Annotated in this window: 102 protein-coding genes, 5 tRNA genes and 1 pseudogene (2 of these 108 only partly in view); 32 read left to right on the forward strand and 76 right to left on the reverse strand. The window is 70.3% G+C overall.

Annotated features, from left to right (window positions below; all coding sequences use genetic code 11):
• Together cofC and OG623_RS08905 are read left to right on the forward strand one after the other, a co-directional pair.
• A protein-coding gene (gene cofC, locus OG623_RS08900) for a 2-phospho-L-lactate guanylyltransferase (RefSeq protein WP_406145713.1) crosses the window boundary here: on the forward strand, positions 1-421 show its 3' portion. 263 nt of this gene lie to the left of the window's left edge; only the last 421 of its 684 coding nucleotides appear in the window; its start codon lies off the left edge, out of view; the stop codon is at positions 419-421.
• Between the two features lie 10 nt (positions 422-431).
• Entirely contained in the window at positions 432-635 is a 204-nt protein-coding gene (locus tag OG623_RS08905) for a hypothetical protein (protein ID WP_147959669.1), read from the forward strand.
• A gap of 81 nt (positions 636-716) precedes the next feature.
• Here the strand turns inward: OG623_RS08905 and OG623_RS08910 are convergent, their stop codons facing one another.
• From OG623_RS08910 to leuC, 4 genes are all read right to left on the reverse strand, one after another.
• Positions 717-1364 (reverse strand): HU family DNA-binding protein, encoded by a 648-nt coding sequence (locus OG623_RS08910; protein ID WP_362891258.1) that lies wholly within the window; start codon positions 1362-1364, stop codon positions 717-719.
• 142 nt (positions 1365-1506) lie between these two features.
• Entirely contained in the window at positions 1507-1734 is a 228-nt protein-coding gene (locus OG623_RS08915) for a hypothetical protein (protein ID WP_362891256.1), read from the reverse strand.
• Between the two features lie 104 nt (positions 1735-1838).
• Positions 1839-2432, reverse strand: a complete 594-nt coding sequence (gene leuD / locus OG623_RS08920; protein ID WP_406145714.1) for a 3-isopropylmalate dehydratase small subunit — start codon at positions 2430-2432, stop codon at positions 1839-1841.
• Between the two features lie 5 nt (positions 2433-2437).
• Entirely contained in the window at positions 2438-3862 is a 1425-nt protein-coding gene (gene leuC, locus OG623_RS08925; RefSeq protein WP_406145715.1) for a 3-isopropylmalate dehydratase large subunit, read from the reverse strand.
• Positions 3863-4035: 173 nt separating this feature from the next.
• On the opposite strand from leuC, the gene ndgR reads away from it, so the two are divergent.
• The gene (gene ndgR, locus OG623_RS08930) at positions 4036-4752 is read left to right on the forward strand and encodes an IclR family transcriptional regulator NdgR (protein ID WP_024490257.1); all 717 of its coding nucleotides are present in this window, start codon (positions 4036-4038) and stop codon (positions 4750-4752) included.
• Positions 4753-4911: 159 nt separating this feature from the next.
• Here the strand turns inward: ndgR and OG623_RS08935 are convergent.
• Positions 4912-5406: pseudogene (locus OG623_RS08935) on the reverse strand (DUF4188 domain-containing protein); the annotation flags it as partial.
• Positions 5407-5516: 110 nt separating this feature from the next.
• On the opposite strand from OG623_RS08935, the gene OG623_RS08940 reads away from it, so the two are divergent.
• Complete coding sequence (locus OG623_RS08940) at positions 5517-6161, forward strand: MerR family transcriptional regulator (RefSeq protein WP_406145716.1); 645 nt, start codon at positions 5517-5519, stop codon at positions 6159-6161.
• A gap of 67 nt (positions 6162-6228) precedes the next feature.
• Here OG623_RS08940 and OG623_RS08945 read toward each other — a convergent pair.
• The 9 genes from OG623_RS08945 to OG623_RS08985 form a co-directional block, all read right to left on the reverse strand.
• A tRNA-Glu gene (locus OG623_RS08945) sits at positions 6229-6301 on the reverse strand.
• A 19-nt stretch (positions 6302-6320) separates the two neighbouring features.
• Positions 6321-6392 (reverse strand) — tRNA-Gln (locus OG623_RS08950).
• 12 nt (positions 6393-6404) lie between these two features.
• Positions 6405-6477 (reverse strand) — tRNA-Glu (locus tag OG623_RS08955).
• A gap of 81 nt (positions 6478-6558) precedes the next feature.
• A tRNA-Glu gene (locus OG623_RS08960) sits at positions 6559-6631 on the reverse strand.
• Between the two features lie 19 nt (positions 6632-6650).
• Positions 6651-6722: transfer RNA gene (locus tag OG623_RS08965), tRNA-Gln, on the reverse strand.
• 85 nt (positions 6723-6807) lie between these two features.
• Positions 6808-7527 (reverse strand): HAD family hydrolase, encoded by a 720-nt coding sequence (locus OG623_RS08970; RefSeq protein ID WP_406145717.1) that lies wholly within the window; start codon positions 7525-7527, stop codon positions 6808-6810.
• 86 nt (positions 7528-7613) lie between these two features.
• A complete protein-coding gene (gene gltX, locus OG623_RS08975) occupies positions 7614-9086 on the reverse strand; it encodes a glutamate--tRNA ligase (protein WP_406145718.1) in 1473 nt (490 codons plus the stop codon).
• A complete protein-coding gene (locus OG623_RS08980) occupies positions 9079-9855 on the reverse strand; it encodes a fumarylacetoacetate hydrolase family protein (RefSeq protein WP_406145719.1) in 777 nt (258 codons plus the stop codon). The genes gltX and OG623_RS08980 overlap by 8 nt, the downstream gene beginning before the upstream one ends.
• Positions 9856-9958: 103 nt before the next feature.
• A complete protein-coding gene (locus OG623_RS08985; protein ID WP_406145720.1) occupies positions 9959-10141 on the reverse strand; it encodes a hypothetical protein in 183 nt (60 codons plus the stop codon).
• 608 nt (positions 10142-10749) lie between these two features.
• Between OG623_RS08985 and OG623_RS08990 the strand changes: the two genes are divergently transcribed.
• The 8 genes from OG623_RS08990 (at position 10750) to OG623_RS09025 (ending at position 21441) form a co-directional block, all read left to right on the forward strand.
• Positions 10750-14568 carry a nitrate- and nitrite sensing domain-containing protein gene (locus tag OG623_RS08990; RefSeq protein ID WP_406145721.1) on the forward strand — a complete coding sequence of 1273 codons (3819 nt, stop codon included), beginning with the start codon at positions 10750-10752 and terminating at the stop codon, positions 14566-14568.
• A gap of 9 nt (positions 14569-14577) precedes the next feature.
• Positions 14578-14991 (forward strand): roadblock/LC7 domain-containing protein, encoded by a 414-nt coding sequence (locus tag OG623_RS08995; protein WP_006127850.1) that lies wholly within the window; start codon positions 14578-14580, stop codon positions 14989-14991.
• A gap of 134 nt (positions 14992-15125) precedes the next feature.
• Entirely contained in the window at positions 15126-15533 is a 408-nt protein-coding gene (locus tag OG623_RS09000; protein ID WP_003966010.1) for a DUF742 domain-containing protein, read from the forward strand.
• Positions 15514-16095 carry an ATP/GTP-binding protein gene (locus tag OG623_RS09005; RefSeq protein WP_015611636.1) on the forward strand — a complete coding sequence of 194 codons (582 nt, stop codon included), beginning with the start codon at positions 15514-15516 and terminating at the stop codon, positions 16093-16095. The genes OG623_RS09000 and OG623_RS09005 overlap by 20 nt, the downstream gene beginning before the upstream one ends.
• A gap of 349 nt (positions 16096-16444) precedes the next feature.
• Positions 16445-19705 carry a nitrate- and nitrite sensing domain-containing protein gene (locus tag OG623_RS09010; protein ID WP_406145722.1) on the forward strand — a complete coding sequence of 1087 codons (3261 nt, stop codon included), beginning with the start codon at positions 16445-16447 and terminating at the stop codon, positions 19703-19705.
• A gap of 10 nt (positions 19706-19715) precedes the next feature.
• Positions 19716-20129, forward strand: coding sequence for a roadblock/LC7 domain-containing protein (locus OG623_RS09015; RefSeq protein WP_006127847.1), 414 nt, complete (start codon positions 19716-19718; stop codon positions 20127-20129).
• Positions 20130-20216: 87 nt separating this feature from the next.
• Positions 20217-20879: a DUF742 domain-containing protein gene (locus tag OG623_RS09020; protein WP_406145723.1), complete on the forward strand. Its 663-nt coding sequence runs from the start codon at positions 20217-20219 to the stop codon at positions 20877-20879.
• Positions 20860-21441 (forward strand): ATP/GTP-binding protein, encoded by a 582-nt coding sequence (locus OG623_RS09025; RefSeq protein WP_362891230.1) that lies wholly within the window; start codon positions 20860-20862, stop codon positions 21439-21441. The genes OG623_RS09020 and OG623_RS09025 overlap by 20 nt, the downstream gene beginning before the upstream one ends.
• A 114-nt stretch (positions 21442-21555) precedes the next feature.
• Here the strand turns inward: OG623_RS09025 and OG623_RS09030 are convergent, their stop codons facing one another.
• Together OG623_RS09030 and OG623_RS09035 are read right to left on the reverse strand one after the other, a co-directional pair.
• The gene (locus OG623_RS09030; protein WP_406145724.1) at positions 21556-21759 is read right to left on the reverse strand and encodes an acyl-CoA carboxylase subunit epsilon; all 204 of its coding nucleotides are present in this window, start codon (positions 21757-21759) and stop codon (positions 21556-21558) included.
• A gap of 66 nt (positions 21760-21825) precedes the next feature.
• Positions 21826-23409 carry an acyl-CoA carboxylase subunit beta gene (locus tag OG623_RS09035; protein ID WP_406145725.1) on the reverse strand — a complete coding sequence of 528 codons (1584 nt, stop codon included), beginning with the start codon at positions 23407-23409 and terminating at the stop codon, positions 21826-21828.
• 557 nt (positions 23410-23966) lie between these two features.
• Between OG623_RS09035 and OG623_RS09040 the strand changes: the two genes are divergently transcribed.
• Together OG623_RS09040 and OG623_RS09045 are read left to right on the forward strand one after the other, a co-directional pair.
• Positions 23967-25178, forward strand: a complete 1212-nt coding sequence (locus OG623_RS09040; protein WP_406151747.1) for a glycoside hydrolase family 64 protein — start codon at positions 23967-23969, stop codon at positions 25176-25178.
• 180 nt (positions 25179-25358) lie between these two features.
• Entirely contained in the window at positions 25359-26690 is a 1332-nt protein-coding gene (locus OG623_RS09045; protein ID WP_406145726.1) for an amidohydrolase family protein, read from the forward strand.
• Positions 26691-26694: 4 nt separating this feature from the next.
• On the opposite strand, the gene OG623_RS09050 is transcribed toward OG623_RS09045, so the two are convergent.
• Positions 26695-27219, reverse strand: coding sequence for a hypothetical protein (locus tag OG623_RS09050; RefSeq protein WP_406145727.1), 525 nt, complete (start codon positions 27217-27219; stop codon positions 26695-26697).
• Positions 27220-27411: 192 nt separating this feature from the next.
• On the opposite strand from OG623_RS09050, the gene OG623_RS09055 reads away from it, so the two are divergent.
• Complete coding sequence (locus OG623_RS09055; protein ID WP_406145728.1) at positions 27412-28029, forward strand: YceI family protein; 618 nt, start codon at positions 27412-27414, stop codon at positions 28027-28029.
• A gap of 81 nt (positions 28030-28110) precedes the next feature.
• Here the strand turns inward: OG623_RS09055 and OG623_RS09060 are convergent, their stop codons facing one another.
• The 4 genes from OG623_RS09060 to OG623_RS09075 form a co-directional block, all read right to left on the reverse strand.
• Positions 28111-29595 (reverse strand): ATP-binding protein, encoded by a 1485-nt coding sequence (locus OG623_RS09060; protein ID WP_406145729.1) that lies wholly within the window; start codon positions 29593-29595, stop codon positions 28111-28113.
• 86 nt (positions 29596-29681) lie between these two features.
• Entirely contained in the window at positions 29682-30317 is a 636-nt protein-coding gene (locus tag OG623_RS09065; protein WP_406145730.1) for an SAM-dependent methyltransferase, read from the reverse strand.
• On the reverse strand, positions 30314-31351 hold the full coding sequence (locus OG623_RS09070; protein WP_406145731.1) for an NAD(P)/FAD-dependent oxidoreductase: 1038 nt from the start codon (positions 31349-31351) through the stop codon (positions 30314-30316). Before OG623_RS09070 ends, OG623_RS09065 begins: the two co-directional genes overlap by 4 nt.
• A 15-nt stretch (positions 31352-31366) precedes the next feature.
• Entirely contained in the window at positions 31367-31822 is a 456-nt protein-coding gene (locus OG623_RS09075; RefSeq protein ID WP_406145732.1) for an ATP-binding protein, read from the reverse strand.
• Between the two features lie 112 nt (positions 31823-31934).
• Here OG623_RS09075 and OG623_RS09080 point away from each other — a divergent pair, with 112 nt between their 5' ends.
• Both OG623_RS09080 and OG623_RS09085 read left to right on the forward strand, forming a co-directional pair.
• Positions 31935-32756 carry a helix-turn-helix domain-containing protein gene (locus tag OG623_RS09080; RefSeq protein WP_406145733.1) on the forward strand — a complete coding sequence of 274 codons (822 nt, stop codon included), beginning with the start codon at positions 31935-31937 and terminating at the stop codon, positions 32754-32756.
• Positions 32753-33004 (forward strand): DUF397 domain-containing protein, encoded by a 252-nt coding sequence (locus OG623_RS09085; protein WP_406145734.1) that lies wholly within the window; start codon positions 32753-32755, stop codon positions 33002-33004. Before OG623_RS09080 ends, OG623_RS09085 begins: the two co-directional genes overlap by 4 nt.
• Before the next feature lie 51 nt (positions 33005-33055).
• On the opposite strand, the gene OG623_RS09090 is transcribed toward OG623_RS09085, so the two are convergent.
• Entirely contained in the window at positions 33056-34354 is a 1299-nt protein-coding gene (locus tag OG623_RS09090; protein ID WP_406145735.1) for a cation:proton antiporter, read from the reverse strand.
• A gap of 451 nt (positions 34355-34805) precedes the next feature.
• Here OG623_RS09090 and OG623_RS09095 point away from each other — a divergent pair, with 451 nt between their 5' ends.
• Complete coding sequence (locus OG623_RS09095) at positions 34806-35840, forward strand: glycoside hydrolase family 5 protein (RefSeq protein ID WP_406145736.1); 1035 nt, start codon at positions 34806-34808, stop codon at positions 35838-35840.
• Between the two features lie 67 nt (positions 35841-35907).
• The gene (locus tag OG623_RS09100) at positions 35908-36753 is read left to right on the forward strand and encodes a hypothetical protein (protein ID WP_406145737.1); all 846 of its coding nucleotides are present in this window, start codon (positions 35908-35910) and stop codon (positions 36751-36753) included.
• A gap of 168 nt (positions 36754-36921) precedes the next feature.
• Here OG623_RS09100 and OG623_RS09105 read toward each other — a convergent pair whose 3' ends face one another.
• A complete protein-coding gene (locus tag OG623_RS09105) occupies positions 36922-37518 on the reverse strand; it encodes a TetR/AcrR family transcriptional regulator (RefSeq protein ID WP_406145738.1) in 597 nt (198 codons plus the stop codon).
• Between the two features lie 125 nt (positions 37519-37643).
• Here OG623_RS09105 and OG623_RS09110 point away from each other — a divergent pair, with 125 nt between their 5' ends.
• Positions 37644-38498: an NAD(P)H-binding protein gene (locus tag OG623_RS09110; RefSeq protein ID WP_406145739.1), complete on the forward strand. Its 855-nt coding sequence runs from the start codon at positions 37644-37646 to the stop codon at positions 38496-38498.
• Between the two features lie 34 nt (positions 38499-38532).
• Here OG623_RS09110 and OG623_RS09115 read toward each other — a convergent pair whose 3' ends face one another.
• Genes OG623_RS09115 through OG623_RS09130 form a run of 4 tightly spaced genes read right to left on the reverse strand, consistent with a single transcriptional unit; the run spans position 38533 to position 42635 of the window.
• Complete coding sequence (locus OG623_RS09115) at positions 38533-39567, reverse strand: iron-siderophore ABC transporter substrate-binding protein (RefSeq protein ID WP_406145740.1); 1035 nt, start codon at positions 39565-39567, stop codon at positions 38533-38535.
• Between the two features lie 31 nt (positions 39568-39598).
• The gene (locus OG623_RS09120; protein ID WP_406145741.1) at positions 39599-40420 is read right to left on the reverse strand and encodes an ABC transporter ATP-binding protein; all 822 of its coding nucleotides are present in this window, start codon (positions 40418-40420) and stop codon (positions 39599-39601) included.
• A gap of 56 nt (positions 40421-40476) precedes the next feature.
• Positions 40477-41571, reverse strand: coding sequence for a FecCD family ABC transporter permease (locus tag OG623_RS09125; RefSeq protein ID WP_406145742.1), 1095 nt, complete (start codon positions 41569-41571; stop codon positions 40477-40479).
• Entirely contained in the window at positions 41568-42635 is a 1068-nt protein-coding gene (locus OG623_RS09130) for a FecCD family ABC transporter permease (protein WP_406145743.1), read from the reverse strand. The genes OG623_RS09125 and OG623_RS09130 overlap by 4 nt, the downstream gene beginning before the upstream one ends.
• 160 nt (positions 42636-42795) lie before the next feature.
• Here OG623_RS09130 and OG623_RS09135 point away from each other — a divergent pair, with 160 nt between their 5' ends.
• Positions 42796-43401, forward strand: coding sequence for an MSMEG_1061 family FMN-dependent PPOX-type flavoprotein (locus tag OG623_RS09135; RefSeq protein ID WP_406145744.1), 606 nt, complete (start codon positions 42796-42798; stop codon positions 43399-43401).
• 52 nt (positions 43402-43453) lie between these two features.
• Here OG623_RS09135 and OG623_RS09140 read toward each other — a convergent pair whose 3' ends face one another.
• The 13 genes from OG623_RS09140 to OG623_RS09200 form a co-directional block, all read right to left on the reverse strand.
• Positions 43454-44866 carry a hypothetical protein gene (locus OG623_RS09140; RefSeq protein WP_406145745.1) on the reverse strand — a complete coding sequence of 471 codons (1413 nt, stop codon included), beginning with the start codon at positions 44864-44866 and terminating at the stop codon, positions 43454-43456.
• A 62-nt stretch (positions 44867-44928) separates the two neighbouring features.
• On the reverse strand, positions 44929-46353 hold the full coding sequence (locus OG623_RS09145) for a GH1 family beta-glucosidase (protein WP_406145746.1): 1425 nt from the start codon (positions 46351-46353) through the stop codon (positions 44929-44931).
• Between the two features lie 51 nt (positions 46354-46404).
• The gene (locus OG623_RS09150) at positions 46405-47394 is read right to left on the reverse strand and encodes an ABC transporter ATP-binding protein (RefSeq protein ID WP_406145747.1); all 990 of its coding nucleotides are present in this window, start codon (positions 47392-47394) and stop codon (positions 46405-46407) included.
• Positions 47391-48506 (reverse strand): ABC transporter permease, encoded by a 1116-nt coding sequence (locus OG623_RS09155; protein WP_406145748.1) that lies wholly within the window; start codon positions 48504-48506, stop codon positions 47391-47393. The genes OG623_RS09150 and OG623_RS09155 overlap by 4 nt, the downstream gene beginning before the upstream one ends.
• Before the next feature lie 5 nt (positions 48507-48511).
• Positions 48512-49492, reverse strand: coding sequence for an ABC transporter permease (locus OG623_RS09160; RefSeq protein ID WP_406145749.1), 981 nt, complete (start codon positions 49490-49492; stop codon positions 48512-48514).
• Positions 49489-50544, reverse strand: a complete 1056-nt coding sequence (locus OG623_RS09165) for an ABC transporter ATP-binding protein (RefSeq protein ID WP_406145750.1) — start codon at positions 50542-50544, stop codon at positions 49489-49491. Before OG623_RS09165 ends, OG623_RS09160 begins: the two co-directional genes overlap by 4 nt.
• 19 nt (positions 50545-50563) lie before the next feature.
• A complete protein-coding gene (locus OG623_RS09170) occupies positions 50564-52243 on the reverse strand; it encodes an ABC transporter substrate-binding protein (RefSeq protein WP_406145751.1) in 1680 nt (559 codons plus the stop codon).
• Between the two features lie 94 nt (positions 52244-52337).
• Positions 52338-53312: a LacI family DNA-binding transcriptional regulator gene (locus OG623_RS09175; RefSeq protein ID WP_406145752.1), complete on the reverse strand. Its 975-nt coding sequence runs from the start codon at positions 53310-53312 to the stop codon at positions 52338-52340.
• Positions 53313-53641: 329 nt separating this feature from the next.
• A complete protein-coding gene (gene cimA, locus OG623_RS09180) occupies positions 53642-55249 on the reverse strand; it encodes a citramalate synthase (RefSeq protein ID WP_406145753.1) in 1608 nt (535 codons plus the stop codon).
• Positions 55250-55612: 363 nt separating this feature from the next.
• Positions 55613-56716: a branched-chain amino acid aminotransferase gene (locus OG623_RS09185; protein ID WP_406145754.1), complete on the reverse strand. Its 1104-nt coding sequence runs from the start codon at positions 56714-56716 to the stop codon at positions 55613-55615.
• A gap of 293 nt (positions 56717-57009) precedes the next feature.
• The gene (locus OG623_RS09190) at positions 57010-58053 is read right to left on the reverse strand and encodes a 3-isopropylmalate dehydrogenase (protein ID WP_406145755.1); all 1044 of its coding nucleotides are present in this window, start codon (positions 58051-58053) and stop codon (positions 57010-57012) included.
• A 104-nt stretch (positions 58054-58157) separates the two neighbouring features.
• A complete protein-coding gene (locus OG623_RS09195) occupies positions 58158-58289 on the reverse strand; it encodes a hypothetical protein (protein ID WP_362893618.1) in 132 nt (43 codons plus the stop codon).
• Positions 58290-58528: 239 nt separating this feature from the next.
• On the reverse strand, positions 58529-59128 hold the full coding sequence (locus OG623_RS09200; RefSeq protein WP_406145756.1) for a TetR/AcrR family transcriptional regulator: 600 nt from the start codon (positions 59126-59128) through the stop codon (positions 58529-58531).
• A 134-nt stretch (positions 59129-59262) separates the two neighbouring features.
• On the opposite strand from OG623_RS09200, the gene OG623_RS09205 reads away from it, so the two are divergent.
• A complete protein-coding gene (locus OG623_RS09205; protein WP_406145757.1) occupies positions 59263-61584 on the forward strand; it encodes a glycoside hydrolase family 3 N-terminal domain-containing protein in 2322 nt (773 codons plus the stop codon).
• A 117-nt stretch (positions 61585-61701) separates the two neighbouring features.
• Here OG623_RS09205 and pruA read toward each other — a convergent pair whose 3' ends face one another.
• A complete protein-coding gene (pruA, locus tag OG623_RS09210; RefSeq protein WP_406145758.1) occupies positions 61702-63333 on the reverse strand; it encodes an L-glutamate gamma-semialdehyde dehydrogenase in 1632 nt (543 codons plus the stop codon).
• Between the two features lie 64 nt (positions 63334-63397).
• Positions 63398-64324: a proline dehydrogenase family protein gene (locus OG623_RS09215; RefSeq protein WP_406145759.1), complete on the reverse strand. Its 927-nt coding sequence runs from the start codon at positions 64322-64324 to the stop codon at positions 63398-63400.
• A 177-nt stretch (positions 64325-64501) separates the two neighbouring features.
• Between OG623_RS09215 and OG623_RS09220 the strand changes: the two genes are divergently transcribed.
• Positions 64502-65641 (forward strand): PucR family transcriptional regulator, encoded by a 1140-nt coding sequence (locus OG623_RS09220; RefSeq protein ID WP_406145760.1) that lies wholly within the window; start codon positions 64502-64504, stop codon positions 65639-65641.
• Between the two features lie 49 nt (positions 65642-65690).
• Here the strand turns inward: OG623_RS09220 and OG623_RS09225 are convergent, their stop codons facing one another.
• Positions 65691-66749 (reverse strand): aldo/keto reductase, encoded by a 1059-nt coding sequence (locus OG623_RS09225; protein ID WP_406145761.1) that lies wholly within the window; start codon positions 66747-66749, stop codon positions 65691-65693.
• 117 nt (positions 66750-66866) lie between these two features.
• Between OG623_RS09225 and OG623_RS09230 the strand changes: the two genes are divergently transcribed.
• Positions 66867-67700, forward strand: coding sequence for a helix-turn-helix transcriptional regulator (locus OG623_RS09230; RefSeq protein ID WP_406145762.1), 834 nt, complete (start codon positions 66867-66869; stop codon positions 67698-67700).
• Between the two features lie 89 nt (positions 67701-67789).
• On the opposite strand, the gene serA is transcribed toward OG623_RS09230, so the two are convergent.
• The 6 genes from serA to OG623_RS09260 form a co-directional block, all read right to left on the reverse strand.
• Positions 67790-69382: a phosphoglycerate dehydrogenase gene (serA, locus tag OG623_RS09235; RefSeq protein ID WP_406145763.1), complete on the reverse strand. Its 1593-nt coding sequence runs from the start codon at positions 69380-69382 to the stop codon at positions 67790-67792.
• Positions 69383-69682: 300 nt separating this feature from the next.
• The gene (gene ilvC / locus OG623_RS09240; RefSeq protein ID WP_406145764.1) at positions 69683-70684 is read right to left on the reverse strand and encodes a ketol-acid reductoisomerase; all 1002 of its coding nucleotides are present in this window, start codon (positions 70682-70684) and stop codon (positions 69683-69685) included.
• Between the two features lie 106 nt (positions 70685-70790).
• Complete coding sequence (ilvN, locus tag OG623_RS09245; RefSeq protein WP_325746796.1) at positions 70791-71318, reverse strand: acetolactate synthase small subunit; 528 nt, start codon at positions 71316-71318, stop codon at positions 70791-70793.
• Between the two features lie 22 nt (positions 71319-71340).
• Complete coding sequence (locus tag OG623_RS09250; protein ID WP_406145765.1) at positions 71341-73197, reverse strand: acetolactate synthase large subunit; 1857 nt, start codon at positions 73195-73197, stop codon at positions 71341-71343.
• A gap of 217 nt (positions 73198-73414) precedes the next feature.
• Positions 73415-76270 (reverse strand): putative bifunctional diguanylate cyclase/phosphodiesterase, encoded by a 2856-nt coding sequence (locus OG623_RS09255; protein ID WP_406145766.1) that lies wholly within the window; start codon positions 76268-76270, stop codon positions 73415-73417.
• A 270-nt stretch (positions 76271-76540) separates the two neighbouring features.
• Positions 76541-77491: a 2-hydroxyacid dehydrogenase gene (locus OG623_RS09260; RefSeq protein WP_406145767.1), complete on the reverse strand. Its 951-nt coding sequence runs from the start codon at positions 77489-77491 to the stop codon at positions 76541-76543.
• 130 nt (positions 77492-77621) lie between these two features.
• On the opposite strand from OG623_RS09260, the gene OG623_RS09265 reads away from it, so the two are divergent.
• From OG623_RS09265 to OG623_RS09275, 3 genes are all read left to right on the forward strand, one after another.
• The gene (locus OG623_RS09265; RefSeq protein WP_406151749.1) at positions 77622-78578 is read left to right on the forward strand and encodes an aldo/keto reductase; all 957 of its coding nucleotides are present in this window, start codon (positions 77622-77624) and stop codon (positions 78576-78578) included.
• Between the two features lie 102 nt (positions 78579-78680).
• Positions 78681-79862 carry a PQQ-dependent sugar dehydrogenase gene (locus OG623_RS09270; protein ID WP_406145768.1) on the forward strand — a complete coding sequence of 394 codons (1182 nt, stop codon included), beginning with the start codon at positions 78681-78683 and terminating at the stop codon, positions 79860-79862.
• Positions 79863-79889: 27 nt separating this feature from the next.
• Positions 79890-80150, forward strand: a complete 261-nt coding sequence (locus tag OG623_RS09275; RefSeq protein WP_406145769.1) for a DUF6191 domain-containing protein — start codon at positions 79890-79892, stop codon at positions 80148-80150.
• A gap of 34 nt (positions 80151-80184) precedes the next feature.
• On the opposite strand, the gene OG623_RS09280 is transcribed toward OG623_RS09275, so the two are convergent.
• The 14 genes from OG623_RS09280 to OG623_RS09345 all read right to left on the reverse strand — a co-directional run bounded on the left by OG623_RS09280 (position 80185) and on the right by OG623_RS09345 (position 98048).
• Complete coding sequence (locus OG623_RS09280) at positions 80185-83277, reverse strand: AAA family ATPase (protein WP_406145770.1); 3093 nt, start codon at positions 83275-83277, stop codon at positions 80185-80187.
• 2 nt (positions 83278-83279) lie between these two features.
• Entirely contained in the window at positions 83280-83453 is a 174-nt protein-coding gene (locus OG623_RS09285) for a hypothetical protein (RefSeq protein ID WP_406145771.1), read from the reverse strand.
• Between the two features lie 183 nt (positions 83454-83636).
• Positions 83637-84278, reverse strand: coding sequence for a hypothetical protein (locus OG623_RS09290; RefSeq protein WP_406145772.1), 642 nt, complete (start codon positions 84276-84278; stop codon positions 83637-83639).
• 50 nt (positions 84279-84328) lie between these two features.
• Complete coding sequence (locus tag OG623_RS09295) at positions 84329-84883, reverse strand: GNAT family N-acetyltransferase (RefSeq protein ID WP_406145773.1); 555 nt, start codon at positions 84881-84883, stop codon at positions 84329-84331.
• A 121-nt stretch (positions 84884-85004) separates the two neighbouring features.
• Positions 85005-87116 carry a phosphocholine-specific phospholipase C gene (locus OG623_RS09300; RefSeq protein WP_406145774.1) on the reverse strand — a complete coding sequence of 704 codons (2112 nt, stop codon included), beginning with the start codon at positions 87114-87116 and terminating at the stop codon, positions 85005-85007.
• A 184-nt stretch (positions 87117-87300) separates the two neighbouring features.
• Positions 87301-88809 carry an Asp-tRNA(Asn)/Glu-tRNA(Gln) amidotransferase subunit GatB gene (gene gatB / locus OG623_RS09305; RefSeq protein WP_406145775.1) on the reverse strand — a complete coding sequence of 503 codons (1509 nt, stop codon included), beginning with the start codon at positions 88807-88809 and terminating at the stop codon, positions 87301-87303.
• A 15-nt stretch (positions 88810-88824) separates the two neighbouring features.
• Positions 88825-89067, reverse strand: a complete 243-nt coding sequence (locus tag OG623_RS09310) for a hypothetical protein (protein ID WP_147959628.1) — start codon at positions 89065-89067, stop codon at positions 88825-88827.
• The gene (gene gatA / locus OG623_RS09315) at positions 89064-90566 is read right to left on the reverse strand and encodes an Asp-tRNA(Asn)/Glu-tRNA(Gln) amidotransferase subunit GatA (protein WP_406145776.1); all 1503 of its coding nucleotides are present in this window, start codon (positions 90564-90566) and stop codon (positions 89064-89066) included. Before gatA ends, OG623_RS09310 begins: the two co-directional genes overlap by 4 nt.
• A 5-nt stretch (positions 90567-90571) precedes the next feature.
• Complete coding sequence (gene gatC / locus OG623_RS09320) at positions 90572-90868, reverse strand: Asp-tRNA(Asn)/Glu-tRNA(Gln) amidotransferase subunit GatC (RefSeq protein WP_014153935.1); 297 nt, start codon at positions 90866-90868, stop codon at positions 90572-90574.
• Positions 90869-90969: 101 nt separating this feature from the next.
• The gene (locus OG623_RS09325; RefSeq protein ID WP_406145777.1) at positions 90970-93114 is read right to left on the reverse strand and encodes a putative bifunctional diguanylate cyclase/phosphodiesterase; all 2145 of its coding nucleotides are present in this window, start codon (positions 93112-93114) and stop codon (positions 90970-90972) included.
• A 338-nt stretch (positions 93115-93452) separates the two neighbouring features.
• Complete coding sequence (ligA, locus tag OG623_RS09330; RefSeq protein ID WP_406145778.1) at positions 93453-95648, reverse strand: NAD-dependent DNA ligase LigA; 2196 nt, start codon at positions 95646-95648, stop codon at positions 93453-93455.
• A 48-nt stretch (positions 95649-95696) separates the two neighbouring features.
• Entirely contained in the window at positions 95697-96722 is a 1026-nt protein-coding gene (locus tag OG623_RS09335) for a methionine synthase (RefSeq protein ID WP_406145779.1), read from the reverse strand.
• Positions 96723-96759: 37 nt separating this feature from the next.
• Positions 96760-97449: an SDR family oxidoreductase gene (locus tag OG623_RS09340; RefSeq protein WP_406145780.1), complete on the reverse strand. Its 690-nt coding sequence runs from the start codon at positions 97447-97449 to the stop codon at positions 96760-96762.
• 59 nt (positions 97450-97508) lie between these two features.
• Positions 97509-98048, reverse strand: a complete 540-nt coding sequence (locus OG623_RS09345) for a TIGR00730 family Rossman fold protein (RefSeq protein ID WP_406145781.1) — start codon at positions 98046-98048, stop codon at positions 97509-97511.
• Between the two features lie 65 nt (positions 98049-98113).
• On the opposite strand from OG623_RS09345, the gene OG623_RS09350 reads away from it, so the two are divergent.
• Both OG623_RS09350 and OG623_RS09355 read left to right on the forward strand, forming a co-directional pair.
• A complete protein-coding gene (locus tag OG623_RS09350) occupies positions 98114-98449 on the forward strand; it encodes a DUF427 domain-containing protein (RefSeq protein ID WP_406145782.1) in 336 nt (111 codons plus the stop codon).
• Positions 98450-98537: 88 nt separating this feature from the next.
• Positions 98538-99341, forward strand: a complete 804-nt coding sequence (locus OG623_RS09355) for an alpha/beta fold hydrolase (protein WP_406145783.1) — start codon at positions 98538-98540, stop codon at positions 99339-99341.
• 75 nt (positions 99342-99416) lie between these two features.
• Here OG623_RS09355 and mnmA read toward each other — a convergent pair whose 3' ends face one another.
• Positions 99417-100550: a tRNA 2-thiouridine(34) synthase MnmA gene (mnmA, locus tag OG623_RS09360; RefSeq protein ID WP_406145784.1), complete on the reverse strand. Its 1134-nt coding sequence runs from the start codon at positions 100548-100550 to the stop codon at positions 99417-99419.
• A gap of 61 nt (positions 100551-100611) precedes the next feature.
• On the opposite strand from mnmA, the gene OG623_RS09365 reads away from it, so the two are divergent.
• The gene (locus OG623_RS09365) at positions 100612-101298 is read left to right on the forward strand and encodes an N-acetylmuramoyl-L-alanine amidase (RefSeq protein WP_406145785.1); all 687 of its coding nucleotides are present in this window, start codon (positions 100612-100614) and stop codon (positions 101296-101298) included.
• A 19-nt stretch (positions 101299-101317) separates the two neighbouring features.
• Here the strand turns inward: OG623_RS09365 and OG623_RS09370 are convergent, their stop codons facing one another.
• From OG623_RS09370 to OG623_RS09385, 4 genes are all read right to left on the reverse strand, one after another.
• Positions 101318-102487 (reverse strand): cysteine desulfurase family protein, encoded by a 1170-nt coding sequence (locus OG623_RS09370; RefSeq protein WP_406145786.1) that lies wholly within the window; start codon positions 102485-102487, stop codon positions 101318-101320.
• Positions 102488-102585: 98 nt separating this feature from the next.
• Positions 102586-104409 (reverse strand): protein kinase domain-containing protein, encoded by a 1824-nt coding sequence (locus OG623_RS09375; protein ID WP_406145787.1) that lies wholly within the window; start codon positions 104407-104409, stop codon positions 102586-102588.
• Between the two features lie 100 nt (positions 104410-104509).
• On the reverse strand, positions 104510-104821 hold the full coding sequence (locus OG623_RS09380; RefSeq protein WP_406145788.1) for a DUF4190 domain-containing protein: 312 nt from the start codon (positions 104819-104821) through the stop codon (positions 104510-104512).
• A gap of 15 nt (positions 104822-104836) precedes the next feature.
• On the reverse strand, positions 104837-104992 hold the full coding sequence (locus OG623_RS09385) for a hypothetical protein (RefSeq protein ID WP_362893657.1): 156 nt from the start codon (positions 104990-104992) through the stop codon (positions 104837-104839).
• Positions 104993-105096: 104 nt separating this feature from the next.
• Between OG623_RS09385 and OG623_RS09390 the strand changes: the two genes are divergently transcribed.
• Together OG623_RS09390 and OG623_RS09395 are read left to right on the forward strand one after the other, a co-directional pair.
• On the forward strand, positions 105097-105726 hold the full coding sequence (locus OG623_RS09390) for a TetR family transcriptional regulator (RefSeq protein WP_406145789.1): 630 nt from the start codon (positions 105097-105099) through the stop codon (positions 105724-105726).
• 10 nt (positions 105727-105736) lie between these two features.
• Positions 105737-106570, forward strand: a complete 834-nt coding sequence (locus tag OG623_RS09395) for an alpha/beta fold hydrolase (protein WP_406145790.1) — start codon at positions 105737-105739, stop codon at positions 106568-106570.
• Here OG623_RS09395 and OG623_RS09400 read toward each other — a convergent pair.
• From OG623_RS09400 to OG623_RS09435, 8 genes are all read right to left on the reverse strand, one after another.
• Positions 106542-107513, reverse strand: coding sequence for a helix-turn-helix transcriptional regulator (locus OG623_RS09400; protein WP_406145791.1), 972 nt, complete (start codon positions 107511-107513; stop codon positions 106542-106544). The two genes, OG623_RS09395 and OG623_RS09400, sit on opposite strands and share 29 nt — an antisense overlap.
• 71 nt (positions 107514-107584) lie before the next feature.
• Positions 107585-108451 carry a thioesterase family protein gene (locus OG623_RS09405; RefSeq protein WP_406145792.1) on the reverse strand — a complete coding sequence of 289 codons (867 nt, stop codon included), beginning with the start codon at positions 108449-108451 and terminating at the stop codon, positions 107585-107587.
• 52 nt (positions 108452-108503) lie between these two features.
• On the reverse strand, positions 108504-109175 hold the full coding sequence (locus tag OG623_RS09410) for a trimeric intracellular cation channel family protein (protein ID WP_406145793.1): 672 nt from the start codon (positions 109173-109175) through the stop codon (positions 108504-108506).
• Positions 109176-109193: 18 nt separating this feature from the next.
• Complete coding sequence (locus OG623_RS09415) at positions 109194-110504, reverse strand: ABC transporter ATP-binding protein (RefSeq protein WP_406145794.1); 1311 nt, start codon at positions 110502-110504, stop codon at positions 109194-109196.
• Between the two features lie 11 nt (positions 110505-110515).
• A complete protein-coding gene (locus OG623_RS09420; RefSeq protein ID WP_406145795.1) occupies positions 110516-111634 on the reverse strand; it encodes an ABC transporter ATP-binding protein in 1119 nt (372 codons plus the stop codon).
• Positions 111631-112620, reverse strand: a complete 990-nt coding sequence (locus OG623_RS09425) for an ABC transporter permease (RefSeq protein ID WP_406145796.1) — start codon at positions 112618-112620, stop codon at positions 111631-111633. The genes OG623_RS09420 and OG623_RS09425 overlap by 4 nt, the downstream gene beginning before the upstream one ends.
• Positions 112621-112709: 89 nt before the next feature.
• Positions 112710-114470, reverse strand: a complete 1761-nt coding sequence (locus tag OG623_RS09430; RefSeq protein ID WP_406145797.1) for an ABC transporter substrate-binding protein — start codon at positions 114468-114470, stop codon at positions 112710-112712.
• A gap of 44 nt (positions 114471-114514) precedes the next feature.
• Positions 114515-115343 carry the 3' portion of an ABC transporter permease gene (locus OG623_RS09435; protein ID WP_406145798.1) on the reverse strand. 164 nt of this gene lie beyond the right edge of the window, so 829 of the gene's 993 nt are visible here — the last part of the coding sequence; its start codon lies beyond the right edge, outside the window; its stop codon occupies positions 114515-114517.

The following is a 115343-nucleotide window of genomic DNA, read 5'->3' on the forward strand; positions in this document are numbered from 1 at the left end:
CGACACCCCGGCGGCCGGGCTCGACGCCGCGATGGAGCACGGCGCGCGTGCCGTGCGGGCACGGCGCGGGGGTGCTGCGGTGGCCGTGCTCAACGCGGATCTGCCCGCGCTGCGTCCGGACGAATTGGCTCGGGTGCTCGAATTCTCTGCCGCTTTTCCCCGCGCTTTTGTCCCCGACGCACAGGGAATCGGCACCACATTTCTTTCCGCGACACCGGGGGCCGAATTGCGTCCGGCCTTCGGCGGGGCGTCGCGGGCGCGGCATCTGGCGTCCGGCGCCGTGGAGGTCTCGCTGCCCGACATCGCTTCGGTCCGCGGGGACGTGGACACGGGCGTCGATCTGAGGGCCGCGCTGGTGCTGGGGGTGGGGCGGTTCACCGCCGCGCTGACGGCCCCGGTGGCCCCTGTCGTGGACCGATAGGCTGCCGCTCATGCAGGCGACCTCGTTCACGTACGACTCCGAGACCCGCACCGGCAGTGTGCTCCTCGACGACGGCACCCCGGTGGACTTCGACGCGCCCGCGTTCGACGCGGGTGGGCTGAGGCTGCTGCGTCCGGGGCAGCGGGTGCGGATCGAGACCGAGGGCGAGGGTGCCTCGCTGCGGATCACGCTGGTGACGCTGCAGACGCTCTGAGCAGCCCCGAACAGCCCGCGGGCCGGGCTCCCCGAGGGGAGCCCGGCCCGGCGCGTGTATGAGAGCGAGCGGTGCCCGGTCTCACTTCTTGCGTGCGGTGACCTTCTTGGCGGTGGTCTTGCGTGCCGTGGTCTTCTTCGCGGGCGCCTTCTTCGCCGTGGTCTTCTTGGCGGGCGCCGTCTTGGCGGCGACGGTCTTCTTGGTGGCCGTCTTCTTCGCCGGGGCCGACTTCTTCGCCGCCGCCGTGGTCTTCTTGGCCGTGGCGGTGGTCTTCTTGGCCGTGGTCTTCTTCGCGGGGGTCGCCTTCTTCGCGGCCGCCGTGGTCTTGCGCGCCGTGGCCTTCTTCGCGGTGGCCTTCTTCGCTGCCGCCTTCGCCGTCGTACGGGTGGAAGAACCGCCCGAGAGGCTGCCCTTGGGGGCCTTCTTCACGGCCACGTCGTTCTTGGGGAGCTTCTTGGAGCCGCTCACCAGGTCCTTGAAGCCCTGTCCCGCGCGGAAACGCGGCACGGAGGTCTTCTTGACCCGCACCCGCTCGCCCGTCTGCGGGTTGCGGGCGTAACGGGCGGGGCGGTCGACCTTCTCGAACGAGCCGAAGCCCGTGACCGAGACACGGTCTCCCGCGACGACCGCACGGACGATCGCGTCGAGTACCACGTCGACAGCGTCTGCGGCCTGCTGACGGCCGCCGACCTTGTCGGCAATCGCTTCTACGAGCTGCGCCTTGTTCACGTCTTCCCCTTCGGAGACATTGCCGGAACGAAACTGTTCAGGCTTTTTCGCACGTTAGGCAGATATATACCGCAAATCAAACACGAAACGGGCTAATCACCCTAGTGCCGCAACGAAGTCGACCGCTGCGCCGTCCACAGAGTCAGTCACCTTCGGGGAATCGGCCCTCGTCGAGGTCCTTCATCAACCGGTCCAGACGCCTTGCCGCGCCCGGGAGATCGTGCTTAGCCGCGGCCGTGACGACCAGCAGCTTCCGGGAGAGCGCCATCCGTACGCTCTCCGGGACTTGCAGCGCGCGCACCTTTGCGTGTGCTTCTTTCAATCGGTCGGCGACTTGGCCATAGAGCTCGAGTTGGCTGTCGCGTTCCATGCACCGATTGTGCCATCTGGGGCGAGTTGTCGCCCGAGGGGGTCTCAACAAGCGACTGCGCCCCCTGCCGGATGGCAGGGGGCGCAGTTCGGGAAAAGCGCTGCTCAGGCGTCAATTGTACGGGGCTTGTGAGACGGCCTGGCCGCCTCATAAGTCACAATGTCCGCTTCGTTCTGAAGAGTGAGACTGATGTCGTCCAGCCCGTTCAGCAGTCGCCAGCGGGCGTTCTCGTCGAGCTCGAAGTCGGCCGTGATTCCCTCCGCGAGAACCTGGCGCTTCTCCAGATCGACGGTCACCTCGGCCGTGGGGTCGGCCTCGGTGAGCTCCCAGAGCCGGTCGACGACCTCCTGGTCGAGCACCACGGTCAACAGACCGTTCTTCAGGGAGTTGCCGCGGAAGATGTCGGCGAAACGGGGCGAGATGACGGCCTTGAAGCCGAAGTTCTGGAGGGCCCAGACCGCGTGCTCACGCGAGGAGCCGGTGCCGAAGTCGGGTCCGGCGACCAGCACCGAGGCGCCCTTGCGCTCGGGGCGGTTGAGGACGAAGTTCTCGTCCTTGCGCCAGGCCTCGAAGAGCCCGTCCTCGAAGCCGTCGCGGGTGACCTTCTTCAGCCAGTGCGCGGGGATGATCTGGTCGGTGTCGACGTTGCTGCGGCGCAGCGGGACGGCCCGGCCGGTGTGTGCGGTGAATGCTTCCATGACTCTCAGACTCCGGCGGGCGTACGGACGTCGGACAGATCGGCGGGCGAGGCCAGATGGCCCAGCACCGCGGTGGCGGCGGCGACCTGCGGGGAGACCAGGTGGGTGCGGCCACCCTTGCCCTGCCTGCCCTCGAAGTTCCGGTTCGAGGTGGAGGCGGAGCGCTCGCCGGGGGCCAGCTGGTCGGGGTTCATGCCGAGGCACATCGAGCAGCCCGCGTGCCGCCATTCGGCACCCGCCGCGGTGAAGACCTTGTCCAGGCCCTCCTCGACAGCCTGCAGGGCGACCCGTACGGAGCCGGGGACGACCAGCATCCGTACGCCGTCGGCGACTTTGCGGCCGCCGATGATCGTGGCGGCGTTGCGCAGATCCTCGATGCGGCCGTTGGTGCAGGAACCTACGAACACGGTGTCCACGCTGATCTCGCGCAGCGGCTGTCCCGCGGTCAACCCCATGTACTCCAGGGCCTTTTCGGCGGCGTGGCGCTCCGAGGCGTCCTCGTACGAAGCGGGGTCGGGGACATCGGCCGACAGGGGCGCGCCCTGGCCGGGGTTGGTGCCCCAGGTGACGAACGGCGCGAGTGCGGCGCCGTCGATGACCACCTCGGCGTCGAAGACGGCGTCGTCGTCGGTGCGCAGCGTCTTCCAGTACTCCACCGCCGCGTCCCAGTCCTCGCCACGGGGGGCGTGGTCACGGCCCCGCAGATAAGCGAAGGTGGTCTCGTCGGGGGCGATCATGCCCGCGCGGGCGCCGGCCTCGATCGACATGTTGCAGATGGTCATCCGGGCCTCCATCGAGAGCTTCTCGATGGCGGAGCCGCGGTACTCGATGATGTAGCCCTGGCCGCCGCCGGTGCCGATCCGGGCGATGATGGCCAGGATGAGGTCCTTGGCGGTCACGCTGTCGGGGAGTTCACCCTCGACCGTGATCGCCATCGTCCTGGGGCGGGCCATCGGCAGGGTCTGGGTGGCCAGGACGTGCTCGACCTGGCTGGTGCCGATGCCGAAGGCCAGCGCACCGAAGGCGCCGTGGGTGGAGGTGTGGGAGTCACCGCAGACCACCGTGGCGCCGGGCTGGGTCAGGCCGAGCTGCGGGCCGACCACGTGCACGACGCCCTGCTCGACATCTCCCAGCGGGTGCAGCCGGACGCCGAACTCCGCGCAGTTCTTGCGCAGGGTCTCCAGCTGGGCGCGGGAGACCGGGTCGGCGATCGGCTTGTCGATGTCGAGGGTCGGGGTGTTGTGGTCCTCGGTGGCGATGGTGAGGTCGAGTCGCCGCACCGGCCGGCCGGCCTGGCGCAGACCGTCGAACGCCTGCGGGCTGGTCACCTCGTGCAGCAGGTGCAGATCGATGAAGAGAAGGTCGGGCTCGCCATCGGCGCGCCGGACGACATGGTCGTCCCAGACCTTCTCCGCGAGTGTCCTACCCATCGCTTTCCCTCCGGCCGGCATCCTCGCCGGCCCAACTAGAGATTCGGGTGCCGCCGTCCGGACCCCCGAGCGGGGCGGTGGCTGCGGGCCGTTGCGGGGCCGCACGTACAGGTTCGCAACTTCCGTGGAAAATTGAACTTGCGTTTCACAGAGTGAGACGCGAGTATCGTCGTATGGACAACTCTAGCGGCGTCGGCGTTCTCGACAAGGCAGCTCTGGTATTGAGCGCCCTGGAGTCCGGTCCGGCCACCCTCGCCGGGCTGGTCGCAGCGACAGGGCTCGCACGGCCCACGGCACATCGACTGGCCGTGGCACTCGAACACCACCGCATGGTGGCAAGGGATATGCAGGGCCGGTTCATTCTCGGTCCCCGGCTCTCGGAGCTCGCCGCCGCGGCCGGCGAGGACCGGCTCCTGGCGACGGCCGGACCCGTACTCACGCATCTGCGCGACATCACCGGCGAGAGCGCGCAGCTCTACCGCCGGCAGGGCGACATGCGGATCTGCGTGGCGGCGGCGGAGCGGCTGTCCGGACTGCGGGACACCGTACCGGTCGGCTCGACGCTCACGATGAAGGCCGGCTCCTCCGCGCAGATCCTGATGGCCTGGGAGGAACCGGAGCGCCTGCACCGGGGCCTGCAAGGGGCCCGCTTCACCGCCACGGCACTCTCCGGCGTACGCCGACGGGGCTGGGCCCAGTCGATCGGCGAGCGCGAGCCCGGCGTGGCCTCCGTCTCGGCCCCGGTCCGCGGGCCGTCGAACCGGGTGGTCGCCGCGGTGTCCGTGTCCGGGCCGATCGAGCGCCTCACCCGCCACCCCGGCAGGATGCACGCCCAGGCCATCATCGACTCGGCAGCGCGGCTGAGCGAGGCCCTGCGCCGCACGGGCTGAACCCCGCACCGCACGGGTTCACCCCCGTACCGCACGGAACGGCGCCCGCAGCCGCCCGAAGTCGGCTCACCGCCCCGCTGCTCCCTCCCCCGAGGCCGCCCCAACGCCGTGGCGGCCCCCTTCTTCCGGTGCCGACTCCCCGGAACCCTCAGGTGTCCCCTTCCCGGACGAGCGGTGCGCGAAGCGGTCCGCCGCCCCGCGTCCCCTCTTCTCGATCGGCAGCACACCCGTCGCCGCCGCAAGGCCGTAGGCCGGCATATCGGCGTAGATCGATTCGTACGAACCCTCGGGCACGACGTAGCTCTCGTGCCACAGCCCCACATGCTGCCGGGACTTCTTCTCCTTGCGGTTCATCATCGCCCAGGCCCTGCGGTGGAACATGTCGGGAGCGGCGGCGTAGGCGTACAGCTTCTCCTTCGACTCCCAGTACTGGACCACGTAGTACGTCCGGGGTGAGCCGGACAGCAGGGTGTACCCGAGCAGTCCACGGTCCGGGTCCTTGCCCAACTCCCGCAGCATCCGCGGCATCGCCGCGAAGACGGGCAGCCAGTGGTGCACACCCCAGAAGTGGTTGATGCGCATCCCGATCAGCAGGACGACGGCATCACCCTCCGCCGCCGCGGTCGTCCTGCCTGGATTGATCTTCGCGAACATGGAGTACCGCCCTCGTCGCAGGTCGGAGCACTCAGGATTGGATAGCTCAACTATCCAATGGTGGGATAGTGGCACCGCCCAACGGGGCGGCGCAAGGGAAGGCACAGAGGATGCGGCTGTCGGAACTCAGCGAGCAGAGCGGTGTCTCCACCGCGACGATCAAGTACTACCTGCGCGAGAGGCTGCTTCCCGCCGGCGCCCGGGTCACCGCGACACAGGCCGACTACGACGAGGGCCATCTGCGCCGACTGCGTCTGGTGCGGGCGCTCCTCCAGGTCGGGCGTCTGCCGGTGGCGACGGCCCGCGAGGTGCTGACACATGTCGACGACGCGTCGCTGGGCCGCACGATCAGACTGGGCGCCTCCCTCTGGGCGCTGCCGCACGGCCCCGAGCCCGACGAGGACGCCCCGGAGACCGCCACCGCGCGCGCCGAAGTCGCCCGGCTCTTCACGGAACTGGGCTGGACGACGGCCCTGGAGCTCGGCGAACTCTCGCCCGCACACCGCTCCTTGGTCGCCTCGCTGGCCACGCTCGTCCGTCTCGGCTACCCCTGCGACACGAGGTATCTCGCCCAACAGGCCCGCCTCATGCGCAAGGTGGCCGTGCAGGATCTGGACGCGCTGGAGGAGTTCCCCACGGAGGACGAGCAGGTGGAGGCCGCTGTGGCATCGGCCGTGCTGTACGAGCCGCTACTGGCGTCGCTGCGCAGACTCGCCCAGGCGGAGGAATCCGTACAGCGGTACGGGATCGAATGAGAGCCCACGAGGACCCATGCGAAAGGCCCTCCACCGAGGTGAAGGGCCTTTCGCTACTACTGTGTTGTACCCCCGACCGGATTCGAACCGGCGCTACTGCCGTGAGAGGGCAGCGTGCTAGGCCGCTACACAACGGGGGCTTGTTACTTCGGTCTTGCGCTGGGCTACCAGGACTCGAACCTAGAATGACGGTACCAGAAACCGTAGTGTTGCCGATTACACCATAGCCCATGGTGTGACAAGTACCCCCGACCGGATTCGAACCGGCGCTACTGCCGTGAGAGGGCAGCGTGCTAGGCCGCTACACAACGGGGGCCCTGGCGATCCCACCCGGCGATAACCGGGTGTTGTCACCGCGAGAAAGTGGGTGCGACCCCGTTCTCGCGGGATGGATCTGTACCCCCGACCGGATTCGAACCGGCGCTACTGCCGTGAGAGGGCAGCGTGCTAGGCCGCTACACAACGGGGGCTTGTTACTTCGGTCTTGCGCTGGGCTACCAGGACTCGAACCTAGAATGACGGTACCAGAAACCGTAGTGTTGCCAATTACACCATAGCCCACTGAAACACAACCCCTGGGGGCTCTATTTCTGTCTGCGCTTCCCGGCCGGATCTTTCGGCCCGCTCGGGCGGCGCAGGAAGAACATTACCTGAAGGTGTCCGGCGCTCCAAAACGGGTATCGCCCGCCAGCAGGCCGGGAAGCTCGTCAAGACCCATGATCCGCACGAGCTCGGGACGCCCGCCCTGCCCGGTACGGTCCAGCCAGATCCCAGTAAGTCCGGCGGCCACCGCACCCGCGGCGTCGATGTCGGGCTCGTTGCCGACGTACGCCACCTCGTGCGGAGCGATGGCCAGGGCCTCGCAGGCGGCGTGGAAGGCCGCCGCAGCGGGCTTGGCGACCCCTATCTCCACGGCGCACACCACGGCCTCGAAGTGGTCCCGCACACCCAGTGTCCGCAGCTTGCGGTCCTGGTTGTGGATGGTGGAGTTCGACAGGACCGCCTGCCGGAAGCTCCCGGCCAGCAGGTCCAGGACGGGCGCGGCGTCCGGGAAGAGCGCCCACGCGGCCTCGTAGTGCGCGACGTGCCTGCCGAACCACTCGTCGGCCTCGGCGTCGCTCAGCCGCCGCCCCAGGAACGCGCGTACACGCTCGCGTCGCTGCCCCTGGAAGTCGAGCTCCCCGGCTGCGAACCGCGCCCACTGCGCGTCGGTGACCGCTTTCCACACATCGAGGGCGTGGGTGACGGAGTCGTACCCCTCGGGCAGGCCCTCGCCAGCCAGATGCCGGTGCATGCCGACACGGTCGGCTCCGGAGTAGTCGAAGAGCGTGTCGTCGATGTCCCAGAGAACCGCTCGGATCGGCATGCCGGCCAGATTACCGGCACATCCGCCTCATGCCGACGGGGTGACCGCCCCTGCTCGGGCGGCCACCCCGTCGTACGGAACGCTCCCTACGCGGCGAGCTTCGCCAGCGCGGCGTCGATGCGGGCGATCGTCTTCTCGCGGCCCAGGATCTCCAGGGACTCGAAGAGCGGCAGACCGATCGTCCGGCCGGTGACGGCGACACGGACCGGGGCCTGCGCCTTGCCGAGCTTCAGGCCGTGCTTCTCACCGGCGGTGAGGACGGCCGTCTTGAGCGCCTCGGCGTTCCACTCGGCGGCGGTCAGCTCGGCACGGGCCGTGACCAGGAGGGCGTCGGACCCCGCCTTCATGGCCTTGTTCCAGGACGCCTCGTCCTCGACCGGCTCGTCCAGGAAGAGGAAGTCGACGTTGGCCGTGATGTCCGAGAGAACCGTCACACGGGTCTGGGCGTGCGGGGCGATCTCGGCGAACTGCTCCGCGTCGAAGGCCTCGGGCGCCCAGGGGGCGAAGGGTGCCTTCAGCCAGGGGCCGCACGCCTCGGTGAAGGTCTTCACATCGAGCATGCGCAGGTGCTCGGCGTTGATGTGCTCGGCCTTCTTCAGGTCGAAGCGGGCCGGGTTGGCGTTGACGTCGCCGATGTCGAACGCGGCCACCAGCTCGTCGCGGCCGAAGATGTCGCGGTCCTCGGCGATCGACCAGCCGAGCAGCGAGAGGTAGTTGAGCAGCCCCTCGGGCAGGAAGCCACGCTCGCGGTAGAGGTTGAGCGAGGCCTGCGGGTCGCGCTTGGAGAGCTTCTTGTTGCCCTCCCCCATCACGTACGGGAGGTGGCCGAAGGCCGGGGTGTCCTTGGCGATGCCCAGCTCGGTGAGCGCCCGGTAGAGGGCGATCTGCCGCGGAGTGGAGGAGAGCAGGTCCTCGCCGCGCAGGACGTGGGTGATCTCCATCAGGGCGTCGTCGACCGGGTTGACGAGTGTGTAGAGGGGAGCACCGTTGGCACGGACGATGCCGTAGTCCGGGACGTTCTCCGGCTGGACCGTGATGTCTCCGCGGACCAGGTCGGTGAAGGTGATCGCCTCGTCGGGCATCCGGAAGCGGACGATCGAGGTGCGGCCCTCGGCCTCGTACGCCGCCTTCTGCTCGGCGCTCAGGTCGCGGCAGTGGCCGTCGTAGCCCGAGGGCTTGCCGGCCGCTCGGGCGGCGTCGCGGCGGGCGTCGAGCTCCTCGGTGGTGCAGTAGCAGGGGTAGGCGTGTCCGGCGTCCAGGAGCTTGTGGGCCACGTCCTTGTAGAGGTCCATCCGCTGCGACTGGCGGTACGGGGCGTGCGGCCCGCCGACCTCGGGGCCCTCGTCCCAGTCGAGGCCGAGCCAGCGCATCGAGTCGAGCAGTTGCTCGTAGGACTCCTCGGAGTCACGGGCGGCGTCGGTGTCCTCGATACGGAAGACCAGGGTGCCCTGGTGGTGCCGGGCGAAGGCCCAGTTGAAGAGGGCTGTCCTGACCAGGCCCACGTGGGGGTTGCCGGTCGGGGAGGGACAGAAACGTACACGGACCGAGCCGTTAACCACGCTTGATCACCTTGTTGGTGAGAGTGCCGATGCCTTCGATGGTGACGGCGACCTCGTCGCCGACGTTCAGGGGTCCGACCCCTGCGGGGGTTCCGGTGAGGATCACATCGCCCGGCAGCAGCGTCATGGCTTCCGTGATGTGGACGACCAGGTCCTCGACGGAGCGGATCATGTCGCCCGTCCGGCCGAGCTGGCGTTGTTCGCCGTTGACCGTGGCCTGGATGGCCAGGTTACCGGGGTCGACGTCGGTCTCCACCCAGGGGCCGAGCGGGCAGGAGGTGTCGAAGCCCTTCGCCCGGGCCCACTGGCTCTCGCGCCGCTGGGCGTCACGCGCCGTGACGTCGTTGGCGCAGGTGTAGCCGAAGATGACGTCCTTGACGCGCTCGCGCGGGACCTCCCGGCACATGCGGCCGATCACCACGGCCAGCTCGGCCTCGTGGTGCAGCTCCTCGGAGAAGGAGGGGTACTCGATGGCGTCGCCGGAGCCGATCACCGAGGTGGTGGGCTTGAAGAAGGCGACGGGCACATCCGGGACATCGTTGCCCAACTCGGCGGCGTGTTCCGCGTAGTTGCGGCCGATGGCCACGACCTTGTTGGGAAGCACCGGCGGCAGCAGCCGTACCTTCTTCAGCGGGACCTTGGTCCCGGAGAGCTCGAAGTCGCTGTACGGGATGCCCTTGATGATGTCGAGCACGAGGCTGTCGGGGCTGTCGCCCTCGACCGCGCCGAAGGCGACATTGCCGTCGATGGAGAACCTGGCGATGCGCACGGGATGCTGTCGCCCCTCACTTGCTGGCTGGCTGAAGACTGACGCTCCAGGCTAGCGCCTCGCCGGGCGGGACGCCCGCGCGGCGAGAGGGGCTCGCAGCGCGTCACGCCACGGGGGTGGCCGGGGCTTCCATGAGGATGGTGCGGCGCGGGTTGGCGGTCCGGTTGGGCAGGTCGACGCTGTGCTCCTGCTGCTCCGGCGTCTCCAGTGCTCCCGCGTCGTCGAGGTGCGCGAGCGTGGTGCGCCGGGGGTTGGCGATGTTGCGGAACGTCGTCGTCGTCTTCATCTGCCGTCTGCGTCCTTGCCGCTGGGGCGCTGCCCTGAGGTGCGCCGGTTGTCGGATTCGCTATCCCTGTAAAGCGCCAGGCTAAACATCCGATTCCCCGCCCCGGCCGGAACAAGACCGCGATCATGATGTGAGTTTGCTCACGCAGTTGACGACAAAACGCCCATTGCAGGCAGTTGACCATGGGATACAAAGCAGACAATACGGGGCTGAATCCACCATTCCGCTCCCGATCATGGCGTCTGGGACACCCGGCCCCCGCGCGGAACTCACCCGTAATCGCCCACTTTGACCGTGAACACGCTCCACGCCTTGTTACAGAGCCATCACACCGTGTCATCCAGGTCACAGCCCGGTACGCGGGCCTTGTTGGAGATCCTCCACTGTGCTGGAATTCCACGCACCGCCGCGGGTTTCAGGCCCAACGCGCAGGGGCGCAACGCAGCGCCGAGTGGCGGCGGGAGGGGGAAGTACGCCGGTCACTCACGACCACCATGGGGCGCGTCCAGTGCCCCACGACGCCGACACCGTCCCGTCGCGCCATGCGCGGGGGGACGCCTGGTCCAGAGGTTGCGACGCTAGTGCAGGGACGTTTCAAGAGGGATGGCATGGGGTCGCCCCAGCCCCGCCAGGGCCGAGGGGAAACTCCGGCGGATCAGGAACCGCGCGGCGGAAACGACCGCGGTTCCTCGACCCAGCACGCCCAGAATCCCGGCGCGGCGGGTGACGGCGGCGACCGCGCGCAGCGCCCCGGGACGTCGAGCACCGGCGGCACGACGGCGGGCTCCGGCGGCGAGGACACCACACCGCCCCTCAAGCCGGCCGGCCCCACCACCGCGGGCTCGCGCATCGCACTGCGCAACTGGCGCATCAGTACGCGTCTGGTCTCCCTGCTCGCCCTCCCCGTGGTCGCGGCGACCACACTGGGCGGGCTGCGGATCAACGAGTCCATGAACGACATGGCCCAGCTGGAGCACATGCAGCTGCTCAGCCAGATGACCAAGAAGGCGACCGCGCTCGCCACCGCGCTCCAGGACGAGCGCGACAAGTCGGCGGGCCCGCTGTCCAACGGCGTGAAGGCCACCGACTACAAGGTCACCCAGCCCCGGGAGCGCACCGACCGCGCCAGGGACGCCTTCTTCGAGGCGACCGACCAGATCGGCAACACTCCCGGCGACGCCGCTCTGGACAGCATCCACTCGAGCGTCAGCCAGATCGGCAACCAGCTGGGCGCCATCACCAGCATCCGTAAGGACGCGTACGCGGGCGAGAGCCCGAGTCTCAACACGATCGACCAGTACAGCCAGCTGATCACCTCGCTGCTGAGCCTTTCGCAGGACATGGCGCAGGCCACCAGCAACCCGGAGATGATCAAGCGGACGCGTGCGCTGGCCGCCTTCTCGTCCTCGAAGGAGTACGCCTCCGTCGAGCGCGCCATCATCGCCGCGGCACTGCCGGGCGGCGACAGCAACGAGACGCACCTGAACGACAACGACCAGGCGTACGGGCGCAACGCGCTCAGCAAGGCGAGCTCGACCCTCAAGACCTTCGAGACGACCTACGAGTCCACCGGGAGGAGCTCCACCGAGCTGCTGGCACCGCTGGACAGCGGCAATCCCGAGATCACCGCCGCCGACATGTACGCCAAGAAGGTGCTCGACAGCCCGCTGGGCATGGAGGGCGCCGGCAAGGCCCGCACGTACATGGACTGGTACGACCAGAGCTCGACCAAGATCCAGGCCATGAAGACCATCGAGGAGACGCTCCTCGGTGAGATGGAGAGCAAGGCCCGCGAGCTCAAGGAGGAGTCGCAGCGCGAGGCGATCCTCAACGGTGCGATGATCCTGATCGTCCTCGGGGTGTCGCTGGTCGGCGCCTTCGTCGTGGCCCGGTCCATGATCCGCTCGCTGCGGCGGCTCCAGGAGACCGCGACCCGGGTCGCCCAGGACCGGCTGCCCGAGCTCGTCAAGCAGCTCTCCGAGACGGACCCGCAGGACGTCGACACCTCCGTCGAGTCGGTCGGTGTGCACTCCAGGGACGAGATCGGCCAGGTGGCCGCGGCCTTCGACGACGTGCACCGTGAGGCGGTCCGACTGGCCGCCGAGCAGGCGCTGCTGCGAGGCAACGTCAACGCGATGTTCACCAACCTCTCGCGCCGCAGCCAGGGTCTGATCCAGCGCCAGCTCTCGCTCATCTCCGAACTGGAGTCCCGCGAGGCCGACCCGGACCAGCTGTCCTCGCTCTTCAAGCTCGACCACCTCGCGACCCGTATGCGCCGTAACGGTGAGAACCTCCTCGTCCTCGCGGGTGAGGAGCCCGGCCGCCGGTGGACCCGGCCCGTGCCGCTGGTCGACGTGCTCCGTGCCGCCGCCTCCGAGGTGGAGCAGTACGAGCGCATCGAACTGGCCGCCGTGCCCGCCACCGAGGTCGCGGGACGCGTCGTCAACGACCTCGTGCACCTGCTCGCCGAGCTGCTGGAGAACGCCACGTCGTTCTCCTCGCCGCAGACGAAGGTCCGGGTCACGGGTCACGCGCTGCCCGACGGCCGTGTGCTCGTCGAGATCCACGACACGGGTATCGGTCTCTCCCCCGAGGATCTGGCCGCGATCAACGAGCGGCTCGCGTCGCCGCCCACCGTGGACGTCTCGGTCTCCCGCCGCATGGGTCTGTTCGTGGTCGGCCGGCTGTCCCTGCGTCACGGCATCCGTATCCAGCTGCGGCCCTCCGACTCCGGCGGCACGACCGCGCTGGTCATGCTGCCCATGGAGGTCGCGCACGGCGGCAAGCAGCAGCAGCCCTCGAAGCAGGGCCCGCAGGCCGGTGCTCCCGGTGGGCTCCTCGCCGGTGCGGGTGCTCCCGCAGGCGGCGGTCAGCGTCCCGGACTCGCAGGCCCCGCGCAGGCTCCCGCCAAGGGTCTTGCATCGGGCGCCCCGCGTGGCCAGGTGGGTGCGGGTTCGTCCCCCCGGGCCGCGCTGCCCTCGCGCGATGTCGGACCGCAGCAGGGCCAGGGGCCCGGCCGGCAGAACCCCGGGCTGCCCACCCGTGGCGGCCAGGACGCTCCTCCGCCGCGTCAGGGCGGCGGCCTCGCCGGTGCCTTCGCCGGTGGTGCCCGCCCCGGCGCACGCCCCCCGCAGGACCCCTCGGGCGGTGCGGACTCGGGCCGGCCCAACCTCTTCGGCCACTCCGGACCGCCCTCACGGCAGACTCCGCAGCCCCAGCAGGCACAGCTCGGCCAGGGCGGCCCGCAGCAGCCCGGCGGTTCCGGTGGTCCCGGTGGTCCCGGCGCACCCGGTGGCCCCGGCCGCCAGCTGCCGCCCGTGGGCGGACCCAGGGCCGAGCTGCCCGGCGGCAACCCGCAGCCCCAGCGTCCGCAGAGCACGAGCTGGGGTGTCGAGGAGCAGGGTGCTCCCCGGCGTACGCAGCCGGACTCCCCGCGTGGTCACGAGGAGCACGACACCGGTCGGTTCGCCCGGCCCGGCACCTCGGCGCCGAACCAGCAGTTCAGCCCGCCGAACCAGCGTCCGCCGATGGACGACCGCCAGGGCCCCGGCTCCACCTCGGAGTTCGCCCGTCCCGACTACTCCGCACCGCAGGCACCGCAGGCACAGGACCCGGCGAGCACCGCGCAGTTCGCCCGCCCGGACTTCAACGCCCCGATGTCACAGGGCGACCAGTTCTTCGGTGACCAGCCCCGGCAGGACCAGGGCTTCGGCAACCCGCCGCAGCAGGACCAGGGCTTCCGCGCCCCGGCCCCGCAGGGCGACCAGGGCTTCGGCAACCAGCGCCCGCAGGACGACGCCTTCGGCAACCAGCAGCGCCCGCAGGACGACGGCTTCGGTGGGCAGCGCCCGCCGCAGGACGACGCCTTCGGCAACCAGCAGCGCTCGCAGGCTCCCGAACCGCGCCGCGACGACAACGCCGACTTCGGCGCACCGCTGCCGCCGGCCGGTCCCGGTGACGGACGTACACCGCTGTACGACACGCTGGAGACGAACTGGTTCCACGGACCGCAGCAGGGTGGCCAGCAGCCGCCCGCCGCGGAGCCGCCGGCGCCGGCCGCTCCCCAGCCCGCCGACATACCTCCGCCGCCCATGCCCAGGCGTGGTGCGGCCGACACCGGCGTCACCAGTTCCTGGCGCGCCTCACCCAACGACGACCTCGTACGCCAGGCGGAACGGGCGAAGAAGCCCGCCGCCGGCGGTATCACGACTTCCGGACTGCCCCGCCGTGTCCCACGTGCCAATTTGGTGCCGGGCACTGCTCAGCAGCAGAATCATCAGTCCGGACCTCAGGTTTCGCGTGCGCCGGATGACGTACGCGGCCGTCTGACCAATCTCCGCCGGGGCATCCAGCAGGGACGACAGGCCAACACAGGCTCGTCTACCGGCAGTTTCCAACTCGGCCCCACTCACCAGCAGGAGCGTTAGTTGAGCCCCATGAGTCAGGCCGCGCAGAATCTGAACTGGCTGATCACCAACTTCGTGGACAACACCCCAGGGGTGTCCCACACGGTGGTGGTCTCAGCGGATGGCCTGCTGCTGGCGATGTCCGAAGGTTTCCCGCGCGACCGCGCCGATCAGCTGGCGGCTGTCGCCTCCGGTCTGACGTCGCTCACAGCGGGAGCCTCACGGATCTTCGAAGGCGGCGCCGTGAGCCAGACGGTTGTGGAGATGGAGAGAGGTTTCCTCTTCCTCATGTCCATCTCCGACGGTTCGTCACTCGCCGTCCTTGCCCACCCGGACGCGGACATCGGTCTGGTCGGGTACGAGATGGCACTCCTCGTCGACCGTGCGGGGACCGTCCTCACCCCTGACCTCCGTGCCGAACTACAAGGAAGTCTGCTGCACTAGACGGCCATGCGGCAGACACTTGACGCGATCCCCCCAGGTACTACTCAAAACCCTCACCCGTCCGGCCGACACAGCCCCTTACCGGCCACCTTCAGACGGCAAGCCGACACCCTGCTGTCACGCCCGGAGGATTTATGACCCCGCCACCCGCCTCACCCGATCCGTACGGCGCACTGCATCACGCGTCGTACGACGGTGAAGGCGACCAGCCGTTGGTCCGTCCCTACGCCATGACCGGCGGCAGGACCCGGCCGCGCTATCAGCTCGCGATAGAGGCACTGGTCAGCACCACAGCGGACCCCGCCCACCTCGGGACGCTGCTCCCCGAGCACCAGCGGATCTGCCACCTGTGCCGCGAGGTCAAGTCGGTGGCCGAGGTCTCGGCCCTGCTGTCCATGCCCCTGGGCGTGGCCAGGATCCTCGTGGCGGACCTGGCGGAAGCCGGCATGGTGGCCATCCACCAGCCGGGCAACGGAGAGGCCGGCGGCGCGCCGGATGTGACACTGCTCGAAAGGGTGCTCAGTGGACTTCGCAAGCTCTAGTGGCGGTACGGCCCGCGCCACCACTTCGGCGAAGATCGTGGTGGCAGGAGGCTTCGGCGTCGGTAAGACCACGTTTGTCGGTGCCGTTTCGGAGATCAATCCGCTGCGCACCGAAGCCGTGATGACGTCCGCGTCCGCGGGCATCGACGACCTGACACACACCGGGGACAAGACCACCACCACGGTGGCCATGGACTTCGGACGCATCACCCTGGACCAGGACCTGATCCTCTACCTGTTCGGCACCCCCGGACAGGACCGCTTCTGGTTCATGTGGGACGACCTGGTCCGCGGCGCCATCGGCGCCGTCGTCCTCGTCGACACCCGCCGCCTCGCCGACTGCTTCCCCGCCGTCGACTACTTCGAGAACAGCGGCCTCCCCTTCGTCATCGCCCTCAACGGCTTCGACGGACACCAGCCCTACACACCGGACGAAGTACGCGAAGCACTCCAGATCGGGCCCGACGCCCCGATCATCACGACGGACGCACGGCACCGCGCCGACGCCAAGAGCGGCCTGATCACCCTGGTCGAGCACGCACTCATGGCCCGGCTGAAGTAGCCGTAAGTCGGTAGCGATCTACGGAAGTTGTTGTAGTCACGCGGGGGCGGTCTGTGTCGTCCGACACGATCCGTCCCCGCGTTCATAACGTTTCGAAAGAGAATTGAAGGCGCATCGATACCCGACGCACACGCTCGGTATCGCTGCGCTCATACGAGCCTCGCCTTTTGGCGGGGCTCGCTCTTTATGCCCGTTTTATCTGTCGTGAGTCACAGCCGGAATCACGCATTCCGACTGTTTGGAACGCGACCCGTCCGCGTGCTGCAATGCCTCGAACTACCTAGTAGTACAGCCCCTGAACGATAATCCGGCACAACGTAGGTGCCGACGCCGAGAGGTTGTTGGTCGAGTGAGGCGAAGCAACGAGGGCTCCGCGGCCCAGCCGGAGCGGGGCAACTTCACCCCGCCGCGCGCCGCGCTGCCCCCGCCCGCGGACACGTCGTCCGAGGCGGAACCCGCAGGTGGCAGCACCAGTCGGCTGTCCCCGCGGAACTGGCGGGTGCCCACCCGGCTGAACGCGATCCTCCTGATCCCCGCCCTCGTCGGTCTGGTCATGGGCGGCTTCCAGGTGAAGGGGTCGATCGACACCTGGAACGAGGCCCAGGAGGCCGAGAAGACAGCCCTCGTCGTCCGCGCCGCCGCGGCGTACGGACAGGCACTGCTGAACGAGCGCGACCTCACCGCCGTACCTCTGCTGTCCAACGAACGCACCGCCGCCGAGGTGGAGAAGGTGCGGGCCACCACGGACGCCGCCGCGGCGAAGTTCGACGCCGCCGTGGAGAACATGCCGGACAAGGCGGGCCTCCACCGCCGTCTGAAGCTGTTCAAGGCGGAGGAGCCTCTCCTCCCCGATCTGCGTAAGTCCGCCTACGCCGAGGCCATGGACCCGGTGAAGACGGAAGAGGGCTACACCTCGGTCCAGCACTCGCTGATGGAGTTCTCCAACGAGCTCGGCCTGGGTACCGGCAACATCACCAGCTACGGCCGCACCGTGTACGCCATCGAGCTGGCCAAGGCAGCAGAATCGCTTCAGCGCTCGATCGGCACGCATCTGCTGGTGCGCCCGAGCCAGGAGGAGCGCAACTTCAACGGCCAGGTGACGGCCTTCAGCTCGTACAACTACCTGGAGCAGATCGCCCTCGGTGAGTTCGTCTCCGGTGGTACGGAGGCCGACGCGGCCCGCCTCAAGGAGGTCATGGCCGGCAAGGCCGCCGAGGGTGCCGAGCAGCTCAAGGACGCCAAGGCGCAGGCCAAGGCCTCGGGCAAGCCCTTCGTGACGCCGCCGAGCGTCGACGGTTCCGTCTTCGACGGCATGGCCCAGCAGATCGGCCAGGGCAAGCAGCCCGACGAGCTCAAGGCCAAGGGCATCACCCCCGAGACCTGGATGGCCGCGGCCACCGCGAAGTTCGACGGTTACACGACCGTCGAGAACGAGCTGGTCGACAAGGCCGTGGCCGAGGCCGCCGCGATCTCGACCGACGCCAGGAACGACGCCATCACCAACGCGGCGATCGTGATCGTCTCGCTGCTGGCGGCCTTCGTCATCGCCGGTCTCATGGCCCGCCAGATGAGCCGCTCGATGCGCCGGCTGCGTACGGCCGCCTTCGGCATCGCCGAGCAGCGGCTGCCGATGCTGGTCGACCAGCTGTCGCGGACCGAGCCCGGCCGGGTGGACACCCGGGTGCAGCCGATCCCGATCAACAGCCAGGACGAGATCGGCGAGGTCGCCCGCGCCTTCGACCAGGTGCACCGCGAGGCCGTCCGGCTCGCCGCCGAGCAGGCCATGCTGCGGGGCAACGTCAACGCGATCTTCACCAACCTCTCGCGCCGCAACCAGTCGCTCATCGAGGGCCAGCTGACCCTCATCACCGACCTGGAGAACAACGAGGCCGACCCGGACCAGCTGGAGAGCCTCTTCAAGCTGGACCACCTGGCCACACGTATGCGCCGTAACGGCGAGAACCTCCTCGTCCTCGCGGGCGAGGAGCCCGGCCGCCGCTGGAACCAGCCGGTGCCGCTGGTCGACGTGCTGCGGGCCGCCTCCTCCGAGGTGGAGTCCTACGAGCGCATCGAGCTCACCGGGGTGCCGGAGACCGACATCCACGGCCAGTCCGTGACCGACCTCGTGCACCTGCTGGCCGAGCTGCTGGAGAACGCCACCACGTTCTCCTCGCCGCAGACCAAGGTGCGGGTCACCGCGACCCGGCTGCCCGACGGCCGCGTCATGATCGAGATCCACGACAAGGGCATCGGTCTCACCGCCGAGGACTTCGCGGACATCAACCACAAGCTGGCCAACCCGCCGACCGTGGACGCCGCGGTGTCCCAGCGGATGGGCCTGTTCGTGGTCGGCCGGCTGGCCGACCGGCACGGCATCCGCGTCCAGCTGCGCCCCTCGGGCGAGCAGGCGGGCACGACGTCGCTGGTCATGCTGCCCGACGCGATCACCCACGGTGGCGGTGGCGAGGGGATCGCGCAGGACGACTTCACCGTCTCCTCGATCATGCCCGAACAGCAGCAACAGCCGGCGTTCGACCCGATGCCGCAGCAGCTCCCGATGCGCACGGCGGCGGAGCTCGGCTTCGACGACTCCCGGTACGACACCTCGGTGGCGGACTCCCCGCAGCTGGACCCGGTGAACCGTTCGCTCATGCGTGAGGAGCGGCGGGCCGCGCTGGAGGCACAGGCGGGCGGCGAGCGTCCGGCGTTCCAGGAGGAAGCCGCGGCACAGCGGCAGGACTACGCCCAGGGGCAGTACGCGCCCGAGCAGCAGTACGGCCAGGAGCAGCAGTTCGGCCAGGAGCAGGCGCAGCAGCAGTACGCCCCCGAGCAGTTCGCCCCTGACCAGCAGGAGTTCACGCAGCCCGGTTACGAAGGCGGCTACGACCCGTACGCCGCGGGGAACGGCTACCAGGACCCGCAGCAGAACGGCCGGAACGGTTACACGGAGGCCGCGTACGCCGCACCGGACGGCGGGCAGGAGCAGTACACCGACTCCTTCGCTTCGCAGGACAGCCCCTCCCACCAGGGCGACTGGGCTGGACAGGGCGGCTACCAGGGGGCCTTCGAGCCCGTGGCGCAGCCCGAGGCGGAGGCTGCCGCGAGCTCTCCCGCGCAGACCCGGGAACGCGTAGGCTTCGAGCGCCCCGGGCCCACCCCGAACCCCGGTCACGACCTGACCGACGCGGGTCTCCCGCGGCGCGGTGCGGGCCAGCAGCACTGGCAGCCCACCGGTCGCGGAAACGACCGGCCCGCCGCGCCCGAGCAGCGGGAGCAGCCGCAGGCTCAGCAGGAAGAGCCGCAGCAGCAGGCGGAGCCGGTCGAAGGGGAGAGCCCCGACGACTGGCGCTCGGCGAACGACGAGCGCTGGGAGCGGGCCGAGCAGCTCCGGGATCCGAAGGCGGGCGGGATCACTCCTTCCGGACTCCCCCGGCGCGTGCCCAAGGCCAATCTGGTCGAGGGCACGGCGGAGCAGACCCAGCAGGGCGGCCCACAGGTCTCCCGCGCACCCGAGGACGTACGGGGCAGGTTGAGCAACCTGCGCCGGGGTGTCCTGCGGGGACGCACCGCGGGGTCGGACACAAGTAATACCTACAACCAGGAGCGTTAGTGTGAGCCCGATGAGCCAGGCGGCGCAGAATCTCAACTGGTTGATCACCAACTTCGTGGACAACACCCCCGGGGTGTCGCACACGGTGGTGGTCTCCGCCGACGGACTCCTGCTGGCGATGTCCGAAGGTTTCCCGCGCGACCGCGCCGATCAGCTGGCGGCTGTCGCCTCCGGTCTGACGTCGCTCACCGCGGGAGCTTCACGGATCTTCGAAGGCGGCGCCGTGAATCAGACCGTTGTGGAGATGGAGCGAGGATTCCTCTTCATCATGTCCATCTCTGACGGATCTTCACTCGCTGTTCTTGCCCATCCGGACGCCGACATCGGCCTGGTTGGGTATGAAATGGCACTTCTCGTGGACCGTGCAGGAAGTGTCCTTACCCCGGATCTCCGCGCCGAACTCCAGGGAAGTCTTCTTAACTAATAGACAGACAGTGCGTTTCTCGTCACCGCGCCATAGGGTGCGGTGTCGCGATACCACTGGACGGCGAACGCAGGCGGAGGAGGAAACGTGGCAGCACCCACAGGCGGACACCCGTACCAGGGCGGTCAGCGGGTTCCGGGTGAGCAGGGTGACAACCGTTTCGACAACCCCTCCATGACCGGCAGACAGGGCCCGCAAGAGCCCTACCAGCCGTATCAGCCCTACCAGCAGCCCCAGCAGGGCGGTTGGCAGCAGCAGCCACCGCAGCAGCCGGGCCCGGGGTGGCCGCAGCAGCCTCATCACCAGCAGCCGCCTCAGCAGCACCAGCCGCCGCAGCGGTACGAGGCACCGCCGTCCCGCATCCAGCCCGTGCAGCGGCAGGCCCCTCAGCCCGCCAAGCCCGCGGCGCACAACCCGCTGGTCCGTCCGTACGCCATGACCGGCGGCAGGACCCGGCCGCGGTACCAGCTCGCCATCGAGGCGCTGGTCAGCACCACGGCAGATCCCGCCAGGCTGCAAGGGCAGCTGCCCGAGCACCAGCGGATCTGCCGGCTCTGCATCGAGATCAAGTCGGTGGCCGAGGTGTCGGCCCTGCTCTCGATCCCCCTCGGCGTTGCCCGGATCCTCGTCGCCGACCTGGCCGAGGCCGGACTCGTCGCTATCCATCAGCCCGGCGGCGACGAGACCGCCGGCGGCCAACCAGATGTGACACTGCTCGAAAGGGTGCTCAGTGGACTTCGCAAGCTCTAGCGGCGGAGCGGCCCGCTCCACTACCTCGGCGAAGATCGTGGTGGCAGGGGGCTTCGGCGTGGGTAAGACCACGTTTGTCGGTGCCGTTTCGGAGATCAATCCGCTGCGCACCGAAGCCGTGATGACGTCCGCGTCCGCGGGCATCGACGACCTGACACACACCGGGGACAAGACCACCACCACGGTGGCCATGGACTTCGGACGCATCACCCTGGACCAGGACCTGATCCTCTACCTGTTCGGCACCCCCGGACAGGACCGCTTCTGGTTCATGTGGGACGACCTGGTCCGCGGCGCCATCGGCGCCGTCGTCCTCGTCGACACCCGCCGCCTCGCCGACTGCTTCCCCGCCGTCGACTACTTCGAGAACAGCGGCCTCCCCTTCGTCATCGCCCTCAACGGCTTCGACGGACACCAGCCCTACACACCCGACGAAGTACGCGAAGCACTCCAGATCGGGCCGGACACCCCGATCCTCACCACGGACGCACGGCACCGCGCCGACGCCAAGAGCGGCCTGATCACCCTGGTCGAGCACGCACTCATGGCCCGGCTGCGCTGACTTCCCGGCCGCATCCCGGCCGCACGGCGAAGGCCCCGTATTCCTCGGCGGAGGAGTACGGGGCCTTCGTCGTGCCGGGCCTGGTGGGCCTTGGAGCGGCCTGTGCGGCCGCTGTCAGCCCTGCCAGCTGTGCGGGGCACGGAATCCCGGGGTGCGCTCCAGTCGGCGCCATCCGGCGGTGCTGCGGCCTCGGTGGGCGGGCTCGTCGGTCCTGGCCGCCGCACGGGCGAGCAGCACCGCGGTGATGGCGGCGAGCTCCTCGGGGCCGGCCTGGCCCTTCTCGACACGCAGAACTGAATCGGCGGGGGTGACGCTCATGGATGTCTCCGTCTTCGTGGGCAGATGGGTCGCGGTACGCGGGCGGGGTCGCCGCAGCGGCCGCGACTACTGCGGAGGGTTGCCGTGCTTGCGGGACGGCAGGTCGGCGTGCTTGTTGCGGAGCATGGCGAGCGAGGCGATCAGTACCTCGCGCGTCTCGGCGGGGTCGATGACGTCGTCGACCAGGCCGCGCTCGGCCGCGTAGTAGGGGTGCATCAGCTCGGCCTTGTACTCCTTGACCATGCGGGCCCGCATGGCTTCGGGGTCCTCGGCGTCGGCGATCTGACGGCGGAAGATGACGTTGGCGGCGCCCTCGGCGCCCATCACGGCGATCTCGTTGGTGGGCCACGCGTAGGTGAGGTCGGCGCCGATGGACTGGCTGTCCATGACGATGTACGCGCCTCCGTAGGCCTTGCGCAGGATCAGCGAGATCCTCGGCACGGTGGCGTTGCAGTACGCGTAGAGCAGCTTCGCGCCGTGCCGAATGATCCCACCGTGCTCCTGATCGACGCCGGGGAGGAAGCCGGGTACGTCCAGGAGAGTGACGATGGGGATGTTGAAGGCATCACACATCTGGACGAATCGCGCGGCCTTCTCGGACGCCTCGATGTCCAGCACACCGGCCAGCGCCTGCGGCTGGTTGGCCACGATGCCGACGACCTGGCCGTCGAGCCGGGCCAGGGCACAGACGATGTTGCGGGCCCAGCGCTCGTGGACCTCCAGGAAGTCGCCGTCGTCGACGAGCTCCTCGATGACCTTGTGCATGTCGTACGGGCGGTTGCCGTCGGCCGGGACCAGGTCGAGCAGGACGTCGCCGCGCCGGTCGGCCGGGTCGTCGCTCGGCACGACGGGCGGGTTCTCCCGGTTGTTCGACGGGAGCAGCCCGATCAGATAGCGGACCTCGGCGATGCAGGTCTCCTCGTCGTCGTACGCGAAGTGCGCGACGCCCGAGGTCTCGGCGTGCACATCGGCGCCGCCGAGGCCGTTCTGGGTGATCTCCTCGCCGGTGACCGCCTTGACGACGTCAGGGCCTGTGATGAACATCTGCGAGGTCTCGCGGACCATGAACACGAAGTCGGTGAGGGCGGGGCTGTAGGCCGCGCCGCCCGCGCACGGGCCGAGCATCACGCTGATCTGCGGGATGACACCGGAGGCCCGGGTGTTGCGCTGGAAGATCCCGCCGTATCCGGCGAGCGCGCTGACGCCCTCCTGGATACGGGCGCCGGCGCCGTCGTTCAGCGAGACCAGCGGGGCACCGGCCGAGATGGCCATGTCCATGATCTTGTGGATCTTCGTGGCGTGCGCCTCGCCCAGCGCCCCGCCGAAGATCCGGAAGTCGTGCGCGTAGACGAAGACCGTCCGGCCGTCGACCGTGCCCCAGCCGGTGATGACACCGTCGGTGTACGGCTTCTTGGCCTCCAGGCCGAAACCGGTCGCCCGGTGCCTGCGCAGCTGCTCGACCTCCTTGAACGATCCCTCGTCCAGCAGCAGCTCGATGCGCTCCCGTGCCGTCAGCTTGCCCTTGGCGTGCTGTGCCTCGGTCGCCCGGTCGCTCGGTCCACGCCGGGCCTGCTCGCGCAGCGCCAGCAGTTCGGCCACCCGGCCACGCGTGTCGCTCGGCTCGCCCGGGATTTCGTCCACAACGGTCATACGTCGACCCTACGAACCCGGGCGCGCAAATCTGCCGTCAACACCGGACAGTCTCCTGCCCGGTTTCCTGGTGGCACCTGACAGAAGCCGGGCACCATGCATCCCATCTGCCAGCTCCAGGGGCGTGTGCGTTGTAGGTCTCCAACAAAGCGGAGAGTGTGGCCCCGGCCACACGGCGCTCCGCGCGCCACGCCGCGGATCCACCGGGGCGGGCGACCCGGGGGCGCCGCAAATGGCCCCGGAGGCTCCCCGGCCCGGGAGTCAGGAAGACCGTACCCGCATATGGCCGGACCACCGTTCGCCGTCGCGTTCACTACCTGTTCACTCCACGCTCCCGATGATCGACCAGGCGTGGCCAAACGTCGCCGGGCGGCGTCGAGTTGTGAAGAACAGTGGTTTCTTGAGAGCGCTCTCAGTCCTAACTCTTGACGCCCACCGGAGGCATCGCGAGAGTGGTCGCACCGCAGGCAGCCCCACCGCTCCACCTCCCCGCACCACTCCTGTCCCCTGTCTGCCACCCCCCACACCTCGGGAGTTCCTTCGTGATTTCGCGCAGAATGTTCCTGACGGGCGCCGCCGCCTCCGCGACCGCGCTCACCTACCCCCTCTGGGGCAGCTCCCTGAGCCCGCGTACGTCGGCAGCCGCCGCGACCTGCGAACTGGCCCTGGAGAACCGCTCGTTGCCCGGCACGGTGCACGCGTACGTCACCGGCCACGAGCAGGGCACGGACGCCTGGGTGCTGCTGCGGCCCGACGGCAGCGTCTACCACCCGGAGTCCCCCGCCGAGGCGCAGACCCCGCTGCCCGTGGACTGCGCCATCCCGCTGAACGCCGCGGGCGGCGACCCGGTCGTCCTGACCCTGCCCCAGATGTACGGGGCGAGGGTCTACTTCGTACGCGACGACAAGCTGGACTTCTACGTCAACCCGGGCCCGTCCCTGGTCGAGCCGGCCTTCGCGACGCCCACCGACCCGAACTACGGCAGGACCTGGTCGTTCTGCGAGTTCACCTTCAATCCCGAGCAGCTGTACGCGAACATCAGCTACGTCGACCTGGTGACGGCCCTGCCGATCGGGCTGACCCTGGACGGCGACGAGAGCCATACCGTGGCCCCTCTCCCGGACGGCGCGGTCCAGCGCATCGCCGACGACCTCACGGCCCAGGCCGCCGCCGACGGCCAGCCCTGGGACGAGCTGATCACCCGGGGTGACAACGGGGAGGTCCTGCGGGTCATCTCGCCGCAGAACCTCATGGCGCCGTTCTTCGACCGCCCGGACGAGATGCCGTTCCGCGATCTGTTCACCGCGCAGATCGACGAGGTCTGGGAGAAGTACAGCTCCACCGACCTGAAGATCGACCTCCAGGGCGGCCGCGGCACCCTGACGGGCCGGGTCAGCGGCGACACGCTGACCTTCGACGGCGGCCACACGTTCGTCAAGCCGACGTCGAAGGACATCTTCACCTGCAACCACGGTCCCTTCACGAACGACCCGGCCGACTCGGACGACAAGAAGGCCCTGCTGGCCAGGCTCGCGGCGGGCTTCAACCGCTCGATCATGCTGAGCCACCCCAGCCAGCCGAACGGCACGTCGGTGGACGACTACTACAAGGAAGCGGTGACCAACCACTGGTCGCGCGTCGTCCACGCGAACTCGCCGATCGGCTACGCCTTCCCGTACGACGACGTACGCCCGGACGGCGAGCCCGACGTGTCGGGTGCGGCCCACGACGGAAACCCGCGGCGCTTCACGGTGAGCGTGGGCTCCTGACCCTTCCCCGCCCCCGTTCCTCCCCGTGATGCCTGTGCCCGCCCGCCGACCTTCCCGGCGGGCGGGCACAGCCGCGTCCTCCGGGCCGCGTCACCCAGGGCCGAGTCCTCCACGCCGGGCCTCCACCCGTACGGCCCCGTCAGGCCTGCACCGGCGGCGCACTCGGCGGAACGTGGCAAGATGCCCTCCCCTCACGAAACACCGGCCGGCGACTCCGGCGACTCCGGCCGTCCGGTTCTCCTCCACGGTCTGCGCCTGATCGACGGCACCGGCAGCGCCCCCGTACCGGACGCGGCACTGCTGATCGAGGGGTCCGTCATCCGCTGGGCCGGCCCCGCCGCACAGCTGCCCGTGGACCTCGGCCCGCCGACGCGCCTGGACCTGGGCGGCCGGACGGTGTGCCCCGGCTTCATCGACACCCATGTGCACTTCGCCCTGCCGGGCCCTGCGGGCAATCCCCTGCAAGGCCTCCTCGAACTGCCGAGCTACCGGACCCTGAAGGTCCTGGACCGGTTGCGCGTCACCCTGGAGAACGGGGTGACGACCGCCCGGGACCTGATGGGCCTGGACGCGGGCTTCCGGCAGGCCGTGGCGGAGCGGAGGATCCCCGGACCCCGGCTGCTGGTCTCGGTGACCATGATCAGCCAGCGGGCGGGCCACGCCGACTTCACCCTCGCCGGAGGGATCGACGGACTCGCCGTGGCGGTGACCTTCCCCGAGAGCCCGCGCAGCCTGGTCGGTTCCGTCGACGACATGCGCGCCCGGGTCCGTGACCTGGTCGCCGCGGGCGCCGACTGCGTCAAGCTCGCCAGCAGCGGCGGCGTGACCTCCCCGCACGACCGGCCAGAGTGGCTGGGGCTGCGCCCCGAGATGATCCGGGCGGCGGTCGAGGAGGCCCAGGCCTACGGCGGCCTGCCGGTCGCCGCACACGCCATCGGACGGCCCGGCATCGAGGCCGCCGTCCACGGCGGTGTGACCAGCATCGAGCACGGCTACGCGCTGGACGACGAGCTGCGGGCGGAGATGGTGGCGCGGGGCCAGTACCTGGTGCCCACACTGCTGGAGACGACCCAGGACCTGGACCCGGCGCGCACGTCACCGTCGGCGTACGAGAAGGGGGTGCGCTGGCACCGGATCGCCCAGGAGTCGGTGGCCAGGTCGGCGTCGGCCGGAGTCAGGATGGCGATGGGCACCGACAGCGGCCTGGCGGTCGGACACGGCCGCAACCTCCAGGAGCTGGGGCTGCTCGTGGACATCGCGGGCCTGACCCCCATGGAGGCGATCGTGGCGGCGACGGGGGATGCCGCGCGGCTGTGCGGTGTCGACGAGGTCACCGGCACCCTGGTGGCGGGCAGGGCGGCCGATCTCGTGGTCACGGACGTCGATCCCCTGTCCGACATCGCGTCCCTGGGCGAGTCCGCCCACATCCTGGCCGTGGTGAAGGAGGGCCGGATCGCCGTCGACCGCGCCGGCGTACTCGGCGACGGCGTCCTGCCCGCCCTCTGCCCCTGACCGGTCAGCAGCCGCCGCAGTTGTAGTACGTCACGTCCCAGTGGTTGCCCTCGTCCGCGTAGATGTTGCCGGAGCCGGACTGGTACTGCGCGGCGCCGTCGCCGCGCTGCCCGATGTAGGTGAACACGCCCGTCACGTAGTTCGTCAGGCAGGTGCTCTTGCCGAAGTCCAGCTTGTAGCCGTTCCAGTGCGAGTACGTGCCGTCGGCGTGCCCGGTCTCGGTGCCCCCGGTGATGTTGAGCGCGCAGCCCGTGGCGCTCTTCAGGGTCTGGGCGCCCTGGGCACTGGCCAGGTTCAGCTGGTCGAAGGACGTGCAGGTGGAGACGTTCCGGTCGGAACAGCCACCCGATGACGACCAGGTGACACCGGACGAGGTGAAGCGCGAGGTCGCCTCGGAGTGGGTCAGCTTGGTGGCGGCGTGCGCCTCGGTGGCGCCACCGCCCAGGATGCCGACGCCGGGCGCGAAGAGCGCGCCGAGCACGAGGGCGAGAGCGGCGAGTGCGGAGCGGAGTCGGGGACGGGTCTGCATGGGGGGAGTCCTCCTGCTCATGACAATTGATGGCAGGAAGATAGTGCCCCAGCTCTACGCGCGTCCGCCAGGGGTTCACATACCCCTTTCGGCGGAACCCGGGATGACCATGGACCAGATGTTGAAGTTTGAACAAAAGAGGCCTAGAGTCGAAGTCGTTGAAGGTTAAACCAACATCCCCGAGGAGGAGCCATGGCTCTGTTCAACCGCAAGAACAACGACGCCCCGTCCACCACCGCCACCGCCGCCGTGGACCCGGCGCTCGCCGCCCTGACCGGCACTTACACGATCGACCCGGCGCACAGCAGCATCGGCTTCACCGTGCGCCACGCCATGGTCACCAACGTGCGGGGCTCCTTCGGCGAGCACGAGGGCACCCTCGCGCTGGACGGCACGGACCCCGCCGCCTCCACAGCCTCCATCGACGTCAAGATCGCGAGCGTGGACACCGGCATCGCCGACCGCGACGGCCACCTGGTCAGCGGCGACTTCTTCGACGCCGAGACGTTCCCGCTGATGACGTTCCGCTCCACTTCGGCCGAGCAGCTCGGCGGCGAGAGCTACCGCATCACCGGCGACCTCACGATCAAGGACGTCACCCGCCCGCTCTCCATCGACCTGGACTTCAACGGCACCGCCACCGACCCCTACGGCAACCAGCGCGTCGGCTTCGAGGGCACCGCCGAGATCCTGCGCTCCGACTGGGGCCTGACCTACAACGCGGCGCTGGAGACCGGCGGCGTACTGGTCGGCGACAAGATCAAGCTGAACTTCGACATCTCCGCGATCAAGGCCGCCCCGCAGTCCTGACCCCTGGCACCAGCCCCTGCCCCGAGCGCGCCCGCCGGCCTCTCCTCCCGGAAAGACGGCGGGCGCTCGGCCGGGGCCCTGTCACTCCCCCTCGTACAGCCGTCGCAGGTCGACCAGGACGACTTCTCCGGCAGCCGCCGCAGCGTGCAGGGTCTCGGTGAATCCGGCGCCGCTGTAGCAGGCGAGCCGCACCGCGGTGGTGTCGACACCCCTCCCGGCGAGCAGCGCCTTGATCTGCCGCAGCCGCTCCAGGTGCCCCTCCCCCATGACCTGGTCCCACTTCGCCTCGCCGAGCGACAGAAGCACACCGTTGTCCTGGCCGACCGCGCCCCTTACCACCACATCGACCTCATGGCTCGTACGCGACGTCGGGTCGGCGACCGTGCCGTACGACACCTCGATCGGCATGCCGCCGAACGTCTCCGGCGACGCGAAGTGCGACACCCACTCCCGGCAGATCTGCTCGAAGTGCGGACCGACGACTGCCGAGCGGAACCGGGCCCTCGAACTCTCCCAGACCTGCCCCGACAGCCCTCGGTCCAGCAGGGCCCGCGTCGTCCTCGACACCACATGGTCGAACGCGATCAGCGGCTCACCGATGCGGTAGACGCTGCGGTTCCTGCGGAAGGCGTCCACTTCCCGCCGTACCAGACCACAGTCCCGGAGCACCGTGAGGGGATGGGTGAGATCACCGGCGGGCCGGCCGAGGCAGCCGGCGATCCCGCCGGCCGTGGCATTGCCGGAAGCCAGCGCGGCGAGCACCGAGTGGTAGAGCGCCCGGTCCCGCAGATCGGACTCGTCGGCCAGCAGATACCTCGCTTCCCGGTACAGCGGGGACCGGGGCGACAGAGCCGTCCGGCACACCCAGGCGTCGAAGTCGGCCATCCCGGCAGGGACGTCCTCACGCACGAACTCCCTGCGATAGGCGGGCGTACCGCCCACCACGCTGTGGACGAGCAGCGCGAGGCGCGGATCCTCGATGCCCCAGAAGGCGGCGGCCTGCCGGAAGTCGAGCGGGTGCACGACGAGTTCGAGGCTCGCCCTCCCCCGCAGCGGCGATGTCCCGCTCAGCAGCCCGCCCATGAACCCCAGGGAACTGCCGCACAGGAGCAGGCGCGTACGGGACTCCAGCCGCTCGGGCCGACGCGGACCGTAGGCGACCTGGACGATGGAGGGGAGGGACGGAGTGGAGCGGGCGAGATAGGGAAACTCGTCGAGCACCACCGGCACGGGACCCTCCCGACCCAGCGCGAGCAGCGCGTCGATGCACTCCTCCCAGCGATCGAAGCGCAGCGGAGCAGCAGCCCCGGTGTAGTGCCCCAACTCCTCTCCGAAGCGGCGCAAGGACTCCGCTTCGGTCGCCTCGTACGCGCAGAAGTAGAAGCCACCGGCGGCTCGGGCCAGCGAGTCGAGCAGAAAGGACTTGCCCTGCCTCCGCCGGCCCGACACGACGGCCAGCGTCGCCTCGGGCCCTGGATCGGTGGCGAACGCGGTCAGCTCACTCCACTCCCAGTTCCGGTCGAACATGTCGGCCGGCTTGGCAAAGGCGCGGGGACGGCTGTCCATACGGGTCCACCACCACTCACTACGTACGGTTACGGAAACGTACTTCTCAGAAGTACGTTTCCGTTAACGATCCGAGCGCCCTCCGGTCACCGCACTCCGCGGCGGAGCTTCAGTGCGTTGTCCGTGCGGGTGGTGGGGTTGCCGTCAGGGTCGTTCTGGATGCGTTCGTGCTCCTCGCTGAGCAGCACCTCCCACTCCCCTTCCGGCAGTTCGAGGGATGCCAGCACCTCGTCCGTCGTGGGCAGGTGCATGTCCGCGTGGTCGTGCTCCCAGGACGGGAAGCCCGCGTGCCCGACGATCAGGAGTACGCCGCCGGGCGCGACGGCCTCGGCGGCCCGGCGCAGGATCTGCTCGCGGGGCAGGTCCCCCATCGAGTGCAGGAACTGGGCGGAGACCAGGTCGTACTCCCCCTCGGGGAACGAGGCCCCCAGGTCGTGCCACTGCCAGTCGACCCGGTCCGCGACCCCCGCGTCGGCCGCATGGACCTCCGCCCGCTCCAGGGCGACGCGCGAGATGTCGGTGGCGGTGACCCGCCAGCCGGACCGTGCGAGCCAGACCGCGTCCGCGCCCTCGCCGCACCCGAGGTCGAGGGCGCGTCCCGGCTCGACGCCCTCCACCTCCCTGACCAGGACGACGTTGGGGTTTCCGCTCCAGATCCGGTCGCTCTCGCGGTAGCGGTCGTCCCACATCTCGGCGTCGGTACGGGTGCTGTCGGTGGTCATCGTGTCTCCTGAAGTCCGTGACGGCGGTCCCCGAGCACACGCTCGGTGACCTGGCGCTCGGCCTCGGCCGAGAAGGGCGCGCGGCGGGCCTCCACCGCGCGGTCGGTGTCGTCGGTGACGAGGTCCATGTTGATCACCGAAGCCGCCTTCAGCCCGGCGGCCGACGCGCCGATGACCTGTCCCATGGGATCGGCGACGTTACCGGCCACCCACACCCCGGGCACGGCGGTCGCTCCCGCAGCATCGGACTCGATGTACGAACCGACGACATGCTCACCCACCGTGAGTTCGGTGGGCCGCAGGCCGAGGCCCTCCAGGACCGCCGACCGCGCGGTGAAGCGCGGCTGGACCACGACCGCCTCGCGCGGGATCACCGTGCCCCCGGCCAGCCGCACCCCGGTGAGCCGGTCGTCCGCCACCTCCAGCGCGGCGACCTCGCCGTCCACCACGGCGATACCCCGAGCGGCCAGCCGCTCGTACTCCTCGTCGCTGAAATCGGGCCGGCCATCACGGAACAGCACCACATCGTCGGTCCACTGCCGCCAGAGCAGCGCCTGATGCACGGCCATGGGACTGGCCGCCAGAACACCGACCGGCATGTCCCGCACCTCCCAGCCGTGGCAGTACGGGCAGTGCAGCACCTCGTTGCCCCAGCGCTCGGCCAGGCCCTCCACGGCCGGCAGCTCGTCGACGATCCCGGTGGTCACGAGCAGCCGACGCGCCCGGAGGACGCTCCCGTCCTCCCGTACGACCCGGAACCCGTCGGCCACCTTCTCCGCCGAGACGACCTCGCCCCTGACCACCTCGGCGCCGTAGTCCGCCGCCTCGGCCCGGCCGATGGCCAGCAGCTCGGAGGGCGGGGTGCCCTCCCTGCCCAGGTAGTTGTGGACATGGGACGCCGGCGCGTTGCGCGGGCTGCCCGCGTCGATCACGAGCACGGAACGCCGCGCCCGCGCCAGGGCGAGCGCCCCGCTCAGCCCGGCGGCTCCACCACCGATCACCACGACGTCGTACCGCTGGTTCTTCTCACTCATGCGGAACACCTCCTGTTACCGGAGATGGTGCGCGCGGGAGGCTTTTTCGACAAACCCGCTTGCCGAACCAGCAAACTCGCACCACACGATCTTCCCAGGGTCCCGCTCCCCCACCCCCCACGCATCGGCGAGCGCCCCGACCAGCGCGAGCCCCCGCCCACCCTCCGCGTCGGGAGACAGGGAGCGGGCGGGCGCCCCCTCCGGGACCACGCCGCCGCCACTGTCGTGCACCTCGATCCGGAGCACGCCGCCCCAGGTGAGCTGCACACGAAAGCCCCTCCCGGGCGGGACTCCATGGACCAGCGCGTTGGTCGCGAGTTCGCTCACACAGAGCAGCACGTCATCGACGTCCACCTCGCACATCCAGTCGAGCAGCGCCTCACGGACGAACTGGCGCACGAGGGGCACGGACCTGCGCTCACGGCGGTAGAACGCCTCACGAAAGGCGGGGAGTTGTGTTGATTCGTTCACAGGACGACTGTCACAGGACGTCGCTACTGTGGGTCACCGCGACGGGTCGTACACCGCGTTTGTACGACCCCTGACGGTTCCGGCGGGGTTCGCGTACGGGGAGAGGCACTTCATGCACTCGGCAAAGAGGAACAAGCGGGTCACGTCCTGGCATGTGATCGGCGCCCAGCTCGCCGCGTTCCGCCGCGCGGCCGGCCACACCCAGACCTCACTGGCCGACCGGTTCTGCGTGGGCGAGGACACGATCGCCTCGATCGAACAGGGGCGCAGGCCCCTCCAGGCGGACTTCGCGTCGCAGCTGGACGAACTGCTCGAAACCAAGGGGGTGTTGCGGGTCGCGGTGGCGAAGGTGCCGCAGAGGGAGCGGTTCCCGGCGTTCGCGCAGGACTTCGTTGAGTACGAGCAGGAGGCGGTGACGCTGCTGTCGTACCAGACTCAGGTCGTGCCTGGACTCCTCCAGACCGAGGAGTACGCGCGCTTCGTCTTCTCCTGCCTCTATCCGCCACTCGAAGAGGAGCAGCGGGAGGAGTGGGTCGCGGCCCGGCTCGACCGGCAGAAACTTCTCGACCGCAGACCACGGCCGATGCTCCACTTCATCCTGGAGGAGGGCATTCTGCGGAGCGAAATCGGAGACTCCACCATGGGCCGCGCGCAGATCCAGCACCTGCGGCAGAGCATGGAACTCCCCTTCCTCGGACTGCAGATCATGCCCATGCGACTCCCCAAACACGCTGGTCTCGCGGGCCCGATGGTTCTGCTGGAGACGCCCGATCACGATCACTTGGCCTATGTGGAGGCCCAACTGACCAGCGTGCTGCACGACGATCCGGATACCGTCAGTGTCCTCCAACAGAAATATGGGATGCTGCGTTCGCAGGCGCTTTCCGTCGAGAACAGCGCGCGCCTACTGGACGACCTGCTTGGAGAGTCATGACTCGCGCAGTACACGGCACGGATCTCTCGTGGTTCAAGTCCAGCTACAGCAGCGACCAGGGCGGCGACTGCATCGAGGTCGCCTACGAGTGGCGCAAGTCCAGCTACAGCAGCGACCAGGGCGGCAACTGCGTAGAGGTCGCCGCCCACCCCTCCGCCGTACACATCCGCGACTCCAAGGTCACCGACGGCCCGGTCCTCACCGTCCCCCCGGCCGCTTGGGCCGCGTTCGTCCGCGCCGGCGCCTGAGCTACCGCGCCCACGCCCCCGAGCCACCGGCCCGCCGGGCGTGGCGGCCCGCTAGGCGGCAGGGCCTTGCGCACGGTCGGCTGTGGCCTTGACGGGTTTGAGGAGATAGACGTCCGCGACGTCGTCCGGATCCTCGGCGTCCCGGGCAGCGGGACGCCCCAGGAGCCGGGTCAGCAGCGGCCCCGCCATGGCTGTCGTGACCACGGCCATGACGACCATGAGCGAGTAGAGGTCCTGCCCCAGGAAGCCGAGTTGGAGGCCCACGTTCAGCACAATGAGTTCGGTGAGGCCTCGGGTGTTCATGAGGGTGGCCAGCGCGGCCGACTGCCGTAGGGGCATCCGGTTGAGGCGGGCGGCGGCGTACGCCCCCAGGAACTTCCCGCCGACGGCCACCAGGAGGATCAGCCCGAGATCGCCGAGTCCTCCGATGCCGACTCCGGACAGGTCGACCTTGAGGCCGGCGACCAGGAAGAAGATCGGCAGGAGCAGGGTGCCGCTCATGTCGCCCAGGCGTTCATGCACGTCACGCCGAAGCCGCTCGGTGCCTGCGCGGGGGAGCACGACGCCGAAGAGGAACGCCCCGAAGATGTAGTGCAGGCCCAGCCATTCGGTGGCAGCCGCAGACAGCAGCAGTCCGGCGAGCACGAAGGCGAGGATGGCAGGCGTGATCCCGAGCCCGGCACGGCGTTCCGCTGCCCGGCGCAGGAACGGGCGCACGACGAAGAGCATGGCCAGCAGGTAGGGAACGGCGAGCAGGATGTGCCACTGGTCGGCACCCGCGGAGCCGCTGATGGCGACCACGGCGGCGAGCAGCGACCAGGCCAGGACGTCGTCGATGGAGGCGCAGGCCAGCGCCACCACTCCCAGAGGGGTACGGGCCATGCCTCGGTCGGTCAGGATTCGGGCCAGCACCGGGAATGCGGTGATGGACATGGCGATGCCCATGAAGAGAACGAACGCCAGGTCATTGCCTGTGCCATGACTGTCCAGCAGATAGAGAGCGAGGAGCGCGCCCAGGCCGAAAGGCAGGACGATGGAGCTGAGCGAGACGCTGGGTGCGATGGGCCCGCTGCCCCGGATCATGGCCGCGTCCCACTCCAGCCCGACGATGAACATGAAGACCGCCACCCCCACCGCGGCCAGGGCGCTGAGCAGGGGACGGGTGGAGGCCGGAAAGAGGGCGTCGGAGATCGCCCCGTCCAGGAGCGTCGGACCCAGCGCGATACCCGCAAGGACCTCACCGATCACGGCCGGCTGGCCAAGACGCCGGGCCAGCGCACCGAGCATCCGCGCCAGGATCACCATCACGGCGAGGCCGAAGAGCAGAGAAATGGTCTGTTCTGTGGTCATGCGGTCTCCTACGTTGCGACTCCTCCCGAAGCCCCGGGCGCAGAGTACGACCGGACAGGATCCCCGCTGCGAAGCAGGCTCGGCGTGAGGGGTCGGCAGCGACTTTCGGTCACCATTACAGGGCACACGCATCCATATCCGTCGCGCACCATCTCCCTTACCGGTAACAGGGGTTGACCGCCTGCATCAATTTATCCAGGGACTGATCGAGATGCCCTGGGTAGCCTGCCCACGGGCAGGAGCCAGACACCGGCAGAGATATGGAAGCGAGGCGCACCACTCCCCCCACCACTCCTCACCACTCCTCTCCCGCCGAACCCTGCCGTATCTCTGTACGCGCGTCGGCACGCCGTGTACGGTCTCGACCCGATGGCCCATGGGAGCGCTCCCACCATCCGCACTCCCCTGCCCTCGCACCGATTCCGCTTTCGCACGAGCACGAGGAGGACGCATGAAACACCTACGCGCCTTGCTGGCGACCTGCGCGACGATTCTCTGCCTCACGGCAGCATCGCTCTCCACCCAAGCCTCGGCATCCGCCGCCGACGGCACCCCCGTCGACATCAACGGCCAGCTTCACGTCTGCGGCGTGAACCTGTGCAACGAGCACGACAACCCCATTCAGCTCCGGGGCATGAGCACGCACGGCATCCAGTGGTTCAGCGAGTGCTACAACGACGCGTCCCTGGACGCGTTGGCGAACGACTGGAAGTCGGACCTGCTGCGCGTCGCCATGTACGTACAGGAGGACGGCTACGAGACCGACCCGGAGGGCTTCACCAACCAGGTGAACGACCTCGTCGACGCGGCCGAGGCCCGTGGTCTGTACTCCCTGATCGACTTCCACACCCTCACCCCCGGCGACCCCAACTTCAACATCGACAACGCGAAGACGTTCTTCGCGTCGGTCGCCGCCCGCAACGCCGACAAGAACAACGTGATCTACGAGATCGCCAATGAGCCCAACGGCGTGAGCTGGTCGGCCATCAAGGACTACGCCGAGCAGGTCATCCCGGTGATCCGGGCCGCCGACCCGGACGCGGTCGTCATCGTGGGCACCCGCGGCTGGTCCTCGCTGGGGGTCTCGGACGGCTCCGACGAGAGCGAGGTCGTCAACAATCCTGTCGACGCCACCAACCTCATGTACGCGTTCCACTTCTACGCCGCGAGCCACACGGACGCCTACCGCGAGACCGTGAGCCGCGCCGCCTCGCAGCTTCCGCTGTTCGTCACCGAGTTCGGCACAGTGAAGGCCACCGGCGACGGGGACGTGGACCAGGGGAGCACCAACGCCTGGCTCGACCTGCTCGACCAGCTGAAGATCAGCTACGCGAACTGGACGTACTCCGATGCCCCCGAGGGCAGTGCGGCGTTCCAGCCCGGCACCTGCGCCGGCGGCGACTACAGCAGCGACGGCGTGCTGACCGAGTCCGGCCAGCTGCTCAAGAACCGGATCAGCACCCCGGACAGCTTCTCCACCAGCTGACCCGAGACCAACCGCAAGCCACCCCACACCCCACAAACCCCACACACCCCCACACCCGGAGGCACACGTGCCCATCCCCCTCCCCCCTCTCCCACGCTTACCGCGCCGCCCATGGGCGGCTGCCCTCACGGCCGCGGTACTGCTGACATCCGGCTTCACGGCAACGACCGCGAGCAGCGCGGAGCCGCCGACCCTCCCCGCCGCCACCGGTACCGCCACCGCCGCGGAGTGCGGCAGCGCGCTGATCTGCTCGGACTTCGAGGACCAGGCCGGTCCCGCCCCGTCCGGCGACTGGCAGTTCACCGCGCCCGACTGCGAGGGCACCGGCACAGCCGCTGTCGACAGCGAGGTCGCACACAGCGGCAGCCGTTCACTGCGGATCGACGGCCACGCCGGCTACTGCAACCACGCCTTCGTCGCCGCCTCCGCGGACCTGTCATCGGCCGGTCCTGTGATGTACGTACGCATGTGGGTGCGGCACACCACCGCCCTCCCGCCCGACCACGTCGCCTTCGTCTCCATGCCCGACGCATCCCAGGACGGCCGCAGCCTGCGCGTCGGCGGCCAGAACGGCGCGTTGCAGTGGAACCGGGAGAGCGACGACGCCACACTCCCCGCCCAGAGCCCGGCCGGTGTCGCGCTGAGCACACCCCTGCCGACGGACACCTGGCAGTGCCTGCGCTTCGCGATCGACACCACGGCCCCCGCCCTGGACACCTGGCTCGACGACGAGCTGGTCCCGGGTCTGCACGCCGACGGTGACCCCACGCCCGACATCGATCAGCAGTGGCTCGTCAACACCACCCCGCCCCGGCCCACCGCTCTGCGACTGGGTTGGGAGAGCTACGCGACCGGCGACGACACCCTGTGGTTCGACGACGTGACCGTCGGCTCCGCCCCCGTCGACTGCTGACGGACAACACCGGCAACACCGGCAACCGGCCGGAGCGGCGGGGCGAACACCCCGCCGCTCCGGCCGAGCCGTAAGCGGGGGTTGAGGACGCGGAAAACGGACATTACGCCCGTGGGCGGGTCCGTAACTTCCCTCCCACGCGGGGGACGGCCGGGGGGCGGGGGGCGGCTAGCCGTCGGAGGTGGGTGGGCGTCTTTGGATTCCGTCCAGGAGGTACGTCGTGCGGCGGTCGTAGTCGGCCCGGGGAGGGCGCTCGCCGTGTTTGAGCGCGAGGGCGTTGTCCACGACGAGTGCGTGCAGGTCGTCGGCCGTGAACTCCGGCCGTAGTGCACCAACGGCTTGCGCCGCCGTGACGAGCTCCTCGTTGGCCTCGCTTCCGACCCGGCAGATCTCCATCAGCTGCCGCGACTGCGGGTACGTCTGTAGCAGCACGTCGTTGAAGGCGGGCTGGCGGTACTGGAGGTCGCGGAGTGCGGTGAGGTAGTACGTGATCCGCCCACCCACGTCATCCATGGCCCGAGCGTGGTCGATGACGGCGAAGAGCTCGCGCGTCACGAGCTCTTCGATGACGGCTTCGATGAGGCCGATCCGCCCGCCGAACCGGTTGAAGATCGTGGCCTTGCTCACCCCTGCCGCCTTGGCGACACCCTCCAGCGGCACCGTGAGGCCCTGCCCCTGGAAGGCGCCGATCGCGGCGGAGCGGATCTGTTCGGAATTACGCCGGGCGTCGGCGCGCAACCGGGATCCCGAAGGCACCGCGCTCACTGTCTCTCCCTGCCTGCCGGAACAACTTGACTGTCCAGGTCAGTTTACCTACGGTCGTGTCCAGGAATGAAACTGACCAGGGTGGTCAATTTATGGAACCGATAGGGAACCGAGAGGACAAGAGCATGATCGTTGTCACCGGAGCCACCGGTGGGCTGGGCGGCACCATCGTCGAGCACCTCCTCAAGCGCGTACCCGCCGACCGGATCGGCGTCAGCGTCCGCGACACCGCCAAGGCGCAGCACTTCGCCGACCGCGGCGTGCGTGTGCGGCAGGGTGCCTACGAAGATCCGGCCACGCTGCGTGGCTCGTTCGCCGGTGCCGAGCGGGTCCTTCTGGTATCCGGCAACGATCCGGAGGCCGACATGGTCAGCCTGCACCGCAATGCCGTCGAGGCCGCCGTCGCGGTCGGCGCCCGGCGCGTCCTCTACACCAGCCAACAGGGCGCCGTCCCCGGCAACCCGTACCGGCCGTCGGACATCCACATCGCAACCGAGGCGATCCTCGCCGACTCGGGCGTCGCCTGGACCGCGCTGCGCAACGGCGCCTACGGTCCGCTTGACCAGGTGCTCGGCCCGTGGCAGCGGACCGGTGTGATCGCCCGGCCGCAGGACGGCCCCGTCCCGTACACCGACCGTGCCGACGTGGCCGAGGCCACCGCGGTCGTTCTCGCCGGTGACCGCTCCTTCGACGGCCACGTCGACCTCACCGCGCCGAACGCCGTCACCTTCGGCGCGGTCGCCGAGATCGCCTCCGATCTCATCGGTCGCCCCGTTGAGCGCATCGTCCTGGACGACGAACAGTGGGTCGCCGACCAGGTCGCGGCCGGCGCCCCGGAGCAGATGGCCCGGCTCATGCTCACCTGGTACCAGGCCGCCCGCGCCGGTTACTTCACCGAAGCGAGCCCGCTGCTGGCCGAACTGCTCGGCCGCGAGCCCCGCACCATCGCCGAACGGCTCGCAGCCCGGGCAGCCGCCTGAAGCCGGGCTTCATCCCACGGGGCCGGGGATGCGGTTACTTCATCTTCTCCGCGAAGAGCGGGACGACCTTGTCGATGGCGTAGCCGGTTGACAGGATCGAGTCGGTGGCGAACGCCGAGCTGATGACCTTGTCGTCGAAGACGAGGGAGTGGCCGGCCTTCACCGACGGGACCGCCTTGTACAGCGGGTCGTTGCTGATGTCGGTGGCCGGGATGCCGATGGGGGCCATGACCGTCAGGTCGGCGTCGAGGAGGTCGAGGTTCTCCTTGGAGACGGAGATCGAGAAGCCGTCGCCCGCCTTGGCCTCGACGGCCGGGTTGTTCTTGAAGCCGAGGCGCTCGACGAAGTCGACGCGGCCGGTGCCCGAGACGTAGGCGCCGTAGCCCTCGGAGGTGCGGGAGCCGAGCGTGACCGTGCTGCCCTTGAACTCGGGGTGGGCCTTCGCGGCCTCGGCGAACTTGGTCTCGGTCTGCGCGATCAGCTTCTTCCCCTTCTCGGGGACGCCCATGGCCGCGGCGACCATCTGGGTCTGCTTCTCCCACGAGACCTTGTACTGGTCTCCGCCCTTTGGCACACCCACGGTCGGGGCGATCTTGCTCAGGGTGTCGTAACGCGTCTTGTCCCCGCTGGACTTGGTGTCGAGGATCAGGTCGGGCTGGAGGGAGGCGATCTTCTCGTACTCGGGCTCCAGCGTGCCGATCATCTGCGGGCTCTTGTCGTACATGCCCTTGGCCCACGGTCCGACGCCCTCGCCGCCGAAGGCCAGCCAGTCGCTCGCGCCGACCGGCTGCCCGCCGAGCGCGAGAACCGTCTCGGCGTCGCCCCAGCCGAGCGCGAGGATGCGCTTGGGCGCCTTGTCGACGGTGATCTCACCGAACTTCGTCGCGACCTTCGCGGGGAAGGCACCCTTGGCCGCCCCGCCCGAGGAGGAAGCGGAGTCGGAGCCTGTGTCCTCGTCGGATGAGCCGCAGGCGGCGAGGCCCACCAGGAGGGCCGCGACGGCGCCGGCCATCAGGACCGGGGTGCGGCGGGTACGACGGGAGCGGGAGCGTGGAGCGGAATCGTTCATGACGATTAGGCTAGCCTAACCTTATGGATCATCATGGCGCGGGGCTGGCCGAAGGGCCGCGTACATGGTGGCGGCCCAGCGGTACGACCATCGGAGTGGCCGACGCCGGATCCTCCATCACCGAGCAGCGCATCCCGAACACCTCGCTGACCAGGGACTCCGTCACGATGTCGGAGGGCCGGCCCTCCGCGACGATCCGGCCGTCCCTCATGGCGATCATGTGGTCGGCGTAGCGGCAGGCCAGATTCAGGTCGTGCAGCACCGCCACCATGGTGACGCCGTTCTCGTGGTTGAGGTCGGTCAGCAGGTCCAGGACGTCCAGCTGGTGGCTGGCGTCGAGGAAGGTCGTCGGCTCGTCCAGCAGCAGGATGTCGGTGCGCTGCGAAAGTGCCATCGCGATCCACACCCGCTGGCGCTGCCCGCCCGAGAGTTCGTCCACCGGGCGGTCGGCGAGCTCCAGGGTGCTGGTCGAGAGCAGTGCCCGGGCGACCGCCTCGTCGTCCTCGGGGCCCCAGCGCCGGAACCAGCCCTGGTGCGGGTAGCGGCCGCGCCCGACGAGGTCGGAGACCGTGATCCCCTCCGGTGCGGACGGGCTCTGCGGGAGGATGCCCAGCACGGCGGCGACCTCCTTCGTCGGCATCTCCTGGATGCTCCGGCCGTCCAGCAGGACGGCGCCGTCCGAGGGGGCGAGCAGCCGCGCCATCGCCCGCAGCAGGGTCGACTTGCCGCAGGCGTTGGGGCCGACGATGACCGTGATGCGGCCGGGCGGTACGCCGACCGTGAGGCCGGAGACGATCTCCCGGTCGCCGTAGCCGAGGCGGACGTCCTGGGCTCGAAGAGTGTGCTCAGCCACGACGCGACCACGCCTTTCCTTGGTGTCGTACGTGTGCGGTGTCGTACGTGTGCGGGTCAGCCACCGCTGCCTCCTCGGTTGGCGCGGGCCAGGAGCAGCAGCAGGTACGGGGCGCCGATGATGCTGGTCACCGCGCCCACCGGCAGCTGGACCGAGGGCAGCGCGTGCTGGGCGGCGAAGTCGGCGACCAGGACGATCAGGGCGCCGGTCAGCGCCGCGTGCGGCAGGGCGGCGCCCCGGCCGGGGACCAGGCGGCGGGCGATCGGCGCGGAGACGAAGGCCACGAAGCCGACCGGGCCCGCCGCCGCGGTCGCGACTCCGGCGAGTGCGGTCGCGCAGCCGAGCAGGGCGAGCCGGCCGGGCTCGACACGGGCGCCGAGGCCGGCCGCCGCGTCGTCGCCGAGCTGGAGGGGGCCCAGGGTGCGGGAGGCGAGGACGGTGAGCGGCACGAGCACGGCGAGGGCGCTCAGCAGGGGCCACGCCTGGTTCCAGGAGCGGCCGTTGAGGGTGCCGGCCAGCCAGAGGTAGGCCTCCTGCGCGTCGGCGGTGTCCGAGCGGGCCATCACGTACCAGACGACGCTGCTCAGCCCGGTGCCGAAGCCCACGCCGACCAGCACGAGGCGCTGGCCGACGACGCCCTGGCGCCAGGCGAGCAGATAGATGGCAGCACCGGCCGCCAGCGACCCGGCCAGGGCGCTCCCGGACAGAGCGAGGCCGCTGACCTGGAAGAGCAGCGAAGCGGTCACGGCGACGGCGCTCGCGCCCGCGCTGATGCCGATGATGTCGGGAGCGGCCAGCGGGTTGCGCAGGACGGACTGGAAGACGGCCCCCGAGAGCCCGAAGCCGATGCCGACGAGGAGCGCGAGCAGGGCGCGGGGCAGGCGGAGTTCCAGGACGACGAACTGCGAACCGCCGTCGCCCCCGCCGAGCAGGGTGTCCACGACCTTGCCGAGCGGCATCACCATGTCGCCGACGCAGAGCGAGAGTGCGAACACCGCCACCACGGCGACCAGCAGACCGGCCGCCACCAGCACGGAGCGCCGGAGTCCACGGCTGCGGACGCGTCGCACCGTGCGTACGGCGTCGGCGACGCGGGCGGTTTCGGTGTCCGGGGTGCTGCCGGGCTTGTACTGGAGGCGGGTCGCGGTCACAGTTCCACCTGCTTCCTGCGCCGGACGAGCCAGATGAAGGGGACGCAGCCGATCGCGGCGGTGACCACGCCCACCTGGACCTCTCCGGGCGGGGCGATGACCCGGCCGACGATGTCGGCGACGAGCAGCATGACCGGGGCGAGCACCATGCTGTACGGCAGCACCCAGCGGTAGTCGGGTCCTGTGATGAGCCGGGCGGCGTGCGGCACGGCGAGGCCGACGAAGCCGATCGGGCCGGCCACGACGGTGGCCGCGCCGCACAGCAGCACCACGGCGAGGGCCGAGACCAGCCGTGCGACACCGACCCGCTGGCCGAGGCCGCGGGCCAGGTCGTCGCCGAGGGAGAGGGCGTTGAGCTGCGGGCCGAGCAGCAGCGCGAGGACGGCTCCGGCCGCGATGAACGGGGACGCCTGCCACAGCACGTCCGTGTCCCGGGCGGTGAGCGCGCCGAGCTGCCAGAAGCGGTAGCGGTCGTAGCCGTCGCGGTCCTGGAGGAGGACCACGCTGGTCAGGGAGGTGAGCACGGCGCTGGTCGCCGCGCCCGCCAGGGCGAGCTTCACCGGGGTGGCGCCCTCACGGCCGAGCGAGCCGACGCCGTACACGAGGAGGGCGGCGAGGAGCGCGCCGAGGAAGCCGAACCAGATGTACTGCGTGACCAGGGTGAATCCGAAAAAGGTGATCGAGCACACCACGGCCACGGAGGCGCCCGCGTTGATGCCGAGGAGCTGGGGATCGGCGAGCGGGTTACGGGCGACACCCTGCATCACCGTGCCCGCGAGGCCGAGGGCCGCACCGGCCAGCAGCCCGGCCACGGTGCGGGGTATGCGGACCTCCTGGACGATGAGCTGGCCCTTGACCCCGAGGTCCGGGTCGAAGACACCGTTCAGTACGTCGCCGAGGGCCACGTCCCCTGAGCCGATCGCGAGGCTCGCCAGGACCGTCAGCAGAAGAACGGCCAGGGCGGCGAGCAGCCCGGCGGCCAGCACGGGGCGGCTGCGGGTGCTGCGCCGCTCGGGGGCCCTGGCCTTCTGTTCCCGCGCTCCCTGGAGGACCGAGCCGCTCACAGCCGGTGCACCCGGGGCGGCGACATGCGGTTGCGCACTGTTCCTCACCCTTGCTTGTCGCCCCCGGGACGGGGCGCACCCGCGAGCATAAGTAAGGTTAGCCTAACAGTGTGCCAGGTCAGCGGTAGGCTGTGAGTCCCCACAAGGTACGGAGAACCCCTTGTCGAACGCCGCGCCCGTGGCCGTCACCGTCGACGCGCTCCCCTCCGGCGGCGGCTCGCCGGCCGGGGCGGATCCGCTGGCCGGAGCGGTGGAGCTGCGGTCGGCGGACGAGCTGCGGGAGATCCTCGGGACGCCGTGGCCGCTCGTCATCGACAAGGTCCACGACGAGCTCACCGAGGCGGACCTGGATCTCCTGGCCCGTGCGCCGTTCTGCGCCGTCTCGACCTCCGACGCCGACGGCAACTGCGACACCTCTCCGCGCGGCGGGGCGCCGGGCTTCACCCGCGTCCTGGACACCCGGACGCTGGCGCTGCCCGATCTGCCGGGCAACCGGCGTGGCGACAGCTTCCACAACATCCTGTCCAACCCGCACGTCGGCCTGCTCTATCTGCTCCCGGGTGTGATGACCGTCCTGCGGATCAACGGCCGCGCCCGCATCCTGACGGACGCGCCGTTCTTCGACGCGATGGCGGTGAAGGGCAGGCGCCCCGACCTGGCCCTGGTCGTGGAGATCGACGAGATCTATCTGCACTGCCCGGCGTCGCTGAAGCGCTCGGGCCTGTGGGCTCCGGACAGCTGGGAGAACGCGGCCGGGAAGGCCTGACCGCGGGCGGCGAGCCCTCGGAAACCTCCGCTGTCGAAGCCTCGGCGCCTCCTCAGAAGCCTCCGCCGTCGAAGCCGCCGCCTCCTCCGAAACCACCGCCGTCGCCGAAGCCGCCGCCGTCGCCGAAGCCGCCGCCTCCGAAGCCGGAGGAGTCGAAGTCGGACCCTGAGACATCGCCGCCGCCCCAGCCGCCGCCCGCGCCGAAGTCACCGCCGCCGTACTCCGCCGCGTACGCCGGGGTGGAGAGCATCGAGCCGAGCATGGTGCCGACCAGCAGACCGGGGAGCAGACCGCCGCCGAAGTATCCGCCGGCCCAGGGGCCGTAGGCGGGGCCCGCCTCCCAGTAGGGGCGGCGCCGGCCGTCGCCGACGTCGACGGTGCGGCTCATCGGATCGTGTCCCTCGCGCAGCCTGACCTCGTCGGCACCGCAGACCGGGACCTCACGGGCCGAGCCGCCGGACGGTGTCCACAGGACGTCCGCGACGGCCGGTCCATGGCGTGGGTCGAAGAAGCAGGGCGGGCGGCGGGCCGGGAGCTTCTGGCCCTTCCGGCGGGCATCGAGGACGGCGAGGGAGAAGCGGCCGTCCTCCAGGGCCTGGGTGACCCCGCGTACGTCGGAGGGGTGGCGGGCGTTGCCCATGCGGGACTTGGCGTCCTCGTAGGAGTCGAGCGCGCGCTCGTAGTCGATGCGCATCGCGTCGTCGGCGCCCTTCTCGCCCGGGTGGAAGTCCAGCCGGTCCAGGGTCTCGCCGTACGCGGTGATGTCCTCGTCGACCACGACCCTGAGCTTCTCCAGGGACGCCTGCTCTTCCTCCTCCTTGCGCTTCCTGCTGCGCCGGGCGACCGCCAGGGCGGTGCCTCCGCCGAGCAGGACCACGCCGCCGAGGACGACCAGACCGGCCACCGGCGCGCCGTCGCTCGAACCGTCGCCCGCCCCGCCGCCGGACCAGGAGGCCGGGGCGCTGCCCTTGGCCTGTGCGACGGCGCGGTCGACGAAGGCGTTGAGCTGGGTCGCCGCGTCGTCGCCCGTGCCGGGCGCCTTCACCGCGGTGGCGAGGTTCTGGACGGCCCGGGTCGGCATCACCTGCGGGTCGGCGCCGGCGTCGAAGCCGTCGCCGAGGCGGACCGCGTAGACGCCGGTGACTCCGGTGTCGGTGCGCAGATTCTGCAGGAGGTTGTCGGGCGGGTACGCGGACGTCGCGGGCAGCACGGCCACGAAGACCGGCTTGTCGGCGTCCTTGATCTTCTTCTCCAGGGCGGCCTCCTGGGAGGCCGAGAGCTGACCCGACGCCGCCGGGTCCACGTACACGGGGCCCTGGCGCAGGGCGCGGGCCACGTCGTCCACGGAGGACGGGGCGGAGGGAGCGGACGGGGCGGCCTGGGCAGCGGGGCCCGTCGCCAGCACGGCCGCCGAGAGGATCAGCAGCAGACAGGCCCACAGGGGAGCGAACAGCCTCTTCCTCATACTCCGAAAGTAACCCGGCCGGGCGACGAGCGCGTCGCCCGGCCGGGGTCACTCGCATGCTGTTACACGGAGCCGCCGTCCTGGGGGGCGTCCCGGGTGAGGCGGATCGTGTCGCGGTACCACTTCGCGCTGTCCTTGAGCGTCCGCTCCTGCGTGTCGTAGTCGACGCGCACGATGCCGAACCGCTTGTCGTAGCCGTAGGCCCATTCGAAGTTGTCCAACAGCGACCAGGCGAAGTAGCCGCGGACGTCGGCGCCCTGTGCGCGGGCCTCGGACACGGCCGCGATGTGGTCGGCGAGGTAGGCGGTGCGGTCGGTGTCGGGCACGGACCCGTCGGCGGCGACGGTGTCGTCGAAGGCGGCCCCGTTCTCCGTGATGACGGTCGGCAGCGCGTAGTCGCGCTGGAGCCGCACCAGCAGCTCGGTGAGCTCGGCCGGGGTGATCTCCCAGTCCATGGCGGTCCTGGGCAGGTCACGCTCCACGCCGCGTACGACGGGCAGGCCGTCGGTGTCGGTCGGCGAACCGTCCTCGGTGACTCCGGAGAACAGGGCGCCCCGGTAGAAGTTGACGCCGAGGACGTCCAGGGGGGTGGCGATGGCTGCCAGGTCGCCGTCCCGCACCGGCAGTGCGATGCCCTGGGCTTCGAGGTCGTCGACGACGTCCTGCGGGTATCTGCCGTGGACGATCGGGTCGAGGTAGAGCCGGGTGCCCATGCCGTCGGCCCGGCGGCAGGCCTCGCGGTCGGCCTCGCTGTCGGTCTCCGGGGTTGCGGTACCGAGATTGAGGGTGATGCCGAGCTCCAGCGGGTTGCCGCCCGCCGCCTCGCGCATCTGCCGGGCGGCGATTCCGTGGCCGAGCAGCAGGTGGTGGACGGCGCCCATGGCGTCGCCCAGGTCGGTGCGGCCGGGCGCGTGTGCCCCGTAGGCGTAACCGAGCATCGCCGAGCACCACGGCTCGTTCAGGGTCGTCCAGTGCTCGACCCGGTCGCCGAGCGCCTCGTAGGCGAGCATGGCGTAGTCCGCGAAGCGGTGTGCGGTGTCCCGGGCCGGCCAGCCGCCCGCGTCCTCCAGCTCCTGGGGCAGGTCCCAGTGGTACAGGGTGATCCAGGGGGTGACGCCCTTGGCCTGGAGCTCGTCGACCAGCCGCTTGTAGAAGTCCAGGCCCTTGGCGTTGCCCGGACCCCGGCCGCCCGGCTGGATGCGTGGCCAGGCGAGCGAGAAGCGGTAGGTGTCGACCCCGAGGCCCGCGATCAGCTCCACGTCCTGGGGCATCCGGTGGTAGTGGTCGCAGGCGACATCGCCGTGCTCCCCGTTGTGGACGGCGCCCGGGACCCGGCAGAAGGTGTCCCAGATGGACGGGGTGCGGCCGTCCTCCAGGACGGCGCCCTCGATCTGGTACGAGGAAGTGGCCACGCCCCAGCGGAAGTCGGCAGGGAGTCCCTGGACGGCGGCGGGCTGCAGGCTGCTGCGGGGCGTGACGAGGTTCATGGGTCTCCGTAACTCCGGGTTTCCTGTGGGGCGTGGCAGAGGCTTGGTCGGTCAGTCGTGGTGCAGCCAGCAGGCGACCTCACGGTCCTGGCCGGCTTCCGGCGCGGCGAGGACCGGCACCCGCTCGGCGCACGGCTCGAAGGCCTTGCCGCAGCGGGGGTGGAAGGCGCAGCCGGTGGGCATGGCCGAGAGGTGCGGGGGCGAGCCCGGGATGCCGGTGAGCTCGCGCCTGGGGCCGTGCAGCGCGGGGAAGGAGTGCAGCAGACCGTCGCTGTAGGGGTGGCGGGCGTCGCGGTAGATCTCGGCGGCACCCGCCTGCTCCACGATCCGGCCGCCGTACATGATGGCGATGCGGTCGGAGAATTCGATCAGCAGGGAGATGTCGTGCGTGATGAACACGACGGAGAAGGAGAGTTGCTCCCTGAGCTCGACGAGCCTGCGCAGAATCTGACGCTGCATCACCACATCGAGTGCGGTGGTGGGTTCGTCCATGATGACGATCTCGGGTTCCAGCGCGAGCGCCATCGCGATCATCACGCGCTGGCGCATGCCGCCGGACAGCTGGTGCGGGAAGGCCGCGAGGCGGTCGGCGGATATGCCGACCAGGCTGAGCAGCTCCTCCGCGCGGGCGGTGCGTTCGGCCTGGCGCATGTCGGGGCGGTGCGCCTTGAGTACGTCGGTGAGCTGGCTGTGGACGGTGTGCACCGGGTTCAGCGAGTTCATCGCCCCCTGGAACACGATCGACAGCTCCTGCCAGCGGAAGGCGCGCAGCTCGTCCGGGGTGAGGGAGAGGATGTCGACGGGCTCGGCACCCGGCCGGTGGTAGTGGACGTCGCCGCCGGTGATCACCCCGGGCGGGGAGAGCAGCCGGGTGACCGCGTACGCCAGCGTGGACTTGCCCGACCCCGACTCCCCCGCGAGGCCGAGGACTTCGCCGCGGTTCAGGGTGAGGTCGATGTCCCGGAGGGCGTGGACGCCGGTCGCACCGGTGCCGTAGTCGACGTTCAGGCCGCTGATGGTGAGGATCGGCTCGGCGGTCATGCGCTGTGCTCCTTGCTGGGCTTTCCGGACGTCCCGGGGCTGCCGGGCGCATCGGGGCCGTCGGACGGCTTCGGGCTGCCGGGCGACTCGGAGGTGCCGGACGGCTTCGGGCTGCCGGGCGGCGAGGAGGTGCCGGACGGCGTGGAGGTGCCGGACGGCGCGGGGGTTCCCGTACGGGCGACCGGGGTGAAGCCGACCCGCATCTTGACCTTCCGCGAGGCGCCGGTCGCGGTGCGCAGCCGCGGATTGACGAACTCGTCGATGCCGAAGTTGATCAGTGCGAGGGCGGTGCCCAGCAGGGCGATGCACAGGCCGGCCGGGACGAACCACCACCAGGCGCCCTGGGCCAGGGCCTGGTTGGACTGGGCCCAGAAGAGCACGGTGCCCCAGTTCCAGTGGGAGATGTCCGCGACGCCGATGAAGGCGAGCGTGATCTCCGAGAGGACGGCGAAGATGACGGTGCCGACGAAGCCGGACGCGATGACGGCGGTGAGGTTCGGCATGACCTCGAAGAGGATGACCCGCCAGGTGGATTCGCCGGTGGCGCGGGCCGCCTCCACGTAGTCGCGGCGCCTGAGGGACAGCGTCTGGGCGCGCAGGACGCGGGCGCCCCAGGCCCAGGAGGTGAGGGCGATGACCGCGGCGATCAGCAGGTCCCCGGTGTCCTCGACGAAGCTCGCGATGATGATGATCAGCGGCAGTCCCGGGATGACCAGGAAGACGTTGGAGAGCATGGACAGGAGCTCGTCGGCGGCTCCGCCGAGGAACCCCGCGCTGACCCCGATGAGCACGGACAGCGCGGTCGCGAGGATGCCCGCGAGGAATCCGACGAACAGCACACCGCGGGTGCCGACCAGGATCTGCGAGAGGACGTCCTGCCCGGTCTGCGTCGTACCGAACAGGTGGTCGCCGGACGGCGGTTGCAGCAGCTGGTCGCTCATCGCGTCCGGGTCGTACGGCGCGAGCCAGGGGCCCGCGACGGCGAGGACCACGAAGAACGCGAGGATGAGCAGCCCGGTGCGGGTCTTCCCGCCGCGCAGGAAGCGGAACCTGGCCCGGGTCGGGGCGGGCGCGGCGTCGGTGACGACCACGTCGGTGCCGGTGACAGACATATCCGTCAGGCCTCCTTGCGGGTGCGCGGGTCGAGAAGGGCGTAGGCCATGTCGGCCAGCAGGTTCGCGGCGAGGACCGAGAGCGTGATGATCAGGAAGACGCCCTGCATCAGCGGGTAGTCCTTGGCCCCGACGGCCTGGAAGAGCTGGTAGCCGATGCCCGGGTAGGAGAAGACCATCTCGACCAGCAGGGTTCCGCCGACGATGAAGCCCAGCGAGAGGGCGAAGCCGGAGATGTTGGGCAGGACGGCGTTGCGCGCGGCGTAGGAGAACATCACGCGCCGCTCGGACAGGCCCTTGGCCTGCGCGACCATGACGTAGTCCTCGGAGGAGACGGTCACCATCATGTTGCGCATGCCGAGGATCCAGCCGGCGATGGCGCTGAGCACGATCGTCACGCCCGGCAGCACCCCGTGGTAGAGCGCGCTGGAGACGAACGGCCAGTCGAAGGCCGGGACCAGGGAGTTGTCGTACCCTCCGGCGGCCGGGAAGATCTGCCACTTCACCGCGAACAGCGCGATGGCGATGAGGCCGAGCCAGAAGTACGGGATGGCGGAGATGAACGTGGTCACGGGCAGCAGCCCGTCCAGCCAGGAGCCGCGCCGCCAGCCGCTGTAGACGCCGATGCCGGTGCCGAGCAGGAAGCTGATCAGGGTGGTGATGCCGACCAGCGCGAGCGTCCAGGGCAGCGACTGGGCGATCACCTCGCCGACCGGGGTCGGGAAGAAGGTGAAGGACAGCCCGAGGTCACCGTCGAGCAGGTGCGACCAGTAGCCGGTGTACTGCGACCAGATGGACGCGTTCTCGTCGAGCCCGAACAGCGCCTGCAGCGAGGCGATGGCGGAGGTGTCGAGCTGCCCCTGGTAGCGGCTCATCAGAGCCTCGACGGGGTCGCCCGGCATCAGGCGCGGGATCAGGAAGTTGATGGTGATGGCGGCCCACGCGGTGACCGCGTAGAAGGCGATCCGCTGAAGGATGTACTTCACTTCGCTGCTCCCTCGGCGGTCGTGCCGTCGTACAGCCAGCAGGCGGCCCACTGGCCGTCCGCCAGGTCGAAGCGCGGCGGCAGTTCGGTGCGGCAGCGCTCCATGGCCTTCGGGCAGCGGGGGTGGAAGCGGCAGCCGTCCGGCGGGGCGATCAGCGAGGGCGGCTCGCCGCTTCCGGTCTCCTCCTGCTCCTCCTCGTCCGCCACCCGGTCGGGGTCGGGCGCGGAGGCGATCAGCAGCTGGGTGTAGGGGTGTGCGGGGTGCTGGGTGACGGTCTCGCTGTCCCCGCCCTCCACGATCCGGCCCGCGTACATCACCAGGGTCGTGTCCGCGAAGTAGCGGGCGGACGCGATGTCATGGGTGATGTAGAGGATCGCGAGGTGCAGCCGCTCCTTGAGGTCGCGGAGCAGGTTGAGGACGCCGAGCCGGATCGACACGTCGAGCATCGAGACCGGTTCGTCGGCGAGCAGGACCTGCGGGTCGGCGCCGAGCGCACGCGCGATGGCGACGCGCTGGCGCTGCCCGCCCGACAGCTCGTGCGGGAACTTGTCCAGGTACTGATGAGGAGGAGTCAGCTGGACGCGTTCGAGCAGAGCGGCCAGATTCGTCTCCAGTTCCGTCTCCCCGCTCCCCGCCCGGCCGTGGATCTTCAGGGCGCGGGTCAGGTGGTAGCGCACGGTGTGCACCGGGTTGAGGGAGGCGAACGGGTCCTGGAAGATCAGCTGGACCTGCTTGACGTATCTGCGGAAGGACCGGCCACGCCCGGCCTTCACCGCCGTGCCGCCCAGGTCGATCTCGCCCGCGGTGAGCGGGTAGAGCTGGGCGAGCAGCCGTGCGACGGTGGACTTTCCGGAGCCGGACTCCCCCACCAGGGCCGTGACGGTGCCGCGCCTGAGCTTCAGCGAGACGTCGTCGACGGCGTGGACGCTACGGCGCCTGCGGGCGACGAGGTCGCCGACGGTGCGCCGTACGGGGAAGTGCTTGGTGACTCCGCGTGCTTCGAGCACCACATCGGTCTCGGTGCGCACGTCTGCGGACTGTTCGGTGGTCATGGTCGGTTCTTCCCCGTGACTACTTGGCGGGCTTCAGGTTCAGCACTACTTCCAGCGCGTCCGGCTGGGTGTGCTGCGGGGCTGCGTACTGGTCCTTCTCGGTCGGCCAGCCCACCCAGTTCTTCGTGGAGTACTCGGCGCCGATCGGGGCCGCGGCGGTCGGGATGAGGGGCGCCTGCTCGACCATGATCTTCTGGAGTGTGTTCATCGCCTTGGTGCGCGTGGTGTCATCCGCGGCGTTGGCGTACTCCTTCAGCGCGGCGGTCGCCTCGGGGTTCTTGAACCGGCCGAAGTTGCCCGTCTGCGAGGACTTGCCGATGGGCTGGTAGATCGCCTCGTCCATGATGTTCTGGTACATGTCGTACGGCGTGGCACCGCTGTTGGTCCAGTGCAGGGTGGCGTCGAAGTTGCCGGTGGCGACGTCGTTGCCCCAGGCCTCGGCGGTCTGGGTCTTGACCTTGGCCGTGATCCCGAGCTGCTTGATGTTGTCCTTGATGATGGAGAGCCCGGTGATGTAGTCGTTCCAGCCGGCCGGGTCGGTGAAGGTCAGCTCCACCGGCTTGCCGCTCGGGTCCTTCAGGACGCCGCCGCTGAGCTTGAAGCCGGCGTCCTTGAGCACCGCCTTGGCGCCGTCCACGTCGGGCGCCGTGGTGGCGTTCTTGTACTCGGGGGCCAGGAACTCCTTGCCGGCGGGCAGCGGGATTCCGGTCGGGCTGGTGATCTCCGGGTAGAGGGTCGCCTGCGCCTGCACATGGATCGCCTTGCGGTCGATGACCATGGCCATCGCCTTGCGCAGGGCCGGGTTGTCGAACGGCTTGCGGGCGGTGTTGAACCACAGGCCGTGGATGCCGAGCCCGGAGGGGAACCAGAGCTTGTGGTTCTTCGGGTCCTTGGCGACGTACAGCTGCTTGTAGTTCGGCATGAAGACGAACGACCACTCCAGCTTGCCGTTCGCCAGGGCGGTGGTCGCGGCGCTGTTGTCGTTGTACGTGGTGTAGCGCAGCTTTTTGACCTTGGTCTCGCCCTTCCAGTAGGTGGGCGTGGCGGACAGGGTGGTGGTCTGCGGGGTGAACGTCTTCAGCTTGTACGGGCCGGAGCCGACCGGGGTGCGGTTGGGCCAGGTCTCGGGGTTGTCGACCTTCTCCCAGATGTGCTTGGGCACCACGAAGGTCGAGGTGATCTTGTTCTGGTTGACGAACTGGGAGTCCTTGAAGGTCAGGACGACCTTGTCGCCCTCGACCGCGATGCCGTCGAAGGGGATGCCGTCCTTGTTGAGCGCCGGGTGCTTCTTCAGGAGCTCGAAGGTGTAGGCCACGTCCTCGGCGGTCAGCGCCTTGCCGTCGGCCCACTTGGCCCGCTCGTCGAGCGTGAAGGTGACCTTGGTGAAGTTCGCCTCCCAGTCCCAGGCGGTCGCCAGCCATGGGTCGGCCTTGTCCGAGGGCCGGATCTCGTTGGGCATCGCCAGCGGCTCGTAGATCATGACGCGGTAGCCGAGGGTGGCGGCCGCCGAGGTCGCGAGGAACGGGTTGCTGTTGTTCGTCTGCGGCCCGTCGGGCTTGCCGAGGGTCAGCACACCGGAGGCACCGGCTCCGCCGCCCCCCTTGTTACCCGAGTTGGCGGACGAGCAGCCGGCGGCGAGCGCGACCACGGCTGTGGCGACTGAGAGCGCTCTCAGAGTGTGACGGCGACGTACGGACATGGCGACTCCAGGAGGACTGCGGGTCTGGGAAGACTGCGGGGTCTGGGAATGCTCGGGGGTACGGACGCGTACCGGCGGGGCCGGGCCGGGTCCGTTACGGCGCCGAGTGGCGCACGACCAGTTCGGTGGGCAGCACGACCGGTCCGTCCGGTACGGCGGTGCCGCCGAGGTGGGAGAGCAGCAGGCGGGCCGCAGCCTCGCCCATCTGCCGCGTGGGCTGGTGCACGGTGGTCAGCGGAGGTTCGGTGTGCTCGGCCATCGGGATGTCGTCGAAGCCGACCACCGCGATGTCGTCGGGCACACGACGGCCGGCGGCTCGCAGCGCGCGCAGGACCCCGGCAGCGGTGATGTCGTTGTGGGCGAAGACCGAGTCGAACTCCGTTCCCGCCGCGAGGTGTTCCTCCACGGCGAGTCGCCCGCGGCGTTCGGTGAAGTCCCCGTGCACGACCAGCTCGGTGGGCAGGACCGTACGGAAGCCCGCGAGCCGTTCCTGGACGCAGCCGAAGTGGCCGGGGCCGGTGACGACCATGGGTCTGGTGCGGCCGGCGGCCCGCAGATGGCGGGCGGCGGACGCGCCTCCCTCGTGATTGGTGGTCACGACGGAGGGGAATTCCGGATGGTGGCCCCTGTCGTCGATCAGGACGATCGGCAGACCGGACCGGTGCAGCGCGGTGAGCTGTTCGAGCGTGTTCTCGGGTTCGACGACGACGAGCCCGTCGAAGGCGCGCGCCGACACCTGGGTGGTGAAGCGCTCGACGGACTCCGCACCGCGGTTGCAGGTGAAGAGCAGCAGCCCGTAGTCGGCGGCCTCGACCGTGTCGACGACCCCCTGGAGCAGTTCGCCCATCCACGGCCAGGTGAGCGAGGGCACCAGCATGCCGACCGTGCGGCTGCTGCCGCGTGCCAGACCGACAGCGCCCGAGCTGGGGACGTAGCCGAGCTCCGCGATCACTCCACGAACCCGCGCGGCCGTCGAACCGTCCACCTCACCCTTGAAGTTGATGACCCGTGAGACGGTCGTCTTGCTGACGCCGGCCTCGCGGGCGACATCGGCGATGGTGACACGCAACGGGGCCTCCAGGGACAAGGCAGGACAGGGCGGTGTGCCGAGGCTTCGGTACCGGTTCCGCAACCGGTCCCGGAACCGGTACCGGCGTTGCGGCTGGAGTTAACCCCGCCGGAACAGAGGCGTCAATACTTCACGCCAACATTGGTCCGTACCCATTTTCGCGGCAGGTCCGCAAGCCCTTTCGTTCATCTCTTGAACGCACCAGGCTCTTGACGCGGGCACGTAAGGGCAGTTTCACTTACGCCGACGGAGTCCCTCGCGCCGTCTTCCGCGGCGGCCCCCGCGCCGGAGCCGTCGGCCCGAAGGCGCGGCCCCGGCAGGGTCCCGTGTCAGTCCGTCGGCTCGACGCCGGCCCGCAGCAGTCCGTAGGTGTACGCGTCCTCAAGTGCCTGCCAGGACGCGGCGATGACGTTCTCGGCCACGCCGACGGTCGACCAGTCCCCTGATCCGTCACCCGTGGTGACCAGGACCCTGGTGGTGGACTCGGTACCGGTGCGGCCTTCCAGGATGCGGACCTTGTAGTCGATCAGCTCCAGCTTGGCGAGCTGGGGGTAGATCCGCTCCAGGCCGACGCGCAGCGCCCGGTCCAGGGCGTTGACCGGCCCGTTGCCCTCGGCGGTGGCGACGATGCGCTCGCCCTTGGCCCAGAGCTTCACGGTCGCCTCGTTGGCGTGGGTGCCGTCGGGGCGGTCCTCGACGATGGCCCGCCAGGACTCGACGCGGAAGTACCGCCGGGGCCTGCCGTCGACCTCGGCGCGCAGCAGCAGTTCGAAGGAGGCGTCGGCGGCCTCGTAGGTGTAGCCCTTGAGCTCGCGCTCCTTGACCCGCTCCACGACCCGCTGGACGAGTGCGCGGTCGCCCCCCAGGTCGATGCCGAGCTCCTTGCCCTTGAGCTCGATGGAGGCGCGGCCCGCCATGTCGGACACCAGCATCCGCATGGTGTTGCCGACGCGTTCGGGGTCGATGTGCTGGTAGAGGTCCGGGTCGATCTTGATGGCGGAGGCGTGCAGCCCGGCCTTGTGCGCGAAGGCGGAGACCCCGACGTACGGCTGGTGGGTGGAGGGCGTGAGGTTGACGACCTCGGCGATGGCGTGGGAGATACGGGTCATCTCGGCGAGCGCGCCCTCGTGCAGGACGGTCTTGCCGTACTTGAGTTCCAGCGCGGCGACGACGGGGAAGAGGTTGGCGTTGCCGACCCGCTCGCCGTAGCCGTTGGCGGTGCACTGCACATGCGTGGCGCCCGCGTCCACGGCGGCCAGGGTGTTGGCCACGGCGCAGCCCGTGTCGTCCTGGGCGTGGATGCCGAGCCGCGCGCCGGTGTCGGCGATGACGGTGGAGACGACGGCCTGGACCTGGGCGGGGAGCATCCCGCCGTTGGTGTCGCAGAGGATGACGACATCGGCGCCGGCCTCATGGGCGGTGCGTACGACCGCCTTGGCGTACTCGTGGTTGGCGCGGTAGCCGTCGAAGAAGTGCTCGCAGTCGACGAAGACCCGGCGGCCCTGCTCGCGGAGATGGGTGACGGTGTCGCGGACCATCTCCAGGTTCTCGTCCAGGGTGGTGCGCAGAGCCAGTTCCACATGGCGGTCGTGGGACTTGGCGACCAGCGTGATCACCGGGGCGCCCGAGTCCAGGAGCGCCTGGACCTGCGGGTCGTCGGCGGCCCTGCCGCCGGCCCTGCGGGTGGCGCCGAACGCGACGAGCTGGGCGTGCTCGAAGTCGATCTCCTGCTGGGCGCGGGCGAAGAACTCGGTGTCGCGGGGGTTGGCGCCGGGCCAGCCGCCCTCGATGAAGCCCACTCCGAAGTCGTCCAGATGCCGGGCGATGGTCAGCTTGTCCGCGACCGTCAGGTTGATGCCTTCACGCTGCGCGCCGTCGCGCAGGGTGGTGTCGAAGACATGGAAGGTGTCATCGGGGGCCGGGGCCTCTGTGGTCATGCTGATCTGACTCCTGTCGGGTGAGCGGATCCGGACGAATCGGCTCCACTTGCCCCCATCCTCTCGCGTGCCTCGTCCCGGCCGTGGTGTGGGCCGGAAAACGAAAAAACCCCTCGCGGGTGCGAGAGGTCTGCGCGCGGGTCTGGGGCACGGTGCCCGTTCCGTACGTGGTGATACGGGACGGTCACTGCGGACCGGCGCGCCTGCTGCCGATAATCATGGCGAACGAGGACACCCCCGCAGTCTGGCACAGCGGGGCCCCGGGGTCCCGGGGTGTCTCAGGATGCGGGCGTGATGTCCGTCGCACGGGATCCACGGTCCACCGGTCGTACCGGGAGGTACGACCGGTGGACCCGGCACCGACTAGCCGAGCTCGTGCATCCAGCCGTGGGTGTCCTTCGCGACGCCGCGCTGGATGTCCAGCAGACGCTCGCGCAGCTTGAGGGTGACCTCGCCCGGGGTGCCGTCGCCCTGGGTCCACTCGCCGTCCGCGGACTTCACGGTGCCGACAGGCGTGATGACGGCGGCGGTGCCGCAGGCGAAGACCTCGGTGAGGGTGCCGTTCTCGGTGTCCCCGCGCCACTGGTCGATGGAGACCCGGCCCTCCTCGGAGGCGTAGCCGAGGTCACGGGCCACGGTGAGCAGGGAGTCACGGGTGACACCGGCGAGCAGCGAGCCGCTGAGGGACGGGGTGACGATCCGCTTGCCGCCGTCCTCCTGCCCGTACACGAAGTAGAGGTTCATGCCGCCGAGTTCCTCGACCCACTTGTGCTCGACGGCGTCGAGGTAGGCGACCTGGTCGCAGCCCTGCTCGGCCGCCTCCGCCTGGGCGAGGAGGGAGGCCGCGTAGTTGCCGCCGGTCTTGGCGTCGCCGACACCGCCGGGGACGGCGCGCACCCGGTCCTGGGACAGCCAGATCGAGACCGGCTTCACCCCGCCGGGGAAGTAGGCGCCGGCGGGCGAGGCGATGACGATGAAGAGGTACTCGTTGGCCGGCCGGACACCGAGGCCCACCTCTGCGGCGATCATGAACGGGCGCAGGTAGAGGGACTCCTCGCCACCGTGCGGCGGGACCCAGGCCTGGTCCTGCTGGACCAGCACGTCACAGGCCTCGATGAAGGTCTCGACGGGCAGCTCGGGCATCGCGAGCCGGGCGGCGGACCGCTGGAAGCGGGCCGCGTTGGCCTCGGGGCGGAAGGTGGCCACCGTGCCGTCGGGCTGCCGGTAGGCCTTGAGCCCCTCGAAGATCTCCTGCGCGTAGTGCAGCGTCATGTTGGCCGGGTCGAGCGACAGCGGACCGTACGGCACGAGCTGCGCGTCGTGCCATCCGCGGCCCTCGGTCCAGCTGATCGTCACCATGTGATCGGTGAAGTGCCGGCCGAATCCGGGGTTGGCCAGGGCGGCCTCGCGCTCCGCGTCGGACAGCGGGTGCGAGGAGGGCTTGAGCTCGATCGTGGGCGTCGTCATGAGTGCGTGTCCTTCACGGTCTTGTCGTCTGATGGACCGCGCTCACGCCCGCTCCGCACGGCGGTCGCCGTGCGGGTAGTAGGACGTCCGAGCTCTACCGCGAGCCGCGGCCCCGCGTTCGATTATCTCCCGGGGGCGGCTCTGCACGAAATGATGCGATTGCGGTGATGTTCACGGTGACGCTGTGCGCGACGCGAGAACGCGGTCCGTGGTCGATGGTGGCACCCGGAGACCGCAAGGTGAAGCCGCCGGGTGCGGTTGCGACCCGGCGGCTTCGAAGTGGAGACGTCGGGTCAGCTCGCTACGCGTACCGCGAGCGCGTCGCCGATCTCGTCGGTGGTACGTGCGTGCTTTCCGTCACGCTCCGCGAGGTCGGCGGAGACGGCATCCTCGATGCGCACGGCCTCGGCCTCGTAGCCGAGGTGGCGCAGCAGGAGGGCGACGGAGAGGATCGTGGCCGTCGGGTCGGCCTTGCCCTGGCCCGCGATGTCGGGCGCGGTGCCGTGCACCGGCTCGAACATGGACGGGAAGGCGCCCGTCGGGTTGATGTTGCCGGACGCGGCCAGGCCGATGCCGCCGGTCACGGCTGCGGCCAGGTCGGTGAGGATGTCACCGAAGAGGTTGTCGGTGACGATGACGTCGAAGCGCTCCGGCTGGGTGACGAAGAAGATCGTCGCGGCGTCGACGTGCAGGTAGTCGGTGCTGACCTCGGGGTACTCGGCCGCGACCTTGTCGAAGGTGTTCTTCCACAGGTGGCCGGCGTGCACGAGGACGTTGTTCTTGTGGACCAGCGTCAGCTTCTTGCGCGGGCGGGCCGCGGCACGCGCGAAGGCGTCGCGCACGACGCGCTCGACGCCGTACGCGGTGTTGACGCTGACCTCGGTGGCGACCTCGTGCTCCGTGCCCGTGCGCAGCGAACCGCCGTTGCCCGTGTACGGGCCCTCGGTGCCCTCACGGACGACGACGAAGTCGATCTCGGGGCGGCCGGCGAGCGGGGTCGCGGTGTTCGGGAAGAGCTTCGACGGCCGCAGGTTGATGAAGTGGTCGAAGGCGAAGCGCAGCTTCAGCAGCAGCCCGCGCTCCAGCACACCCGACGGCACGGACGGGTCGCCGATGGCGCCGAGCAGGATGGCGTCGTGGCCCTTGAGGGCTTCGAGCTCCGCGTCGGGAAGGGTCTCACCGGTGCGGTGCCATCGCTGGGCGCCCAGGTCGTACTTCGTGGTCTCCAGCTTCACATCCTGCGGGAGAACAGCGTTGAGAACCTTGAGGCCCTGGGTGACGACCTCCTGGCCGATACCGTCGCCGGGGATCACTGCGAGATCGATGCTGCGAGACATGGAGGCACTCTAGCGCTCCGTCCCACCCCATGACACGCGGCGTCCACGATGCGGACAGTGAAGGACGCGTGAGGGGTGGGCGTCAGAAGGCGGGGTGCGGGACCTCAGTGGCCCGTCGAGCCACCGTTGTCCCGGCGGTCGAGGGCGCGTTGCAGGGCTGCGGCGGCGTTCTTGCGCTCCGACTCGGCGGAGTGCGAGGTGTGTCGGACACGGCGGCGTGCGGTGGTCTCGGCCATGGGGGATCGACTCCTTGAGATCGCGTGGATTTCGAGGCGCCTACGGGGGCGGGGAGCGAATGCCGCAGGGATTACCTGCTCGGGGCACGCTCACACACGCCGGTCGCCGGATCAGCGATTCGTTCGGCTTCTACAAAGTTAGGACAGCTCGGCCCTTCTGTCTCTACAGATACTCGGACTTCCTACTATCTGAGACGGCGGCGCGAGCGGAGTGTGCATCGGGGCCGGTCGCGGCCTCCTCAGAGGCGCACGGTGAGCTGTGCCTCGACATGTGCGCGCAGGACGCCCGCCATGTCCGTGGCGCCGTCGCCGAGCAGCCACTGCACCTGGAGCCCGTCCATCAGGGCGATCAGCTGCCGGCCCGCGTCACCCGGATCGATGCCGGCACGCAGCGCGCCCTCGACGCGCGCCTCTTCGTAGGCGAGCACCGCTCCTGCGACGGAGTTCTCGTAGCGGCGTACGAAGTAGCCGTGGGCGGGGTGGTCGGCGGCCGTGGCCTCGGCGGAGACCACCGAGAACAGTTCGACGATCCCCCGCCGCGCGGCGTTCAGTGCGGCCAGCTCGACAAACCTCCGCAGGAGTTCCACGCCCACGGGGCCGCCGCGCGAGAGCCAGGCGTCGTCCACGTCGTCGCGGTGCTCGAGCACGGCGAGCAGCAGCGCCTCCTTGGTCGGGAAGTGGTGCAGCAGGCCGGTGTGCGAGATGCCGCTGCGGGTGGCGATGACCCGCAGGGACGCACCCCGGTAACCGGCCTCGCCGAACAGGGACATGGCCTGTTCGAGGATCTCGTGCCGCTTCGCACGGCCCTTCGCGTAGCCGCGCCGTACCTCGGCTGTCACTCGCCACTCCCCAGGTCCGCGGGCTTCGGCCGGCCCGGCGCTTCGGTGCGTCCAGTTCCCATGCGTGCCTCCGGAGGAGCCGATCACCGGAGATTCGGCCCAAAGATACCTACCAGGTGGTCGGGATTGACTCTATGGTGAAGGGGAACCGTGTTGCGAAAGGACCCCCCGTGGCCCCCTCCCTGCCCTATCTCGACCCCGCACTCCCCGTCAGCGAGCGCGTCGACGATCTGCTCGGGCGCATGACGCTGCCCGAGAAGGTCGGCCAGATGCTCCAGCTGAACGCCAAGGAAGGCGTGCGGCACTTCGTCGAGGACCTGCACGTGGGGTCGATCCTGCACACCTCGCCCGAGCGGGTCCTGGAGGCCGCTGAGCTGACCGACCGGTCCCGGCTGCGCATTCCTCTGCTGGTCGCGGAGGACTGCATCCACGGGCACTCCTTCTGGGAGGGCGCCACGATCTACCCCACCCAGCTCGGCATGGCCGCCACCTGGGACGCGGAGCTGGTGGAGCGCATCGCGCGGGCCACCGCGGTCGAGGTCGCGGCGACCGGCGTGCACTGGACGTTCTCGCCGGTCCTCTGCATCACCCGGGACCTGCGCTGGGGCCGGGTCAGCGAGACGTTCGGCGAGGACCCCCATCTGATCGGGGAGCTGGCGTCCGCGATGGTGCGCGGTTACCAGGGCGACGGTCTGGCCGACCCGACCGCGGTCCTGGCCTCGGCCAAGCACTTCGCGGGCTACTCCGAGACGCAGGGCGGCCGGGACGCCAGCGAGGCGGACATCTCGCGGCGCAAGCTGCGGTCCTGGTTCCTGCCTCCGTTCGAGCGGGTCGCCAGGGAGGGCTGCCGGACGTTCATGCTCGGCTACCAGTCCATGGACGGGGTGCCGATCACGGTGAACGACTGGCTGCTCAACGAGGTGCTGCGCGAGGAGTGGGGCTACACCGGGACGCTGGTGACCGACTGGGACAACGTCGGCCGCATGGTGTGGGAGCAGAAGGTGTACGCCGACTACGCGCAGGCCGCCGCCGCGGCGGTCCGCGCGGGCAACGACATGGTGATGGCGACCGAGGGGTTCTTCGACGGCGCCCTCGAAGCCGTCGGCAACGGCACGCTGGGCGAGGCCGAGATCGACGCGGCCGTGCGCCGTGTCCTGACGCTCAAGTTCGAGCTCGGCCTGTTCGAGAACCCGCGCCGCCCCGACGCCGGCCGCCAGGCCGAGATCATCGGCGGCGCCGCCCACGCCGCACTGAATCTGGAGGCGGCCCGGCGCTCGCTGGTGCTGCTGACCAACGACGGCACCCTGCCGCTGGCAGGCGGCCTGACCGTGGGCGACGACGGGCGGGCCACCGGGGCCCCCGGCCCCCGTAAGGTCGCGGTCATCGGGCCGAACGCGGACGACGCCCAGACCCAACTGGGCGACTGGGCGGGCTCGTCGGGCCAGGTGGACTGGCTCCCCGACGGCCAGCCACGCTCCATGATCCGTACGGTCCTGGACGGCTTCCGCGACCACGCCCCGGCCGACTGGGACATCAGCTACGCGCGTGGCGCCGAGATCCTCTCCGTGGGTCCTGACCCGGAGGGTGCGTTCTTCCCCGACGGGCAGCCCCGTCCCGACATCGTCGTACCGGCCGAGCCGTCCGAGGCCCTGATCGCCGAGGCCGTCGCCGCCGCCGAGGCCGCGGACCACGTCGTCGCCGTGGTGGGCGACCGCATCGAGCTGGTCGGTGAGGGACGCTCGACCGCGACCCTGGAGCTCTTCGGCGACCAGGTGGCGCTGCTCGACGCGCTGGCCGCGACCGGCAAGCCGCTCGTCGTCGTGGTCATCAGCTCGAAGCCTCTGGTGCTGCCGCCCTCCGCGCTGGGCGCAGCCGCGGTCCTGCACGCCTTCAACCCGGGCATGGAGGGCGGCCGGGCGGTGGCCGAGGTCCTGATGGGCCTCGTCGAGCCGACGGGCCGGCTGCCCCTCTCCTTCGCCCGGCACGCGGGTCAGCAGCCGACGTACTACAACCAGATCCGCGGGCAGCACGGCTCCCGGTACGCCGACCTCACCCAGCGTCCCGCTTTCGTGTTCGGCGAGGGCCTGAGCTACACCACCGTCACCTACTCCGGTCTCGAGGTCCTCACGGAGAGCGTCGGGGAGGGCGACACGCTGCGGGCCCGCGTCACCGTGCACAACACCGGTGAGCGGCCGGCCCTGGAGACCGTGCAGGTGTACATCAGCGACACCGTGACGTCCGTGACCTGGGCCGAGAAGGAGCTCAAGGCCTACCGGCAGGTGGCACTCGCCCCGGGTGAGTCGCGCGAGGTGCCGCTGGAGCTGCCGGTCTCCGAGTGCACCCTCGTGGACGCGGCCGGCCGGCGGGTCGTCGAGCCCGGCGCCTTCGAGCTGCTCGTCGGCCCGTCCTCGTCGGACGACGCCCTCCTGCGGGTCGGCTTCACCGTGAAGGGCTGACACGGACCCCCTGCCGTCGGACATGGAAACCGCCTCCCGGCCGGCGGGGGGGGAGCCGGTCGGGAGGCGGAGTGCGGGGGGGGCGTCTCAGGGGCGTCTCAGCCCCGGAGTGGCCTCTCAGCCCTGGTGCGGGTAGGTGTAGTCGGTCGGCGGGACCAGCGTCTCCTTGATGGCGCGGGTCAGCGTCCAGCGCTGCAGGTTCTGCGGGGCGCCCGCCTTGTCGTTGGTGCCGGAGCCACGGCCGCCGCCGAAGGGCTGCTGGCCGACTACGGCACCGGTCGACTTGTCGTTGATGTAGAAGTTGCCCGCGGCGTAGCGGAGCTTGTCCATCGTGTACGCGGCGGCCGCACGGTCGTTGGAGATGACCGCGCCGGTCAGCGCGTAGTCCGACACCGACTCCATCTGCTCCAGCATGGCGTCGTACTTCTCGTCCTCGTAGACGTGCACGGCGAGGATCGGGCCGAAGTACTCGGTGGTGAAGACCTCGTTGGCCGGGTCGTCGCACACGATGACGGTCGGGCGGACGAAGTAGCCGACGGAGTCGTCGTACGTACCGCCGGCGATGACCGTGCACGTCGGGTCGGCGGCGGCGCGGTCGATCGCTGCCTTGTTCTTCGCGAAGGACCGCTCGTCGATGACGGCGCCCATGAAGTGCGACAGGTCGGTGACGTCGCCCATGGTGATGGAGTCGACCTCGGCCGCGAACTCCTCCTTGAAACCGGAGTTCCAGAGGGAGGCCGGGACGTACGCACGGGAGGAGGCCGAGCACTTCTGGCCCTGGTACTCGAAGGAGCCGCGGGTCAGCGCGGTCTTCAGGACGGCGCGGTCGGCGCTCGGGTGGGCGACGACGAAGTCCTTGCCACCGGTCTCGCCGACGAGCCGCGGGTAGGTGCGGTAGTTGGCGATGTTGTTGCCGACCGTCTTCCACAGGTGCTGGAAGGTGGGGGTCGAGCCGGTGAAGTGGACGCCGGCCAGGTCGCGGTGGTTCAGCGCGACCTCGGAGACGGCGATGCCGTCTCCGGTGACCAGGTTGATGACGCCCTTGGGCAGCCCGGCCTCCTCCAGGAGCTGCATCAGCAGCACGGCGGCGTGGGTCTGCGTCGGGGACGGCTTCCACACCACGACGTTGCCCATGAGGGCGGGCGCGGTGGGCAGGTTGCCGGCGATGGCCGAGAAGTTGAACGGCGTGATCGCGTAGACGAAGCCTTCGAGCGGGCGGTGGTCCATGCGGTTCCACACACCGGGAGAGTTCGCCGGCGGCTGCTCGGCGAGGATCTGGCGCGCGTAGTGCACGTTGAAGCGCCAGAAGTCGATGAGCTCGCAGGGACAGTCGATCTCGGCCTGCTGCGCGGTCTTGCCCTGGCCGAGCATCGTGGAGGCGGCCAGCGTCTCGCGCCAGGGGCCCGACAGCAGCTCGGCCGCGCGCAGGATGATGGCGGCGCGGTCGTCGAAGGACATCGCACGCCAGGCCGGAGCGGCGGCGAGGGCCGCGTCGACGGCGTCCTGGGCGTCCTGCTCGGTGGCACCGGCGAAGGTGCCGATGACGGCCTGGTGGTTGTGCGGCTGCACGACGTCGACACGCTCACCGCCGCCCATACGCTTCTCGCCGCCGATGGTCATCGGCAGGTCGATGGGGTTCTGGCTGAGCTCCTTGAGCTTCGCCTCCAGGCGGGCTCGCTCGGGGGTGCCGGGGGCGTAGGAGTGGACCGGCTCGTTGACCGGCGCGGGGACCTGGGTGACAGCGTCCATGAGTGCCTTGTCTCCTTGATCGAGGTGGGTGGTCGGCCGGGCGGGCCGGAGACTGTCGTGGGCCTCAGCCCTTGGTGGCGACCGAGCGGGCGAAGAAGAGGAGGTTGGCCGGCTTCTCCGCGAGGCGGCGCATGAAGTATCCGTACCAGTCGGTGCCGTACGCCGTGTAGACGCGCATCCGGTGGCCCTCGGCCGCGAGCCGGATGTGCTCCTCGCTGCGGATGCCGTACAGCATCTGGAACTCGTACTCGTCCAGTTTGCGCCCGGCCTGGCGTGCGAGCTCCTGGCCTATGGCGATGAGACGGGGATCGTGGGAGCCGATCATCGGATAGCCCTCGCCCAGCATCAGTGTCCTCAGGATGCGGACGTAGGCCTTGTCGATCTCCGGCTTGCTCTGGTGGGCGACGGAGGCGGGCTCCTTGTAGGCGCCCTTCACCAGGCGGACCCGGCTGCCCGCGGCGGCGAGGCGGCGGGCGTCGGCCTCGGTGCGGAACAGATAGGACTGGATCACACAGCCGGTCTGTGGGAAGTCCTTCCGCAGCTCCTCGTGGATGGCGAACATCGAGTCGAGGGTCGTGTGGTCCTCGGCGTCCAGGGTGACCGTGGTGCCGATCGCGGCGGCGGCCTCGACGACGGTGCGGACGTTGGCCAGGGCCAGCTCGTGGCCGTTGTCCAGCGACTGGCCGAACATCGAGAGCTTGACGGACATCTCGGCCCGGGTCCCGAGCCCGAGCTCCTTCAGCCGGCCGATGAGCTCCAGATAGGCGTCACGGGCGGCGGCGGCCTGCTCGGGGGTGGTGATGTCCTCACCCACGACGTCCAGGGTGACCTCCAGGCCCTTGGCGGCCGCGTCCCGGATGACGGGGACGACCTGGTCGACACCCTCCCCCGCGATGAAGCGGTCGACGACCTGCTTGGTGCCGGGCGCCGCGGAGACGAAGCGACGCATCTTGTCGCTGCGTGACGCGGCGAGAATCACGGGACCCAGCACGGGGCACCTCCACGGAGTACGAACGAGGCCGGACCAGTACGCATATGAACAGACCGGGACGGCACGGAGAACCAAGGTGAAATCTAGGGACCCCCGCACCCCCCTGCCATCGACAGCTGTCACGCATCCGTGTACTGGATCTCAGACATATGTCTGAAGGAGTGCGAGAATGGCCGGGTGAAGGGCGATTACCAGGAGCTGGTCGACGAGATCTCCGCGCTGCTCAGCGCCCCCGCGACCCTGGAGAACCGCGATTTCGGCCTGGTCGCCTTCGGAGCCCACGACAGCGACGACGACACGGCCATGGACCCCGTCCGTACGCGTTCGATCCTCACCCGGCGCTCCACCCCCGCGGTCCGCGCCTGGTTCGAGGGCTTCGGTATCACCCGGGCGACGGGGCCTGTCCGTATCCCGGCCGCCCCGGAGGCCGGGGTGTTCCGGGACCGCATCTGCCTCCCGGTACGCCATGGGGGTGTCGTCCTGGGCTACGTGTGGCTGCTGGACGCGGACCCCGGACCGACCGAAGGGCAGCTGACCTCGGCGATGGACGTGGCCGCCAGGATCGGGGCCCTGCTCGCCGACGAGCAGCGGGCCGGCGCCGACCTGTCCCGGGAGTTCGGGGCGGTGCTCGTCGCCGGGCGCGGCTGGCAGCGCGACATGGCGGTGGCCGCGCTGCACGACGCCCTGGGGGCCGACGCGGACGGGCTGCACACGGTGGTGTGCGTGACCCCGTGGCCCGGCGAGACCCCTTCCGTGCGTACGGTGCCCTCGGCGGCGGCACTCGCCACGGCGCCCGTGGCCGGCGGCCAGGCACTGGCGGGCCTGATCCGGCTGCGCTCCCCCGAGGCGCTCGACCCGGCGACCACGGCGGCCGAGCGGCTGCGCTCGGCCACCGGGCCCGCGGCGACCGGGGGGATCGCCGCCGCCCGCCGGGGCCTGGCGGAGCTGGCCGACTCCTGGCACGAGGCCCTGTCGGCCGCCCGCGCGGCCTCGGCGGAGTCCCGCTTCGGCCCGGTCGCCGACTGGTCGGCCATCGGCCCGTACCGGCTGCTGGCCGCCCTCCCCGGCTCGGCGGACACCGCGCCGGACCGTGCCGTCCGGCCCCTGCTGACCCCGCCCCACGCGGAACTGGCCCGCACCGCCGAGGTGTTCCTCGACCGCGCGGGCCAGGCCGGCCGTACGGCCGCAGAGCTGGGCATCCACCGCCAGACGCTCTACTACCGGCTCGCCCGGATCCAGCAGCTCACCGGACTCGACCTGAACGACGGCGAGGACCGGCTGCTGCTGCACATGGCGCTGAAGCAGGCCCGGCTGTGAGGCCGTAGCCCGGAGCCCTGAACTCGTTGCCCGGAGCGTGGGGCACCGGTCAGCGGCGGGCCTCGATCCTCATGTCGCCGCGGGTCACCTCGCGCATCGCGTCGCCCGCGAGCAGATCGTGCGGGAACCCGAGCTCGATCGCGCCGACCCGGTCGAGGCGGGCCAGCTGGGCCGCGGTGAAGTCGACATCGAGGGCGCCCAGATTGTCCTCCAGCTGCGCCGGGGTGCGGGCGCCGATCACCGGTGCCGTCACACCCGGATTCCGCAGGGTCCAGGCCAGCCCGACCTGGGCGGGTGTACGGCCCAGCTCCGCCGCGACCTCCTTCACGACGTCCGCGATGTCGAAGTTGCGCCCGGTGAGCGCGCCGGTGGCGATGGTGAGGCTCTTGCGGGTGCTGTCGCCGACGCCCGACGCGGTCAGGTCGTCGCGGCTGTACTTGCCGGTGAGCACCCCGCCGGCCAGCGGTGAGAAGGGGACGACTCCCAGACCCATCTCGCGTGCCATGGGGATCAGGTCACGCTCCCCGGTGCGCTCGATCAGGTTGTACTCGATCTGCAACGCGACCAGCGGTGACCAGCCCCGCAGGTCGGCGATCGTCTGCATGCGCGACACCTGCCAGGCCGGGGTGTTGCAGATCGCGACGTACAGGACCTTGCCCTGCCGCACCAGATCGTCCATCCCGCGCAGGATCTCCTCGACCGGCGTCGTGCGGTCCCACACGTGCAGATAGAGCAGATCGATGTAGTCCGTGTTCAACTGCCGCAGACTGGCTTCCACCGAGGCGAACAGGCTCTTGCGCTGAGGGCCCCCGGAATTCGGATCGCCGGGCCGGCGCAGTGTCGTGTACTTCGTCGCGAGTACGAGGCTCTCGCGGTTCTCGCGGGTGAATTCACCCAGCAGGCGCTCGGAGCTGCCGTTGGTGTAGGTGCTGGCGGTGTCGATGAAATTGCCACCGCGCTCGACGTAGAGGTCGAACAGCTTGCGCGCCTCGTCCGGCTCGGCGCCCCAGCCCCACTCGGTGCCGAAGGTGGCCGCGCCCAGGGCCAGGGGTGAGACCCGCAGCCCGGAGCGGCCCAGCAGCCGGTAGGTGTCAAGGGTGAGCGACATGGTGGCCTCCTGTGCCTGTGATCCGTTGTCGGCACCGAGTCTGTGACCGCCGCGAGCCGGGGATAAGGGAGAGAACTTCCTGGGAACAGCACTCCCACCCTGGCTGTTGGACCGAACATGACGACCCGCACCGTGGACAGGACACAGGAGCTGGCCGCGTTTCTGCGGACCCGTCGCGAACGCCTCGACCCGCGCGATTTCGGTCTGCCGACACGTCGGCAGACCAGGCGGACCCCGGGGCTGCGGCGCGAGGAGGTCGCCGAACTGGCCGGGGTCAGCATCGACTACGTCGTGCGGCTGGAACAGGCCCGTGGGCTGCGACCGTCGGCGGACGTGGTGGAGGCGCTGGCCAGGGCGCTGCGTCTGGTCCCCGACGAACGCGCCTATCTCTTCGATCTGGCCGGCCGGCGCCCCCGCGACGCCGAACGGCCCGCGACCGCTGCGGCGCAACCGCTGGCTCAGCTGGTCACCGACCTGTCGCCGCTTCCGGCCATGCTGATGAACCACCGTTACGACATCCTCGCCTGGAACGGCGAAATGGCGAGGCTGCTGCTGGATTTCGGGACGCTGCCGCCTTGGGAGCGCAATTCGATGTGGCTGTGCCTGGCACATCCGGAGACGCGAGAGTTCTATGTCGACCGCGAACGCGTCGTGCGGGACGGAATCGCCCATCTGCGCGCCGCCTGGGCCGCGCATCCGGAGGACCAGGTGCTGCTCGGCCTCATCTCCGAATTCACCGGCCGTGACGAGCGGTTCGCGCGGTTGTGGGCCGAGGGAGACGTCAAGGCGAACAGCCGCGGGGAGAAGCTGATGCGGCACCCTGAGGTCGGGGACATCTCACTGCTCTTCGAAGTGCTCAAGCCGCTCCAGGACCCGGACCAGCTCCTGGTGATCTACCGCGCCGCGGACGACGGAAGCCGGTCGGCATTGGGCCGGTTGTGCGCGAGCTGATGGCGCACCGCCCTGCGCGCACGTACGACCGCGCCCGGTGGACGGAGCGAAGTCCGTCCACCGGGCGCGGTCGTACGTGAGAGGGACGGTCAGTCGGTGAGGTTCACCGAGCGCGCCGACGCCGCACCGATCTCCTCGGAGATCTCGTTGAGCACGGACTGCGGGATGGTGTCGTCGACGGTGAGGACGACCAGCGCCTCGCCGCCCGCGTCCTGCCGCGAGACCTGCATACCGGCGATGTTCAGACCGGCCTCGCCGAGGATCTTGCCGACCGCGCCGACGACGCCGGGACGGTCCTCGTAACGCAGGACGACCATGTGGTCGGCGAGCGCCAGGTCGACATCGTGCTCGCCGATCGCGACGATCTTCCGGAGGTGCTTGGGGCCGGCCAGCGTGCCGGAGACCGAAACCTCCTCGCCGCTCGACAGGACACCGCGGACCGTGACCACGTTGCGGTGGTCGGGCGACTCGGAGCTGGTGGTGAGGCGGACCTCGACACCGCGCTCCTGCGCGAAGAGCGGGGCGTTGACGTAGCTGACGGTCTCGTCGACGACGTCCTCGAAGACGCCCTTGAGCGCGGAGAGTTCGAGCACCTTCACATCGTGCTGGGTGATCTCGCCGTAGACCTCGACGTCGAGACGGGCCGCGACCTCGCCCGCGAGCGCGGTGAAGATCCGGCCCAGCTTCTCGGCGAGTGGCAGCCCGGGGCGTACGTCCTCGGCGATGACGCCGCCCTGGACGTTGACCGCGTCGGGGACGAGCTCACCGGCGAGTGCCAGACGGACGGACTTGGCGACGGCGATGCCCGCCTTCTCCTGCGCCTCGTCGGTGGAGGCACCGAGGTGCGGGGTGCAGACGACCTGGTCGAACTGGAACAGCGGGGAGTCCGTGCAGGGCTCCTTGGTGTACACGTCGAGGCCGGCACCGGCGACCCGGCCCTCCTTGAGCGCGGAGGCGAGCGCCTCCTCGTCGACGATGCCGCCACGCGCGGCGTTGACGATGCGCACCGAGGGCTTGACCTTGTGCAGCGCGTCGTCGCCGATCAGGCCGAGCGTCTCGGGGGTCTTGGGCAGGTGCACCGTGATGAAGTCGGAGACCTCGAGCAGCTCGTCGAGGGTGAGGAGCTTGACGCCCATCTGCGCGGCGCGCGCGGGCTGCACATAGGGGTCGTACGCGACGATCTTCATCCCGAAGGCCGACATGCGCTGCGCGACCAGCACACCGATGCGGCCGAGGCCGACGACGCCGAGGGTCTTCTCGCTGAGCTCGACACCCGTGTACTTGGAGCGCTTCCACTCGCCGTTCTTCAGGGCGGTGTTGGCCTGCGGGATGTTGCGCGCGGTGGCGACGAGCAGACCGCAGGCCAGCTCGGCGGCGGTGACGATGTTCGACGTGGGGGCGTTGACGACCATCACGCCGGCCTTGGTGGCCGAGGAGACATCGACGTTGTCCAGGCCGACTCCCGCGCGGGCGACGACCTTGAGCTGCTTCGCCGCGGCGATGGCCTCGGCGTCGACCTTGGTGGCGGAGCGCACCAGGATCGCGTCGACGTCGGCGATCGCGGGGAGGAGCTCGGCGCGGTCCGCGCCGTTGCAGTGCCGGATCTCGAAGTCCGGCCCCAGTGCGTCGACCGTGGCGGGCGACAGCTCTTCGGCGATGAGTACGACAGGTTTCGAGCTCACGTGAGTCCTCACAAGTCCAGTGCGGACGGCCGTCCCGACGGCCGCAGGCGTGGAGGGGCTAGCCGCGTGGAAGACGCACGACACTGTGGGCCCTGACGCGTGTATGTGTTGGTGAGAGTGTAGTCATGCGGCCGGGCACATGACGCGCTCCGGTGGAAGGATCACCCGCACGGGATGGACGGTCCGCACCGACGTGCGGTGCCGCCTCCCCGCCACCACCTCTCCCCGCAGTGACACGGGGTGTGAGGCCGGCCGTGCGCCGGGGGGCAGGCCCGTGCGGACCTGCCCCCCGGCGAGAACTCAGGCGTCCTCGTTGTCGACCCAGCTCATGAGCTTGCGGAGCTCCTTGCCTGTGGTCTCCAGCAGGGACTCGCTGTCGGCCTTCTTGTACTCGTTGTACTTGGGCAGACCGTTGTGGTACTCGGCCATCCACGCCTTGGCGAAGGTGCCGTCCTGGATCTCGCCCAGAACCTTCTTCATCTCGGCCTTGGTGGCGTCCGTGATGATGCGCGGGCCGGTGACGTAGTCGCCCCACTCGGCGGTCTCCGAGATGGACCAGCGCATCTTCTCCAGGCCGCCCTCGTACATGAGGTCGACGATGAGCTTCAGCTCGTGGAGGCACTCGAAGTACGCGATCTCCGGCTGGTAACCGGCCTCGGTCAGCGTCTCGAAACCGGCCTTGACCAGAGCGGCGGTGCCACCGCAGAGAACGGCCTGCTCACCGAACAGGTCGGTCTCGGTCTCCTCGGTGAAGGTCGTCTTGATGACGCCGGCGCGGGTACCGCCGATGCCCTTCGCGTAGGAGAGGGCGAGCTCCAGGCCCTTGCCGCTCGGGTTCTGCTCGACGGCCACGATGCACGGCACGCCGCGGCCCTCTTCGTACTGGCGGCGGACGAGGTGTCCCGGGCCCTTCGGGGCGACCATGCAGACGTCGACGTTGGCCGGCGGCTTGATGAAGTCGAAGCGGATGTTCAGGCCGTGGCCGAAGAACAGGGCGTCGCCGTCCTTGAGGTTGTCCTTGACGGACTCCTCGTAGACCTGGGCCTGGATCGGGTCGGGGACGAGGATCATGATGACGTCGGCCTCGGCCGCGGCCTCGGACGGGGTCACGACGCGCAGGCCCTGCTCCTCGGCCTTGGCCTTGGACTTCGAGCCCTCGTGCAGACCGACACGGACGTCGACACCCGAGTCACGCAGCGACAGCGCGTGGGCGTGGCCCTGGCTGCCGTAACCAAGGACCGCGACCTTGCGGCCCTGGATGATGGACAGGTCGGCATCGTCGTCGTAGAACAGCTCGGCCACTGGGTCTTCTCCTTGGTGTGCAGGTGTTGCGTCCCACCGTACGGCGGGGTGCGTGGGGTACGTTGCCGGGTCTCGCCATCCGAGCGGCGAGGCGGCACGTGAAGGATTACGCCGTGCGGTCGAGTGCGCGCAGAGAACGGTCGGTGATCGAGCGCGCGCCGCGCCCTATGGCGATGGTGCCGGACTGGACGAGCTCCTTGATGCCGAACTGCTCCAGCATCTTGAGCATGGCCTCCAGCTTCTCGGCGCCCCCTGTCGCCTCGATCGTGACGGCCTCCGGGGAGACGTCCACGGTCTTGGCGCGGAACAGCTGGACGATCTCGACGATCTGGGAGCGGGTCTCGTTGTCCGCGCGGACCTTCACCAGGACGAGCTCCCGCTGGATCGCGGCGGCGGGCTCGAGTTCGACGATCTTCAGGACGTTGACCAGCTTGTTGAGCTGCTTGGTCACCTGTTCCAGGGGCAGACCCTCGACATTCACGACGATGGTGATGCGTGAGATGTCGGGATGTTCGGTGGTACCGACCGCGAGCGAGTCGATATTGAAGCCGCGCCGGGAGAACAGAGCCGTGATCCGGGCGAGGACACCGGGCTTGTTCTCGACCAGGACGGAGAGCGTGTGCTTGGTGGACATGGAGTCGGTCTCTCTCTGTCTCTCAGTCGTCTTCGTTGTCGCCGAAGTCGGGGCGGACGCCGCGCGCTGCCATGACCTCGTCGTTGGAGGTGCCGGCGGCGACCATCGGCCAGACCATGGCGTCCTCGTGGACGATGAAGTCGACGACGACCGGGCGGTCGTTGATCGCGTTGGCCTCGGCGATGACCTTGTCCAGGTCGGCCGGGTCCTCGCAGCGGATCGCGTAGCAGCCCATGGCCTCGGACAGCTTGACGAAGTCCGGCACGCGGGTCCCCTTGGCGGGGACGCCGTCGCTGTCCGCGCCGGAGTGCAGCACAGTGTTGGAGTACCGCTGGTTGTAGAACAGGGTCTGCCACTGACGGACCATCCCGAGCGCGCCGTTGTTGATGATGGCGACCTTGATCGGGATGTTGTTGAGCGCGCAGGTGGTGAGTTCCTGGTTGGTCATCTGGAAGCAGCCGTCGCCGTCGATCGCCCAGACCGCACGCTCGGGCATGCCGGCCTTGGCGCCCATCGCGGCCGGGACCGCGTAGCCCATGGTCCCGGCGCCGCCTGAGTTGAGCCAGGTGGAGGGCTGTTCGTACTGGATGAAGTGCGAGGCCCACATCTGGTGCTGGCCGACACCCGCGGCGAAGACCGTGCCCTCAGGGGCGAGTTCGCCGATGCGCTGGATGACCTGCTGCGGCGAGAGGCTGCCGTCCTCCGGCAGGTCGTAGCCGACCGGGTAGGTCTCGCGCCAGCGGTTGAGGTCCTTCCACCAGGCGGCATAGTCACCGGTGTTGCCCTCGGTGTGCTCGCTCTGGACCGCCTGGACAAGGTCGGCGATGACCTCGCGGGCGTCACCGACGATCGGGACGTCGGCGGCGCGGTTCTTGCCGATCTCGGCCGGGTCGATGTCCGCGTGGACGATCTTGGCGTACGGGGCGAAGCTGGACAGCTTGCCGGTGACGCGGTCGTCGAACCTGGCCCCGAGCGCGACGATCAGGTCGGCCTTCTGCAGCGCGGTGACGGCGGTGACCGAACCGTGCATGCCGGGCATTCCCACGTGCAGCGGGTGGCTGTCGGGGAAGGAGCCGAGCGCCATCAGGGTGGTGGTGACGGGCGCTCCGGTGAGCTCTGCCAGGACCTTCAGCTCGGCGGTGGCGCCGGCCTTCATGACGCCGCCGCCGACGTACAGCACCGGGCGCTTGGCCTGGGTGATCAGCTTGGCGGCCTCGCGGATCTGCTTGGCGTGCGGCTTGGTGACCGGGCGGTAGCCGGGCAGGTCCATCGTCGGCGGCCAGCTGAAGGTGGTCCTCGACTCCAGGGCGTCCTTGGCGATGTCGACCAGGACCGGCCCCGGGCGGCCGGTGGAGGCGATGTGGAAGGCCTCGGCGATCGTGTGCGCGATGTCCTCGGCGCGGGTGACCAGGAAGTTGTGCTTGGTGATCGGCATGGTGATGCCGCAGATGTCGGCTTCCTGGAAGGCGTCCGTGCCGATGGCCTTCGACGCCACCTGGCCGGTGATCGCCACCATGGGCACGGAGTCCATCGCCGCGTCGGCGATCGGGGTGACCAGGTTGGTGGCACCGGGGCCCGAGGTGACCATGCAGACGCCGACCTTGCCGGTGGCCTGCGCGTAACCGGTGGCCGCGTGACCCGCGCCCTGTTCGTGGCGGACCAGGATGTGGCGGACCCGGGTGGAGTCCATCAGCGGGTCGTACGCCGGAAGGATGCAGCCGCCGGGCAGACCGAATACCGTGTCGGCCCCGACTTCCTCGAGAGAACGGATGAGGGACTGCGCGCCCGTGACGTGGTCGACGGAGGCGGGGGACGGTCCGCCGGTACGGGCCCGCGGCTGCGGGTGCTGGGCCCCGGTGGCCTGCTCGGTCATCGGCATTCTCTTCTCGAAGCTGAGGGTTTATGCGGTGTTTTTGTGGGGTTTTGGGAGGCCCCGGTGCAACAAAAAACCCCTCGTGCCGTGAGGCAAGCGAGGGGAGCGCGCCGGTGCGGTCTGCAGGGTGTCCATGAGTGACCCTGCTTCAGCCGACGCGCTTTCCAAGTACGAGAATTCGGGTGCGCATGGCATTGACCCTCTCTCCGGCACGCGCATGGTGTCAAGTGGGTGGGACGGGAGTCTCATCATGTGAGCGGCCCTGGAGCGGGATCACGCCACCCGCGAGCACCGGCCGAGCGGCCGGGGCGATGCCCGGGAGGGGGTACTTCCCCCTGATCAGCGTGCGCCGCAGACGGTATTCGTCGAGAGGTCCCGCGAAGGCCATCCCCTGCCCGTGCGTGCACCCCATGGCACGCAGGGCGCGCACCTGTTCGGGCACGTCCACCCCGTCGGCCACGGACTGCATCCCCAGGTCCCCGGCGATCCGCAGCAGCCCGCTGGTGATCTTGTGCAGCCGTGCCGACTCGACGACACCCTCCACCAGGCACCGGTCCAGCTTCAGTACGTCGACGGGGAGCCTGCGCAGGGCGTTGACCGCGGCGTACCCGCTGCCGAAGCCGTCGAGTGCGATCCGGACCCCGAGACGGCGCAGGGCGACCAGCCGGCGTTCCAGCTCGTCGAGGGAGATCCGCGGGTGATGGTCGGCGACCTCGATCATCAGGGCGCCGGAGGGCAGCCCGTGCCGGGTGAGGAGCGCCTCGACGGACCTCGGGGGCAGGGCCTGGTCCAGCAGCCTGGCGGCCGACACCCGCACGGAGACGGAGACCGGATGCCCGGCCCTCGACCGGTCGGCGGCCTGCTCGACGGCCTCCTCCAGCAGCCAGGTGCCGAGCTCGGCGGCACGGTCGCTGCCCTCGGAGACGCGGAGGAATTCGGCGGGGGTGAAGAGGAGGCCCTGTGCGGAGCGCCAGCGGGCCTGGGCGGCGACAGCGGCGACCGTGCCGCTGGCGAGATGGACGACGGGCTGGTGGAGCAGGGCGAACTCGCCCTCGCGCAGAGCCGTGCGGAGCCGTGCGGCGAGCTCGGAGCGCCGCACGACGTCCGCCTGCATCTGGGGGGCGTACAGCTCGACCCGGTCCTTGCCGCTCGCCTTCGCGCGGTACATGGCAAGGTCGGCGTTGCGCATGAGGTCCTTGGGCGTGATGGAGGCCTCGGCGAAGGCGACCCCGATGGAGGCGGCCACCCGGACCTCGCCGGTGCCGATCCGGTAGGGCTGGGAGAGCCTGAGGCGCAGCCGGTCGGCGATCTCGTGGACCTGGCACTCCCTGGCGGCCTGATCGCGAATGCCGTCGCCGACGATGAGCGCGGCGAACTCGTCGCCCCCGAGGCGTGCGGCGGTGTCCGAGGCGCGTACGGACTCCTGGAGGCGGCGTGCGGCCTGGATCAGGAGCTCGTCGCCCGCCTGGTGGCCGATGGAGTCGTTGACCGCCTTGAAGCCGTCCAGGTCGATGAAGAGCACGGCGGTGCCCGGGTCACCCGCCCTGCGGCCGCCGAGCGCCTGGCCGACCCGGGTGGTGAACAGGGCGCGGTTGGGCAGGTCGGTGAGCGGGTCGTGTTCGGCGTTGTGCTGGAGCTGTGCCTGCAGCCTGACCCGCTCGGTCACATCGCGGCTGTTGAGCAGCAGGCCGCCCTCGTGGCGGTTGACGGTGGACTCGACGTGGAGCCAGTCACCCGTGCCCGATCCGAAGCGGCACTCGATCCGGGTGGTGGGCTCCTCCCGGACCGGCGCGGCGAGGAAGCGCCGCAGCTCGTGGACCACTCCCCCGAGGTCGTCGGGGTGGATGATCGACGACAGCTCCGCGCCGACGAGGTCCTCGGCTTCGCGCCGGTAGACCCCGGCAGCCGCGGGACTCACGTAGCGGAGCACTCCACTGGGCTCGGCGATCATGATGACGTCGCTCGATCCCTGCACCAGGGAGCGGAAGTGGTTCTCCTTCTGGGCGAGTTCCTGGGTGAGCGCGACGTTGTCGAGGAGCATGATCGCCTGGCGGATGACGAGGGCGAACACCACCGTGCAGCCGGTGAGGACGACGACCCGGTCGACCCTGCGGCCCTCCACGACGTTGTACAGGATGCCCAGGGTGCAGACCGCGGCGGCGAGGTAGGGCGTGAGCGCGGCGAGGGACCCGGCGATCGGTCGGCTCGCGGCCCGCGGCTCGGGACAGGGGGCCTCGACAGCGTTGTCCTGGTGGCGACGTGCGCGCGCGCCCCAGGTGGCGTAGGCGAGGAGCAGGGAGCCTGCGAACCAGCCCGCGTCCAGGAGTTGGCCCGACTGGTAGGCCGAGCGCAGCAGCGGCGCCGTGAACAGGGCGTCGCACAGCACGGTCATGGCGAGGCCCGCGATGGCGGTGTTCACCGCGGAGCGGTTGACGTTGACCCGGCGGAAGTGCAGCGCGAGGACCATGGAGACCAGCACGATGTCGAGCAGCGGGTAGGCCAGCGAGAGCGCCGCCCTGGCCACGCTCTCGCCCGCGGCGTTGGCGACATGGGCGGCGTGGGCCAGTGCCAGGCTCCAGGAGAGCGTCAGCAGGGAGCCGCCGATCAGCCAGGCGTCCAGCACCAGACAGACCCACCCCGCCCGTGTGACGGGCCGCTTGGCCAGGACGAGCAGCCCGACGATGGCCGGCGGCGCGAAGCAGAGGAAGAAGAGGTCGGCGAGGGAGGGGCTGGGCACCGAGCTCCCCAGCACCACCTCGTACCACCCCCAGATCGCGTTGCCTCCGGCCGCCATGGCCGAGGAGAGCGAGAAGAGGAGCCAGGCGGGCCGGAAACGGCTCCCGCCGGCGCGTGCGTAGCGGAAGCAGGACACCGCGGCGATCAGGGCGGCGACGCTGAGGCCGAAGTCACCCATGAACAGGGCGACTCGGGGTGATCCCCAGCCGAGCGCCGCCCCCACCGCGTATCCGGCGCAGACGGTGCCCAGGACGATCTGGGAGCGCAGGCCGACGGTCCGCCCGGAGGTGGCCCTTCCGGAGGTGGCCTGTTGCCGGGAGAGCATGGCACCTGGGGCGCTCACCGGAGGGCTCCACGGGCGGCCCCCGGCGCCCTCGCCGCTGCCCGCCGCCTCTCCTGACCGCCCCGCCGCGTCGAACTGTCTCTCCACTGGCCGAACATCGCCCGTCGCCCCCTCGCGTTCCGCTTCCTCCCCGGCGCCGCCCCTGCCACGGCGCAGCCCTCCTGGGGACGATACACCAGAGTCGTCACTCAGGGACATACCTTCTCTACTCTCCGTCACCACCTGGGGTGTTCTCGGAACGTAGTGCGGCCGCGCGGCTTCGAAGCGTGCTCAGCCGGTGGTGAGCACGAGGTTGCCGAGCGGCTCCCCCGCGGCGAACCGGGTGAGCTGTCCGGCCAGAAGTCGCTTGGCCCGCGGCAGGAACGCGGAGGTGCTCCCGCCCACATGGGGAGAGATCAGTGTGTGGGGAGCATGCCAGAGAGGATGCCCGGCGGGCAGCGGTTCGGGGTCGGTCACATCGAGCGCGGCACGCAGCCGCCCGGACTCGAGTTCGGACAGCAGGGCGTCGGTGTCGACCACGGCACCCCGTGCGACGTTCACGAGCAGGGCGCCGTCCCGCATCGCGGCGAGGAAGGCGGGGCCCACCAGCCCTTGTGTGGACGGGTTCAGCAGGGTGGACAGGATGACGACGTCTGCTTCGGGGAGCAGGGCGGGAAGCTCGTCGATCGCGTGTACGGGGCCGCGCGCGGTTGTCCGCGCGGAGCGCGCGACGCGCACCACCCGCGCGCACTCGAAGGGTTCGAGCCGGTCCTCGATGGCCGAGCCGATCGATCCGTAACCCACCACGAGGACGGACTTGTCAGCGAGTGCCGGATAGAAACCGGACAGCCACTCCTCCTTCTCCTGACCCCGCACGAAGCCGGGGAACCCCCGCAGCGAGGCGAGGACCAGGGCCAGTGCGAGCTCGGCCGTCGAGGCCTCGTGCACGCCCTTGGCGTTGCACAGCCGCACCCCTGCGGGCAGCAGGCCGAGTCCCGGCTCCACATGGTCGATGCCGGCGGAGAGGGTCTGGACGACCTGGACGGCCCGCATCCCGTCGAGCGGACGGACCGCGACCTCCGGCCCCCTCATGTACGGAACCACGTAGAACGCGCAGTCGGAAGGGTCCGCCGGGTACTCCCGGCCGCCGTCCCAGAAACGGTAGTTGAGACCCTCGGGGAGGCCGTCGATCTCATCGGCCGCGAACGGCAGCCATACGTCGGTGGCAGATGTAGAAGTCATGGTCAGGAGGCTATGCGAAGGGCGCGGGACCGTAGAGGTTACTTTGGGGTGCTGTGGGTCCCGTGATCATGGGACCGAGGGAGGGTTCGGGGAGTTGGAGCGCAGGACTATCGGTGCGGCGGCGCTCGCCGTGGGTGCGGTCGGGCTGGGCTGTATGCCGATGAGCTGGGGCTACAGCACGTCGCAGCAGCGCGGTGACCGCTCGGTGCGGACCGTGCACGCCGCGCTGGACGCGGGCGTCCAACTGCTCGACACCGCTGACATGTACGGGCCCTTCACCAACGAGCTGCTCGTCGGGAGGGCGCTCAAGGGCCGCAGGTCCGAGGCGTTCCTCTCCACCAAGTGCGGTCTGCTGGTGGGCGATCAGCACATCGTGGCCAACGGGCGCCCCGGCTATGTGCGCCGGGCCTGCGACGCCTCGCTGCGCCGGCTCCAGACCGATGTGATCGATCTCTACCAGCTGCACCGGGCGGATCCCGAGGTGCCGGTCGAGGAGACCTGGGGCGCGATGGCGGACCTGGTGACGGCCGGCAAGGTGCGGGCGCTCGGGCTGTGCGCGGTGGGGGCCAGGGCGGGCCGGGGGCCGGGCGCGCGGATGCACGACGGGACCATCCGGCAACTGGAGCGGATGCAGCAGGTCTTTCCCGTCAGCGCGGTCCAGGCCGAGCTCTCCGTGTGGTCGCCCCGGGCGCTGGACGACCTGCTGCCGTGGTGCGCGGCCCGGGGCGTGGGTGTGCTGGCCGCGATGCCGCTGGGCAGCGGCTATCTCACGGGCACGCTCAAGCCCGGCCAGGGTTTCGAGCCGGACGACCCACGGGCCAGGCACCCCCGCTTCACCGCGGAGATGATGGCGGCCAACCAGCCGGTCGTGGCGGGTCTTCGCAGGGTCGCCGAACGGCACGGCGCCACTCCGGCGCAGGTGGCTCTGGCCTGGGTGCTGCGGCAGGGCCGCCATGTGGTGCCGGTGCCGGGCGCGAAACGGGAGGAGTGGGCCGTGGAGAACGCGGGCGCCGCGGACCTGGTGCTGACGGACCGGGACCTGGCCGAGGTGGCCGGTCTGCCGGGGGCCCGCGGCTCCTGGGACTGAGACCGGCCGCCACACGGGGCGCGGTGTGGCCCGACGGCGGGAGAAGTACCGGATGCTTGGGGCACAGTAAGTAGGCGTGTGACCGTCGAAAGGATCGGTGCTGTGCGAACTCCCGCCCTGCGCAAGGGGGTGCTGGCCCTGCTCGCCTCGGCCTCCCTCCTGCTGACCGCCTGCTCGTCCGACGGAGGACAGGCGGGCGGTGACGGCGCGTCCTCCCCCTCGGCGAGCGCCACATCCGGCGCGTCGGCGTCGGCGAGCCCGTCGGCGGACCCGCCACCGGCCAAGGGCTCGGCCGAGGTGGTGAGGACGCTCACGGACCGCCTCGCCTCGCCCTGGGGCCTCGCGGCGCTGCCCGGCGGTGACCTGCTGGTCGGCTCGCGTGACGACGCGACCATCACCCGGATCGACGGGAAGAGCGGCAAGAAGACCCTGCTGGGCTCGGTGCCCGGGGTGGCTCCCTCGGGTGAGGGAGGTCTGCTCGGGCTCGCCGTGGCCCCGACCTTCGGCGCGGACCACCTGGTCTACGCGTACTTCACCACCGAGTCCGACAACCGCATCGCCCGCCTCCAGTACGACGAGAAGAAGCCCGCGGGCGAGCAGCTGGGGGCGCCGGACACCATCCTGCGGGGCATCCCGAAGGGCGCCATCCACAACGGCGGGCGGATCGCGTTCGGACCCGACCGGATGCTGTACGCGGGCACGGGCGAGACGGGTGAGACCGGACTCGCCCAGGACAAGGAGTCCCTGTCGGGCAAGATCCTCCGGATGACGCCCGACGGTGAGCCGGTGCACGGCAATCCCGAGGCCGACTCGGTGGTCTATTCGTACGGGCACCGCAATGTGCAGGGCCTCGCCTGGGACGGCGGTAAGCGGCTCTGGGCGTCGGAATTCGGCCAGGACACCTGGGACGAGCTGAATCTGATCGAGCCGGGCAAGAACTACGGCTGGCCCGATGTCGAGGGCAAGAAGGGGAAGTCGGGTTTTGTCGACCCGGTGGCCCAGTGGAAGACCTCCGAGGCCTCCCCGAGCGGCATCGCGTACTCCGAGGGGTCGGTCTGGATGGCGGGGCTGCGGGGCGAGCGGCTCTGGCGGATCCCGTTGTCCGGCAAGGCGGCCGGGGAACCTCTGGCCGCCCCCCAGGCGTTCTTCGAGGGGAAGTACGGCCGTCTGCGCACGGTGCTCGCCGCGGGTGGCGACAAGCTCTGGCTGGTCACGAGCAACACGGACGGCCGAGGCACCGCGAAGTCGGGCGACGACAGGATCCTGCTCCTGAAGGTGCGGTAGCGGGGCGGCGGAGGGAGCACGGTCAGGGTGTTCAACTTCTTCGAGGAGCTCTTCGCGCCGGGCCGTAAGCACACGACGGAGGAACAGAAACGGCTGGAACTGAGCCGGGTGGACCTGGGCATCGGCGACCCGGCGCGGGGCCCGATAGACCTCACATCAGGCAAGGTGACGCTCCGCCGCCCGACGCCGGAGGACGACGACGACCGGTCCGACGACGACCGGTCCGGGGCCGACGGGCCGGGAGACGACCGGCCCGGGGCCGACGGGGCCGACCCGGCCGGCGGTTGAGAGCCGCGGTCGAGGCCGGCGGCGGGGCCCGGTCTCAGCTCGCCGCCGTGTACAGCCGGAAGCGGTGCGCCAGCGCGGCCGCCTCGCCACGGCTGGAGACGCTCAGCTTCGCCAGGATGTTGGACACGTGCACGCTGGCGGTCTTCGGCGAGATGTACAGCTCCTCCGCGATCCTGCGGTTGGTGTATCCCGCCGCGACCAGCCGGTGCACCTCCTGCTCCCGCGAGGTCAGCCCGAACGACTCGATGGCGTTGACCGCGGGGTCCGCCTCGACGGGATGCGCGGTGTCGTCCCCGCTCGTCCCGCCCGGCGCGGTGAGCGCGATACGGGCCCGGCCGGCCAGCAGCTCGACGCTCTCCACGAGCGGACGCGCCCCGAGGCGTACCGCCACCGCGTGGGCGTCGCGCAGGAGTCCCGCCGCGGGCCCCCGGTCACCCGACGAGGCAAGGATCGCCTCCGCCCAGTGGCGCCGGATCCGGGCCAGCTCGTAGGGGCGCTGGAGCGGCGCGAAGGCGGTGGCGGCCCTGCACCAGTGGTCCGGGGTGTCCGCGCCCTCCGCGCGCGCCAGCTCCGCCTCGATCAGCACACCGTAGGCCGCCCAGACGGGCACCAGCATCGGCAGTCTCTTGAGGTGGCTCCTGATCCGCGCCAGGACCGCGGGCCGTCCGGGCTCCGTGGCGGGCAGCCCGCGTGCGTCGGCCTCGATCACAGCGGCGGCGTGGAGCAGGGGCAGGGAGTACCGCTGGGTGCCCGGCGGCAGGCCGATCTCGGACTGTGCCTCGAACGCCGCCCTGGCGTCCGGGATCCTGCCCTGCTGGGCCGCGAGGACCATGGAGTGGCGGACCGGGCAGATCAGATGCTGCGGCTGCGGGTCGTGGCCCAGGTGACGGCGGTTCAGGGCCAGTTGCCGCTCGGCCTCGTCGAAGTCGCCGCAGGCCAGGGCCAGGTCCGCCAGTCGCGCGGCCACCAGGCCGTTCGACTTACGGGATCTGGCCAGCGGGGCCGCTGCCTCGGCCGCCGCCCGGCTCTCCTCCCAGCGCCCCAGCGAGAAGTACGACTGGGCCTGGTTGGCGCGTGTCCAGGCCTCGGACTCGGGGACCCCGTGGCTGTGGCAGATCGCGATGCCGTGGTCGGCCACCGCCACCGCCTCCAGGGAGCGGCCGGAGGATTCGAGCGAGGAGGGCAGATTGACGGCGGCCCGGCTCATGACGCCGACCAGATGCAGCTCCTCGGCCCGGTCCCGGACGGCGTACATCTCGGCGACGCCCTCCTCGATGTCGCCCGACTCGATCGTGAGCCAGCCGCGGGTGAGTCTGGCGTGCAGCTCGATGGACTCCTCGCCGACGAGCCTGGCGTACTCCACGGCCCGGTCGGCGGCGACCAGCGTCGCGGGTCCCGGCGTGTGCAGGGCGCCCCAGCTCGCGACGGACGCCAGGACGTCGGCGTGCACGGCGGACGGCTGAAGACCCCGCACCAGGTCCTCGGCGGTGGCGAGCTCCTCCCAGCCGTCGGCCCTGGAGAGGCTCTGCACCAGCAGGGAGCGCTGCACCCAGAACCACGCGGCGCGCAGCGGGTCGCTGTCGCCGTCCAGGATGCGCAGGGCCTTCTTCGCGAGGGTCAGGGCGCGTTCGCGGTCGCCGCCGAACCGGGCGGACACCGTGGCCTCGGCCATCAGATCGAGGTAGCGCAGCGGATCCGCCCCCGGCTCGCAGCCGCACCCCGGGTAGGCCTCGGCGTGGTCGAGCGGCCGCAGGGTGGCGCGTACCTCCTCGGGGACGTCGTCCCAGAGCTCCATGGCCCGCTCCAGCAGCCTCAGTTGCTCGCTGTACGCGTAGCGGCGCCTGGCCGCGACGGCCGCCTGGAGCACGGCGGGCAGCGCCTTGACCGGGTCGTGCGCGGCGTACCAGTAGCTGGCGAGGCGCGCGGCGCGCTCGTCGGCGCGTACGAGCGAGGGGTCGGCCTCCAGCGCTTCGGCGTAACGGCGGTTGAGGCGGGTGCGTTCGCCGGGCAGCAGGTCGTCGCTGACGGCCTCGCGGACCAGGGAGTGCCGGAAGCGGTATCCGTCGGTGTCGGGGGCGGGCAGCAGGAGGTTGGCGCCGACCGCCGCCCGCAGTGCTTCGTCGAGGCCGTCGTCGGTGAGGCCGGCGACGGCGGCGAGGAGGAGGTGCTCGACCGTGGAGCCGCCCTCGGCGATGATCCGGGCGATCCGCTGTGCGTCGTCGGGCAGCGTCTCGACACGGACCAGGAGGAGGTCGCGGAGGGAGTCGGAGAGCCCGGAACTGTCACCGCAGCACTCCACGCTGCGGGCGAGCTCCTCGACGAAGAACGCGTTGCCGTCGGAGCGGTCGAAGATGTCGTCGACCAGTGCGGAGTCGGGGACCATCGCGAGGATCCCGGTGAGCTGCCGGCCGACCTCGGCGCGGCTGAAGCGGTCGAGCTCGATCCGGCGGACGGTGCGGAGCCGGTCGAGCTCGGCGAGGAGCGGGCGCAGGGGGTGGCGGCGGTGGACGTCGTCGGCGCGGTAGGTGCCGATCACGACGAGCCGGCCGCTGCGCAGGGTGCGGAAGAGGTAGGCGAGCAGATGGCGCGTGGAGGCGTCGGCCCAGTGCAGGTCCTCCAGGACGAGGACGACCGTACGCGAGGCGGAGACGCGCTCCAGCAGGCGGGCGGCGAGCTCGAACAGCCGGGCCGTGCCGTGTTCGTCGTCCGGGGCGCGGTCGGCCTCACCGAGCTCGGGCAGGAGCCTGGCGAGCTCGCCCTCCTGGCCGGCCAGTGCCTCGGTCAACTCGTCGGGCAGCGCCCTTCGCAGCGCGCGGAGGGCCGCCGCGAAGGGTGCGTAGGGCAGGCCGTCGGCCCCGATCTCCACGCAGCCGCCGACGCCCACGACGGCGCCCCGGCCGCAGGCCGCCGTGACGAACTCCTCGGCCAGCCGGGTCTTGCCGACCCCCGCCTCGCCGCCGAGGAGCAGCGCCTGCGGTTCCCCGGCGGCGGCGCGGGCGAGCGACTCGGTGAGCGCGGCGAGTTCACCGGCTCGGCCGACGAAGACGGGGCTGACGGTGTTGGTCTCCACGTCGCCGAGCATCGCATACGCGTACGACACTCCGGCGACCGATTTTCGGGCGCCCATCGCTACGCGGCGCGGACGAACCAGCTCCGGTTCTTGCGCACCCGCCCCTCGCTGTCATCGCGTCCTGCGCGTCGGGCGTCGCGACGGGCCAGTACGGCCCGGCGTACGGTGCGCTGCTCGTCGGCCCTGCGGATCAGTTCGGCGACGGCGATCCGGTGGAGTTCGTACTCGTACATGGTCTTCTCCCTGGTGGAACGGACAGTGGGGGCACGGCTTCCTGCCGTACCCCCACTGTCGTCCGCCAGGGGATGCCGCCACATCGGGCGAGTTCCGCATCTCTGCGGGTGGGGGGCCTTAGGCCCGGGTGACGGATGCCTTAGAGGTCCGACGGTCCGACGGACCGCCCGGCACCGGGGTCCTCAGCTCCCGGGTGCGGAGGGGAGGGAGACGAAGAGGTCGAGGTACATGCCCACGGAGATCAGCAGGCCGATGACCCCGAGTGCGACGCCCGCCATGGCGACGGAGCGGATCCAGCCCGCCTGCGGGCGTACCGCGGGAGGACCGAAGGCCGGACGCACCAGGACGAAGACGCCGACGAGCAGCGCCAGCAGCGCGAAGATCCCGTTCACGAAGGCGGTGGTGTGCCAGGCGTCGCCGTAGATCTCGGAGACCTGCTGGGCGGCGCTTCCGCCGCCCGAGGTCTTGATCTGGCCGATCAGCGTCTCGCGCTCGCCGGCGACGCGGCCGGTCCAGGCACCCGCGAGCGAGATGACGCCGAGCGCGGCGGCCACGATCGCCGTCGCTCCGATGCCGGCGCCCGCCGCCTCGGCGGCCTCCGCCTCGTCGTAGGGGTCGGGCTCCAGGTCGCCCGCGGCGGCGGCGTCCGTCACGGCCACGTCCATGGCGGTGACGTCCGACGCGGTCACGCCGGGCGCCACCTCGTCCGGAGCGGCGTCTTCCGTCGCCTCGGCCGTCTTCGTCGGCTCCGGTGCGGCGGTCCCGTCGGCCGCCGTCTTCTCCTCGGTGTCGTCGGTGGTCTCGGTGGTGGGGGAGGTGTTCATGCGCCGCACGCTAGGTGCCCCGTATGAGAACCTCCTTAACACCGGCGTCCTCAGGCCGTCCGCTTACGCCATTCGGGTGCGAGGACGGCCCAGATCTCCTCGTCGTGACGCTTGCCGCGGTACGGATAGGCCTCGCGCAGGACGCCTTCACGGGTCATCCCGAGCCGCTCGGCCACCGCGACGCTGCGCTGGTTGGCCGAGGAGGCGATCCACTCCACGCGGTGCATGCCACGGACGTGGACGGCCCAGTCGATCAGCTTCCGTGACGCGCGGGTGACCAGCCCCCGGCCCTCGGCTGCGGCCTCCAGCCAGCAGCCGATCTCGCAGTTGCCTGTCCCGGCCTCGAATATCCGGAACAGGACCCCGCCGACCAGCGTGCCGTCCAGCCAGATGCCGTAGAGCCGTCCGGTGTCGGCCGCCTGCTTGTCGGCGTACCGCTGGAGCAGCTCGCGTGCGGACGTGAGGTCCGTGGCCGCCGCGGCGAAGGGGATCCAGGGGTCGACCAGGGCGCGCGCCCGGTCCATGTGGGCCAGGAACTCCTCCGCCTGCCAGGGCTCGATCGGGCGGAGCTCCGCCCCGTCGTCCCCCAGTGACACCGTGAACACAGTGGCTCTCCTCGGTTTCGTGACGCCGGGGCGTCCCGTCCCGGAAGGCCCCGTCGAGCGCCGGTGCGCTCCCCGGGATCCTCGCACGCGGCGCCACGCGGTCCTGTGGCCACGGCTCGGGTCACCCGGAGACGCTCGCCCTGCCGTTCTCCATGTGGCCCATCAGCCGGCGCCGGAAAGAGCCCGCCTCTTCGGCCGTCACCGCGAGGTCGTACCAGCCGTGTGCGTCCGCGGCCGAGTGCACGACCGTACGGCTGCGCCCCGGCTTGACCTTGACCGTGCGGGTCCAGTCCCGCAGGTCGTCCTCGTCGACGTATCCGAGGGGCCGCACGGTGAAGGTCAGTGTCCGCGTGCCGTTGTTGCGCAGCGTGAGATGCACGTCCCGCTCGTGGGCGTCGAGGTGCGAGGAGAGTTCGGCGGCGCCGTCGGCCGCTCCCTCGAACTCCCGCCGGAAGCCGTTCGGTCCGGTGACCGTGAAGCGGTAGCCGTCGCCCTTCAGCGGCACGGTCCAGTGTGCGGTGCCCTTGACGTCGCGGTGCCGCGGGGCGGGGAACTCCTGTGCGTAGGGGTGGAGCGCGAAGTGCGCGGATGAGCTCCCGGTGTTGCTGAGGTCCAGCCGCAGCCCGCCGTCCACGTGCTTCGCCTGGACGTCGGGCTGGTAGGGCAGCGGCCTGGCCGGGCGCACGCCGGCCTCCTGGACGGGCATGTGCTGGTCGGACGGCGGCTTCGGCTGCCAGCGTCCGCCGAACGGCGGGATCGCGCCCGGGGGCGCCGTCTCGGGGCGGCGTCGTGCGCGGGTGAAGTCGAAGGCGGAGGTGAGGTCGCCGGTGACCTGACGTCGCCAGGCGCCGATGTTGGGCTCCCGCACCCCGGTCCAGCGCTCCAGCAGGCGGATCACGGAGGTGTGGTCGAAGACCTCGGAGCAGACGTATCCGCCGACCGACCACGGGGAGACGACCAGCAGCGGCACCCGCATCCCCAGGCCGGTGGGCTTGCCCTGCCAGTGTTCCTCGGTCACCTCCGCGGGAGGCACCGGCGGCGGCACATGGTCGAAGAAGCCGTCGTTCTCGTCGTAGTTGATGAGGACGACGGTGCGCCGCCACACATCGGGGTGCCTGCCGAGCGCGTCCAGGACCTTGTAGACGATCGTGGCGCTGTGCACCGGCGACGAGACGCTCGGATGCTCGGAGTCGACCGCCGAGGGGACGAGGTAGGAGACCTCGGGCAGGGTCCCCGCCGCCACGTCCGCGGCGAACTCGTCCGCGAGGGTGCCCGTCTCCACACGGCGCAGCGCCCGCTCGAACAGGCTGCGCTCGGCCTCCGTCAGCTCGGCGACCCCCTCGTCGAGCAGGCCGAGGAGCCGCTGGCGCTCGGCGTCGTCGTCCGCGTCGCGCACCGTGGCGTAGAAGGACTCCATGTACGTGTGTCCGCCGGTCCTCGCCAGCGCCTTGCGGGCGACGGCCTTGAAGGTGGCGAAGAACTCGATCTGGTTGTCGGTGAAGTTCTCCCACTCGGTGTACGTCCGCCAGCTCCGCCCGGCCTTCTCCAGCCGCTCCGCGTAGGTGCCCCAGTCGTATCCGGGGTGGGTGCCCTCGTCGTACGCGTCGTTGCCCACGGCCCGGTCGCCGCCCGGTTCGTAGCCCGTCCTGCCGCTCCAGAGGTGGTTGCGGTTCGGGCTGGTGGAGCTGTGGATCGAGGAGTGGTAGGCGTCGCAGACCGTGAAGGTGTCGGCGAGTTCGTAGTGCAGCGGGATGTCGTCGCGGTCGTAGTACGCCATGGTCGCGGCGGTCTTCGCGGTGACCCAGCCGTCCATCCGGCCGTCGGCCCAGGCCTCGGCGCCACCGCTCCACGAGTGGTCGAGGGCGTCGATGTACTGGAGGTTCTCCTTCTGGGCCGCCGCCGCCCCGCGCACGGGGAAGGGCAGCACGGTGGTGCCCGGCGGCCCCGGCTGTTCGAAGACGGGCCTGCCGGAGGGGAGCTCGATCGCGTTGCGGTCGCCGAAGCCGCGTACGCCGCGCAGCGTCCCGAAGTAGTGGTCGAAGGAGCGGTTCTCCTGCATGAGGATCACCACGTGCTCGATGGCGTCGAGACCGGCGCCGCCGGACCGCTCGGCCGCGGGCTGTGCGGCGATGGCCGCCTGGAGCGACGGGGGCAGGAACGATCCCGCCGCCGCGGCGCCGAGGGCGCCGCCCCCGAGCGCGAAGAGCCGCCGCCGTGACATGTCCGTCGTCAAGTTGAGCCTCCCTGATACGTGTGTACGCCTGGAAGCTAGTCACGCCGGGTGGCGACGGGAAGACCGCCGTACGGCCTGGCGGTGAACGGCCCCCACAGGCCGGCCGCCGGTGTCCTGAGGCAACGAGAAGGGGGCGGCGCACCCGGTGAAAAACGGGTGCACCGCCCCCAGGGCGTGCCGGGGATCAGCCCTCGACGCCGAGCTTCTCCAGGATCAGCTCACGCACGCGCGCCGCGTCCGCCTGGCCACGGGTGGCCTTCATGACGGCGCCCACCAGCGCACCGGCGGCGGCGACCTTGCCGCCGCGGATCTTGTCGGCGATGGCCGCGTTGCCCGCGATGGCCTCGTCGACCGCGGTGCCCAGGGCGCCCTCGTCGGAGACGACCTTCAGACCGCGCTTCTCGACGACGGTGTCGGGGTCGCCCTCACCCGCGAGCACGCCTTCGAGCACCTGGCGCGCCAGCTTGTCGTTGAGATCGCCCGAGGCGACGAGCTCCGCCACCCGGGCGACCTGCACCGGGGTGACCGGCAGCTCGTCCAGGCTGCGGCCGGTCTCGTTGGCGTTACGGGCGAGCTCGCCCATCCACCACTTGCGGGCCTGGTCGGACGGGGCGCCCACGTCGGTCGTGGCGACGATCAGGTCGACCGCGCCCGCGTTGAGGATGGACTGCATGTCGTGGTCGTTGACACCCCACTCCTCCTTCAGCCGCTTGCGGCGCAGCCGGGGCAGCTCGGGAAGCGCCTTGCGGAGCTCCTCGACCCAGGCGCGGGAAGGGGCGACCGGCACCAGGTCCGGCTCGGGGAAGTAGCGGTAGTCCTCGGCGTTGTCCTTGATGCGGCCGGCCGTGGTGGAGCCGTCCTCCTCGTGGAAGTGCCGGGTCTCCTGCACGATCGTCCCGCCGGAGTTCAGCACGGCGGCGTGCCGCTGGACCTCGAAGCGGGCGGCACGCTCGACGGAGCGCAGCGAGTTGACGTTCTTCGTCTCGGAGCGCGTGCCGAACTTCTCGGTGCCGTTGGGGCGCAGCGACAGGTTGACGTCGCAGCGCATCTGGCCCATCTCCATGCGGGCCTCCGAGACACCGAGCGCCTTGATGAGCTCGCGGAGCTCGGCGACGTACGCCCTGGCGACCTCCGGGGCGCGTGCGCCGGCCCCCTCGATCGGCTTGGTGACGATCTCGATGAGGGGGATGCCCGCGCGGTTGTAGTCGAGCAGCGAGTGCGAGGCACCGTGGATACGGCCGGTGGCACCGCCGACGTGCGTCGACTTGCCGGTGTCCTCCTCCATGTGCGCGCGCTCGATCTGCACGCGGAAGATCTCCCCGTCCTCCAGCTGGACGTCCAGATAGCCGTCGTAGGCGATCGGCTCGTCGTACTGGGAGGTCTGGAAGTTCTTCGGCATGTCCGGATAGAAGTAGTTCTTCCGGGCGAACCGGCACCACTCGGCGATCTCGCAGTTCAGCGCGAGCCCGATCTTGATGGCGGACTCGACGCCGATCTCGTTGACGACCGGGAGCGCGCCCGGCAGCCCGAGGCAGACCGGGCAGGTCTGCGAGTTGGCGTCCTGCTTGAGCTCCGTGGAGCAGCCGCAGAACATCTTGGTCTTGGTGCCCAGCTCGACATGGACCTCGAGGCCCATGACGGGGTCGTACGTCGCGAGGGCGTCCTCGTACGACTCCAGGTCGATGACAGTCACTGAAAACTTTCCCTCTCAGCCCAGCAGGACGTCGTCGTCGCCGAGACGCTTGAGCTCGCGGTAGAGGATCGCGAGTCCGGTCACGATCGCGGCGGCGGATACGGCGGCGTCGATCAGCCGCAGGGTGTCGTTCTCCTGGCGGGCCATCTTCACCTGCTTGTAGACGCTGAGCGCGCCGAAGGCGGTGGTACCCATGGACACGTACGCGCCGGTCTTGGACTTCTTGAAGTTCTTGGCCTTCTTAGCCATGGCACTCATAGCGACGGAGCCTCCTCGAGCAGCGGGTGCCCCCACCTTTCCACGAAGGCGGCCTCGACGGCGGCTCCGACCTTGTACAGCCGGTCGTCCTTCATTGCGGGGGCGATGATCTGCAGTCCGACCGGCAGGCCGTCCTCCGGGGCCAGGCCGCAGGGCAGCGACATGGCGGAATTGCCGGCGAGGTTGGTCGGAATGGTGCACAGGTCCGCGAGGTACATCGCCATCGGGTCGTCGGCGCGCTCGCCGATCGGGAAGGCGGTGGTGGGCGTCGTCGGCGAGACGATGACATCCACCTGCTCGAAGGCCTTCTCGAAGTCCTGGGTGATGAGGGTGCGGACCTTCTGGGCCGAGCCGTAGTACGCGTCGTAGTAGCCGGAGCTGAGCGCGTACGTGCCGAGGATGATGCGGCGCTTGACCTCGTCGCCGAAGCCGGCCTCGCGGGTGAGCGCGGTGACGTCCTCGGCGGAGCGGGTGCCGTCGTCGCCGACGCGCAGGCCGTAGCGCATGGCGTCGAAGCGCGCCAGGTTCGAGGAACACTCGGACGGCGCGATCAGGTAGTACGCCGAAAGGGCGAGGTCGAAGGAGGGGCAGTCCAGCTCGACGACGGTGGCGCCGAGCGACTTCAGCAGCTCCACCGACTCCTCGAAGCGCTGGACGACACCGGCCTGGTAGCCCTCGCCGGAGAACTGCTTGACCACACCGACGCGCATGCCCCGCACCGAGCCGTTGCGGGCGGCCTCGACGACCGGCGGGACCGGTGCGTCGATGGACGTGGAGTCCATCGGGTCGTGGCCGCCGATCGCCTCGTGGAGCAGCGCCGCGTCCAGGACCGTACGGGCGCAGGGGCCGCCCTGGTCGAGGGAGGACGAGAAGGCGACCATGCCGTAGCGGGAGACGCCGCCGTAGGTGGGCTTGACGCCGACGGTGCCGGTGACGGCCGCGGGCTGACGGATGGAGCCGCCGGTGTCCGTGCCGATGGCGAGCGCCGCCTCGAAGGAGGCCAGCGCGGCGGACGAGCCGCCGCCGGAGCCGCCCGGGATACGGGTGAGGTCCCAGGGGTTGCCGGTCGGGCCGTAGGCGCTGTTCTCGGTGGAGGACCCCATGGCGAACTCGTCCATGTTGGTCTTGCCGAGGATGACGACGTCGGCCGCCTTCAGCTTCTTCGTGAGCGTCGCGTCGTACGGCGGGACCCAGCCCTCGAGGATCTTCGAACCGACGGTGGTCGGCATGTCCTGCGTGGTGAAGATGTCCTTGAGCGCGAGCGGGACGCCGGCCAGCGGGCCGAGCTTCTCGCCCGCCTCGCGCTTGGCGTCGACGGCGCGGGCCTGCGCGAGCGCGCCCTCACGGTCGATGTGCAGGAAGGCGTGGACCTTCTCGTCGATGGCCTCGATCCGGGCCAGGTGGGCCTCGGTGACCTCGACGGCCGTCAGCTCGCCGGAGGCGATCCTCGCGGCGATCTCGGCCGCGGTGAGCTTGGTGATGGTGCTGATGTCCGTCATGGCTGTTAGTCCTCCCCCAGGATCTGCGGCACCTTGAAACGCTGCTGCTCCTGGGCCGGGGCGCCGGAGAGCGCCTGCTCGGGGGTGAGCGACGGACGGACCTCGTCCGCGCGCATGACGTTGGTCAGCGGCAGCGGGTGGGAGGTCGGCGGTACGTCTTGGTCGGCGACCTCGGAGACGCGGGCGACCGCGCCGATGATGTCGTCGAGCTGGCCGGCGAAGTGCTCGAGCTCTTCGCCCTTCAGCTCCAGACGCGCCAGCCGGGCGAGGTGGGCGACCTCCTCGCGCGTGATGCCAGGCATGCAGCGATCCTCAGGGTTTGGTGTGTGGTTTTGGCCCAATCCTATGGGGTCGCGGGACACGCCGACGGACACACCGCCTTCGGAGCCTCCCGTCCGCTCCGTCAGGCCGTCGCCGGGCCGGAGTTCAGCGCGCGCCCGGCGGCCCTGGGCGCCGGTTCGGGAGCCGCCGCCTGCGCGGGAGCGGCCTCCCGCTCCGACGGGCGTCGCCACCCGTGCTCGCCCCGTGCCCGCAGCCAGGCCGTCGTCTCCTGCGGAGGCATCGCGGCGGCGACGAGCCACCCCTGCACCGCGTCGCAGCGCAGGTCCCGCAGCCGCTCCCAGGTCTCGTCGTCCTCGACGCCCTCGGCGACGACGATCAGCCCGAGCGAGTGGGCCAGGTCGATGGTGCAGCGGACGATCTCGGCGTCCTCGTTGTCCACGGCCAGCCGCGCGACGAACGAGCGGTCGATCTTGAGCTCGCTCACCGGCAGCTTCCGCAGATGGACGAGGGAGGAGTAGCCGGTGCCGAAGTCGTCGAGGGACATCTTCACGCCGTGCCCCGTGAGGCCGGCCAGGGTGTCGGCGGCCCGCTGGGGGTCCTCCAGCAGGACGTGCTCGGTTATCTCCAGCTGGAGCGCACCGGCCGGGACCCCGTGCCTGGCGAGCCGTGCGGCGACGCTGCCCGCGAAGCCGGGGGTGTGGACGTCGCGCGGCGAGACGTTGACCGCGACGGGGACGAACAGCCCCTGCTTCCGCCACCTGGCCACCTGGGCCAGCGCGGTCTCCAGGACGTATTCGGTGAGGTGGGGCATCAGCCCTGAGGACTCGGCGATGGCGATGAACTCGTCCGGGGGGACCCGCCCGCGCTCCGGGTGCACCCAGCGTACGAGTGCTTCGAGGCCGGCCACCTGCCCGTCGAAGCGGACCTTGGGCTGGTAGTGGAGCTCCACCTCGTGGGCGTCGAGTGCACGGCGCAGATCGCCCAGCAGCCCGAGCCGGTCCGGGGTGTTGCTGTCGCGCTTGGACTCGTAGACCTCCACGCCCGTGCGGTCACGCTTGGCCTGGTACATGGCCACGTCCGCCCGTCTGAGGAGCCCTTCGGCGTCGAGCGCGTGGTCGGGGTGGACGGCGACCCCCGCGCTCGCCTCCAGCACCAGGGTGAGCCCGTCCAGGTCGAGGGAGGAGGAGAGTTCGGCGACGAGATGGCGGGCGACGCGCTGGGCGATGGTCGTCGAGTCCACGGCCGGCAGCAGCACGGCGAATTCGTCGCCGCCCAGCCGGGCGGCCTCCGCACCGCGTGGCAGGGCGAGCCGCAACCGGTCCGCTATCTGGAGGAGGAGCCGGTCCCCGGCGAGATGGCCGAGGGTGTCGTTGACGGCACGGAAGCGGTCGAGGTCGATGAGGACGAGGGCGGTCCTGGTGCCGGTGCCGTCGGCCTCCTCCAGCGCCGTCCAGGTCCTCTCCAGGAGCCACTGCCGGTTGGGCAAGCCGGTGAGCGGGTCCCGCAGCTGCTCCTCGGCCCGTGCGCGGGCGATCCAGAGCGTGGAGTCCAGGGCGATCAGCGGGACGGCGAAGAGCGGCAGCAGCACCGGCTTGGCCGATGCCACCACGCAGATCAGCGGGGCGATACCGAGCAGCGCGACCGCGACGAGCCCCTGGCGCAGCAGCGCGGTGCGGGCGACCGTCGGCAGCCCGCCGGTCTGGGACGCCCTGGCGTACCAGAGCAGGACGCGGGTGACGAGGAGATACGTGCCGGCGGCGAGCAGCACTTCCGGTACGGCGCCGATGCCCCAGTGGAGTGGCCGCCAGGGCGTCTCGACGCTCGGCACCTCGCTGAAGGCGGACAGGACCAGCGCGGCCGCGCCGATGCCGAGGATGTCCACCGCCCCGTGCAGCAGCCCCTGCCACCATCTGTGGCGTCTGGCCACCCCGACGAGCACCACGACGACGAGGCTGACCAGGCCGGCGGCGACCCAGCCGTAGAGCAGCAGGACGGAGAGGGTGAGGGCGGCGCCGGAACCGGTGCCGCCCCACCAGCGGTCGCGCCCGAGCGCGACCAGGTGCCCGACGATGATTCCCGTGAGGACGGCGAGCGACCAGCCCGCGGTGCCGGCGGGGAAGAGCGCACGTCCGTCGTGGATCGTGCGGTAGAAGCCGGCCGCGAGCAGCACAGCGGCGACCGCCACGACGACCGCCCCCACTTTGGACGTGAGGCCCACGAAACCTTGCAGACGCGACACCGGTGCGGCGCTCTCGGTCGGTTTCATTCCGTCCCTCTCACAGCCGGCGGTGCCGATGTCCCGCGGTGGCCCCCGCCCCCATGCCACCACGACCCGATTCCCACCACGCGGCCGGGCACGGCAGGTGCTCAGTCAACAGTAGGCCGATGAGGGCCCTCGCGGGCAGCGCTCTGCAGGTCTTGCCCGAATGCGGTCCCACGTTCCTGACTGTCTGGTAAGCACCGAACGGGTGAGCCGGGCGGGCCGACCAGGCCTCCCGGCCCTTCGCTGTCCGCCTTGTCCGTCTACTTCCCCCGCCCGTCCGTGACCACGCGTCACCCCTGTCTCGATCGCGCCTCGATCGCGACTCCAGCAGCGGCCCTCGGTCACGCTTCGGCGGGGACAGCGGCTTCCCTGGCCGCGTCAGGACCCTCGCCGAGGAGCACGGCGAAGCCCTCCTCGTCGAGGACGGGCACCTTCAGCTGCATCGCCTTGTCGTACTTCGATCCCGGGTTGTCTCCGACCACCACGAAGGAGGTCTTCTTCGAGACAGATCCGGTGACCTTCGCCCCACGGCTCTGGAGCGCGTCCTTGGCGCCGTCCCTGGTGTGCGTGGCCAGGGTGCCGGTGACGACGACGGTGAGTCCTTCCAGCGGCCTGGGCCCCTCGTCCGCGCCCACGCTCTCGTCCTCCATCCGGACCCCGGCCTCCCGCCATTTGCGCAGGATCTCGCGGTGCCAGTCCTCGGCGAACCACTGCTTGACCGAGGCGGCGATGATGGGCCCCACCCCGTCCGCCGCTGCCAGCTCCTCCTCGGTCGCCTCGTCGATGCGGTCGACGGAGCGGAACTGTCTGGCCAGCTCGACGGCGGCCACCGGCCCCACGTGCCGGATGGAGAGCCCGGTGAGGATCCGGGCGAGCGGGGCCTGCCGGGCCGCGGCGATGCCGTCGAGCATCCCGACGGCGTTCTTCTTCGGCTCGCCCTGCTGGTTGGCGAAGACCGTGGCGATCTTCTCCTCGCCCGTTTTCGGGTCGCGCTTGGGCAGCCCGCTGTCCGGGTCCAGGACGTACGCCCTGATCGGCAGCAGCTGCTCGACCGTGAGGCCGAAGAGGTCCCCCTCGTCCACCAGGGGTGGCTCCGCGGGCTCCAGCGGCTTGGTCAGGGCCGCGGCGGCCACATAGCCGAAGTGGTCGATGTCCAGGCACTTACGGCCCGCGAGATACGCCAGGCGCTCCCGCAACTGGGCAGGGCAGGAGCGGGCGTTGGGGCAGCGGAGGTCGATGTCGCCCTCCTTCATGGGGCGCAGCGCCGTCCCGCACTCGGGGCACTCGGACGGCATGACGAACTCCCGCTCGCTGCCGTCGCGCAGATCGACGACGGGGCCGAGGATCTCGGGGATGACGTCACCCGCCTTGCGCAGCACCACCGTGTCGCCGATGAGGACGCCCTTGGCCTTCACGACGTTCTGGTTGTGCAGGGTGGCGAACTCGACCTCCGAGCCCGCCACCTCGACCGGCTCGACCTGGGCGTACGGAGTGACCCGGCCGGTGCGTCCGACGCCGACCCGGATGTTGACGAGCTTGGTGTTGACCTCCTGCGGCGCGTACTTCCAGGCGATGGCCCAGCGCGGCGCTCGCGAGGTGGAGCCCAGCCGGCCCTGGAGCGGGATCTCGTCGAGCTTGATGACGACGCCGTCGATCTCGTGCTCGACGGACTGGCGGTTCTCGCCGAACCAGGCGATGAACTCCCGTGCCTCGTCGAGGGATCCGACCACCTTGTTGTGCTTGGCGGTCGGCAGGCCCCACTCCCTCAGCAGGTCGTAGGCCTGGGAGAGCCGGTCGATGTCGAAGCCCTCACGGGCGCCGATGCCGTGCACCACCATGTGGAGCGGGCGGGTGGCGGTGACCTTCGGGTCCTTCTGCCGCAGCGATCCGGCCGCCGCGTTGCGCGGGTTGGCGAAGGGCTTGTCGCCGGCCTCGACGAGCCGGGCGTTGAGCCCTTCGAAGGCCTCCATGGGGAAGAAGACCTCGCCCCGGATCTCGACGAGCTCCGGGACCCGGTCGCCCTTGAGGCGGAGCGGGATCTCGGCGATCGTGCGGACGTTGGGGGTGATGTCCTCGCCTGTGCGTCCGTCGCCCCTGGTGGCCGCGCGGGTCAGCCTGCCGTGCTCGTAGGTGAGGTTGACGGCTAGACCGTCCACCTTGAGCTCACACAGGAAGTGGTACCCGCCGCTGCCCACGTCCCTGGCCACGCGCTCGGCCCAGGCGGCCAGCTCCAGGTCGTCGAAGGCGTTGTCCAGGGAGAGCAGGCGCTCGCGGTGCTCGACGGAGGTGAATTCCGTGGTGTAGGGGCCCGCGACCTTCTGGGTAGGTGAGTCCGGGGTGCGCAGCTCGGGGTGCTCGTCCTCGATGGCCTCCAGGGCGCGCATCAGCCGGTCGAACTCGGCGTCGTCGACGACCGGCTGGTCCTTGACGTAATACCGGAAGCGGTGCTCCTCGATCTGCTCGGCGAGCAGTGCGTGCCGTTCCCGCACCTCCACCGGCACACCGGTCAGCTGCCGCGCCTGCTGTTCGCCGGCCATCGCCTGTTCCTCCCGTCGACTCCTCGGCCCGCTGCTCAGGCCGTCCCGCTACTCAGGGTTGTCCGCGAGCGACCTCGCGGCCCGGGCGCAGTGGGCGAGCGCGGCGCGCGCGTACGCGGGCGACGCTCCCGCCAGCCCGCAGGACGGGGTGATCACCACGGACTCGGCGAGAGTCCCCGGTCGCAGCCCCAGCCTGCTCCACAACGTCCTGACCTCCATGACGCTACCGCCCGGGTCGGACAATGCGGTCGAGGCCGCGTCGAGACCGGGGATGACACCGAGGAAGAGCTGGGTTCCGGCTTCGACGGCTTCGCCGATCGCCTCCTCCTCACGCTCGGTGAGAAGGGAGAAGTCGAAGGAGACCGCGTCGGCCCCGGCGCGGCGCAGCAGGCCGAACGGCACCTCGGGGGCGCAGGAGTGGACGGCGGTGGGTCCGTCGCCGTTCACCGCGAGCACCTCGCGGAGCGTGCCCTCGACGAGCTGGCGATCCACGGCGCGGTAGGTGCGGTAGCCGCTGGCCGACCTGACCCGCCCCTGGAGCACGGCCGTCAGGGACGGTTCGTCCAGCTGGAGCACGATCTCGGCGCCGGGGACCCTGCGCCGTACCTCGGCGAGATGGGAGCGCAGCCCCTCGGCCAGCGAGCCCGCCAGGTCACGGCAGGCACCGGGGTCGCCCAGCATGGCCTCGCCGCCCCGCAGTTCCAGCGACGCGGCCAGGGTCCAGGGCCCGACGGCCTGGACCTTGACGAGCCCCTCGTAGCCCTGGGTGAACTCCTCCAGCGCGTCGAGGTCCTCGCCGAGCCAGGAGCGGGCCCTGCGGGTGTCGCGGCCCGGGCGGTCGCTGATCCGCCAGCCGCTGGGCTCGACATGGCCGTACATCTCGACGAGCAGGCCGACGGTCCGCCCGGTCATGTCCGCGCCGGGGCCACGCGCGGGCAGCTCCGCCAGATACGGCATGCCCTGGCCGTCGGCGAAGGACCCGGTGACGGTTTTCGCCGCCTCCCGGGCGTCTCCCCCCGGCATGGACCCGATCCCGGTGGCTGCAATGGCGCTGAACCCGCTCTTCTCGCTCACGCGGAAAGCCTACGGGCAGCCCGGGGGGCACCCTCCCTCAGCGGCCCGGGCGGACCGTGAGGTCGTTGACCTCGGCGTCCCTGGGCAGGTCGAGCGCGAGCAGGAGTGTGGTGGCCACCGACTCCGGGTCCATCCAGCGCGCGGCGTCGTACTCCTTGCCCTCCTGCTGGTGGACCTTGGCCTGCATCGGGCTGGCGGTGCGGCCCGGGTAGACGGAGGTGACCCTGACCCCGTTGCCGTGCTCCTCGTGGCGCAGCGAGTCCGCGAGTGCCTTGAGCCCGTGCTTGCTCGCCGCGTACGCGCTCCATCCGGCGTTCGCCGAGAGCCCCGCCCCTGAGTTCACGAAGACGACGTGGCCCTGGGTGACGCGCAGCTGCGGCAGCAGCAGCCGGGTCAGCTCGGCCGGGGAGACCAGGTTGGCGTTGAGCTGGAAGTGCCAGGCCTTGGGAGTGAGGTCACCGACGCTGCCGAGCTCGACGACGCCCGCGATGTGCAGCAGCGAGTCCAGGCGTTCGGGCATCGACTGCTGCCCGAACGCCCAGGACAGCCGGTCGGGGTTGCCGAGGTCCCCGACGAGCGTCCGGGCCCCGGGGTGGAGCGCGGCCAGCTCCTTGGCGCGTCCGGCGTCGCGGGCCAGCAGCAGGAGTTCGTCGCCGCGCTCCAGCAGACGGCGAGTGACGGCCGCTCCGATGCCGGAGCCGGCGCCGGTGATGAGATGAGTAGGCATGCCCTCATGCTCGCATCACGGCGGCCTCACGCTCGCACCACCGTGGGCTCACGCTCGCATCACCGCAGGCCGGCCGACTCCTCCAGGTAGGCCAGCGCCCCGATGCCTTCCTCGGCGAAGAAGACCAGCTCGGTCAGCGGGAGCGGCAGGAAGCCCTCGTCCTCCATGCGCCGGAACTGCTGGTGCAGACCGTCGTAGAAGCCGGCGGTGTTCAGCAGGACCACGGGCTTGGTGTGCTTGCCGTGCTTCTTCAGCTCCAGGATCTCGGTCGCCTCGTCGAGCGTGCCCGTACCGCCGACCATGATCACGATCGCGTCGGACTTCTCCAGGAGCAGCGCCTTGCGCTCGGCGAGGTCCTTGGCTATCACCATCTCGTCGGCGTCTCTCCGCGCCTTCGCCGCGAGGAAGTCCACCGACACCCCGACGAGCCGCCCGCCGGACTCCTGGACGCCGTCGGCGACGACCTTCATCAGCCCGCTCTCCGATCCGCCCCAGACCAGGGTGTGTCCGCCCCTGCCCAGCAGCTCGGCGAACTCACGGGCGGGCACGGTGTAGCGGTCGTCGAGGTCGGCGGCGGAGAGGAAGACGCAGATGTTCATGCGGACACCGTACGGCGGACCTCCGGCACGGGAAGAAACCGGGCTCCCGCGCGGCTGAACCACATATGACATCCACCACAGGACACACCATCACCGTCACCCCCGAGGACGTGCATGTGCGCGCGGTGAGCGACGGGCAGGTGCTCGCCGAGAGCCGCCGGCCGCTGGTGCTGCGCGAGACGGGCTGCCCCGACCGCTACTACCTGCCGCCCGAGGACGTCCGCACCGAGCTGCTGACGGCGTCGGACACCCGTACGCACTGCCCGTTCAAGGGTGACGCGTCGTACTGGTCGCTGCCCGGTGCGGCGGACCTCGTCTGGGCCTATCCGGAGCCCAAGGAGGACGTCGCCGCGATCAGGGACCACTACTGCTTCTACGCGACGGACGTCGTCCCCGACTGACAGCCGTTGGAGCATCCACCGACAGCCCGTCAAAAAGATTTCTCCGCGCGGGCGATGAGTTCCGCGGGGCCCGGCAGTCCACCTTCACATGGACAAGACTCTCTCCCGTGACGGCACGTCGATCGCGTACCGCCGCCACGGTGACGGGCCGCCGGTGATCCTCGTCGGCGGTGCCCTGAGCACCGCGGCCGACGGGGCGCCGCTCGCCGCCCTGCTGGCCCCGCGCTTCACGGTGGTCACCTACGACCGCAGGGGCCGTGGGGCGAGCGGCGACGGCGGGCCGTACGCGCCCCGCCTGGAGATCGAGGACCTGGCGGCGGTGGCGGCGACGGCGGGTGAGCGCGTCTCGCTGTTCGGCATGCTGTCGGGCGGGGCGCTGGCCCTGGAGGCGCAGGCGGCGGGGCTGCCCGTGGATCTGCTGGCGGTCTACGAACCGCCGTACTCCCCCGGCGTCGACGGCCTGCTGCACAAGTCCCGCTGCTCGGCGCTGCTGCACCGGCTCCTGACAGCAGGCGACCGGGGCGGGGCCGTCGAGCTGTTCCTGTCCAGGACCGGGGTCCCGGAGGGGACGATCGCCCGCATGCGCCTGGCCCCTCTGTGGTCGGACCTCGAAGCGATGGCCCACACCCTGGCGTACGACGACGCCCTGCTGGGCGACGGCTCGATCCCCACCGCAAGGCTCGCATCGGTCACCGCCCGCACCCTGGTGGTGACCGGTGGTTCGAGCACCGAGCGGGCCTGGGAGACGACGCTCACCCTCGCGGCGGCCCTCCCCCGGGCCCGGCACCGCGCCCTGACGGGCCAGACCCGCGACCTGGCGCCGCACGCCATCGCGCCGGTCCTGCTGGACTTCTTCGCCCGCGATTCGTTCCTGCCCACGGCGGCCTCCTGAGGCTCCCGTAGGCCAGGGGCCGCCGGGCCGGCCGGGTCGCCGCAGGGGAGCGACCCGGCCGTCCCGGACGTCCGCTCAGCGGGCGGCCGAGGCCCTCTCCCTGCTCTCCGTCGTCGCGATCGTGGCGGACCCGACGACCCGGGTGCCGTCGTACAGCACGACCGCCTGGCCGGGCGCCACGCCACGGACCGGTTCGGTGAAGGTGACGGACAGGGTGCCGTCGGTCAGCTCCGCCGTCACCTCGGTCTCGCCGCCGTGGGCGCGGAGCTGCGCGGTGTACGTACCCGGTCCGGTGGGTGCGGTGCCGCACCAGCGGGGCCTGATCGCGGTCAGGGCGGTGACGTCGAGGGCTTCGACCGGGCCGACCGTGACCGTGTTGTTCACCGGGGAGATGTCCAGGACGTAGCGCGGCTTGCCGTCCGGGGCGGGGTGGCCGATGCGCAGGCCCTTGCGCTGGCCGATGGTGAAGCCGAAGGCGCCCTCGTGGGTGCCGACCTTGGTACCCGACTCGTCGAGGATGTCGCCCTCGGCGGGGCCGCCGAGGCGCCCGGCCAGGAAGCCCTGGGTGTCGCCGTCCGCGATGAAGCAGATGTCGTGGCTGTCGGGCTTCTTGGCGACCGCCAGGCCCCTGCGCTCGGCCTCGGCGCGGATCTCGTCCTTGGTGGTGAGGGTGTCGCCCAGCGGGAACATCGCGTGGGCGAGCTGCTTCTCGTCCAGGACCCCGAGCACGTAGCTCTGGTCCTTGGCCATGTCCGAGGCGCGGTGCAGCTCCCGGCCGCCGTCGTCGGCCGGTACGACGGTGGCGTAGTGGCCGGTGCAGACGGCGTCGAAGCCGAGCGCGAGCGCCTTGTCGAGGAGCGCGGCGAATTTGATCTTCTCGTTGCAGCGCAGGCAGGGGTTGGGGGTACGCCCGGCCTCGTACTCCGCGACGAAGTCGTCCACGACGTCCTCGCGGAAGCGTTCCGCCAGGTCCCAGACGTAGAACGGGATGCCGATGACGTCCGCCGCGCGGCGGGCGTCCCGGGAGTCCTCGATGGTGCAACAGCCACGCGCACCCGTACGGAAGGACTGCGGGTTCGCGGAGAGGGCGAGGTGCACACCGGTCACGTCGTGGCCTGCCTCGGCGGCTCGCGCCGCCGCGACGGCGGAGTCGACTCCGCCGGACATGGCGGCGAGCACACGGAGGGGGCGCTGGGAGGTCTGAGTCATAGCCTCTCCAGGGTACGGGGCATCGGGAACCGAATGCTCGCGGATACGCGTTGAGGATCACATGGGGAACAACGGGAGTGCCGGGACGCCGGGGAAGGGATCCGGCCACGGCATCAGTCGGCGCTCACTGCTGATCGGGGGAGGAGCCGCCGCGGTCGGCACAGCCGCTGTGGCCGCGGACAAGATCCGGCATGTCTGGTGGCGGCTGCCCGGCGTGGACAGGGCGCGGGACGAGGGCGCGCGGGACTACGCGCCGGCGACCTGGGTCGCGGCCTCCACGGCGAACTGGCGGCGGGCCGACCGCCCCGACGACTACGCCGTGGACCGGGTGATCATCCATGTCACGCAGGGCAGTTTCGAGAGCGCGGTCAACGTCTTCCAGGACCCGGCGCACAAGGCGGCCTCGCACTACGTCGTCGGCAAGGACGGCCAGGTGACGCAGATGATCCGCGAGCTGGACGTGGCGTACCACGCGGGCAACCGCTCGTACAACGAACGCAGTGTGGGCATCGAGCACGAGGGCTTCATCGACCGCCCCCAGGACTTCACGAAGAAGATGTACGAGGCATCGGCGAAGCTGACGGCGGCGATATGCAAGCGGTACTCGATCCCCGTGGACCGCGAGCACATCATCGGGCACGTGGAGGTGCCGGGCACGGACCACATCGATCCCGGGCCGAACTGGGACTGGCCCCGCTACATGAAGCTGGTGCGCGCGGCGTCCACCGACAGCGCGCGGGCCAGCTGAGTCCCGCGCGGGCCAGGCCCTAGCTGAGTCCCGCGGTCCTGGCGCGTTCGACGGCGGGGCCGATCGCGCGGGCGAGGTCCTCCACGTCCTGCCCGGTCGAGGTGTGGCCGAGCGAGAAGCGCAGGGTCCCTCGCGCCAGTGCGGGGTCGGTTCCGGTGGCCAGCAGCACATGGCTGGGCTGGGCGATGCCCGCGGTGCACGCGGATCCGGTGGAGCATTCGATGCCCTGGGCGTCGAGCAGCAGCAGCAGGGAGTCACCCTCGCAGCCGGGAAAGGTGAAGTGGGCGTTGGCCGGCAACCGCCCGCCGGGGGCCGGGTCGCCGCCCAGGATGGCGTCGGGGACGGCCTTGAGGACGGCGTCGACGAGCTCGTCCCTCAGTGCGCCGATCTCGCGGGCGAAGCGCTCACGTCCGTCGGCGGCATGCCGTCCGGCCGCGGCGAACGCGGCCACGGCGGGTACGTCGAGCGTGCCGGAGCGCACATGCCGCTCCTGTCCGCCGCCGTGCAGGACGGGCACAGGGGTCTGGTCGCGGCCGAGCAGCAGCGCGCCGATGCCGAAGGGGCCGCCGATCTTGTGCGCGCTGACCGTCATGGCGGCCAGCCCCGACCCGGCGAAGTCGACGTCGAGCTGCCCGAACGCCTGTACCGCGTCGGCGTGCATGGGGACACCGAATTCCCGTGCCACCTCGGTGAGTTCACCGACCGGCATGATGGTGCCGATCTCGTTGTTGGCCCACATCACGGTGATCAGGGCGACATCGTCGGGGTCGCGGACGAGCGCCTCACGCAGGGCGTCGGGGTGCACCCTCCCGTACGCGTCGACCGGGAGGTATTCGACGGTGGCGCCCTCGTGCTCGGCGAGCCAGTCCACCGCGTCGAGTACGGCGTGGTGCTCCACCGGGCTGGCGAGCACCCGGGTGCGCCGGGGATCGGCGTCGCGGCGGGCCCAGTAGATGCCCTTCACGGCGAGGTTGTCGGCCTCGGTGCCGCCGGAGGTCAGGACCACCTCGCTGGGGCGTGCCCCGAGGGCGTCGGCGAGGGTTTCTCTGGACTCCTCGACGGTACGGCGGGCCCGGCGCCCGGCAGCGTGCAGTGAGGACGCGTTGCCGGTGACGGCGAGCTGCGTGGTCATCGCCGCGATCGCCTCCGGAAGCATCGGCGTGGTCGCGGCGTGGTCGAGGTAAGCCATGGTGGTGACGATTCTACGAGCCCGTGGTGCGGCTCGGTGCAGGGCGCCCGGCACCGGTGCCTCGTCCCCCGGTGCCGGGACCGCTCATGAGAGCGGCGTCACAGGGCCGTCCAGCGTTGCGAGGCCTCGCCGCCGCAGGTGTTCGCCGCGATGCCACTGCCGAGGCCCAGGTCGAGGCAGCCGCCGTTGGAGACGCTCACGATGCTGCCCTTCGACCCCGCGCGCCAGCGGCGTGCGCCGGCCTCGTCGCACGCCTCGGTGAAGACGGCCTGGCCGATCATGTTCGCGGACAGGCACCGCCCGGTCTGCTTGTTGACGAGTTCGAAGCTCCCCCCGGACACGGTCCGGACGGTCCAGGTGGCGCTCGGGTCCGAGCAGTCGCCGGCGTCGGAACTCCCGTAGACGGCGATGAGGCACTTGTTGTTGTTGCCGTTACGGTAGCGATGCGTTCCGGAGGGTGTGGTCGACCCTCCGTCGGAGCCGCCGTCGGACGCGCCGGAACCCTTCGATCCGCCGGATCCGCTCGGCCCGTCTGACGCGCCGGAGCCTTCGGAGGAGCTTCCACCGCCGTTGCCGGCCCCCGAGGAGCCTCCGGAACCGCCCTGGGCGTCTCCCCCGGAGTCACCGGATCCCGGGGCGGGGGCCGAGCCCCCGTCCTTCCCTTCGTCCTTGCCGTCGTCCTCCCCGTCCTCCTCCTTCTTCTTCTCCTTGTCCTTCGACGAAGAAGAGGGTGACGCGGAGGACGACGTGTCCGCGTCCGACCCGGGCGCCGTCGGCGCGGCGGAGGCCGTGCCGGAGACGGCAGGTCCGGCGGCCGCGTCGTCGCCGGGCCCGAGGACACCGGGCAGGAGCTGGACGGCCAGCGTCGCGCCGCCCACGGCCACGACGAGCGGAACGGCGACGAGGGTGACGCGGGTACGCCGCCGGCGCTCACGGAACTTCGGGCGGGCCTTCAGCCCGAGATCCCGGGTCTCCACGGACACGGGAGGTGGCAGCTCGATCTCCTGGACGTCCGCCGCGAAGGCGGCCTTCTCGGCGAGGCTCCCGCTGATCGACTCCGGCCACAGAGGGGCCGTGAACGGCCCGTGATCCTCGGCGCGCCGCAGCAGCTCGGCCGCCGTGGGGCGCGCCCCCGGGTCCTTGGCGAGGCACTCGGCGAGGACATCGGCCAGCCCGGGGTCCAGCTCCCGCACGACGTCCAGGTCGGGCGCTTCGTGCACGATGCGGTACAGGACGGCGTGCCCGGACTCCTCGCCGAAGGGCGGGCTGCCGCTGGCCGCGTAGGCGATGACCGACGCCAGGGCGAACACATCGGCCGCGCCGGTCAAGTCCCTTTGCATGGTGGCTTGCTCGGGGGCCATGTACGCCGGTGTGCCGACCACCATGCCGCTCATGGTCAGCTGGCTCTGCTCCGTGGCGCGGGCCACGCCGAAATCGATGACCGTGGCGCCGTCGACGGTCAGCATGACGTTGGACGGCTTGAGGTCCCGGTGCACCATGTCCAGCTCGTGCACGGCCACCAGACCCGCGGCGGCCTCGCGCAGCAGCAGCCACAGCGTGTCGGCGGGCAGGGGGCCCTCGTGCAGCCTGAGGGCCTCGCTCAGGGTGAGCCCGGGGACGTACGCGGTGGCCAGCCAGGGCGGCCGCGCGTCGCGGTCGCTGGCGATCAGGGGTGCGGTCGCCTCCGCCGGTAACCGGGCAAGATTGTCGAGCTCGTGGCCGAAGCGGCGGACGAAGTCCTGGTCCTCACCCGCGATGGCGGGCAGCACCTGCTTGACGGCGACGTACCGCTCCTCGTGGACGCCGAGGTACACACGGCCCATCCCGCCGGCGCCGAGCCGGCCCGCGAGGGGAATCCCACCGATCTGTACCGGATCGTCCGGTCCCAGCGGCTTGGCTCCGCTGCCTGTCAGGTCCAACACGCCTGCAACGTCTCCCCCGTGACACCCATTTCCGTACCAGGGCAGTCTGACGAGTCGACACAGGGAGCGGAAGCACATTCAAGAGACTCGCCCCGGAAATTCACAGGCTCCAGGAGACGGTGCCGTTGCCCGTGACCAGGACGGCCAGGACGACGAGGTCGGCGACGCCGAGGGTCAGCCCGAGCAGGGCGCGGCCACGGCGGGCGGTGGAGCGGGCGAGGGCGACGAGCGCCATGACGATGGCGACGGGCCCCAGCAGGATGTTCATCACGAGGAGGCCGAGCAGCCCGAGCACGAACGAGGCGACGGCGAGCCCGTCGGCCTCCTTCGTGACGGAGCGGACCTCGCGCTCGGGGGCGGTCACGTCGGCGGCGTCGGTGGTGGTGGTGGTGCGAGTCGTGGTGAGTGCCATGATGCGGCTCCTTCGTCAGCGGGTGCGGCGGGCGAGGCGTTCACGGGCGCCGAAGACCACCAGCCAGAGGCCGATCACGGCCGCTGCGGTCAGGGTCACGGCGAGCGGGAGGTGTGCGACCGCTCCGAGGACAACCCCCAGCAGGAGCAGCGCGGCGACGAGGACGAACATGTCCGGCCTTTCTGCGAGCTTTGAGAGTACGACTGTTCACTGACTCCCGAGTCTAGACCCTCCACCCCTTCCAAGACTCGGAGAACGGTTGTTTACTGAATGGCATGAGTCACACCGCCCCCGGCATCCGCCAGGCCCAGAAGCTGAGGACCCGCCAGGCGCTGCTCGACGCGGCACTGGAGCTGCTGGAGCACCAGAGCCTGAGCAGCCTGGGCCTGCGTGAGGTGACCCGGGCCGTGGGGGTGACCCCGACCGCCTTCTACCGGCACTTCGACGACACCGCCGCCCTGGGTGTCGCCCTCGTCGAGGAGGCGCTGGGCAGCCTGCACGGCATGATCGGCGCGATCCTCACCGCCACGGGGGACAGCGAGGAGCGGCTCGACCGCAGCGTCACCCTGATAGTTCGTCATGTACAGGCGCAGCCCGCCCACTTCCGCTTCATCGCCCGCGAGCAGCACGGCGGCGTCGGCGAGGTGCGCGAGGCCATCGCCGCCCAGCTGAACGGCTTCGCCGAGGAGGTCGCCCTGGCGCTCGGCGAGGAGTCCGGTTCGGCCGACTGGGAGCAGGAGGACCTCCTGATGCTGGGCGGGCTGTACGTCGACCACATGGTGCTCACCACGTCGGCGCTGCTGGACGCGGGCCCCGAGGGTGAACAGGAGGTCATCCGGGTCGCCCGGCGTCGGCTCCGCCTGGTCACGCTGGGCAGGGCGCACTGGCTGGACGGGACGTCGTAGAGTCGGCGTCATGAGCGACTGGACCCTGGACCGGACCTTCATCAGCTCCTCGGGCGAGGTGCGTTGGGACGTGCTCGGCCCCGAGCAGGCCCCTCCTGTGGTGCTGGTGCACGGCACGCCCTTCTCCTCGTACGTCTGGCGCGGCATCGCCCGGGCGCTGGCGCAGGACCACCGGGTGTACGTGTGGGACCTGCCGGGCTACGGCGCCTCCGCGCAGTACGAGGGCCAGGACGTGTCGCTCCGCGCCCAGGCCCTGGTGCTCACCGAGCTGCTCGGTCACTGGGGACTCGGCGAACCGGCCGTGGTCGCCCATGACTTCGGCGGCTGTGTCGCCCTGCGCGCCCATCTCCTGCACGACGCCCGCTACCGGCGCCTGGCCCTCGTCGACCCGGTGGCGCTGGCCCCCTGGGGCTCGCCGGCCTACCGGCTGCTCGGCGGCAGCGCCGAGGTCTTCGGTGAGCTGCCGCCCGATCTGCACCGGGCGCTGGTGACCGAGTACGTCGGATCGGCGAGCCACCGTGGCCTGCACCCGGCGGTGCTGGACAGGCTCGTCGCCCCCTGGTGCACCGAGGCCGGGCAGCCCGCTTTCTACCGGCAGATCAGCCAGAACGACCAGCGGTTCACCGATGAGATCCAGCACCGCTACGGGGAGTTGGATCTTCCCGTCCTGGTCTGCTGGGGCACCGATGACACCTGGATCCCGGCCGCCAGGGGCCATGAGCTGGCCGGGCTGGTCCCGGGCGCCGAGCTGCGGCTGATCGACGGGGCGGGGCACCTCGTACAGGAGGACGCCCCCGCCGAACTCACCGCGGCCCTCACCCGTTTTCTGCGTACAGCTCCGTGACCGCGGCCGCGGCCTCGGCGAGCACGCGGCGCGCCCGCGGGGGCGAGAGCACTTCGAGGTTCGGGCCGAAGGAGAGCAGGGAGCGCGCCCAGGCGACCTCGGGCACGGCGAGCTCGGCCAGCAGCCACTCCCCCGCCGACGCCGGTTCCGGCTCGGGCCGGCCGGTCAGCACCCCCGTGTGGAGGCGTACGAAGAGGTCGAGGCGTGAGCGGTGCACACGGACCCGGAGCCGTACGTCCCCCGGCCGGTCCTCGACCTGCCTGCGCAGCTCCTCCCATACGTCGGCGGGCTCCACACCGGGCCTGCGCACCACGGGCTCCTCGCCGATGACCGCACGCCGCACGCGGTCCGCGCGGAAGAGCCGGGGTGCGCCGTCCAGGTCGGCGGTCAGATACCAGACGCCCGCCTTCACCACGAGGCCGTACGGGTCGACGGTGTAGACGCGCGGGGTGTCCGTGCCGCTGTGCCGGTAGTGGAGCAGCAGCCGCCGGTCGGCGAAGACCGCGTCGTGCAGCTCGGCCACGTCGACGGCGGCCTCGGGCCCCTTCATCCAGCGGACCGGGTCCACCAGGATGCGACGGCTGGTCTGTTCGGCGGCGGGCCGGTGGGGGGCGGGCAGCGCGGCCATCACCTTGCGCAGCGCGGACCCGAGCGCCTCGTCGAGGCCGAGCGCCGCGTGGGCGCCCTGCGCGGCGAGGACGAACAGGGCGCGCGCCTCGTCGGCCGTGAGCCCGGTGACGTCGGTCCTGAAGCCCGGCAGCAGCGCGATCCCGCCGTTGCGCCCACGCTCCGTGTAGACCGGTACCCCGGCGGCGGAGAGCGCGTCGACGTCCCGGTAGATGGTGCGTACGGAGACTTCGAGGCGCTCGGCCAGCTCACCGGCGGGGACCAGGCCACGGGTCTGGAGCAGCAGCAGGATGGACAGGAGCCGGTCGGACTTCACCGCACCATCATGACGGGACGCGCCCGCCGGGCCAGGTCACGGCGCTCAGCCACGGGAGTCGGTCACGGGACTCAGTCACGCGGCGCGCGGGCCAGCTGACGGGACTGGGCGACGAGACGGCCCGCGCTGTCCCAGACGTCCGCGTCCTCCTCCAGGAAGCCGCCGGCCAGGTTACGGGTGGTGATGGAGACACGCAGCGGTCCTGGGGCCGGACGGCTGCGGATGTGCGTGGTGAGCTCGATGGTGGGCGTCCAGCCCTTCAGCCCCAGCTCGAACGAGGTCGGCGGCAGCGCGTCCACGGCGAGCAGCAGTGAGAGCGGGTCCGCGTCGCGGCCGTCGGCGAGGGCGAACCAGCCGCGCATCTCGCCCTTGCCCGACGGCGCTCCGACGGCCCAGCCGACCGTCGCCGGGTCCAGCTTGATGTCCAGCCGCTCGGTGATGGCGGAGCTGCCCGGGATCGAGGGCGCCCCGTCGCTCGTGCCGAGGCACTGCTCCAGGGGCGGGATGGCGGGCGGCTCGGCCGACGTACGGACCTCGTCGCTCAGGCTGTCCAGCCGGCCGTAGGTGGCCAGTACCCGGATGCGCTCGACCTCCGTGCCGTCCTCGGCGAACTGGTGGAGCGAGGCCTCGCCGGTGGAGAGCGTACGGCCGGTGCGGACGACCTGCGTACGGATCACGGCGGGCCCCGGGACGGAGGCCGTGAGGTAGTGCGCGGAGACGGAGAAGGGGTCGGAGTGCGGGAGCGCGTCGCCGAGCGCCCGGCCGAGCATCGCGAGCAGATAGCCGCCGTTGACCGCGTGGATGATCGTCCACCCCGCGGAGAGCTCCGCGTCGTAGACGCCTTCCTCCCGGAGTGTGACTGCGGTGTCACGGTCGAACTCGCTGTCACCGATGGTCGCCCGTACCGCGCGCGACTCCTGCGTTGCTGCCTGTGCCATGGAATTCACGCTACACCGATCGTATTACTGAGCGGTAGCTTTTCCTTTGCCTTCAGATGACGGCCGGGTTCTCCTCCGCCCTCGCCGAGCGCCTGTTGTAGGCACGCGGGGCCCGCCAGTGGAAGCGCAAGGCCAGCAGCCGCAGGACGAACGCGGTGAGCGCGGCGGCGCCGCTGGTGTAGGCGTCGAGCACGTCGAAGCGGATGCAGAGCGCCACCATGACGGCGCCGACGATCGCGGGTACGGCGTACAGGTCGCGGTCCCAGCGCAGCAGCGAGGGCACCTCGTTGGCCAGCACGTCGCGCAGCACACCACCGCCGACCGCGGTGGCCAGGCCCAGGGCGGCGGACGAGGTGAGGCCGAGGCCGTACTCGTACGCCTTGATCGTGCCGGATACGCAGAAGAGGCCGAGCCCCGCCGCGTCGAAGACATTGACGCCGACCTGGATCCGCTCCACGTGCGGGTGCAGGAAGAAGACCAGGCCCGCGGCGATCGGCGGGGTCACGAAGTAGCCGAGATCCGTGAAGGCGGCCGGCGGGATCGCGCCGATGATCACATCACGGAAGATCCCTCCGCCCAGCGCTGTCACCTCGGCGAGTACCGCGATGCCGAAGACATCGAAGTTCTTGCGTACGGCGAGCAGGGCGCCCGAGATCGCGAAGACGAAGATTCCGACGATGTCGAGCGCATGCTGGACGGAGGGGGTGAAGAGTTCGTTGAGCACCGGTCAATTGTGCCGGTCCTACGTCTTCGGCTTGTCCTCCGCGTCCTCCGCCGCGTCCTTGGTGTCCCCGGTGTCCCCGGCATCGCTGTCGGACGCACTGTCCTGAGCGGGCTCGGCGGGCTCCTCCGGGGCGGCCTCGGCGGGCTCCTCCGTCGCGGCGGGCTCGGCGGGCTCCTCCGTCGCGGCAGGCTCGGCAGGCTCCTCGGTCGCCGCGGGCTCCGGGGCCGCCTCCGGCTCCGCCGGCTTCACCGTGATGACGTCCGCCACGAGCGGCGCGTCCCCCGGGGCCAGGTCCTCGCCGTTCTCCGGGTGGTGGCACGCCACCTGGTGCCCGGACTTCAGCTGGAGCAGCGGCGGCTCGGTCGTCCCGCAGATCTGCGTCGCCTTCCAGCACCGGGTGTGGAACCGGCAGCCGCTCGGCGGCGCGATCGGCGACGGCACGTCGCCCTTGAGCAGGATGCGGTCGCTCTTCGCACCGCGCCGGCGCGGGTCGGGCACGGGCACCGCGGACATCAGCGCCTTGGTGTACGGGTGCATGGGCGCCTCGTACAGCGACGCACGGTCCGCGAGCTCGACGATCTTGCCGAGGTACATCACGGCGATACGGTCGGACACATGGCGGATGACCGACAGGTCGTGCGCGATGATCATGTAGGTGAGCCCGAGCTCGTCCTGGAGGTCGTCCAGCAGGTTCACCACCTGCGCCTGGATCGACACGTCCAGCGCCGAGACCGGCTCGTCCGCGACGACCAGCTTCGGCTTCAGTGCGAGCGCACGCGCGATACCGATGCGCTGACGCTGGCCGCCGGAGAACTCGTGCGGATAGCGGTTGTAGTGCTCGGGGTTGAGCCCCACCAGTTCCAGCAGCCGCTGGACCTCGGCCTTCACGCCGTCCTCGGGCTTGACGCCCTGGAGCCTGAAGGGGGTCCCGACGATCCCGCCCACGGTGTGGCGCGGGTTCAGCGAGCCGTAGGGGTCCTGGAAGATCATCTGGATGTCACGGCGCATCGGCCGCAGCCGTCCGGCGGACATATGCGTGATGTCACGGCCCTGGAACTCGACCTTGCCACCGGTCGGCTCCAGGAGCCGGGTCACCAGACGGCCCATGGTCGACTTGCCGCAGCCCGACTCGCCGACGACGCCCAGGGTCTCCCCGGGGCGCACGTCGAAGGTGAGCCCGTCCACGGCCTGGACCGCACCGACCTTGCGCTTCAGCACGCCCTTGGTGATCGGGAAGTGCTTGACCAGGCCGTCGACCTTGAGGAGCGGCTCGGACCCGTCCGACCCGGCCGCGGGAGACGCGGGAGTCTTCTTGTCTCGATCAGTCACAGCTCGATCAGTCACAGCTTCGGCGCAATCTCTTCGGTCCAGATCCGGTCGCGCTGCTCACGCGACATGTGGCACGCGGAGTAGTGCCCGTCGCTGACCTGTTGCAGCTCCGGGCGCTCGGTGCGGGTGAGGTTGTCCGGCGGGACGTCGGCGTACGGGCAGCGCGGGTGGAAGGCACAGCCCGACGGGACGTTGATGAGGCTGGGCGGAGAGCCCTTGACCGGGATGAGCCGCTCGGTCTGCTCCCGGTCGATGCGCGGCATCGAGCCGAGCAGGCCCCAGGTGTAGGGGTGCTGGGGCTCGTAGAAGACCTTCTCGGCGCTGCCGCGCTCGATGCAGCGTCCCGCGTACATCACGAGCAGGTTGTCCGCGATCTCGGCAACCACACCGAGGTCGTGGGTGATCATGACGACCGCGGAGCCGAACTCCTTCTGCAGATCGCGGATGAGGTCGAGGATCTGCGCCTGGACGGTGACGTCGAGTGCGGTCGTCGGCTCGTCGGCGATCAGCAGCTGGGGGTTGTTGACCAGGGCCATCGCGATCATCGCGCGCTGGCGCATACCGCCGGAGAACTGGTGCGGGTAGTCCTCGTAACGGCGGTGCGGCTCGGGGATGCCTACGCGGTCGAGCATCTCGACCGCGCGCTTCTTCGCGGTCTTCTTGTCGACCTTGTTGTGGACCCGGTGGGCCTCCACGATCTGCGCGCCGATGCTGTAGTACGGGTGCAGGGCGGACAGCGGGTCCTGGAAGATCATGGCCATCTTCTGGCCGCGCAGCCTGCGTACCCGCTCGGTCCCGGCGCCGATGAGCTCCTCGCCGTCGAGCCAGATCTCACCGCCGATCCGCGCGCGGTCCGAGGTGTGCAGGCCCATGATCCCCAGTGAGGTCACGGACTTGCCTGAGCCGGACTCGCCGACGATACCGAGGGTCTGGCCGGCCTTCAGGTCGAAGCTGACGCCGTCGACGGACTTGACCAGGCCGTCGTCGGTGTCGAAGTGGACGCTGAGGTTGCGTACGGAGAGGAATTCCTTGTCGCCGCCGCCGTCACCACCGCCGTCGGTGCCGTCGCCGGACCTCGGGGCCGGAACGGCGTCCGCCGCCGGGGAGTCCTTCTTGATTGCGTCGCTCATGAGAGCCTCACCCGGGGGTCGATCGCGGCGTACACGAGGTCCACCAGCAGGTTGCAGATGACGATGAAGAAGGCCGCGACCAGGGTCACGCCCATCACCTTGGGCAGGTCGGCGGTGGTCACGCCCTGGATGGCGAAGGCACCGAGCCCCTGGAAGGAGAAGACCCGTTCGGTGATGACCGCGCCGCCCAGCAGCAGCGCGAAGTCCATGCCGAAGATGGTCACGAGCGGGGTCAGGGCGGAGCGCAGGCCGTGCTTGACGACCACCTTGCGTTCCGCCAGGCCCTTGGCCCGCGCGGTTCTGATGTAGTCCTCGCCCATCGTCTCCAGCATCCCGGCCCGGGTGAGCCGGGCGTAGAGCGCGGAGTACAGCAGGGCGAGCGTGCACCAGGGCAGCACCAGACTGCTCGCCCACTGGACGGGGTTGTCGGCGAACGGTACGTACTCCCCGTTGCCGAACAGCGCCAGGACGACGAGACCGGTGAAGAACATCGGCAGCGAGACACCGGCGAGGGCGACGCCCATGGAGAGCCGGTCGAAGATCGAGCCCCGCTTCAGCGCGGAGAGGACACCGACCGCGACACCGGAGACGACCCACAGGACGGCCGCACCGACGGCCAGCGACAGCGTGACCGGGACACGGTCGACGAGCTGGGGCCAGATCTCGGTGTGGGTCTTGAAGGAGTAGCCGAAGCACGGGGCGTTGCAGGTGACGGGGTCGGGGCCGAACTTGTAGTCGGCGCCGACGACGATGCCCTTGATGAAGTCCCAGTACTGGATGTACAGGGGCTGGTCGAGCCCCAGGTTCTTCTTGACCGCGGCGATGACGTCGGGGTCGGGGCTCTTCCCGACGTACTGGGCGGCCATGGAGTCGAGGGTCTGCCCGCCGAGGCGGGGCACCAGGAAGAAGATCGCGAACGTGACTGCGCTGACCACCAGCAGCAGCAACACCGCGGCGAATACGCGTCGGATGATGTACGCAGCCACAGCCGTGCGGCGCCGGGCGGGCGGACGGGGTAAGCCCGCCGGCCCGGCGCCTTCACCTGCCTTTCAGGGGATGCTGTCGTTGACAGGTGTTACTTTGCGGACGACATCAGCACGTAGTCGTACATGCCGAGGTAGGAGTTCGCGACCGTGACGTTCCGTGCGGACTCCGGGCGGTAGAGCAGGTTCTTGCGGTAGAAGAGGGGAACGACCGAGGCGTTCTCCATGACCTTCTGGTCGACCTCGCCCCACGTGGCGTTGCGCTCCGTGGTGTCGACGGTGCCGATGCCCTTGACGAGCAGGTCGTTGATGGGCTTCTCGTCGAGCTCCATCAGGTTCGTGCCGCCGGAGGGCTTGATGGCCGATCCGTTCACGATCTGGTCGAGGAAGCCGAAGCCGGTCGGCCAGTCGGCGCCCCAGGCCATCATCATCATGCCCGCGTTGTTCTTGTGGACCCACTCGGGCACACCCGCGAAGTCCGTGAAGTACTTGTCGGCCGGGAACTGCTTGATGTCGGCGGTGATGCCGATCGCCTTCAGGCTGCCCTGGAGCTGCGTGGCGGCGGTGATCTCGTCAGGACGGTCCGAGCGAGCGGTCAGCGTGGTCTTGAAGCCCTTGGGCTTACCGCACTTGGTCAGGTGCTCCTTCGCCTTGGCGACGTCACCCTTGCTGCCCTCGGTCGGGTACAGGTCGAACTTCTTGTAACCGGCGACGGTCGGCGGGATGACCGTGGACGCCGGGTCACCCTTGACCGAGCCACCGATCGAGTCGATCATGCTCTGCTTGTCGACCGCGTACTGGACGGCCTTGCGGCACTCGGCGTTGTCGAACGGCTTCACGTTGACGTTCAGCGCCAGGTACTGGAGGGCGCCGGCGTACGGGTTGTCCGTCTTCGCCTTCTCGGCGGCCTTGGCCAGGACCTTGGGCTGGGTCTTGGACTGCAGACCCGTGCCCTCGGCGCCCACGGTGATCGCGTCGTTCAGCAGGTGGTCGTCGATCGTGGTGGCGTTGACGTTGAACTTGAGCTCGACCTTGTCGGACAGCGCCTTACGGATCGGGTCGGTCTTCGCGTCCCACTCGGGGTTGCGGACCAGCGTGATGCCCTTGCTCTCGTCGTACGACGAGACCTTGTACGGGCCCGAGGAGACCATCTTCTGGACGTAGCTGGCGCCCGTGTCGGCCTTCTTCTGGATCGGGGCCGTCTGCGAGAACGCCGCGAGGTAGTCCATGTCCGCGAACGGCTTCTTCAGGTGGAAGACGATCGTCTGGTCGTCCGGGGTCTCGATGGACTTGAGACCCTCCTCGGACTTGTCCTTGTAGGGACCCTTGTACTTGTCGGCGTCCGCGAGGTAGGCCTTGAAGTACGTGGGGCCGTTGGACAGGGCCTCCGGCGCGAAGTTGGAGCGCTCGACGGCGTACTTGACGTCCTTCGAGGTGATCTCGGTGCCGTCGTCGAACTTGATGCCCTTGCGGAGCGTGTACGTCCAGGTCTTGGCGTCCTCGCTGGCCTTGCCCAGGTCGGTGGCGAGGTCGGGAACGACCTCCAGGCCTTCCTTGCCGGCGGCCGGCTTGAAGGTCACCAGGGAACGGGCGTACAGGCGGGAGAAGTTCTGCACCCAGCCGTAGTACGTGTTGCCCGGGTCCAGGGAGTCGGCGCCGCTGGAGTGCTCCAGCGTCAGCGTCCCGCCCTTCTTGTCGGTCGCGTTGACGATGCTGGTGAGACCCGCGTCGGCCTTGGCGTTGCCCCCGCCGCCGCTGCCGTCACTGCCGGAGTCGCTGCCGCTGCACGCCGATGCGCCGAGCGACACCGCCACGGCCACGGCTATGGCCGATGCTGTCTTTCTGGTCTGCATGCTGAGGAAAGCCCCCTCGCTAGTCCGGTGCGGCACTGCCGCGATTACTTGCCACGAGGGTCGAGTGCGTCACGCAGCCCGTCCCCCAGCAGATTGAAGGCCAGCACGGTGATGAAGATCGCCATGCCGGGGATGACCATGAACATCGGGTCCACCTCGTAGAGGTCGACCGCCTGCGTGAGCATGCCGCCCCAGGACGCCTGCGGCGGCGCGATACCCACGCCGAGGAAGGACAGGGAGGCCTCGAAGAGGATGTTCGTGGGGATCAGCAGCGTCGCGTAGACGAGGATCGGCGCGATCAGGTTCGGCAGCAGTTCCCGGAAGAGGATGAACGGGCCGCGGGCGCCCAGCGACCGGGCGGCCTCGACGAACTCCCGCTCGCGCAGCGAGAGGGTCTGCGCACGGACGATGCGCCCGATGTAGGGCCAGCTGAAGAAGCCGATCACGAAGATCAGGACCGCGATCCGCAGCGTGAGTCCTTCCATCCCGAAGGCGTTGCCCTGCAGGGAGGCGGATATGGAGATCGCGAAGAGCAGCAGAGGGAAGGCGAGGAAGGTGTCCATCAGCCGGCTGATGAAGCTGTCCACCCAGCCGCCGTAGAAGCCGGCCACGACGCCCATGACGACGCCGATGACGACGGAGAGCAGCGTGGAGCCGACGGCGACGACGAGGGAGACCCAGGAGCCTTCGAGGATGCGCGCCAGGATGTCGCGCCCGGTCTGCGGTTCGACGCCGAGGGGGTGGTCCCAGCTCATCCCGCCGAGGGAACCCTTGGGCGCGAGCATGACGGGGTCGACCAGGCTCTGGTTGAAGCCGTTGGGGTCGAGCCCGAGGAGCGACTGGAGCGGCTTGGACAGCACCGCGACGAGGATC

It is taken from the genome of Streptomyces sp. NBC_01012 (assembly GCF_045162755.1).
Taxonomy (GTDB): Bacteria; Actinomycetota; Actinomycetes; order Streptomycetales; family Streptomycetaceae; genus Streptomyces.

Excerpts from the sequence above, each read along its gene's own strand:
- OG623_RS09080 (WP_406145733.1), top strand. The coding sequence starts at position 31,935 with ATGCACTCGGCAAAGAGGAACAAGCGGGTCACGTCCTGGCATGTGATC.
- gatA (WP_406145776.1), bottom strand. The coding sequence starts at position 90,566 with ATGACGGACATCAGCACCATCACCAAGCTCACCGCGGCCGAGATCGCC.
- OG623_RS09290 (WP_406145772.1), bottom strand. The coding sequence starts at position 84,278 with ATGAACACCTCCCCCACCACCGAGACCACCGACGACACCGAGGAGAAG.
- OG623_RS08940 (WP_406145716.1), top strand. The coding sequence starts at position 5,517 with ATGCGGCTGTCGGAACTCAGCGAGCAGAGCGGTGTCTCCACCGCGACG.
- OG623_RS09060 (WP_406145729.1), bottom strand. The coding sequence starts at position 29,595 with ATGGACAGCCGTCCCCGCGCCTTTGCCAAGCCGGCCGACATGTTCGAC.
- OG623_RS09430 (WP_406145797.1), bottom strand. The coding sequence starts at position 114,470 with ATGCAGACCAGAAAGACAGCATCGGCCATAGCCGTGGCCGTGGCGGTG.
- OG623_RS08985 (WP_406145720.1), bottom strand. The coding sequence starts at position 10,141 with ATGAAGACGACGACGACGTTCCGCAACATCGCCAACCCCCGGCGCACC.
- OG623_RS09325 (WP_406145777.1), bottom strand. The coding sequence starts at position 93,114 with ATGAAACCGACCGAGAGCGCCGCACCGGTGTCGCGTCTGCAAGGTTTC.
- OG623_RS09350 (WP_406145782.1), top strand. The coding sequence starts at position 98,114 with ATGACATCCACCACAGGACACACCATCACCGTCACCCCCGAGGACGTG.
- OG623_RS09155 (WP_406145748.1), bottom strand. The coding sequence starts at position 48,506 with ATGTCTGTCACCGGCACCGACGTGGTCGTCACCGACGCCGCGCCCGCC.
- OG623_RS09000 (WP_003966010.1), top strand. The coding sequence starts at position 15,126 with ATGACCCCGCCACCCGCCTCACCCGATCCGTACGGCGCACTGCATCAC.
- mnmA (WP_406145784.1), bottom strand. The coding sequence starts at position 100,550 with ATGACTCAGACCTCCCAGCGCCCCCTCCGTGTGCTCGCCGCCATGTCC.
- OG623_RS09085 (WP_406145734.1), top strand. The coding sequence starts at position 32,753 with ATGACTCGCGCAGTACACGGCACGGATCTCTCGTGGTTCAAGTCCAGC.
- OG623_RS09340 (WP_406145780.1), bottom strand. The coding sequence starts at position 97,449 with ATGCCTACTCATCTCATCACCGGCGCCGGCTCCGGCATCGGAGCGGCC.
- OG623_RS09145 (WP_406145746.1), bottom strand. The coding sequence starts at position 46,353 with ATGAACCTCGTCACGCCCCGCAGCAGCCTGCAGCCCGCCGCCGTCCAG.
- OG623_RS08915 (WP_362891256.1), bottom strand. The coding sequence starts at position 1,734 with ATGGAACGCGACAGCCAACTCGAGCTCTATGGCCAAGTCGCCGACCGA.
- OG623_RS09140 (WP_406145745.1), bottom strand. The coding sequence starts at position 44,866 with ATGAGGAAGAGGCTGTTCGCTCCCCTGTGGGCCTGTCTGCTGCTGATC.
- OG623_RS09170 (WP_406145751.1), bottom strand. The coding sequence starts at position 52,243 with ATGTCCGTACGTCGCCGTCACACTCTGAGAGCGCTCTCAGTCGCCACA.
- OG623_RS09040 (WP_406151747.1), top strand. The coding sequence starts at position 23,967 with ATGTTCCTGACGGGCGCCGCCGCCTCCGCGACCGCGCTCACCTACCCC.
- OG623_RS09285 (WP_406145771.1), bottom strand. The coding sequence starts at position 83,453 with ATGTACGAGTACGAACTCCACCGGATCGCCGTCGCCGAACTGATCCGC.
- ndgR (WP_024490257.1), top strand. The coding sequence starts at position 4,036 with ATGGACAACTCTAGCGGCGTCGGCGTTCTCGACAAGGCAGCTCTGGTA.
- OG623_RS09310 (WP_147959628.1), bottom strand. The coding sequence starts at position 89,067 with ATGAGTGCCATGGCTAAGAAGGCCAAGAACTTCAAGAAGTCCAAGACC.
- OG623_RS09420 (WP_406145795.1), bottom strand. The coding sequence starts at position 111,634 with ATGAGCGACGCAATCAAGAAGGACTCCCCGGCGGCGGACGCCGTTCCG.
- OG623_RS09045 (WP_406145726.1), top strand. The coding sequence starts at position 25,359 with ATGCCCTCCCCTCACGAAACACCGGCCGGCGACTCCGGCGACTCCGGC.
- OG623_RS08905 (WP_147959669.1), top strand. The coding sequence starts at position 432 with ATGCAGGCGACCTCGTTCACGTACGACTCCGAGACCCGCACCGGCAGT.
- OG623_RS09250 (WP_406145765.1), bottom strand. The coding sequence starts at position 73,197 with ATGCCGATGACCGAGCAGGCCACCGGGGCCCAGCACCCGCAGCCGCGG.
- OG623_RS09015 (WP_006127847.1), top strand. The coding sequence starts at position 19,716 with ATGAGCCAGGCGGCGCAGAATCTCAACTGGTTGATCACCAACTTCGTG.
- OG623_RS09365 (WP_406145785.1), top strand. The coding sequence starts at position 100,612 with ATGGGGAACAACGGGAGTGCCGGGACGCCGGGGAAGGGATCCGGCCAC.
- OG623_RS08970 (WP_406145717.1), bottom strand. The coding sequence starts at position 7,527 with ATGCCGATCCGAGCGGTTCTCTGGGACATCGACGACACGCTCTTCGAC.
- OG623_RS09035 (WP_406145725.1), bottom strand. The coding sequence starts at position 23,409 with ATGACCGTTGTGGACGAAATCCCGGGCGAGCCGAGCGACACGCGTGGC.
- OG623_RS09115 (WP_406145740.1), bottom strand. The coding sequence starts at position 39,567 with ATGAACGATTCCGCTCCACGCTCCCGCTCCCGTCGTACCCGCCGCACC.
- OG623_RS09185 (WP_406145754.1), bottom strand. The coding sequence starts at position 56,716 with ATGACGACGCCCACGATCGAGCTCAAGCCCTCCTCGCACCCGCTGTCC.
- pruA (WP_406145758.1), bottom strand. The coding sequence starts at position 63,333 with ATGGACGCTGTCACCCAGGTCCCCGCGCCGGTCAACGAGCCGGTCCAC.
- OG623_RS09385 (WP_362893657.1), bottom strand. The coding sequence starts at position 104,992 with ATGTTCGTCCTCGTCGCCGCGCTGCTCCTGCTGGGGGTTGTCCTCGGA.
- OG623_RS09355 (WP_406145783.1), top strand. The coding sequence starts at position 98,538 with ATGGACAAGACTCTCTCCCGTGACGGCACGTCGATCGCGTACCGCCGC.
- ligA (WP_406145778.1), bottom strand. The coding sequence starts at position 95,648 with ATGGCCGGCGAACAGCAGGCGCGGCAGCTGACCGGTGTGCCGGTGGAG.
- OG623_RS09380 (WP_406145788.1), bottom strand. The coding sequence starts at position 104,821 with ATGGCACTCACCACGACTCGCACCACCACCACCACCGACGCCGCCGAC.
- OG623_RS09390 (WP_406145789.1), top strand. The coding sequence starts at position 105,097 with ATGAGTCACACCGCCCCCGGCATCCGCCAGGCCCAGAAGCTGAGGACC.
- OG623_RS09205 (WP_406145757.1), top strand. The coding sequence starts at position 59,263 with ATGGTGAAGGGGAACCGTGTTGCGAAAGGACCCCCCGTGGCCCCCTCC.
- OG623_RS08995 (WP_006127850.1), top strand. The coding sequence starts at position 14,578 with ATGAGTCAGGCCGCGCAGAATCTGAACTGGCTGATCACCAACTTCGTG.
- OG623_RS09195 (WP_362893618.1), bottom strand. The coding sequence starts at position 58,289 with ATGGCCGAGACCACCGCACGCCGCCGTGTCCGACACACCTCGCACTCC.
- OG623_RS09395 (WP_406145790.1), top strand. The coding sequence starts at position 105,737 with ATGAGCGACTGGACCCTGGACCGGACCTTCATCAGCTCCTCGGGCGAG.
- cimA (WP_406145753.1), bottom strand. The coding sequence starts at position 55,249 with ATGACCACAGAGGCCCCGGCCCCCGATGACACCTTCCATGTCTTCGAC.
- OG623_RS09280 (WP_406145770.1), bottom strand. The coding sequence starts at position 83,277 with ATGGGCGCCCGAAAATCGGTCGCCGGAGTGTCGTACGCGTATGCGATG.
- OG623_RS09065 (WP_406145730.1), bottom strand. The coding sequence starts at position 30,317 with ATGACCACCGACAGCACCCGTACCGACGCCGAGATGTGGGACGACCGC.
- OG623_RS09260 (WP_406145767.1), bottom strand. The coding sequence starts at position 77,491 with ATGACTTCTACATCTGCCACCGACGTATGGCTGCCGTTCGCGGCCGAT.
- OG623_RS09055 (WP_406145728.1), top strand. The coding sequence starts at position 27,412 with ATGGCTCTGTTCAACCGCAAGAACAACGACGCCCCGTCCACCACCGCC.
- OG623_RS09070 (WP_406145731.1), bottom strand. The coding sequence starts at position 31,351 with ATGAGTGAGAAGAACCAGCGGTACGACGTCGTGGTGATCGGTGGTGGA.
- OG623_RS09225 (WP_406145761.1), bottom strand. The coding sequence starts at position 66,749 with ATGTCGCTCACCCTTGACACCTACCGGCTGCTGGGCCGCTCCGGGCTG.
- OG623_RS09230 (WP_406145762.1), top strand. The coding sequence starts at position 66,867 with ATGACGACCCGCACCGTGGACAGGACACAGGAGCTGGCCGCGTTTCTG.
- OG623_RS09050 (WP_406145727.1), bottom strand. The coding sequence starts at position 27,219 with ATGCAGACCCGTCCCCGACTCCGCTCCGCACTCGCCGCTCTCGCCCTC.
- leuC (WP_406145715.1), bottom strand. The coding sequence starts at position 3,862 with ATGGGTAGGACACTCGCGGAGAAGGTCTGGGACGACCATGTCGTCCGG.
- OG623_RS08990 (WP_406145721.1), top strand. The coding sequence starts at position 10,750 with ATGGGGTCGCCCCAGCCCCGCCAGGGCCGAGGGGAAACTCCGGCGGAT.
- OG623_RS09150 (WP_406145747.1), bottom strand. The coding sequence starts at position 47,394 with ATGACCGCCGAGCCGATCCTCACCATCAGCGGCCTGAACGTCGACTAC.
- OG623_RS09095 (WP_406145736.1), top strand. The coding sequence starts at position 34,806 with ATGAAACACCTACGCGCCTTGCTGGCGACCTGCGCGACGATTCTCTGC.
- OG623_RS09030 (WP_406145724.1), bottom strand. The coding sequence starts at position 21,759 with ATGAGCGTCACCCCCGCCGATTCAGTTCTGCGTGTCGAGAAGGGCCAG.
- OG623_RS09370 (WP_406145786.1), bottom strand. The coding sequence starts at position 102,487 with ATGGCTTACCTCGACCACGCCGCGACCACGCCGATGCTTCCGGAGGCG.
- leuD (WP_406145714.1), bottom strand. The coding sequence starts at position 2,432 with ATGGAAGCATTCACCGCACACACCGGCCGGGCCGTCCCGCTGCGCCGC.
- OG623_RS09190 (WP_406145755.1), bottom strand. The coding sequence starts at position 58,053 with ATGTCTCGCAGCATCGATCTCGCAGTGATCCCCGGCGACGGTATCGGC.
- ilvN (WP_325746796.1), bottom strand. The coding sequence starts at position 71,318 with ATGTCCACCAAGCACACGCTCTCCGTCCTGGTCGAGAACAAGCCCGGT.
- OG623_RS09165 (WP_406145750.1), bottom strand. The coding sequence starts at position 50,544 with ATGACCACCGAACAGTCCGCAGACGTGCGCACCGAGACCGATGTGGTG.
- gatC (WP_014153935.1), bottom strand. The coding sequence starts at position 90,868 with ATGCCTGGCATCACGCGCGAGGAGGTCGCCCACCTCGCCCGGCTGGCG.
- OG623_RS09090 (WP_406145735.1), bottom strand. The coding sequence starts at position 34,354 with ATGACCACAGAACAGACCATTTCTCTGCTCTTCGGCCTCGCCGTGATG.
- OG623_RS09405 (WP_406145792.1), bottom strand. The coding sequence starts at position 108,451 with ATGGCACAGGCAGCAACGCAGGAGTCGCGCGCGGTACGGGCGACCATC.
- OG623_RS09110 (WP_406145739.1), top strand. The coding sequence starts at position 37,644 with ATGATCGTTGTCACCGGAGCCACCGGTGGGCTGGGCGGCACCATCGTC.
- OG623_RS09345 (WP_406145781.1), bottom strand. The coding sequence starts at position 98,048 with ATGAACATCTGCGTCTTCCTCTCCGCCGCCGACCTCGACGACCGCTAC.